Source organism: Klebsiella sp. GW_Kp181 (assembly GCF_040062315.1).
GTDB lineage: Bacteria > Pseudomonadota > Gammaproteobacteria > Enterobacterales > Enterobacteriaceae > Klebsiella > Klebsiella oxytoca.
In genome coordinates this window covers 1-109,418 of sequence record NZ_JBEAFR010000088.1, presented here as the reverse complement: position 1 = coordinate 109,418, position 109,418 = coordinate 1, and the positions used below count along the sequence as shown (strand labels likewise).

The window sequence follows — 109,418 nt, the reverse complement described above, 5'->3', positions numbered from 1 at the left end:
TCCTCGGCGGCTCCGCTGACCTGGCGCCAAGTAACCTGACCCTGTGGTCCGGCTCTAAGGCTATCAACGAAGACGCTGCCGGTAACTATATCCACTACGGCGTGCGTGAATTCGGTATGACCGCGATTGCCAACGGTATCGCCCTGCACGGCGGTTTCCTGCCGTACACCTCCACCTTCCTGATGTTCGTCGAGTACGCGCGTAACGCGGTACGTATGGCGGCGCTGATGAAGCAGCGTCAGGTGATGGTCTACACCCACGACTCCATCGGTCTGGGCGAAGACGGCCCGACGCACCAGCCGGTTGAGCAGGTGGCTTCCCTGCGCGTCACCCCGAACATGTCCACATGGCGTCCGTGCGACCAGGTGGAATCCGCCATCGCGTGGAAATACGGCGTAGAGCGTCAGGACGGCCCGACCGCGCTGATTCTGTCGCGTCAGAACCTGGCGCAGCAGGAGCGCACCGAAGAGCAGCTGGCGAACGTCGCCCGCGGCGGCTACGTGCTGAAAGATTGCGCGGGCCAGCCGGAGCTGATCTTCATCGCCACCGGCTCTGAAGTGGAGCTGGCGGTTGCCGCTTACGAAAAACTGACTGCCGAAGGCGTGAAGGCGCGCGTGGTTTCCATGCCGTCCACCGATGCGTTCGACAAGCAGGATGCGGCTTACCGTGAAGCGGTGCTGCCGAAAGCGGTCTCTGCGCGCGTGGCCATCGAAGCGGGTATCGCCGACTACTGGTTCAAATACGTGGGCCTGAACGGCGCGATCGTTGGCATGACCACCTTCGGTGAGTCAGCGCCGGCGGAGCAGCTGTTTGAAGAGTTTGGCTTCACCGTGGACAACGTTGTCGCGAAAGCGAAAGCGCTGCTGTAGTCCTTTCCCCCTTCCCGGGGGCGGCGCGGTAAAGCCGCGCCTTGCCCGGGCTACGGGGCCAGCGCGGTCGGGTAGTCCGGACCGGTGCGCGGCACCGCCAGCGGGAAAAGCATCTGGTATCACCGTGGAAAACGCGGTTGCCAGAGCGGAAGCGCTGCTGTGATTATTCTCACAGCCTGATAAAACGGGTCGCTCAGGCGGCCCGTTTTTTTTAAACCACTCGCAGCAGTCTGCCTTTTTCCAGGCGCACCTGGCGGGAAAAGTGCCGCTGTGTAAAAGCCGCGTCATGGCTGATAGCCACTACGCTGGTTCCTCTTTTGCGGCAAACTGTCAGCCACGCTTCAAATATTGCCAGCCAGTGCCGATCAAAATCGCGGCTGGGTTCGTCGAGCAGCAGAATCTCTGGCGCCATGGCTTCCAGACAGGCAACGGCGACCATACGGCGCTGGGCGGTATGCAAATCCAGCGGATGCGCATCAGCTACGCTCTCCAGACTGCATAAACGCAGCGCCGCCGCGGTGCGTTGCGCAACTTCCACTGCCGGTAATTTCTGTAACCGCAGCCCATAGGCGACCTCTTCAGAGACTTTGCTGTGGAAGAGCTGGTTTTCGGCCTCCTGAAACAGGACGCCGATAATTTTGGCGCGCTGACGATTTTTATACTGCGCCATCGGCTTATTCAACAGATTGACGCTACCGGACGTTGCCGACAGCAGCCCGGCCATTACCCGCAGCAGGGTGGATTTTCCCGCGCCGTTATCGCCGGTAAGCGCCAGCCATTCGCCCTGGCCGAGCGTCAGGGAGATGTTTTGCAAACAATCATCCGCCGCGCCGGGCCAGCGCCAGGTTACCTGATTCAACGTCAACATAGCGGGGAAAGCGCTCCATCATGTAGTCGCCATCCCTGCTGACACCAGGCAAGAAAAGGCGAAGGGGTGCGTTCAAAAAGGATGATCAGTGAATGCTGCGCCAGCGCCCAGTCCCGCAGACGTGGCAGAAGCATGGTGGTAGCTTGCGCCGTCAGGCGGCTAAAGGCTTCATCAAGGATCAGTAGCATTGGCTGCATAGCCAGCGCGCAGGCGATCGCCACGCGCTGGGTTTCTCCACCGGAGAGCGTGGACGGATGGCGGTGACGTAACTCCTGGCACTCCATCAGCGAGAGCGCCGCGTCAACACGACGCATAATCTCGTCTTCGTGAAGGCAAAGATTTTCAGGGCCAAAAGCGACCTCTTCTTCAACGCTGAAGGTACAACCGGAAAGCTGGAGATAGGGGGATTGCTGGACCAGCTGGATGGTCTGCGCCCGTTCGACCAGTGATTGCTGTCCAATAGGGATGCCAAGCAGAGTACCATGACCTTCGATATCGCCGGGCAGAAAATCCGGATACCAGCCCGCCATAATCTGCGCCAGAGTGCTTTTCCCGCTGCCGTTATCGCCAAAAATCGCCACCATGCCGGGCTGCGAATAATGGAAATCAAAGCATGATGAAGGACCCGTTGCCCGGGTCGGGTGATAACGGAACTGTTCTAACGTAACCATAGCCAGGCTCCCGCTTCAGCGACCATCGCCAGCAGCATGCCGCAACGCGCCAGACGTTGTAAGGTGCTGTCTTTCGGCGCCCAAAGCGTAGTGCGCCGACGATGTAAACGAAATGCCCGCATATCCAGAGCCGCCCCGCGTATCGCCAGATCGTTAAGCGCGTTATGGGTCAGAGGGATAATGAGCGCAGGCATTGCGCGCAGCCGCTGATATCCATTCTCGTCCAGCGGTACGCCGCGGGCGCGTTGGGCTTCGTGGATAATCGTCAACTGGCGCTTTAGCTGTTCGACAACCAGCAGCGGGCCAGCGAACAGATAAGCGACGCCCGGCGGCAGGCGTGAGGCAAACAGGGCGCGAATAAAGCGCTGTACCGGTACGTACTCCATCCAGAGCTGTGACGTGGAAACAATCGCCAGAATTCTCAGCCACAGCGTGATGGCGTTCGCCCAGCGCTGCGGGTCGCGGGGCTGGCCGCTCAGCCACTGGGTAAACCAGCCGCCGTGGACCAGCCACAGGCCAATGCCCAGCGAGAGTAGTAGCCAGGCGACATATTTTGCCCGCCGTCGCGTTGCTTTTAGCAGCACTAAACTGAGAAAAGCCGCGGCGCTATACACCGGCAGCACCGTATCCGTCGGTAGCAGCAGCGTGGTCACTGCCGCCAGCGCCCAGAGCGTTAAGGAGGTAAAAGGGTGCATTTAGCGTACGGCGGACATAGCAGGAAAATGGCGCAACGTACGCAGCGGCAGCTGGCGCAACAGGGTCCAGACGATAATCGCGGTAAGAATTTTATCCACCAGATTGGCGCCTAAGACGGTAATCGCCACCGACTCCAGCAGATTCTGACCTACCGAATGCATCCAGGCGACGAACAGATCCGCACCGCTTCCCGTCACGCCGCCAAACAGCGCCGTCCGCAGCGGCACGGCAACCGCGGTCACGGCGAGGGTAATGACAACCCCGCTAATGATCACCTTAGGTAAAGTGCGGAACCATCCCGCTCTCGCCAGCCATCCGGCAACCAGGCCAATCACCATAGCCACTGGCGCAAAGGCGGCGGCAATCGGATCGGTCAGCAGACCCCACAGAAGATTGGTCAGTAAACCGGTCAACATGCCAATGACCGGTCCGAGTAGAACCGCGCTGATTAAGGTGCCGATTGAATCGAGAAAAATGGGAAGTTTTAACATACTGATGAGCTGTCCGCCGATCATGTTGATGGCGACGGCGATCGCAATCAGCACCAGGGACTGGCTGGTAAATTGGCGACGAGCCATAGAAACCTCTTTAAGGGAAAAGTTATCGGGATGAGATGACCAGTTCGTCATAGCCGGAAAGCGCGCAAGGCTGACGGCTAAATGCCAGGGAGGTCAGTTCGCCTATCACCAGCTCAAGGGTGGTGCGGACGGTACAGCCGGGCATCATATGGCCGCCGAGCATCGCGCCTTGCGGATCGGATATCGCTAAATGAAGATGTTCTCCTTTCAATTCCAGCGTGCCATTCAGCGAGATAACCTCGTAGGTTCCGTTCAGTAAGGTGGTCTCATCCTGGCCAGCAAAACGTAGTGCCGCATTGCTTAAGCTACCGGTACAGCCGGCGATCCAGGCTGCCTGAATATGGTGCAGTTGCAGGAAGGCGCGCAGGCGTGAAAAAACCTCCTCGCCCGGAAGTAAGCGAAGCGCATAGTAACGTGCCGCAGAGGGCTGCAAGTGGGGAATGGTCATCTTTTTCGAGGGACTCCGAGACTCGGACGTAGCGGCAATAATATCGCCGCTGTTCAGTATGGTTTCTGATATAAATCAGTAATTGCGGCACGACAACGAAAAGATCTTGCTACGCTTATTCGTAATTCTGGAATATGGAATAAATGCCGCCCCAGAAGGGGTAAAAGTGTGATGTAAGTCAGATAAATGGTTTCTCCAGCTGGACAATCATTCCTTTTATTCCTCGTTTGGCTTATTCTAGCTGAAGCGTTTCAGTCGTCTAAATGTTCGACAATTAATCAATCAGTCGCAGTTTGCGACAGGTAAGGTTTCCCTTAGAGCGTTGCTGCATTACTCTGTCAGCCACCTCATATCATGGATAGCCTTGCAGGAGACCTATGACCATACGCATTGCGATTAATGGCTTCGGTCGCATCGGGCGTAACGTGGTTCGTGCTTTGTATGAATCCGGACGTCGTGCGGAAATCACCGTGGTGGCAATCAATGAACTGGCGGATGCTGCCGGCATCGCGCATTTATTGAAATATGACACCAGCCATGGACGCTTTGCCTGGGATGTGCGCCAGGAGAGAGAGCAGCTGTTTGTCGGCGATGATGCCATCCGTCTGCTGCATGAATCTTCCCTTGAGGCGTTGCCCTGGCGGGAACTGGCGGTTGATGTGGTGCTTGACTGCACCGGCGCTTATGGCAGCCGCGAGCATGGCGAAGCCCATCTGCGGGCCGGCGCGAAGAAAGTGCTCTTTTCACATCCTGGCGGCAACGATCTCGACGCGACGATCGTGTTTGGCGTCAACCATGATGAGCTGCGCGCTGAGCACCGTATCGTCTCCAACGCCTCCTGCACCACCAACTGCATTATTCCGGTCATTAAGCTGTTAGATGATGCCTACGGCATAGAGTCAGGAACGGTAACCACGATTCACTCCGCGATGCACGATCAGCAGGTTATCGATGCTTACCATCCGGATTTGCGCCGGACGCGAGCGGCCAGTCAGTCGATCATCCCGGTTGATACTAAGCTTGCTGCGGGGATCACGCGTATTTTCCCTCAGTTTAACGATCGCTTTGAAGCTATCGCGGTCCGTGTACCGACGATTAATGTGACGGCGATCGACCTTAGCGTCACGGTGAAAAAACCGGTAAAAGCGAGTGAAGTCAATCAGTTGCTGCAAAAAGCAGCACAGGGTGCATTTCATGGTATAGTTGACTATACGGAATTGCCGTTAGTCTCGATAGATTTCAACCACGATCCGCATAGCGCCATCGTCGATGGCACGCAAACGCGGGTAAGTGGCGCGCATTTGATCAAAACGCTGGTCTGGTGCGATAACGAATGGGGCTTTGCTAACCGGATGCTCGACACCACGTTAGCGATGGCCGCACAAGGTTTCAGGTAAGGCGCTCAGGCGCCTGCAAAACTTTATCAAGAATCAACGAGAGGATTCACCATGTCTGTAATTAAGATGACCGATCTGGATCTGGCTGGTAAACGCGTTTTTATCCGTGCGGATCTGAACGTACCGGTTAAAGAAGGGAAAGTAACCAGCGATGCGCGTATCCGTGCTTCTCTGCCGACCATCGAACTGGCCCTGAAACAGGGTGCGAAAGTGATGGTCACTTCCCACCTGGGTCGTCCTACCGAAGGCGAGTACAACGAAGAATTCTCTCTGCTGCCGGTTGTTAACTATCTGAAAGACAAACTGTCTAACCCGGTACGTCTGGTTAAAGATTACCTGGACGGCGTTGAAGTCGCTGCCGGCGAGCTGGTGGTTCTGGAAAACGTTCGCTTTAACAAAGGCGAGAAAAAAGATGACGAAGCGCTGTCGAAAAAATACGCTGCGCTGTGCGATGTCTTCGTTATGGATGCGTTCGGTACTGCTCACCGCGCGCAGGCTTCTACTCACGGTATCGGCAAATTCGCTGACGTCGCTTGTGCAGGTCCGCTGCTGGCCGCTGAGCTGGACGCCCTGGGTAAAGCACTGAAAGAACCGGCTCGTCCGATGGTAGCTATCGTCGGTGGTTCTAAAGTTTCCACTAAACTGACCGTTCTGGACTCCCTGTCTAAAATCGCTGACCAGCTGATCGTCGGCGGCGGCATCGCCAACACCTTCGTTGCCGCTCAGGGCCACAACGTGGGTAAATCCCTGTACGAAGCCGATCTGGTTGACGAAGCTAAACGCCTCCTGACGACCTGCGATATCCCGGTTCCGACTGACGTTCGCGTAGCGACCGAGTTCTCTGAAACCGCAACCGCTACCCTGAAATCTGTTAACGACATTAAAGATGACGAGCAGATTCTGGACCTGGGCGATGCTTCCGCAGAGAAACTGGCTGAAATCCTGAAAAACGCCAAAACCATCCTGTGGAATGGCCCGGTCGGCGTGTTCGAATTCCCGAACTTCCGCAAAGGGACTGAAATCGTGGCTAACGCCATCGCAGATAGCGAAGCGTTCTCCATCGCAGGCGGCGGCGACACCCTGGCAGCAATCGACCTGTTCGGCATTGCTGACAAAATCTCCTACATCTCCACCGGCGGCGGCGCATTCCTCGAATTCGTGGAAGGTAAAGTTCTGCCGGCAGTAGCCATGCTCGAAGAGCGCGCTAAGCAGTAATTCAGTTCAGGCGGGGAGACCCGCCTGTTTTTCAGCGCGCGTAAAAGCTCGCGAACCTTCTTCAACGGTCGAAGATACAGATACAGGACTACGTAACATGTCTAAAATTTTTGATTTCGTAAAACCGGGCGTCATCACTGGCGACGACGTTCAGAAAGTGTTCCAGGTAGCTAAAGAAAACAACTTTGCTCTGCCAGCGGTAAACTGCGTGGGTACAGATTCCATCAACGCCGTTCTGGAAGCAGCTGCAAAAGTTCGTTCTCCGGTTATCGTTCAGTTCTCTAACGGCGGCGCAGCGTTCATCGCGGGCAAAGGCGTGAAAACTGACGTTCCTCAGGGCGCAGCCATCCTGGGCGCTATCTCTGGCGCGCATCACGTTCATCAGATGGCTGAACACTACGGTGTTCCGGTTATCCTGCACACTGACCACTGCGCTAAGAAACTGCTGCCGTGGATCGACGGTCTGCTGGACGCGGGTGAAAAACACTTCGCCGCGACCGGTAAACCGCTGTTCTCTTCTCACATGATTGACCTGTCTGAAGAGTCCCTGCACGAAAACATCGAGATCTGTTCTAAGTACCTGGCGCGTATGGCCAAAATGGACATGACTCTGGAAATCGAACTGGGCTGCACCGGCGGCGAAGAAGACGGCGTGGACAACAGCCACATGGACGCTTCCGCTCTGTATACCCAGCCGGAAGACGTTGATTACGCCTACACTGAGCTGAGCAAAATCAGCCCGCGTTTCACCATCGCCGCTTCCTTCGGTAACGTACACGGCGTTTACAAGCCGGGCAACGTGGTGCTGACCCCGACTATCCTGCGCGACTCTCAGGAATACGTTTCTAAGAAACATAACCTGCCGCACAACAGCCTGAACTTCGTCTTCCACGGCGGTTCCGGTTCTTCCGCTCAGGAAATCAAAGACTCCGTAAGCTACGGCGTGATCAAAATGAACATCGATACCGATACCCAATGGGCAACCTGGGACGGTATCCTGCAGTACTACAAAGCTAACGAAGCTTACCTGCAGGGTCAGCTGGGCAACCCGAAAGGCGAAGACCAGCCGAACAAGAAATACTACGATCCGCGCGTATGGCTGCGCGCTGCACAGACGTCCATGGTGACTCGTCTGGAGCAGGCATTTAAAGAGCTGAACGCGATCGACGTTCTGTAAGAAAGTTTCGTTTCTTACCCGGAAGCCCGCAGAAATGCGGGCTTTTTTATTATCTCAACGACATGAAATGTTGCTAAATAAATGTGATCAATTTGGCAAAACGGACTCTTTTTGTTTACCCTTAACCTGTTTGCAATTATCAGGTTTGGTTATTTTATTTCCCGTCCGGGTATCCATAAGGAAAGTTGAATGGAAGATTTGAACGTTGTCGATAGCATAAATAACGCCGGTTCATGGCTGGTGCGCAATCAGGCATTACTGCTGAGCTATGCCGTCAACATTGTCGCGGCCATCGCGATTATTATTGTTGGTCTGATCGTGGCGCGGATTGTTTCCAACACCGTCAATCGCCTGATGCGGGCTCGACATATTGATGCCACCGTTGCCGATTTTCTTTCTGCGCTGGTACGCTACGCCGTCATTGCTTTCACGCTGATCGCCGCCCTCGGCCGCGTGGGTGTGCAAACCGCTTCGGTTATCGCGGTACTTGGCGCCGCGGGCTTAGCCGTCGGTCTGGCGCTGCAGGGGTCGCTGTCTAACCTTGCCGCTGGGGTCCTGCTGGTCGTTTTCCGCCCATTCCGCGCTGGTGAATACGTTGACCTTGGCGGTATCGCGGGTACCGTGCTGAACGTGCAGATTTTCTCCACGACCCTGCGCAGCGCAGATGGCAAAATTGTGGTGGTACCGAACGGTAAAATCATTGCCGGGAATATCATCAACTTCTCTCGCGAGCCGGTACGTCGCAACGAGTTTATTATCGGCGTGGCCTACGATGCGGACATCGACCAAGTGAAGCAGCTGCTCACCAACATCATCGAATCGGATGAACGTATTCTCAAAGATCGTGAAATGACCGTTCGCCTGAATGAACTGGGCGCTTCATCTGTGAACTACGTGGTGCGCGTATGGAGTAAGAGCAGCGATCTGCAAAGCGTGTACTGGGACGTCCTGGAGCGTATTAAGCGCGATTTTGACGCCAACGGCATCAGCTTCCCGTATCCGCAGATGGATGTTCATGTCATTCGTCCGCAGGAAAAAGCAGAATAATTTCCCTTTTAATACAGGCCGGTATATCCGGCCTTTTTTGTACCCAGTATTAGTCGTCCTTATTAGCGATTAAAATTTTCAATTTCCTCTAATGATTTCTGCACGCTATATTCCCCGGCATTGACTCTTTCAGTGGAAATTCCTCTCGATGTTATCGTATTACTTTCAGGGCCTTGCCCTGGGAGCGGCTATGATTTTGCCGCTCGGTCCGCAAAACGCTTTTGTGATGAATCAGGGTATTCGTCGTCAGTACCATCTGATGATTGCTTTGCTATGCGCCATCAGCGATCTGCTGCTTATCTGCGCCGGAATTTTTGGCGGCAGCGCGCTGCTGATGCAGTCCCCGTGGCTGCTGGCGCTGGTGACCTGGGGCGGCGTCGCTTTTTTATTGTGGTACGGTTTTGGCGCGCTGAAAACGGCCTTTAGCAGCAATCTGGAGCTGGCCAGCGCGGAGGTGATGAAGCAGGGGCGCTGGAAAATCATCGTCACCATGCTGGCGGTGACCTGGCTGAATCCTCACGTTTATCTGGATACGTTTGTGGTGCTCGGAAGCCTCGGCGGACAGCTGGAGATGGAGCCAAAGCGCTGGTTTGCCCTGGGCACCATCAGCGCCTCATTCTTATGGTTCTTTGGTCTGGCCCTGCTGGCCGCCTGGCTGGCCCCGCGCCTGCGCACGGCAAAAGCGCAGCGAATTATCAACGTGCTGGTCGGTCTGGTCATGTGGATCATCGCGCTGGAGCTGGCGAAAGACGGCTTCGCTCATGTGCAGGCGCTGCTTAACTAAGCCTTGTCCGATGGACTTTCTCCGCGTAAGCGCTAAGCTTGCAGGCATGCGTCTGCGTATAGACGACCAATGTAAGATGGAGAAACGACAGTGAAGTTAAAAGTCATGGCCCTGGCGGCGGCACTCGGATTTAGCGCAATGGCAGTTCAGGCCAATGAATTGCCAAACGGCCCACATATTGTTACTTCAGGTACCGCCAGCGTCGCTGCGGTTCCTGATATCGCCACGCTGGCGATTGAAGTTAACGTCTCCGCGAAAGATGCGGCATCCGCTAAAAAACAGGCAGATGAACGCGTGGCTCAGTATCTCTCCTTCCTGGAGAAGAGCGGCATTGCGAAGAAAGACATTAACTCTGCCAACCTGCGTACCCAGCCTGATTATGATTATCAGAACGGCAAAAGCATTCTTAAGGGCTATCGCGCGGTGCGTAGCGTTGAAGTCACGCTGCGCCAGCTGGATAAGCTCAACGGGTTGTTAGATGGGGCATTAAAAGCCGGTCTGAACGAGATCCGTTCGGTCTCACTGGGCGTGGCGCAGCCGGACGCTTACAAAGATAAGGCGCGAAAAGCGGCGATTGACGATGCGATTCATCAGGCTCAGGAGCTGGCTAGCGGATTCCACGGCAAACTGGGGCCGGTTTATAGCGTTCGCTATCATGTCTCCAACTACCAGCCGAGCCCGATGGTGCGGATGATGAAAGCCGATGCGGCGCCGGTATCTGCTCAGGAAAGCTACGAGCAGGCGACCATTCAGTTTGATGACCAGGTGGACGTGGTGTTTGAACTGCAGCCGACCCAGCCTGCGTCGCCAGCGAAACCGGCTGAAGAGCCAAAAGCAGCGCAGTAATCCTCCCGCCCGGCCTTCGCGCCGGGCTTTTTCTGTGACTATCTGTAAAAATGAGAGCGCAGCACAAGTCTTTTCCCTGAATGAGGTAAGGATAGATCCCTGTTTTCCTGTGAGGTGAGCATGGATATCTTTATTTCTAAAAAGATGCGCAATTTCATTCTGTTGGCGCAGACCAATAACATCGCCAGAGCGGCGGAAAAAATCCATATGACCGCATCGCCCTTTGGCAAAAGCATTGCTGCGCTTGAGGATCAGATCGGCTATACGTTATTTACCCGCAAAGATAACAGCATCAGTCTCAATAAAGCGGGGCAGGAGCTCTATCAGAAGCTGTTTCCTATTTACCAGCGCCTATCGGCCATCGATAACGAAATACACTATTCCGCGCGCCGCTCGCGCAACGTTGTTATCGGCATCGACAACACCTATCCGACGATAATTTTCGACCAGCTCATCAGCCTGGGCGATAAATACGATGGCGTGACCACCCAGGCCGTGGAGTTCAGCGAGAATGGCGTGATTGATAATCTTTTCGACCGTCAGCTGGATTTTATTATTTCGCCGCAGCATGTTTCGCCCCGCGTGCAGGAGCTGGAAAATCTGACCATCAGCGAACTGGCGCCGCTGCGTCTGGGGTTTCTTGTTTCTCGCCGTTATGAAGATAAGCCGCCGCAGGATCTGTTACGTGAACTGCCCTGGCTGCAGATGCGTTTCCAGAATCGGGCCAATTTTGAGGCGATGCTGGACGCCTATATGCGCCCCTGCGGAATCAACCCGACGGTTATCTATCGCCCCTATAGCTTTATGGCGAAAATTAGCGCCGTAGAGCGGGGGCAGTTTTTAACGGTTATTCCTTACTTCGCCTGGCGTCTGGTAAATCCGGCGAAGCTGAAGTACTTCGACGCGCCCGGTAGCGCCATGTATATGCAGGAGTATCTCTATTCGCTGAAAAACCATCGCTATACCGCCACGATGCTTCAGCACATAACTGAAGATCGCGACGGTACGGAGGGCTAACCGAGCATTGAACCGTGCTCAAGCAGATTACGATGCAGGTCGAAGGCGTGGGTGAGGTCGTGGTGAATATGCCCGCCGGGAGCGCTCTGCAGATAGCGATGTAAATAGTCCCGGTAGAGCGGATGCGCGCAGTTATCAATGATAGCGCGGGCGCGCTGCAGCGGCGACAGCCCGCGCAGATCGGCGATACCCTGCTCGGTAACGATCGCCTTCACGCTGTGCTCGCTGTGATCGACATGGCTGCACATCGGCACGATAGTGGAGATCTTCCCGTCTTTGGCGATGGACGGCGCCATAAAGATAGAGAGCCAGGCGTTGCGTTCAAAATCGCCGCTACCGCCGATGCCGTTCATCAGATTCACCCCGGCTACGTGCGTGGAATTGGCGTGTCCGTAGATATCAAACTCCAGCCCCACGTTGAGGGCGATAACCCCCAGACGGCGGATAATTTCCGGATGATTGGAGATCTCCTGCGGGCGCAGGACAATGCGGCTGGCGAAGAAATCCATATTGGCGTAAATCTTGCGCAACGAATCGGCGGATATTGTCAGGCTGGAGGCGCTGACGCCGGTGACTTTCCCTGTTTCCAGTAGATGGACTACCGACTCCTGTAAGACCTCGGAGTACATCATAAAAGAGGGAATATCTGGATTCTCACCCAGCCGCGCCATGACCGCGTTATTGATATTACCCACGCCGCTTTGCAGCGGCAAAAATTCAGGCGGGATGCGCCCGCGAGCCATCTCTTCCAGCAGAAAGGTGACCACGTTATCGGCAATTTTCTGACAAACCGGATTATTTTTATCGAGCAGGTTTCCGGCGTCGGGCAGTTCGGTCTCCACGACCGCGACAATTTTTTTCGGATCGATTTGCACGTACCGACTACCCACGCGATCCATCGCATGAAAGATGGCGATGCTGTTGCGCCGCGGCGGGGCGCCGGGGAGCACGATATCGGCCAGCTCGGCAACCCGAGGGCTGTGATAATGATTGAGTTCGATGATCACTTTCTTCGCCCGTAGCAGCCAGGTGGGCGCGTTGCCGATACCGCTGGTGAGCCAGACCCGCCCGTCCGGCGCGATAGCCGAGGCTTCGATCACCGCGACATCAATCTCACCAAAGAAGCCGTAGTTAACCATTTGCGCCACTTCGCTCAGGTGCAGATCGACAAACTTCACCTTCCCCTGATTGATTTTTTGCCGCAGGCCCGACGCGGTCTGATACGGCGCGCGCCACGAGACGGCATCGGCTGCCGATAATGCATCATCGGCGGCGGCGCTAATTGACGCGCCGGTCAGCAGGCGGATCTGGAAAGGCTTCTGCGCCCGATGTAACTCACCGGCGCGGCGAGCGATAGCCGCGGGCAGCGCTTTGGGCGAACCGGCGGGAGTGAAGCCGCTGAACGCCACCATCTGGTCGTGCTGGATAATCTCCGCCGCTTCATCGGCGCTCATCCGTTTCATTTTGCACTCCTTAACCGGGATGATTAATGGCCGACGAATTCAGGTTTACGCCTTTCCATAAACGCGCTCATGCCTTCCCGATAATCCTCACTGTCGTAGACGGCGCGGCGCATTCCCTGAATACGTTCGAACTCATCGGAATTCATGGTGTGCGCCTCGCCAAGCACGCGCAGTTCTTCCTTAATGACCGCTATCGCCAGCGGCGCTTTCTCGGCAATGTGGTGCGCCATCTGTAAGGTAAAATCTTCCAGTTCGCCAGCGTCCACCACGTGATTGAGAATACCGACCGCCAGCGCGCGCTGGGCGGTAATCGGCAGGGCGGTGAAAATCAGCTCTTTCACGATATGAAAGCCAGCGTCACGGGTCAGATTGTGAATGCCGACCAGGTTGTAGGGCACGCCGAGATTCACCGGCGTCATGGAGAACGTTGACGTACTGGCGGCGATGATCAGATCGGAGCTCATGATCATCTCAAACGCGCCGCCCCAGACGCTCCCTTCGACCATGGAGATCACCGGTTTCGGATATTTTTGGATCATGCGGGTAATCTGGCGCAGCGGATCGTCATACGAAAGCGGATCGCGGCGTCCGCCGGGTAATTCGTGGATGTCATGGCCGGCGGAGAAAACTTTTGATCCGCCAGGCGCGCGTAAAATGACGCAGCGAATTTCCGGCCTGTTGAGGTCGCTCAACGCCTGCATCAGGTCGTCGATAAACACCTTGCTTAAGGCGTTAAGCTTGCGGCTATAGTTGAACTCAATCACCGCAACCTTTTGGATGATTTCGACGTTAACATATTGATAAGACATAACTATCCCTTTATGCAAAGTAATGATTCTGGAGGAATTCGCTAATCTGCCGCAGGCCGGTGCGCGGCGAGAGGCCATTGTTTTTCACCGCCTGTAGCGTTTGCTGGAAGTAGCGATCAAAGTCCGCTCGGGCAAACAGCAGATGCAGCGCCTCGGTTTCGGTCTGCTTTTGCAGCCACTCCAGCGCCTGACGCTGGCGCAGCTTTTCAAGATCGCCGCTGTCGGTGAGGGTGGTTTTGAAGTCAAGGATAGCGAGCCAGACGGCTTCGATACCGCGCTGCTCCAGCGCGCTACAGCTCAAAACGCGCGGCTGCCATGCGGCGTGCTTGCGGCGCAGAATATGCAGGGCGGATTCATACATATGGCGGGTGATAGCCACGCTGGCGCGGTTCTCGCCATCATCTTTATTGATAACCACGATATCCGCCATCTCCATGATCCCTTTTTTAATGCCCTGCAGATCGTCACCGCCGCCGGCGATCTGCAGCGAGATGAAGCAGTCCACCAGGCGGGAGACCTCCGTTTCCGACTGGCCGACGCCGACGGTTTCGACAATGACCACGTCATAGCCCGCTGCTTCGCACAGCAGTATCAGCTCCCGCGTGCGCAGGCTGGTGCCGCCCAGATGGCCGCTCGAGGGCACCGGGCGGATAAATGCCGAGTCCGAGCGCGCCAGTTCGATCATGCGCGTCTTGTCGCCAAGAATGCTGCCGCCGCCGATTGGGCTGCTTGGATCGACCGCTATCACCGCGACCCGCAGGCCATGGCGAATCAGCAGCATGCCGAAGGCTTCCAGAAAGGTACTCTTTCCGGCTCCCGGCGTGCCGGTGACGCCGAGGCGCAGGGCGTTGCCGGTGAAGGGCATAATCGCATCGACCAGCTGGGCGCTCAGCGCCTGGTGGCGGGGATGCTGACTCTCCACCAGCGTCATGGCCTGGGCGAGCGTGGCCCGCTCGCCCAAACGTAATCGCCGAATGGCGTCGCTCAGGGTGGATGAGTTAATCATGATGCTGGCTAATCCTCATCAGGACGTCGCGTACGCTCTCCAGCATCGGCGTGCCGGGGCCATAAATAGCGGCCACGCCGCGCGCCTGCAGAAACGCGTAATCCTGCGGCGGAATGACGCCGCCGGCGATGACGCAGATATCTTCCCGTCCCCATTTTTTCAACGCATCGACCAGCTCGGGGATCAGCGTTTTGTGGCCTGCCGCCAGCGATGAGGCGCCAACCACGTGTACGTCGTTCTCCACGGCGAGGCGGGCGATCTCCTCCGGGGTAGAAAACATCGGGCTCAGGTCAACATCGAAGCCAAGATCGGAATAGGCGCTGGCGATCACTTTGGCGCCGCGATCGTGACCGTCCTGACCCATTTTGGCGATCAAAATGCGCGGGCGACGGCCGCGATCCGCGAGGAATTTTTCGGTTTGCGCAACAATGGCGTCAAACTCGCAGGCGGCTTTATCTGAGTGATGGTAGCTTTGCGCAATCACGCCGGTGACGCACTGGCTGGGCACCAGATAGCGGTCAAAAGCCACCTCCAGTGCGTCGGAGATTTCGCCCAGCGTGGCGCGCTCGCGGGCGGCGTTGATGGCGGCGGCCAGCAGATTTTCATCATGCTGCGCGGCGTGGGTGAGGGCGTTCAGCGCGGCTTTTACCGTCACATCGTCCCGACTGGCCCGTATTTTTTTCAGCGAGGCGATCTGCTCGTTGCGTACCTTGACGTTGTCGATCTCCAGCACTGCCGTTTCATCTTCTTTTTCCAGCTTGTACTTATTAACGCCGACGATGACGCGCTTGCCCTGGTCGATCAGCGATTGCTCGCGGGCAGAGGCCTCTTCGATCATCCGTTTCGGCAGTCCGGCTTCGATCGCCTTCGCCATCCCTCCCGCTTCGTCGATCTGCTGCATAATGGCTCGCGCCTGCTTAACGATTTGATCGGTCAGCGACTCGACGTAATACGATCCCCCCAGCGGATCAACGGTGCGGCAGATCTCCGACTCCTCCTGGATGATGATCTGCGTATTACGCGCGATACGTGCGGAAAAGTCGGTGGGCAGGCCGAGCGCCTCATCAAAGGCGTTAGTATGCAGCGACTGGGTGCCACCGAGCGTGGCGCCGAGCGCTTCGATGGTGGTGCGGATCACGTTGTTATAGGGATCCTGCTCGGTGAGGCTCCAGCCGGAAGTCTGGCAGTGGGTGCGCAGGGCTAACGATTTTGGATTGGTGGCGCCGAAGCCGCTCACCGCTTCGCTCCACAGATAGCGTGCGGCGCGCAGCATCGCGACGTTCATAAACAGATCCATGCCGATGCCGAAGAAGAACGACAGGCGCGGGGCGAAGTCATCGATTTTCAGGCCGGCGGAGAGCGCGGCCTTAATGTATTCGATGCCGTCGGCCAGGGTAAAGGCCACCTGCTGCACGCAGTTGGCTCCGGCTTCGCCCATGTGATAGCCGCTGATGCTGATGGTATTAAAGCGCGGCATATTGCCCGAACACCAGGCGATGATGTCGGCAATAATGCGCATTGAGGGCTTCGGCGGGTAAATATAGGTATTCCGGCACAGATACTCTTTCAGAATATCGTTCTGGATCGTGCCGGTGAGCCGTTCCGGCGCAACGCCTTGCTCTTCCGCCGCGACGATATAAAACGCCATTACCGGCAGCACCGCGCCGTTCATGGTCATCGACACGGACATTTCATCCAGCGGGATGCGATCGAACAGAATCTTCATATCTTCGACGGTATCGATCGCTACCCCCGCTTTCCCCACGTCGCCCGCCACGCGAGGATTGTCGGAGTCATAGCCCCGATGGGTCGCGAGATCGAAGGCGACGGAAAGCCCTTTCTGCCCGGCAGCGAGGTTGCGGCGATAGAAGGCGTTGGACTCTTTCGCGGTTGAGAAACCAGCGTACTGGCGGATGGTCCACGGCTGGGCGGTATACATGGTGGCGCGGGGGCCGCGGACGTAAGGCGGCAGGGCGGGCAGGGTGCCGGTCACTTCCAGATTATCAATATCGGCTTCGGTATACAGCGGTTTAACGGCAATCCCTTCTGCCGTCTGTTTTACCAGAGCATCGACGGTTTTTCCCCGCCGGCTAAGCTCCTTGTTGGCGAGCGTTTGCCACTCTCGTAACTCTGACATTTTGTGCTCCGTATGCGCAATAAAATAGGGTATTGCAAATACGGTGAGCCTTTTAAGACGCTCTGTCGCCAGCAAAAAATAGCCATCAGCGCGTCGTTTTTTGCCGCATAAAATGTTCTATTTTGTGATGAATTTCAAAGATATGAATAGAAGAAAGTGGGTCATGCAGGCCGGACGGCGCCGACCTGCCTGGGAGGCTTAATCTTGTCTCAACACTTTATGGCCATAATCGATCAGCGCATCGGTCACCCGGCGCATCATACGGCTTTCCGGCGCAAAACGGTGCCAGTAGAGCATCCGGCGCTGGAACAGGCCCGGCGTGAGATTAATAAGTTCGCCGCTGTTCAGCTCTCGCTCAATTTGCAGATGCGGAATCATACAGCAGGTTGTCCCCTGGCGGGCCAGCTGCACAAAGGCTTCCGAAGAGTTCACGATATGGCAGGGAACGCTGCCCGGCGGCAAATCGAAGTTCTGCTGTAAAAAGGCCTGGTGCATATCATCGAGATGATCGAATGCCACCACCGGCGCTTTGAGCAGCGCCGAGCGGGTCACCCCATTGGGGAAATAGCGCTGGGCAAACTCTTTCGAGGCGACGAACAGATAGTCGAGGGCGCCGAGCTGATCGACCAGGCAGCTTGGCAGCGCCTGCGGCTGGATACTGACCGCGCCGACGACTTCACCGCGGCGCAGGCGTTCCTGGGTTCGGGTCTCGTCCTCCACCTGTAGGTTCAGGCGAATAGGGGAGTCGGAAAGCACGCTGGAGAGCGCGGGCAACAGCCAGGTGGCGAGACTGTCGGCGTTGACCGCCAGCGACAGCAGCAGCGGCGTTGAGCCGGTTTGTTCATCGCCCAGCCACTCCTCTTCCAGCAGTTCAACCTGGCGCAGCAGGGCCAGTAGCTTTTGCCCCTGTTCGGTGGGACGCGGCGGTACGGTACGTACCAGCAGCGGTTGTCCAAACATGTTTTCCAGCTGTTTGATGCGCTGAGAGACGGCGGACTGCGTAATACAAAGCTTCTGCGCGGCGCGCTCAAACCCTCGTTCCCTGATTACCGCGTCCAGCGCCTGTAGTGTTCTGTAGTCCGGTCGTTTCATTGCTCTGGCGTGCCCCCTAATACTTTTCGTTAACTCGCACTATGACATAAATTTGTTTTTGATGAAGATGAAAAAATGGCGACTGCGTTGTGTGATCGCCGTCGCAGGGACAATGACCCCCCTGATGTTCTATAATGCGCCACAGGAATTCACATCTCGGACCATAATCATGACGCAAGATGAACTGAAAAAAGCAGTAGGCTGGGCGGCATTGCAGTATGTACAACCGGGCACCATCGTTGGGGTCGGCACGGGCTCCACGGCGGCGCATTTTATTGATGCGCTGGGCACCATGAAAGGACAGATTGAAGGCGCGGTTTCCAGCTCTGATGCCTCTACTGAAAAACTGAAAAGCCTCGGTATTACGGTTTTTGATCTTAACAGCGTTGACCGTCTTGGCATCTATGTCGACGGCGCTGATGAAATCAACGGCCATATGCAAATGATTAAAGGCGGCGGCGCGGCGCTGACGCGCGAGAAGATTATCGCTTCGGTCGCTGACAAATTTATCTGTATCGCTGATGCTTCCAAGCAGGTGGACATCCTGGGTAAATTCCCGCTGCCGGTGGAAGTGATCCCGATGGCGCGCAGCGCCGTGGCGCGTCAGCTGGTTAAGCTGGGCGGCCGTCCGGAGTACCGCCAGGGCGTCGTGACCGATAACGGCAACGTGATCCTCGATGTGTATGGTCTGGAAATCCTGGACGCTATTGCGCTGGAAAATACCATTAACGGTATTCCGGGCGTCGTGACCGTCGGCCTGTTTGCGAATCGCGGTGCGGACGTCGCGCTGATTGGCACCGCTGATGGTGTAAAAACTATCACTAAATAGTCTGAACCGAGGGAGCGAATGGCTCCCTCGCAAATATTTTTTCTCCAGGCCTATTTTGGTGACTTCTGTCACATTTATGCGCCTTGTCTTAGTAACAATCTACCTTTCTTTTACTTTCTGGTGTTTTGTCCTGCTATTTCCCGCTGATTGATATTTCTTCAGGTTGTCGACGCAAACGTTCATATTGCCGCAATAGTTTTTTTTGATATGTTGCTGAGAAGAACTTTCGTTCCGCACGACATCAGTTAAGACAAAAACAGGACGGGGAAATGGCTAAGGTATCACTGGAAAAAGACAAAATTAAATTTCTGCTGGTTGAAGGTGTGCATCAAAAAGCGGTGGACAGCCTCCGCGCAGCAGGCTACACCAATATCGAATTTCACAAAGGCGCGCTGGACAGCGAAGAGCTGAAAGCGTCCATTCGTGATGCCCATTTCATCGGCCTGCGTTCCCGTACTCATCTGACTGAAGAGATCTTCGCGGCGGCGGAAAAACTGGTTGCGGTTGGCTGCTTCTGTATCGGTACTAATCAGGTTGACTTAAATGCGGCGGCAAAACGCGGTATTCCGGTATTTAACGCCCCGTTCTCTAATACCCGTTCCGTTGCGGAGCTGGTGATCGGCGAGCTTCTGCTCATGCTACGCGGCGTGCCGGCGGCAAACGCCAAAGCGCACCGCGGCGTATGGAACAAGTTGGCGGTTGGCAGCTTTGAAGCGCGCGGCAAAAAGCTGGGTATTATCGGCTATGGCCACATCGGTACGCAGCTGGGCATTCTTGCCGAATCGTTGGGGATGCACGTCTATTTCTACGATATTGAAAGCAAACTGCCGTTGGGTAACGCGACTCAGGTACAGCATCTCTCCGATCTGTTGAACATGAGCGATGTGGTAAGCCTGCACGTGCCGGAAAATGCCTCAACGAAGAATATGATTGGCGCGGAAGAGCTGGCACTGATGAAACCGGGTGCGCTGCTGATCAACGCCTCCCGCGGTACCGTGGTAGATATTCCGGCGCTGTGTGATGCGCTGGCGAGCAAGCACCTGGCGGGCGCGGCGATCGACGTGTTCCCGACCGAACCGGCGACCAACAGCGATCCGTTCAACTCTCCGCTGTGTGAGTTCGACAACGTTATCCTGACCCCGCATATTGGCGGCTCAACTCAGGAAGCGCAGGAAAACATCGGTCTGGAAGTCGCGGGCAAGCTGGCGAAGTATTCTGATAATGGTTCAACGCTCTCTGCGGTGAACTTCCCGGAAGTGTCGCTGCCGCTGCACGGCGGGCGCCGTCTGCTGCATATCCATGAAAACCGTCCGGGCGTACTGACCGCGATTAACCAGATTTTTGCCGCCCAGAGCATTAACATCGCAGCGCAGTATCTACAGACCACTGCGCAAATGGGCTACGTGGTGATTGATATCGAAGCCGAAGAAGATGTGGCGCAGGCTGCGCTGCAGGCGATGAAGGCTATTCCTGGCACTATCCGCGCCCGTCTGCTGTTCTAACGCCTTTTTTACCAGCGGGCAGGTCATCGACCTGCCCCTTTTCTCCTGATTGCCCCTCCCTGCAACTTTCCGTCGTCCTCCAGATGCTTTGCGAGTCTTGCCGCAAACGGTGATTAAAGCCGATTGAAGTCGTTGTGCCTGAAAGAAAGGGATTTACGCTAAAGACTCAGCGTGGGGCTGAAACGGGAAAGCCCCTACCGAGGCAGGGGCTCTAAAAGGAAAGGGACGATGATGAGACTCTTCATCATGCTGCTTATCCTGTTAATCATCGCCTGGCCAGCATATTAACAGAGAGAATGCAGGAGGGAGGTTCGCCTCCCTCACCCTTTACCCAGGAATTTAGGTGAAAAAAACAGCAATGTCAATTGTTCGGACGTTTTACCAGAGCCAGGTTTTTGACGGCGTGATGACCGCTGGCAGCGGGATATCCCACTGCTCCGTTGGCAGCGCGTCGACCTGCTGGCAATCATGCGCGTAGCCGACCGGCTGCAGGCGATGCTGCCGCCAGTTTTGCAGCGTCCGGTCGTAAAATCCGCCGCCCATACCCAGGCGCTGTCCGGCGGCATCAAATGCTACCAGCGGCGTTACCAGCACATCCAGCTGGCTAAGTGGGAGGACATCGCGCACGTCGAGTTTCGGTTCGCGGATTTTCAGACGATTCACCACCAGCTCGCTGCTTGGGTGGTAGTGCAGAAACAGAAGATTGCCGGGGCTGAACGGATGAAGCACGGGGAGATAAACCCGTTTGCCTGTCCGCCAGAGCTGGTCAATAAGCGGCCGCGTATCCAGCTCGCCATCAAACGAAAGGAATACCGCGATCGTCTGCGCGAGCAGAACCGGCGGATAAGCTATCATTCTGTCCGCCGCCTGGAGGGCGAACTGCGTTTGCTGCTCCGGCGTTAACGCGCGTCGGCGCTGGCGGATCTGCTGGCGAATTTGCTGTCTGGTATAGGGGGCATCTGGCAATAGGGTCATACCTGAGTCTCATCGGTGAGCAAACGATACAAACAGGCGTAGTCTAATACACGACGGTAAAAGCCGAAAATTAACTTATGGGGGATAAAACGAAAGGAAGGGAATCTCCGAGATGCCGCCGCAGGCTGTAACCCTTGAACCCTTGGTTCAAGGTGAATGTGTCGTCACAGTTTTAAGGCTTCTCGGACGGACCGAGCATGCTCACCAACCGTGGAGCGCCACATTCTTGTGGTATGAAATATCGGCTCAGGGGACTGGCCCGCTTGCAAACATCTCAGAGAAATTTTGTTCTTGCGATTACTCTAACACAGTTAAATGCAAAGTGTTATTCAAACTTCTGCCCGGGTCTTTCGCTTATGCGACCTTGCTCAAGCAATGCTTGCTCGATGGTCTGCTGAAGCATCCGAATACGCTGTTCCATGCTGGCGGCGTAGTCGCGGGTTTTCGCTTTTTCCTGAGTCAACTCATAGCTGATGTTCAACGCGGCGATGAAGACCAGCTGCTCAGTATTTGTGACTCTAGTGCGTTCTTTTAAATCTTGCAACCGCTGATTCAGGTCGTCAGCTGCCTGGTTCAGGGCATCCCTTTGTTCAGGCGGGCAATTCACTCGCAGTGAACGGCCAAAAATTTGGAGATCTACGGGTTGTGCAGACATGCCACCTTCCTGCTGATTGACTGCGCGGCCTTCACGCCCTGGGAGGGTCTGCGAAGGGGCGACACTATAGCTACCCTGGTTCTAAGATACAAGCCCTATTCTGGTTCACCAGGGTCCAAAGTGGTAGCATATCATGAATATTCCTCCCAACGATGACGAATGCGCATGTCTATACAGAACGAAATGCCTGGTTACAACGCTGTAGACCAGTTACTGAACCAACAAGGGGTAGGATTAACCCCTGCCGAAATGCACGGTCTGATCAGCGGGATCCTGTGCGGCGGCAATAAAGACAGCAGCTGGCAGCCGTTGGTGCACGACCTGACCAACGAAGGCCTGGCTTTTGGGCATGAGCTGGCGCAGTCGCTGCGTAACATGCATTCCGCCACCAGTGATTCGCTGGAGGACGACGGCTTCTTATTCCAGCTCTACCTCCCGGATGGCGATGAGGTGAGCGTGTTCGATCGCGCCGATGCGCTGGCGGGTTGGGTGAACCATTTTCTGCTTGGGCTGGGCGTAACGCAGCCCAAGTTGGATAAAGTCAAAGACGAAACGGGTGAAGCCATCGACGATCTGCGCAATATTGCTCAGCTCGGGTATGACGAAGACGAGGATCAGGAAGAGCTCGAAATGTCTCTGGAAGAGATTATCGAATACGTACGCGTTGCCGCGTTGCTGTGTCACGACACTTTCTCTCTCCAGAAACCCACTGCGCCGGAAGTGCAAAAACCGACGCTACACTAATTAATCATTAAATCGTTCAGGGGGCGTCATGACTCAGCAGGAATTTCTCTCTCGTCGCCAGGTTCTACTGGCGCAGATGCAGCCAGGCAGCGCCGCGTTAATTTTTGCCGCGCCGGAAGCGGTACGCAGCGCAGATTCGGAATATCCCTACCGCCAGAGCAGCGATTTTTGGTACTTCACCGGCTTTAATGAGCCTGAAGCGCTGCTGGTATTGATTAAAAGCGATGAGACGCATAACCACAGCGTGTTGTTTAACCGCGTGCGCGATCTGACTGCTGAAATCTGGTTTGGCCGACGCCTTGGGCAGGATGCCGCGCCTGAGAAGCTGGGCGTCGATCGCGCGCTGGCATTTAGTGAAATCAATCAGCAGCTGTTCCAGCTCCTTAACGGCCTCGATGCTATCTATTTTGCGCAGGGCGAATATGCCTACGCCGACGAAATCGTGTTCAACGCGCTGGAAAAACTGCGCAAAGGCGTGCGGCAGAATCTGCAGGCGCCAAACTCGGTCATTGACTGGCGGCCGATGGTGCATGAGATGCGCCTGTTTAAGTCGGCGGAAGAGCTGGAGGTGATGCGCCGCGCAGGCGAGATCTCCGCCCTTGCGCATACCCGCGCCATGGAAAAATGTCGTCCGGGGATGTTTGAATATCATCTGGAAGGCGAGATCCTCCACGAGTTCAACCGTCACGGCGCGCGCTATCCCTCTTACAACACCATCGTGGGCAGCGGCGAAAATGGCTGCATCCTGCACTACACCGAAAACGAAAGCGAACTGCGCGATGGCGATCTGGTGCTGATTGACGCAGGCTGCGAATATCGCGGCTATGCGGGCGATATCACCCGAACCTTCCCGGTAAACGGCAAGTTTAGCCCGGCGCAGCGCGAGATTTACGATATCGTTCTTGAGTCTCTGGAAACCTCGCTGAAGCTTTATCGCCCCGGCACCTCCATTAACGAGGTTAATCAGCAGGTAGTGCGGATCATGATTACCGGCCTGGTGCGTTTGGGGATCCTGAAAGGTGAAATTGATGAGCTAATTGCTAATAACGCTCATCGTCCTTTCTTTATGCATGGCCTGAGCCACTGGCTGGGGCTCGACGTACATGATGTCGGCAACTATGACGTCGACCGCTCGCGTATTCTCGAACCGGGAATGGTGCTGACCGTGGAACCGGGGCTGTATATCGCGATGGATGCCGACGTCCCGGCCCAGTACCGCGGCATCGGCATTCGTATTGAAGACGACATCGTCATTACCGAAGACGGTAATGAAAACCTCACCGCTGGCGTAGTGAAAAAAGCGGATGATATCGAGGCGCTGATGGCGGCGGCGCGCCAGCTATGAGCGTACTGATCGTTGGCGGCGGAATGACCGGCGCGACGCTGGCGCTGGCAATATCTCGTCTGACCGGCGGTAAGCTGCCGGTGCACCTGATTGAAGCAACAGCGCCGGAATCTGCCGGGCATCCGGGCTTTGACGCCCGGGCAATCGCACTTGCTGCCGGCACCTGTCAGCAGCTGGCTCGCGTTGATATCTGGCAGGAAATTGCCGACCGCGCCACGGCTATTCAGCGCGTTCACGTCAGCGATCGCGGTCACGCGGGGTTTGTGACGCTCGAGGCTAAGGACTATGGGCTGGCGGCGCTGGGTCAGGTGGTTGAGCTGCACGACGTCGGCCAACGCTTGTTTGCCCAGCTGCGTAAAGCGCCGGGCGTGACGCTACACTGTCCGGCAAAAGTGGAAAATGTTAGCCGCCGCGAAGAGAGCGTAAGCCTGGTTCTGGACAACGGCGAAACGCTCAGCGGTAAACTGCTGGTCGCGGCCGATGGCTCGCGCTCAACGCTGGGGGCCCGCTGCGGTATCAGCTGGCAGCAAGAGCCCTATGAACAGCTGGCGATTATTGCCAACGTCAGTACCGCAGTGCCGCACAACGGGCGTGCCTTCGAGCGTTTTACCCAACACGGTCCGCTGGCGATGCTGCCCATGTCGCAGGGCCGCTGCTCCCTGGTGTGGTGTCATCCGCAGTCGCGGCAAGAAGAGGTCCTGAGCTGGTCGAACGAACGCTTCTGTCATGAACTTCAGCAGGCATTCGGCTGGCGTCTTGGCCGGATCGTCCAGGCAGGCAAGCGCAGCGCGTATCCGCTCTCGCTCACCCGAGCTACCCGCACCATTGCCCATCGTCTGGCGCTGGTCGGCAATGCGGCGCAAACGCTGCATCCTATTGCCGGACAGGGTTTTAACCTTGGCCTGCGCGACGTGATGAGCCTGGCGGAAATGCTGGCGCAGACGCATGCCGAAGGAGAGGATCCGGGTGGCTATTCGCTACTGAGCCGCTATCAGGCCCGCCGCGCCGCAGATAAAGCCGCCACCGTCGGTGTGACCGATGGGCTGGTGCATCTGTTCGCTAATCGCTGGGCGCCGCTGGTGGCGGGGCGCAACGCAGGCCTGATGGCGATGGAATTATTTACCCCGGCGCGCGATGCGCTGGCGCAGCGTACCCTCGGTTGGGTCCCCCGTTAAGGAGTGAAACGTGCAAAGTGTTGATGTCGCTATTGTTGGCGGTGGAATGGTGGGGCTGGCGGTTGCCTGTGGTTTGCAGGGCAGTGGATTGCGCGTCGCCGTGCTGGAGCAGGCCGCGCCGCAGCCGTTAAGCGCGGATGCGCCGCCGGCGCTGCGGGTGTCGGCAATTAATGCCGCCAGCGAGAAGCTGCTGAACAAACTGGGCGTCTGGGAGGACATAGTCGCCCGGCGCGCCAGCTGCTACCACGGTATGGAAGTGTGGGACAAAGACAGTTTTGGCCGTATCAGCTTTGATGACCAGAGCATGGGCTTTAGCCACCTTGGGCATATTATTGAAAACGCCGTGGTGCATCATGTTCTGTGGCAAAAAGCGCAGCGCTGTGCTGACGTCACGCTACTGGCCCCGGCGCAGCTGCAGCAGGTCGCGTGGGGCGAGAATGAGGCCTTTCTTAACCTGCAGGACGGCAGCATGTTAACCGCCCGGCTGGTGGTTGGCGCCGATGGCGCCAATTCGTGGTTGCGTAATAAAGCCGATATCCCGCTGACCTTTTGGGATTATCAACATCATGCGCTGGTTGCCACTATTCGCACCGAAGAGCCGCACGAAGCGGTGGCGCGTCAGGTATTTCACGGCGATGGTATTCTGGCGTTCCTGCCGTTAAGCGATCCTCATCTCTGTTCTATTGTCTGGTCGTTGTCTCCTGAAGAGGCGGAACGAATGCGGCAGGCAGACGAGGCCGCTTTTAATCAGGCGCTGAATATTGCCTTCGATAACCGTCTGGGTTTGTGTTCCGTAGAGAGCGAACGTCAGGTTTTTCCGCTCACCGGCCGCTACGCGCGGCAGTTTGCCGCCCACCGTCTGGCGCTGGTTGGCGATGCCGCCCATACCATTCATCCGCTGGCGGGGCAGGGCGTTAATCTTGGCTTTATGGATGCCGCCGAACTGATTGATGAGCTGAAGCGCCTGCATGCGCAGGGCAAGGACATCGGCCAGCATCTCTATCTGCGTCGCTATGAGCGCAGCCGCAAGCACAGCGCTGCGGTGATGCTCGCGGGGATGCAGGGCTTCCGCGACATGTTCTCCGGCAGCCATCCGGCGAAAAAGCTGCTGCGCGATATTGGACTCAAGCTGGCGGATACTCTCCCTGGCGTGAAGCCGCAGCTTATTCGACAAGCAATGGGGCTAAACGATCTCCCGGCCTGGTTACGTTAAGTACGTCACACTTCTCTCTCCCGGCCTGCGCGCCGGGTTTTCCCTCTCATTTGAAATAATCTAATTTCACCTCTTTTTTCGCATTAGTTTTATTAATGTCACCTTTTTTTTGTTATAGAAATTAGGCTCATCTTTTCGCAGAAAATATCATCATGCTCTGCTTTTTTAACGCTGTTGTTTGTTTTTGTGCGGGCTTAATCGCTTTTTTGTAGGTAAAAATTCTGTAGCCTCTTCGGGTGATTTTGGTCATAAGCTAATGTGATGTCCTGGCCGGGCTTATGGTTTAGTGCGGATATCGGTGGTAAGTTCAGGCCAAAGAGAACGTTTGCGTCGGCATCCGTTTGCGATGCTGGCGGCGCGTTTCGTGGCGCAATATTGGCAAAAATAGTGGCTGGTTCCGTTTTATTCGATGAGGAAAAGATGGCTCAACAGACTCCGTTGTTTGAACAACACACGCTATGCGGCGCGCGCATGGTGGATTTCCATGGCTGGATGATGCCGCTGCATTACGGATCCCAGATCGATGAGCACCATGCGGTGCGCGGTGATGCCGGAATGTTCGATGTGTCGCACATGACCATCGTTGATTTTCACGGCAGCCGAATTCGCGAGTTCCTGCGCTATTTGCTGGCTAACGACGTGGCGAAGCTCACGGTCCCGGGCAAAGCGCTCTATAGCGGCATGCTGACCGCCTCTGGCGGCGTCATTGACGACCTGATTGTTTATTTCCTTTCTGAAGATTATTTCCGCCTCGTTGTTAACTCCGCCACCCGTGAAAAAGACCTCGCCTGGATCACCCAGCAGTCTGAATCCTATGGTCTTGAAATGACCGTGCGTGACGATCTTTCCCTGATCGCTGTACAAGGTCCAAAGGCAAAAGAGAAAGCGGCGACGCTGTTTACCGACGCGCAGCGCCAGGCTGTAGAAGGCATGAAGCCTTTCTTTGGCGTGCAGGCGGGCGATCTGTTTATTGCAACCACCGGCTATACCGGCGAAGCGGGATATGAAATCGCGCTGCCGAACGAGCAGGCGGTGGATTTCTGGCGCGGCCTGCTGGACGCGGGCGTTAAGCCGTGCGGCCTTGGCGCGCGCGATACGCTGCGTCTGGAAGCGGGAATGAATCTTTATGGCCAGGAGATGGACGAAGGCGTCTCTCCGCTGGCGGCTAACATGGGCTGGACCATTGCCTGGGAGCCTGCTGACCGTGACTTTATCGGGCGTGAGGCGCTGGAACTCCAGCGTGAAAAAGGCACCGAACAGCTGGTCGGTCTGGTGATGACCGAGAAAGGCGTTCTGCGCGGCGGCCTGCCGGTACGCTTCAGCGATGCCGAGGGCAATCAGAAAGAAGGCATTATCACCAGCGGGACCTTCTCCCCGACGCTGGGCTACAGTATTGCCCTGGCGCGCGTACCGGAAGGCATCGGTGAAACCGCCGTGGTGCAGATTCGCAACCGCGAAATGCCGGTCAAAGTGACGAAACCCGTTTTTGTACGCAACGGCAAAGCCGTGGTGTGATTTCCCATTTGGAGATGAATTAATGAGCAACGTACCAGCAGAACTGAAATACAGCAAAGAACACGAATGGCTGCGTAAAGAAGCGGACGGTACCTATACCGTCGGAATCACCGAGCACGCGCAGGAGCTGCTTGGCGATATGGTTTTCGTTGACCTGCCTGAAGTGGGCGCCGCCGTTGAAGCGGGCGCCGACTGCGCGGTGGCCGAATCCGTCAAGGCGGCTTCCGATATCTACGCGCCAATTAGCGGCGAAATCGTTGCCGTCAATGAAGAGCTGAACGACTCGCCTGAGCTGGTCAACAGCGAGCCGTACACCGGCGGCTGGATTTTTAAAATTAAAGCCAGCGATGAAGCTCAGGTTGCCGCGCTGCTGGATGCGACCGCATACGAAGCTCTGTTAGAAGACGAATAAATACGCATCTTCCTTCACGTAGCAGTGGCGTTGGCTTCCTGCAACGCGAATGATTTTGCATATTCTGGCCCGGTAAGCATCAGTGCTCGCCGGGCAAACCAGTCAGACAATCACGATTCACCGCACGTTCAGGAACCATCGCTCATGACCCAGACTTTAGGCCAGCTTGAAAACCGTGACGCCTTTATTGAACGTCACATCGGCCCGGACGCCCGACAGCAGCAGGAGATGCTGAATACCGTTGGCGCCGATTCGCTTAACGACCTGATTGGCCAGATTGTGCCGCAGGATATTCAGCTGGCGACGCCGCCGCAGGTGGGCGAAGCAACCACGGAATTCGCCGCGCTGGCGGAGCTGAAGGCGATTGCCGGTCGTAACAAGCGCTTCAAGTCATACATTGGCATGGGTTACACCGCCGTGCAGCTGCCTCCGGTTATTCAGCGCAATATGCTGGAGAACCCGGGCTGGTATACCGCCTACACGCCTTATCAGCCGGAGGTTTCCCAGGGTCGCCTGGAATCACTGCTGAACTTTCAGCAGGTGACGCTCGACCTGACCGGTCTGGATATTGCTTCGGCCTCGCTGCTGGACGAAGCCACTGCCGCCGCGGAAGCGATGGCAATGGCCAAACGCGTGAGCAAACTGAAAAACGCTAACCGTTTCTTTGTTGCCGCCGATGTTCATCCGCAGACTCTGGACGTGGTACGTACCCGCGCAGAAACTTTCGGTTTCGATGTGATTGTCGATGATGCCGAGAAAGCCCTCGACCATCAGGACGTCTTCGGCGTGCTGCTGCAGCAGGTAGGGACGACCGGCGAGGTTCATGATTACAGCAAACTGATTGCTGATCTGAAAGCGCGCAAAGTGATTGTCAGCGTCGCAGCCGATTTTATGGCGCTGGTTCTGCTGACGGCTCCGGGCAAGCAGGGCGCGGACATTGTGTTTGGCTCCGCCCAGCGCTTCGGCGTACCTATGGGCTACGGCGGCCCGCACGCGGCGTTTTTTGCCGCAAAAGATGAATTCAAACGTTCCATGCCGGGCCGTATTATCGGCGTATCGAAAGATGCGGCGGGCAATACCGCGCTCCGCATGGCGATGCAGACCCGCGAGCAGCATATCCGCCGCGAGAAAGCGAACTCCAATATCTGTACCTCCCAGGTACTGCTGGCCAATATTGCCAGCCTGTACGCCGTGTTCCACGGCCCGGCCGGCCTGAAGCGTATCGCCAGCCGCATTCATCGCCTGACCGATATTCTGGCCGCAGGTCTGCAGAAAAAAGGCCTCAAGCTCCGCCATGCGCACTACTTTGACACCCTGTGCGTGGAAGTGGCTGATAAAGCGGCTGTGCTGGCGCGGGCGGAAGCGCTGCAGATCAACCTGCGTAGCGATATTCATCACGCCGTCGGGATCACGCTCGACGAAGCCACCACTCGTGAAGACGTTCTGAACCTGTTCCGCGCTATCGTTGGCGACGATCGTGGCCTGGATATCGACGCTTTGGATAAAGATGTGGCCCTGGACAGCCGTTCAATCCCGGCCAGCATGCTGCGCGACGATGCGATCCTCACTCATCCGGTGTTCAACCGCTATCACAGCGAAACCGAGATGATGCGCTATATGCACGCGCTGGAGCGTAAGGATCTGGCGCTGAACCAGGCGATGATCCCGCTGGGCTCCTGCACGATGAAGCTGAATGCCGCCGCCGAGATGATCCCCATCACCTGGCCGGAATTTGCCGAACTGCATCCGTTCTGCCCGGTCGATCAGGCCGAAGGCTATCACCAGATGATCGCTCAGCTCTCCGACTGGCTGGTTAAGCTGACCGGCTATGATGCGGTATGCATGCAGCCGAACTCCGGCGCGCAGGGTGAATACGCGGGCCTGCTGGCGATTCGCCATTATCACGAGAGCCGTAACGAAGGGCATCGCGATATTTGCCTGATCCCAAGCTCCGCACATGGTACCAACCCGGCTTCCGCGCAGATGGCGGGGATGCAGGTGGTGGTGGTCGCCTGCGATAAAAACGGCAATATCGACCTGGCGGATCTGCGGGCCAAAGCCGAGCAGTATGCGGCGAACCTCTCGTGCATTATGGTCACCTATCCTTCCACCCACGGCGTCTACGAAGAGACTATTCGCGAAGTGTGCGAAGTGGTGCATCAGTTTGGCGGCCAGGTTTACCTTGACGGCGCGAACATGAACGCCCAGGTCGGTATTACCTCTCCAGGCTTTATCGGCGCGGACGTCTCGCACCTTAACCTGCATAAAACCTTCTGCATTCCGCACGGCGGCGGCGGTCCCGGGATGGGACCTATCGGCGTCAAATCGCACCTGGCGCCGTTTGTACCGGGCCACAGCGTGGTGCAAATTGAAGGCATGCTGACCCGTCAGGGCGCAGTTTCCGCCGCGCCGTTCGGCAGCGCCTCCATTCTGCCGATCAGCTGGATGTATATCCGGATGATGGGCGCAGAAGGGCTAAAACAGGCAAGCCAGATGGCGATTCTGAACGCCAACTACATTGCTACCCGTCTGAAAAACGCGTTCCCGGTCCTGTATACCGGCCGCGACGGTCGCGTGGCGCACGAATGCATTCTGGATATTCGTCCGCTGAAAGAAGAGACCGGCATCAGCGAGCTGGATATCGCTAAGCGACTGATCGATTATGGTTTCCACGCCCCTACCATGTCCTTCCCGGTCGCCGGCACGCTGATGGTGGAACCGACCGAATCGGAAAGCAAAGTGGAGCTGGACCGCTTTATCGATGCGATGCTGGCGATTCGCGGTGAAATTGACCGCGTGAAAGCCGGCGAGTGGCCGCTGGAGGATAACCCGCTGGTGAATGCGCCGCATACTCAGGGTGAACTGGTGAGCGAGTGGAACCATCCGTACGCTCGTGAACTGGCGGTGTTCCCGGCCGGGCTGAACAATAAATACTGGCCGACCGTTAAGCGTCTGGACGATGTTTACGGCGACCGCAATCTGTTCTGCTCCTGCGTACCGATGAGCGAATATCAGTAATCTGCTGATTAGGCTATTTTTTAAAGGCGCTGCGGCGCCTTTATTTTTTGGGAGAATGGTATGACGATAGCATTGGTGACGGGCGGTAGCCGCGGAATAGGTAAAGCGACGGCGCTGCTGCTGGCGCAGGAAGGGTACACCGTGGTAGTGAATTACCATCAGAATAACGCTGCCGCGACCGACGTGGTGAATGAGATTCGCGCCTGCGGCGGCAAAGCCGTTGCGCTCCGGGCGGACGTCAGCGATGAAGCGCAGGTGATGGAGATGTTCGCCGCTATCGACCGCCTCGGTGAACCGCTTTCCGCGCTGGTCAATAACGCCGGGATTTTATTTACCCAAGGGACGATTGAAAGCCTTTGCGCCGAGCGAATTAACCGGGTGCTGGCCACCAATGTTACCGGCTACTTCCTTTGCTGCCGGGAGGCGGTAAAGCGGATGTCGCACAAGCATGGCGGTAAAGGTGGGGCGATTGTGAATGTTTCATCCGCAGCATCGCGCCTCGGGGCGCCGGGAGAGTACGTGGATTATGCCGCTTCAAAAGGCGCGGTTGATTCCCTGACCACCGGATTGTCGCTGGAGGTCGCGGCGCAGGGCATTCGGGTTAACGGCGTGCGCCCCGGATTAATCTATACCGACATGCACGCCAGCGGCGGCGAGCCGGGACGCGTGGATCGCGTCAAGTCGATGCTGCCCATGCAGCGCGGCGGGCAGCCGGAAGAGGTGGCGCAGGCGATCGTCTGGCTACTGAGTGATAAGGCCTCCTACGTGACCGGCAGCTTCCTCGAGCTGGCGGGCGGGAGATAGCAGGCAATCCATTTCCCGGGGCGCGGCTAACGCCTTGCCCGGGGAACAAAATCGGTATATCGCAGCGAACGGGTAGCCCTGCTAAGCGCAGCGCGAGCAGGGAAATACGCTATGATGCCAGCCATAGCCGCAGGCGCATTCCCCAGTTGCTGGTCCAGCCGGTGGTGACTGACTTCACCTCGCCGCGCGAGATAACGATAAGAGTCGGCGTGACCTGTACCTCCCACCGTTGGGATAGCTGACCGCTGGGGTCATTGATCGTCGGCAGTGCCATTTTTTTATGCGCCAGCCAGCGCGCCAGGGTGGCGTTATCGCCCGAACGTAACGCTACCGTCATAACATTACCGCCATCGTCGGCTAAAGCAGCCACCGACGGGGTGGTATAGCGGCATACGCTGCACCAGGTTGCCCAGACGTACAGTAATAAGGGACGCTCCTGGCTCATTGCCGCCAGATCGACCGTTCGACCATCAAGCGTTTGCAGCGGCATGCTGGAGAAATTCTGCGGCAGCGCGGGCCTGCGTAGATAATCCACCGTCAGACTGACGGCGGCAACAATCAGGATCCATGTCAGGAGCTGTCTGAAGACTTTAAGCATCATTTTTCTACATTGTAATGCGCCGTAACGGCCGGCAGCGTGCGGCGTTGATTCACTGAGTAAACGTCAGCAGCTCAACGATTGTTGCGGTTTATCTTATCGGTTGAGGGCGCGTAAGCAACGCTAATGCTGTAAAGAAGTGTCTGTTTTGTGGGAAGTTTTGCCCCTCCCGAGGGGAAGGGGCAAGATGATTACAGTTTCTCGCCGTTGCTGGCGATAACCTCTTTGTACCAGTTAAAGCTCTTTTTGCGCGAGCGGGACATATCCCCGGAGCCGTCGTCATGCTTGTTGACGTAGATGAAGCCGTAGCGCTTGCTGTACTGACCGGTTGTGAAGGAGACGCAGTCGATGCAGCCCCACGGGGTGTAGCCCATGAGTTCAACGCCATCGTAGGTCACCGCTTTGATCATCTCTTCAACGTGAGCGCGAAGATAGTCGATGCGGTAGTCGTCGTTGATGCTGCCGTCTTCTTCTACTTTATCGTACGCGCCAAAACCGTTTTCGACGATGAACAGCGGTTTCTGATAGCGTTCATACAGTTCGCACAGCGCATAGCGCAGGCCAACCGGGTCAATTTGCCATCCCCAGTCGGAGGCTTTGACATGCGGATTGGGCACGCTGCCTTCAAAGCCGGAAATTGCGTCGCCGGTGCCGCCTTCCGCTTTCACCGCGTTGGTCATGTAGTAGCTGAAGCCGAGATACGCACAGGTGCCTTCACGCAGGATTTGCGCATCGCCTTCATCCATTTTGATATTGAAACCGCGGCGTTCCCACTCGTTCAGGACGTAGCTCGGGTAGTAGCCGCGCAGCTGTACGTCGGTAAAGACGTAGCGTTCACGCATCGATTCCTGCGCAAACATCACATCTTCCGGCTTACAGGAGTACGGATAGAGAGGAACCATCGCCAGCATGCAGCCAACCTGCATTTCCGGGTTGATTTGACGCGCCGCTTTCACCGCCAGCGCGCTGGCGACGAATTGATGATGCAGCACCTGGTACATGGTCTCTTCCGGGTTTTCATGTTCGGTATAGACTACGCCGGAGCAGCAGTAGCCAAACAGCGGAGCGCGCCAGTTACGCTGGTTGTTGATCTCGTTGAAGGTCATCCAGTATTTCACTTTGTGCTTATAGCGCTCGAAGACCGTTTCGGCAAAACGCACAAAGAAATCGACCACTTTGCGGTTGGTCCAGCCGCCGTACTGCTGAACAAGATGCAGCGGCATCTCAAAGTGGGAGAGGGTGATAACCGGCTCGATGTTGTACTTCAGCAGTTCATCGAACATGTCATCGTAAAATTTTAGCCCTTCTTCATTTGGCTGGGTTTCGTCGCCTTGCGGAAAGATGCGCGTCCAGGCGATGGAAGTACGGAAGCACTTGAAGCCCATCTCGGCGAACAGCTTGATGTCTTCTTTATAGCGGCCGTGGAAGTCGATGGCTTCGTGGTTGGGGTAGTATTTACCCGGCTCGACCTGCTGGGTTATCTCACGCGGTACGCCGTGCGCGCCGCCGGTTAGCACGTCGCAGATGCTCGGGCCTTTGCCGTCTTTATTCCAGCCGCCTTCAACCTGATGTGCGGCGACCGCACCGCCCCATAAAAAGTCTTTTGGTAAAGGGATTTTTTTCATCTTTGCTCATCTCGTCATAATGGCTGTTGGCTGCGAGTCTAACAAAGGGAATATAAATGTCACGATATAACAATTTGCCTGAAATGGAATTTGTTACATCGGAAAAACACCGTGTTATTTTCAGACGAGTTTGCGCGCTAATTTACGGCCCAGCGTTTCCAGAATATAAATAACCGGGATCTGCGTGGTAATATCGTAGACGCCGCCGATGCGCGTTTGCGGAACGTGCCAGGAGAGATTGAAGTCGGCGAGCTTTGCCAGCCGCGAGTGCTCGTGGCTGGTGATGGACATCACTTTACAGCGATGCAGGCTGAACTGGCTGGCAAAGCGCAGGATTTCTTCGGTTTCACCGGAGACCGACAGCACAATAGCCAGAGCATTACGCGCCATATCATTGGTCACCGGAAAATAAGGATCGTCGATATGATTGCTGAATTTTCCGACGTTAGAAAAGAAACGTGCGCCATATTTTGCCAGCGCGCCGGAGGTGCCGGCGCCGACGAAAATAATTCTTTCCGAAGCGAGTATAATATCAACCGCCTGCTCGAGCAGTTGGTCAAATTCATCGTTATTGATGCTTTTAAAAAAGCTCATTATTTCGCTGGCGCCGATATTTGCCTGTTGAGGCTCATTCTGCTCCAGATATAATTTAAAGCGTACGCGAAACTCCGAGTAGCCTTCGCACTGCAGCTTGCGGCAGAAGCGCAGAACGGTAGTCGTGGAGACTCCGGCCGCTTCCGCCAGCTCGCGGATGGTCATGTACATCACTTTGTCGCGATTTTTAATGACGTAGTGATAGACCATCATCTCAAGATTATTGAGACTGGCGATAGCGGCGTGGGAGAAGATACTCACAGTGGCAAACTCACAATTCATAATGACCAGGACGGAATGATATCATGCAGGCAAATGACATAACCTTTTTTCAGCGTTTTCAGGACGACATTCTCGCCGGACGCAAAACGATTACCATCCGTGATGCTGCTGAATCGCACTTTAAAACGGGCGATGTGCTGCGCGTTGGCCGCTATGAAGATGACGGCTATTTTTGCACTATTCGCGTGGTGGCCACCTCAACGGTAACGCTGGATACGCTGACCGAACTGCATGCGCAGCAGGAAAACATGACGCTGGCGCAGCTGCGTGAGGTGATTGCGGAGATCTATCCTGAAGAAAAGCAGTTTTATGTTATTGAATTCGAAAAGCTTTAATAAAATAGTGAACGTCTGTTAGTTGAAATTTTTATGTAAGCTTTTGATTTTATACTGTTCATAAATATTCACCTTTTTATTTTAGCGAACAGGTGTTCACTGGAATCATTCTCAGTTAACCTAAGTGTGCATTGAAAGCGTACGGGTTTTCGGAGTCAAATATGGTTCGCAAATCGTTAATCACACAGGGATATTCTCTGGCAGAGGAAGTTGCCAACAGCATCAGTCACGGGATCGGGCTGGTGTTCGGTATTGTTGGTCTGGTGCTGTTGTTGGTGCAGGCGGTAGATAGCAACGCCGGCGCAACGGCTATCACCAGCTACAGTCTGTACGGCGGCAGCATGATTTTGCTGTTCCTCGCCTCGACCCTCTATCACGCGATTCCGCATCAGCGGGCTAAGCTGTGGCTGAAAAAATTCGACCACTGCGCCATCTACCTGCTGATTGCCGGAACCTACACGCCGTTTCTGCTGGTGGGGCTAAATTCGCCGCTCTCGCGCGGGCTGATGATCGTCATCTGGAGCCTGGCGCTGCTGGGGATCCTGTTTAAGCTGACGATTGCGCATCGTTTTAAGATCCTCTCTTTAGTGACCTATCTGACTATGGGCTGGCTGTCGCTGATCGTCGTTTATCAGCTGGCGATTAAGCTGGCGATTGGCGGCGTGACGCTGCTTGCGGCGGGCGGGGTCGTCTATTCGCTGGGGGTTATTTTCTACGTCTGTAAGCGTATTCCGTACAACCACGCTATCTGGCACGGCTTTGTGCTGGGCGGTAGCGTGTGCCACTTCCTGGCGATTTATTTGTACGTCGGGCAGGCTTAAATTTTGAGAAATCTTCCCGGCTCGCGCTACGCTTAGCGGGGCTACAGATTCACCGTCATCAGAGGGCTGGTAGCCGGGACAGGCACGTTAGCGCCGCCTCCAGGAAGAAGGCGGCGGGGAATATCGCTTTAACTCTCTTCCAGCGAATACGGCAGCGGCTCAATGCTCAGGCTGCCGGCATCATCGCGCACGCGGAATACGCTGCCCGGCTCCATATCGTTATTCATCACTACCTGCACCAGCAGGCGACCATCATCCAGTTGCACGGCCGCTAAAACGGTACCGGTACGACGCCAGTTGTCACCCATCTTCATTTCCAGGTCTTCCCCGGCTTCAGGCACGCGGCTGGCGGTCCCGGCCAGATACCACAGGGCGCGCTTGTTGGCACCGCGGAATTTAGCGCGGGCAACCATCTCCTGACCGGTATAGCAGCCTTTTTTGAAGCTGATGCCGCCCAGCGCCTGCAGGTTGGTGGCCTGCGGAATAAACTGCGCGCTGTTGGCGCTGTCGATGACCGGCAGGCCAGCTTCAATATTCAGCGCCAGCCACTGCTGGCTATTGTTTAGCTGTGCTTCGCCGCGCAGCGCGTCGGTGATGCGGGTGGCGGTTGCCACATCGGTCACCAGCAGGAAGCGCTCGGCGGGATGCTCAAACCACAGCACGCTGGTGGCACCTTCGCTGACAACCTGTTTATCGGCATTCGGCAGCTCGTTAAACAGCGGCGTCAGCGCAGCGCGTGCCTGGAACCCGGCAACGCCCAGCAGCACGGATTCATCGTCGGCGGCGATGGTCACTTTAGAGAACACCGCATACTTTTTCAGTTCAGTCAGCTGCGCATCGCGCAGGCTGCGGCGCTCAATCCACGCAAAACCCTCGTTGCGACGGAAAACGCGCAGATTGCTCCACATCTTGCCCTTGGCGTCACAATGCGCGGCAAGCAGATGCTGCTCGTCGGTCAGGTGGCTGACGTCAGCGGTGATCTGCCCCTGCAGATATTTCTCGCCATCCGGCCCGGTAATCGTCGCCAGCGCCCAGTCATCCAGCGTCATCAGCGTTAACGGCAGACGAGCGGAAGAGGAGGGCTGACGCGGAGGAAAAGGTGTAAAAGCCATAGTCATATCCTGAATAGCTTAACGCAGAGTGTGTGACTAATGGTAAAAGAGCTATGGTGCAATGCAAGCGCTTTTGCCAGGCCATTCGTGCCCTCAAAACTGGGCGCTAGCGCGAACGAAATTATCAATAACCTGATTATTTTAGAGATTTCATGGAATAGCGCTCGTGAATCTTGATATTCCAGTGAAGTCAGCGGCGAAAACGGGTTAAACTAAGCAATATTTATAAGCAGGAAGTAAAACATGGATATTAACAATAAAGCTCGCATCCACTGGGCATGCCGCCGGGGAATGCGTGAACTCGATATCTCCATCATGCCGTTTTTTGAGCATGAGTACGATACGCTCAGTGATGACGATAAGCGGTTGTTCATCCGCCTGCTGGAAAATGACGATCCGGACCTGTTCAACTGGTTGATGAACCATGGCGAACCGGCTGATGCAGAACTGCAGCGGATGGTAAAATTAATTCAGACACGGAATCGGGAACGTGGTCCTGTGGCAATCTGATTTACGCATCTCGTGGCGAGCGCAATGGTTCTCACTGTTGATGCACGGCGTGGTGGCGGCGCTGGTGCTGGTGTTGCCCTGGCCGCTGAGCTATACCCCGCTGTGGCTGATACTGCTGTCGCTGGTGGTGTTCGACTGCGTGCGCAGCCAGCGGCGGATCCATGCCAGACAGGGGGAAATAAAGCTGCTGATTGACTCTCGCCTGCGCTGGCAAAAAGTGGAGTGGGATATCGTCGGCACCCCGTGGGTAATCAATAGCGGAATGCTGCTGCGCCTGCGAAATACGGAAAACCAACGCACTCAGCATCTATGGGTGGCGGCGGATAGCATGGACGCGGGCGAGTGGCGCGATCTGCGTCGGCTGGTGTTACAGAAACCGACGCAAGATTAAGCCTGGACTCAGGCGAACTGCTCAGCCATTTCGCCGAGGATTTGCTCGCACCAGTTCTGAATACGCTCATCGCTCAGGTCATACTGGTTGGTTTCATCGAGCGCCAGACCAACGAACAGCTGGCCGTCGGCGATGACCGGTTTCGGGCTGGTAAATTCATAGCCTTCGGTTGGCCAGTAGCCGATGAACTTAACCCCTTTTGTTGCCAGCTTATCGTGCAGCATGCCGAGCGCGTCAAGGAACCATTCGCCGTAGCCTAGCTGGTCGCCCATGCCATAGAGCGCGACGATTTTACCCTGCAGATCCAGCGTATCAAGCTGCTGCCAGACCGCCTCCCAGTCCTCCTGGATCTCGCCAAAATCCCAGGTTGGAATGCCGAGGATCAGCACATCATATTGCGTCATCAGGGCAGGGGAATCATCTTTCAGGTTATGCAGCGTCACCAGTTCAGGGCCGATGATATCGCGGATTTTTTCCGCCGCCATTTCTGTGTAGCAGGTGCTGGAGCCGTAAAAAAGACCTATGTTCATCGCGGAAACGTCTCAATTCTTGCTGTGACTTTGCGCTTAGTGTACCAGAAAGGCCGCGCCCGCCTGCAACTCGAATTATTTAGGGTATAATGGCGCCGTTTTAATATACAAAGAGGCCGGAGTGGAACAGGATCTCGCACAAATCGAGCAGTTTCTTGATGCCTTGTGGCTGGAGCGGAATCTGGCGGAAAACACGCTGAGCGCCTACCGCCGGGATCTGACGATGGTCGTGGAATGGCTGCATCATCGTGGCCTGTCGCTTGCCAGCGTCAGCGGCGAAGATCTGCAGTCGCTGCTGGCGGAGCGGCAAACCGGCGGTTATAAAGCCACCAGCACCGCGCGCCTGCTAAGCGCCGTGCGTCGCTTCTTCCAGCATCTGTACCGGGAAAAAATTCGCCCCGATGACCCCAGCGCGCTGCTCGCATCGCCAAAGCTGCCGCAGCGGCTGCCGAAGGATCTGAGCGAGGCGCAGGTTGAGCGCCTGCTTCAGGCCCCTTTGGTTGAACAACCGCTGGAACTGCGTGATAAAGCGATGCTGGAAGTGCTGTACGCCACCGGTCTGCGCGTTTCTGAACTGGTGGGCCTGACCATGAGCGATATCAGCCTGCGTCAGGGCGTGCTGCGCGTGATCGGTAAAGGAAATAAAGAACGTCTGGTGCCGTTAGGCGAAGAGGCGGTACTGTGGGTTGAGAATTACCTGGAGTACGGGCGTCCCTGGCTGCTGAACGGCGTGGCTTCCGATGTGCTTTTTCCCAGCCAGCGCGCGCAGCAGATGACGCGCCAGACGTTCTGGCATCGAATTAAGCACTATGCCGTACTGGCGGGAATTGACAGCGAAAAGCTATCTCCGCACGTGCTGCGCCATGCGTTCGCTACCCATTTACTTAATCACGGCGCCGACTTACGCGTGGTGCAGATGCTGTTAGGACACAGCGATCTCTCCACGACGCAGATCTATACCCACGTGGCGACCGAGCGTCTGCGACAACTCCATCAACAGCATCACCCGCGTGCGTGAGTGCTGAAAAAAAGGACTGAGTATGAAAAAAGGTTTACTGATGTTCACTCTGCTGGCGACCACCTTATCCGGTGCGGCGCATGCCGATAGCGCGGCGATCAAGCAACTGCTGGCGAAGCTTGGCGTGCAGAGCTCGGACGTGCAGCCTTCGCCGGTCAAAGGCATCAGCACCGTGTTGACGGACAGCGGCGTGCTGTACGTCACCGATGATGGTAAACACATTATCCAGGGGCCAATGTACGATGTCAGCGGCGCGCAGCCGGTAAACGTTACCAATGCGCTGCTGGGGGGGAAGCTAAACGCCCTGGAAAAAGAGATGATCGTCTACAAAGCGCCGCAGGAAAAACATGTCATCACCGTCTTCACCGATATTACCTGCGGTTACTGCCACAAGCTGCATGAGCAGATGAGCGACTATAACGCGCTGGGGATTACCGTGCGCTATCTGGCCTTCCCGCGCCAGGGGCTGCAAAGCGAAGCCGAGCAGAATATGAAGGCTATCTGGTGCGCCAAAGATCGCAACAAAGCGCTGGATAACGCGATGAGCGGCAAAGGCGTGCAGCCAGCGAGCTGCGATGTTGATATCGCTAAACACTACACGCTCGGCGTGCAGCTTGGCGTTAACGGCACGCCGGCGATGGTGCTGAGCGACGGTACGCTGATGCCTGGCTATCGCGATCCTAAAGACCTGAAAGCGCTCCTTGATGAGCATCAAAAACAGATAAGCGGTAACTGATTCGCGTGAAACAACAGATACAACTACGCCGCCGCGAGGCGGCTGACGGCGTCGATTTACCTGACGATCTCCCTCCGCTGCTGCAGCGGCTGTACGCCAGCCGCGGCGTGCGTAGCGCGCAGGAGCTGGAACGCGGTGTAAAAGGTATGCTGCCATGGTCGCAGCTGACCGGCGTCGAAAAAGCGGTAGAGATGCTCTACGGCGCATTTAAGCAGGAGCTGCACATTGTGGTGGTCGGCGATTTTGACGCCGACGGCGCTACCAGCACTGCGCTTAGCGTTCTGGCCCTGCGGGGGCTGGGCTACGGCAACGTCTCGTACCTGGTGCCAAACCGTTTTGAGGATGGCTATGGCCTGAGTCCGGAAGTGGTCGATCAGGCTCACGCCCGCGGCGCGCAGATGATAATGACCGTGGATAACGGCATTTCCTCCCACGCCGGCGTCGAGCGCGCCCATGCGCTGGGTATTCCGGTGCTGGTGACCGATCACCATCTGCCGGGGGATACGCTGCCTGCCGCCGAAGCGATTATTAACCCGAACCTGCGGGACTGCGAGTTCCCGTCAAAATCGCTGGCCGGGGTTGGCGTGGCCTTTTATCTGATGCTGGCGCTGCGCACTTTTCTGCGTGATAAAGGTTGGTTTGATGAGCGCGGCATTGCGCCGCCGAATCTGGCGGATTTACTCGATCTGGTGGCGCTTGGCACCGTGGCGGACGTTGTTCCGCTGGATGCCAACAACCGTATTCTGACCTGGCAGGGGCTGAGCCGCATCCGGGCAGGTAAATGCCGTCCGGGCATCAAGGCGCTGCTGGAAATCGCCAACCGCGATCCGCAAAAGCTGGCGGCAAGCGATCTCGGCTTCGCGCTTGGCCCGCGCCTTAATGCGGCAGGGCGGCTGGACGACATGTCCGTCGGCGTGGCGCTGCTGCTGTGCGACAACACCGGCGAAGCGCGGGTGCTGGCCAATGAGCTGGACGCGTTAAACCAGACGCGTAAAGAGATAGAACAGGGGATGCAGGCGGAAGCGCTGACCCTGTGTGAAAAGCTGGAACGCAGCAGCGAGACGCTGCCCGGCGGCCTGGCGATGTACCACCCGCAGTGGCATCAGGGCGTCGTCGGCATTCTGGCCTCGCGTATTAAAGAGCGCTTCCATCGCCCGGTTATCGCCTTTGCGCCCACCGGTGACGGTACGCTCAAAGGCTCAGGTCGGTCGATTCAGGGGCTGCATATGCGCGATGCGCTGGAGCGTCTGGATACCCTCTATCCCGGGCTGATTCTGAAGTTCGGCGGTCATGCCATGGCGGCGGGTTTGTCGTTAGAAGAGGCGCGTTTTGAGGAGTTTCAGCAGCGTTTCGGCGAACTGGTGACCGAGTGGCTCGATCCTGCGCTACTGCAGGGCGAAGTGGTCTCCGACGGCCCGCTGGCGGCGGCAGAGATGAGCATGGAGGTCGCACAAATGCTGCGCGACGCCGGGCCATGGGGGCAGATGTTCCCTGAGCCGCTGTTCGATGGCCGTTTTCGTCTGCTACAACAGCGTCTGGTCGGCGAGCGTCACCTGAAGGTGATGGTTGAGCCGGTCGGCGGCGGCCCGCTGCTGGACGGTATTGCGTTCAATGTGGATACTTCCATTTGGCCGGATAACGGCGTTCGCGAAGTTCAGCTTGCCTATAAGCTGGATATCAATGAGTTCCGCGGCAACCGCAGCCTGCAGCTGATCATTGACCACCTCTGGCCAAATTGAGAACAGTATATTAATGAGAGCGCGAATCCGGTAGAATTCCGCTCTTATCACCGCATTTTGACGAATCCATTAAAAGAAACCGACCATGTTTGAAATAAATCCGGTAAAAAACCGTATTCAGGACCTCACGGAGCGCTCGGACGTTCTTAGGGGGTATCTTTGACTACGATGCTAAGAAAGAGCGTCTTGAAGAAGTAAACGCCGAGCTGGAGCAGCCTGACGTCTGGAACGAACCAGAACGTGCGCAGGCGCTGGGCAAAGAGCGTTCCTCGCTGGAAGCCATCGTTGATACGCTGGATCAGATGTCTCAGGGGCTGGAGGATGTTTCCGGTCTGCTGGAGCTGGCCGTTGAAGCCGACGACGAAGAGACCTTTAACGAAGCCGTTGCTGAGCTTGATGTGCTGGAAGAGAAGCTGGCGCAGCTTGAGTTCCGCCGCATGTTCTCCGGCGAATACGACAGCGCCGATTGCTACCTCGACATCCAGGCCGGTTCCGGCGGTACGGAAGCGCAGGACTGGGCGAGCATGCTGATGCGCATGTATCTGCGCTGGGCCGAAGCGCGCGGCTTCAAGACCGAGATCATCGAAGAGTCTGAAGGCGAAGTGGCGGGCATTAAGTCCGTGACCATCAAGATTATTGGCGACTACGCTTACGGCTGGCTGCGTACCGAAACCGGCGTTCATCGTCTGGTACGTAAGAGCCCGTTCGATTCCGGCGGCCGCCGCCATACCTCTTTCAGCTCCGCATTCGTTTATCCGGAAGTGGATGACGATATTGATATCGAAATCAACCCGGCGGATCTGCGCATTGACGTTTATCGCGCATCCGGCGCGGGCGGTCAGCACGTTAACCGTACGGAATCCGCGGTGCGTATCACCCATATTCCGACCGGCTTAGTGACCCAGTGCCAGAACGACCGTTCGCAGCACAAGAACAAAGACCAGGCCATGAAGCAGATGAAAGCGAAGCTTTATGAGCTGGAAATGCAGAAGAAAAATGCCGAGAAGCAGGCGATGGAAGATACCAAATCCGACATCGGCTGGGGCAGCCAGATCCGTTCTTACGTGCTGGATGACTCCCGCATTAAAGATCTGCGTACCGGGGTGGAAACCCGCAACACTCAGGCGGTGCTGGACGGCAGCCTGGATCAATTTATCGAAGCAAGTTTGAAAGCAGGGTTATGAGGAACCAACATGTCTGAACAACAAGCACAGGGCGCTGACGCGGCAATTGACCTTAATAATGAACTGAAAGCCCGTCGTGAGAAGCTGGCTGCGCTGCGTGAGCAGGGTATCCCGTTCCCGAATGATTTCCGTCGTGACCACACCTCTGACCAACTGCACGCTGAATTCGATGCCAAAGAAAACGAAGAGCTGGAAGCGCTGAACGTTGAAGTCGCCGTTGCTGGCCGCATGATGACCCGCCGTATCATGGGTAAAGCCTCCTTCGTTACGCTGCAGGACGTTGGCGGCCGCATTCAGCTGTACGTCGCCCGCGACGATCTGGCGGAAGGCGTCTACAACGAGCAGTTCAAAAAATGGGACCTCGGGGACATCATCGCGGCGCGCGGTAAGCTGTTCAAAACCAAGACCGGTGAACTCTCCATCCATTGCACCGAGCTGCGCCTGCTAACCAAAGCCCTGCGCCCGCTGCCGGACAAATTCCACGGCCTGCAGGATCAGGAAGCGCGCTATCGTCAGCGCTACCTGGATCTGATCTCCAACGATGAATCGCGCAACACCTTTAAAGTGCGTTCGCAGATCCTGGCCGGCATTCGTCAGTTCATGGTCGGCCGCGGCTTTATGGAAGTGGAAACCCCGATGATGCAGGTGATCCCCGGTGGCGCTTCCGCCCGTCCGTTCATCACCCATCACAACGCGCTGGATCTGGATATGTACCTGCGCATCGCGCCGGAACTGTACCTGAAGCGTCTGGTGGTTGGCGGCTTCGAGCGCGTGTTCGAAATCAACCGTAACTTCCGTAACGAAGGTATCTCCGTTCGTCATAACCCAGAGTTCACCATGATGGAACTCTATATGGCCTATGCGGACTATAAAGACCTGATCGAGCTGACCGAATCCCTGTTCCGCACCCTGGCGCAGGACGTTCTCGGCCATACCGAAGTGCCTTACGGCGATCAGACCTTTGATTTCGGCAAGCCGTTTGAAAAACTGACGATGCGCGAAGCGATCAAGAAGTACCGTCCGGAAACCGAGATGGCCGATCTGGATAACTTCGATTCTGCAAAAGCCATTGCGGAAAGCATCGGCATTCACGTTGAGAAGAGCTGGGGTCTGGGCCGCATCGTGACCGAGATCTTCGAAGAAGTGGCGGAAGCGCATCTGATTCAGCCAACCTTCATCACCGAATATCCGGCAGAAGTCTCTCCGCTGGCGCGTCGTAACGACGAGAACCCGGAAATCACCGATCGTTTTGAATTCTTCATCGGCGGGCGTGAAATCGGTAACGGCTTTAGCGAGCTGAACGATGCGGAAGACCAGGCGCAGCGTTTCCTCGATCAGGTTAACGCGAAAGCCGCCGGTGACGACGAAGCCATGTTCTATGACGAAGACTACGTCACCGCGCTGGAGCACGGCCTGCCGCCGACCGCAGGTCTCGGTATTGGTATCGACCGTATGGTGATGCTGTTTACCAACAGCCACACTATCCGCGACGTGATCCTGTTCCCGGCGATGCGTCCGGTAAAATAAGTTCTGAACCCTGAATCATTCGAGTTGCATGAAAGCCAACGCACATGCAACCTGAAGTATGGCGGGTAGACTGTAATAAACCAAACCCCAGCAGGCTGGGGTTTTTTATGCCTGGCGGCTAAAGCTTATTAAGGCATTACGCGCATTATCATCCGCAGCCTGCATGACCATCCACGGGCTAAAAGCCCAGGGCGTCGCGCGAATTGCGCTTAAAACATCCTCAAGATGGCTCCACTGAAAATCCATCACTTCGTCAGGATTTATCCGTAACGCGCTGGCTACTCGTGCCGCATAGACCGGACAGACCTCGTTTTCGACAATGCCATTCGGCGCGACGGCCCGGTAACGGAACCCCGGAAAGACCGGGACGATACGGGTTATCTCGACGCCGAGCTCAAAGCGGCAACGGCGCTCAACGGCCTGTTCAAAGGTTTCGCCGGTTTGCGGATGCCCGCAGACTGAGTTCGTCCATACGCCTGGCCAGGCTTTTTTGCCCAGCGAGCGGCGCGTGACCAGCAGTTGGCCTTGTTCATTGAACAGCCAGCTGGAAAACGCGAGATGCAGAGGGGTATTGAGGGTGTGGGCGGCATACTTCTCCAGCATACCTGTAGGCTTATCTTGCTCGTCCAGCAAAATGACATGTTCCCCGGCCATGACAACTCCTGAAATAGAAAATGACCCGGCACAAACCCGCCGGGTCATGTACTCAGGCCACTAGGGTAGCCCATAAATGGGACAAAGGCATTACCAAAACAAGCCCTGGCAACATGTTGGCTACCGGAAAGAGCTTAATGTTACAGATACGCAACCCGGTAGCCACCATCAGCAGCCCGCCGGCGCAGGAGAAATCCGCCATCATATCAGGCGAGATCGACGGCAGAATAACCACCGCCAGCATCGCCAGCGCCACCTGAATAATGACCTGCGGGATAGCAATGGTCATCACCGCGTAGCCCAGCAGCGTCGCGAAAATCCCGGCGGTAAATAGATCGAGAATCGTTTTGATATACAGAATTGACGGATCGCCGCTCATGCCTTCGGTCATCGCGCCGAAAATACCGGTGCCGCTGGCGCAAAACAGAACCAGGATGGCGACAAATTTCTCAGTAAACTCTTCATGGCCGAGGCCATTGACCGGCGGCAGCACTTTGTTGATCAAACCGCGGGTGGAACCTGCGGCTTTACCGATGCCCTTTTCCAGATGCAGCAATTCGCCGAGGATGGCGCCAATCACCATTGCCAGCACGACGGCGGGCATATATTTCACTTTGAGCACCAGCGTAATACCAAGACCAACGGAGCACAGGCCGAAGGTCATCGGCAGCGCCGTTTTGACGCGCTCGGGGAGCTTGCCGCCCGCCGCAGCGCCGATGAGTCCGCCGATAATCACGGCGGCTCCGTTTACATATGGGCCGATTAACATTGAATAATTTCCGGTTAATTAAAACATAGCTCGCCTTCACCCCAGCGGGGGATGTTGTTGACCTGCAGGTCAAACAGATCGAGCGCGCGATTGACGCTATGGGTAACGATGTCGTCCGCCGTTTGCGGACGCTGGTAAAGCGCCGGGACCGGCGGAAAGATAATTCCGCCCATTTCGGTTACGGCGGCCATATTGCGGATGTGGCCGAGGTTCAGCGGCGTTTCCCGGGCCAGCAGCACCAGGCGGCGACGTTCTTTCAGCACCACGTCTGCCGCGCGGGTGAGCAGGTTGTCGGTCAGGCAGTGGGCGATGGCGCCTAAAGAACGCATTGAACACGGCGCGACCAGCATCCCCAGCGTTTTAAATGAACCGCTGGAGATAGCTGCGCCAAGATTGGCGATGGGATGCACCACGTCGGCCAGCGCCATCACCTCGTCCAGGCGGTAATCCGTCTCCAGCTCGCAGGTTTTTTCCGCGCCTTTAGAGACGACCAGGTGGACTTCAACGGGATGCGGGCGCAGTAGCTCCAGCGCCTTAACGCCGTACTGAAACCCGGATGCGCCGCTGATACCAATGATGATGCGTGCCGTCATGAGGTTCTCCTTTTATTCGAAATCCGGCAGGAAGCGCTTCACGTCCACTTCTTTAAATCGGGAGCGCTGGAAGTTGTGCTTCAGATGGAACGGCACGGTGCAGTCGAATATCGTTTTGCAGGACATTCCCTGCTGCAGGATGCTCGGGCTGTATTCCGGTACCTGCGACGGATCGAGCGGATGGCAGCGAACGCCGGGAATAGTGATTGTATCGACATCGCCCTGGTAGCGGGTTTGCATGGCCCAAAGCACGTCGTCGCTGTCGAAAATATCGACGTCTTCATCAACCAGAATGACGTGCTTCAGTTCCGGGAAGGCTGAGAACGCCAGCAGAGCAGCCTGACGCTGGCGCCCTTCGTCCGCCGGGGAGGATTTTTTGAACTGCAGCACCGCCAGCAGCTTGCCGCCGCCAGCCGAATGGGCAAAGACGTTCAGCAGCTTGCCAGGCATCGCGCGTTCGACCATATCCAGAATGCTGGCTTCGGTCGGGATACCGGCCATATTGACGTGTTCTTCGCCTGGTCCTACGGTGGTGCGCCAGATAGGATTGATACGGTGAGTGACGGCTTTCACTTTGATGACCGGGATCGCCTCTTTAGCTTCGCCGGTATAGCCCGGAAACTCAGGCATCGCGCGGCCGGTATGGGTGTTCTGATCTTCTCGTACGCGCGCGTTGGGCAGCAGTTCGCCTTCAATCACGATCTCAGCGTGGGCGATCGCTTTCTCGTTAATGGTTTTACACTGCGTCATCTCCACCGCTTTGCCGCGCAGCGCGCCGGCGATGCTTAACTCGTTGAAGCCCAGCGGGGTGGTCGGCGGCTCGAAACAGGCGGCAATTTCAATGGCCGGATCGACGCCGATACTGATTGAAATCGGCAGCGGCTGGCCTGCCGCTTCCGCCTTCATGCGAAAAGCATCGATATGGCGGCCGGGCGTTAGCCACATGGAGAGTTCGTCGCGGCTCTGGACGCACAGGCGATGAATGGTGATATCGGACTCATGTGTTTCTGGATCGGAGGCGTAGCACAGGCCCATCGTAATATAGGGGCCGGCGTCTTCTTCGGTATTCGTCGGTGCCGGCAGCAGCTTGCGCAGATCGAAATCGGCATCGCTTGCCAGATGGACCACTTGCTGGCATACCGCTGCGCCCTGGGTCATCACCGGGGCTATTGCGTTTTCTACTGAATCCTTCAGCAGATGCCCCAGTTTAGCCGGTTCACACTGGAGAAAATGGCTGACGCGCTGGCGGGAGCCATTCAGGCCAATCGCCACGCTGATATTTTCAAAACCTTTGATTTTATTGAAGACCATGACCGGGCCATTCTTGCGGGTCGGACGCTGGCAGGTCCCGCCGGCGCCTACGTAACGATAGACGCCGGAGAGTTCGGCGTGCGGGTCGACTTCGGTATTGGTTTCAACATACTCGCCGGGAAGCGTTTTCAGCAGCTCCAGCGCGGAGCGTAAATCATGTACCGATGAGGGTGTTTTGTTATCACTATTTGTCATGGGATATTCCTTCGGAAAAGAAGTTTTGCTCCCGGCACAATATTTTCCCTGGCGCGGATAAACAAATACCGTTTACCGGATGGTCAGTAGATCAAAAAAGTTTATTTTAACAAGGTGTTAAATAATGATTAATTAATATGAGGAGCAACGCTGCGGCTTTTTATTTCTCCGGCTAAGTGTGATACTGGTGATAAATTACACTGCGGATAATGATGATGGATTTAAAGCGCTTACGCTATTTTTGTCGGGTGGTGGAACAAGGTTCGGTGAGCCAGGCGGCGAAGTCGCTGAACATGGCGCAGCCGCCGCTCAGCAAGCGAATTCAGGAGCTGGAAGAAGAGCTTCAGGTATCGCTTTTTGTTCGCCGGGGAAACCGCATTGAGCCTACGGAAGCCGGTTTTTTTCTCTATCGAAAAGCGTGTGAAATATTACGCCAGGTAGAGGATACGGCGCGGGAAACGACGGATATTGCGCACAAAAACAGAACTGAATTGAGAATCGGCTTAACTCATCTCTATCAGAATTATTTTAAAGCATTGCTGATGGAGGTATATCGACGTCATCCCGACACTTCCATAAATATTTCCGTTACTGACTCCAGCCATCTCGAAACGTTATTAACCGAGGGCGCAATTGATTTAGCCTTAATCCAGCGCCCCTACCGTAGCGAAGGCTTTGATTATGTCTCTTTTGACCCGATTAAGCTGGTCGCGGTGATCAATAAAAGCTGCCTGCCGGAGCCGCCGTCTAATCCGTATAGCTACACATCGCTGGCGGCGCTGCCGCTGGTATTACTTCATAGAGCAAAAGATTCAGGGACTTACGAGATGCTAATGGAGCTGTTTCGTAAGTCCGGGGTCAACGCGAAGGTGATTATGCACATTACGCAGCCGGGCGTAATTCTCGACTGGCTGGAGTCCGGACTGCAGGCAGCGACGCTGCTACCTTCTTCTGAAGTGGATGCTGATAAGCTTAACCAGTGCTACGTGGTCGATGTTTTCCCCTCGCCGCAAATATTCTACCCGGCGCTGGTAAAATTGCCGTCTATGCCTTATCTGCCCGCGTTGATGGATATTATTACGCATGGCTATCCGTTTAATACTTCTGTATGAAGGGTAGCGATTGGGGATTGCCTTAGGGACTGGTATGATAATCGCCCCTGGTTGAGAGGTGAATGTACGTGTTAAGCGCAGGATGCCTGATGAGAAAACGCTTTGTTATTGCAATAATGTTGCTGAGCAGCCTGATCGTCGCGGGGTGTTCCAGCTCATCCGATTCCGGTTCCACCTACACCGTGAAGCGCGGCGACACGCTGTACGCTATTTCACGTTCCACTGGCACCAGCGTCAGGGATCTCGCCCGTCTCAACAATATTTCACCTCCCTATACCATCGAGGTTGGGCAAAAGCTGAAGCTGAACAGTGGTTCAGGGGCCACGGCGAAGGCGGGGGCATCCGGCAAGAAATCCTCCGCGAAGCGCACCGCTGCCGTGACGCCATCTTCGGCGGTGCCGCAATCCTCCTGGCCGCCGGTCGGGCAACGCTGCTGGCGCTGGCCGACCAGCGGCAAAGTTATACTGCCGTACTCCACCAGCGATGGCGGCAATAAAGGTATCGATATTGCCGGTAAGCGCGGCCAGCCGGTGTATGCGGCAGGGGCGGGCAAAGTGGTGTACGTGGGTAACCAGCTGCGCGGCTACGGCAACCTGATTATGATTAAACATAATGAGGACTATATCAGCGCCTATGCACACAACGACAAGCTGATGGTGAATAACGGCCAGAGCGTGAAGATCGGCCAGCAGATTGCCACCATGGGCAGCTCGGATGCGGATTCCGTACGCCTGCACTTCCAGATTCGCTACCGGGCGACGGCGATCGACCCGCTGCGCTATTTGCCGCCGCAGGGCAGTAAGCCTAAGTGCTAAAAGGTTATTTTATCGACAGTTAGCCTGTTATGGGCTTGTCAGCGGGTGCGTAAGGTCTATAATGACCCTCGCACCTCCTCGCGGGCGTAGTTCAATGGTAGAACGAGAGCTTCCCAAGCTCTATACGAGGGTTCGATTCCCTTCGCCCGCTCCAGACTCAAGTCTCCTGAAGTCCACTCAACTCAATTTTCCCTTGATAAATCAGCAGTTATAGCATTCTATTAGTCTATTGAACTCAATTGTACTCCCCCAGGGTCAAGCTCAATGTGGGGGTATGGATGGGGGTATAATTGTACCCCCCGCTGAGAGGTACCCCAATGAAGCTGACTGCTCGTCAGGTTGAAACTGCTAAACCCAAAGAGAACCCCTGGAAACTGGCTGATAGCGTTGGTTTTTAAGGAAATCGCCGATGCTCAAAGAAAATTTCAACGAACTGCAAATCTTTCTTGTGGTAGCAAGGGAGCGAAGTTTCACCAAAGCGGCGGGTAAACTGGGCGTTTCTCAGTCTGCTCTCAGCCACGCGATGAAGGCCCTGGAGGAAAGGCTGAATATCCGCCTTCTGACCCGCACGACCCGAAGCGTTGCCCCCACGGAAGCCGGTGAGAGAATTATTGCCTGCCTTGAACCGCGTATTGCCGATCTCGAGCAGGAGCTGGAATCGCTGGTTCAACTGAACGGCACCGCCTCCGGCAATATTCGTTTATCTGCCGGGGAGCATGCCGCGCGAAGTCTGGTATGGCCGAAGTTAAAACCCTTCCTCAGGGAATATCCGGAAATCAATCTCGAACTGGTGGTGGATAACGGCTTTGTCGATATTGTTGAGGGGCGTTTTGATGCCGGGATCCGCCTGGGCGAAAGCGTGGATAAGGATATGATTGCGGTAAGAATTGGCCCGGACATGAGAATGGCAGTGGTGGGAGCGCCGTCTTATTTTGCTGCAAACACTGCACCTGAAACGCCGCACGAGCTACAAAATCACCGGTGTATCAATATGCGCCTGCCGACAGCCGGTGGTCTTTACCACTGGGAGTTTGAGAAGGATGGAAAACCGTTACGGGTCAGAGTAGAAGGGCAGGTCACGTTTAATCTGCAAGCGGAACGAATTGATGCGGCGTTATCCGGTTTTGGCATTGCCTGTATACCCGAAGACAGGGTGCAGGATTATATCAAGTCAGGAGAACTTATTCAGGTTCTGCAGGACTGGTGTCCGTCTTTCCCCGGATATTATCTTTACTACCCGAGCCGTAAGCAGCATCCGCCCGCTTTTGCGCTGATGATCGATGCACTTCGTTACCAGGAATAACGGGTCCGTAGACCCGTCCGGGTATTAACGGCCCACGCGAGCCTGATGTTCAGGGGAGTAACGTTCGCCGACGATTTTAATCGTTTCAAGCGCCTGGGTTATCTGCCGTGAGTCATCCTGAGAAAGGATGATGTCGGCGGCCCCCAGGTTTTCCTCCAGCCGGTGCAGTTTCGTGGTGCCAGGGATAGGCACAATCCACGGCTTTTGTGCCAGCAGCCACGCCAGCGCGATTTGTGCAGACGTCACACCTTTCTCTGCCGCCAGTTCACCCAGCAATGAGACCAGCTTTTCATTGGCTTCTATCGCCTGCCCGGCGAAACGCGGTACGGTACTGCGGTAATCATCCTTGCCAAAAGTGGTTCCTGGCTTAATCGATCCCGTCAGGAAGCCTTTGCCTAATGGGCTGAAGGGCACAAAACCAATACCCAGTTCCTCCAGCAACGGCAGGATCTCCTGCTCAGGCTCGCGCCACCACATGGAGTATTCGCTTTGCAGCGCGGTGACTGGTTGTACGGCATGTGCACGACGAATGGTTTGCGCACCCGCCTCGGACAGGCCGAAATGTTTAACTTTGCCTTCAGCGATCAGATCTTTTACGGTACCCGCAACATCTTCGATGGGTACATCCGGATCGACACGGTGTTGATATAGCAGGTCAATGACATCAGTCTTAAGACGGCGTAATGATCCTTCCACCGCTTCACGGATATGCTCTGGACGGCTGTTTAAAATCTGCTGCTTGTTGTCGTCGCCAAAAGTAAAACCAAACTTAGTGGCGATGACCACGCGGTCACGAAATGGTTTTAAGGCTTCGCCAACAACCTCTTCATTAAGGAAGGGGCCATACACTTCAGCGGTATCGAAGAAGGTGACGCCACGTTCAACCGCTGCGCGAATGAGCTCGATAGCCTGATGAGTATCGGTCGCCGGGCCGTAGCCGTGGCTTAATCCCATGCAACCGAGCCCAAGCGCGGAGACTTCGAGTCGGGATTGACCCAGATAACGTTTTTGCATTGAATGAATACCTCTTTTATCGCGACTTAAACATCCAGTTTGCGGTTGGCCAACCATTCAACTCTGGCAGGATCGCGGTGGGAGAAGAAAGCGCTGGTGGCGGTATCGATAGCGGTAATCAGCAGCATATCTTCAGCGCTGAGTTCAAAATCGAGAATGCTGATGTTCTCTGCCATACGTTCTTTTCGCACCGACTTCGCCAGTGAAACGATGCCTCGCTGGAAAATCCAACGCAGCACAACCTGGCCCACGCTTTTACCGTATTTCTGGCCAATCGCCGTTAACATGGGATGCTCAAACAGACCATTTTTTCCTTCTGCAAACGGAGCCCAGGCTTCCGGCTGAATGCCACGGCTTTGCATCCATGGCACGGCATGCAGCTGCTGGTTGAAGGGGTTAACTTCAACCTGGTTTACCGCCGGGGAAACGTTGTTGAAGGCGATAAGGTCGGCCAGTCGGTCAGGATGGAAGTTGCTGACGCCAATGGCGCGAATTTTGCCTGCTTGCTGCAGTTCCTCCATAGCACGCCATGCCCCATGGACATCGCCATAAGGCTGGTGAATCAGATACAGGTCGACGTAATCAAGTTGCAGCCGATTCAGAGAGCGTTCGAACTGGGCTTTAGCGCCTTCGTAATTCGTATCCTGCAGCCACAGTTTGGTCGTCACAAAGAGCTCGTTACGGGCGATACCGCTCTGTTTCAGCGCGTTCCCGACCTGGGTTTCATTCTGGTAAGACGCGGCGGTATCGATCAGGCGGTATCCCGTATCGATGGCATCAATAACGGCTCTTTCGCATTCAGCAGCATTCGTCATCTGGAAGACACCAAAGCCCAGCAGGGGCATTTCAATACCATTGTTCAGTTTTACAGTTGGCATGACGTTATCCTTCAGCTGTTGTGTTGGAAAAGCATAACGTAAAGTGATTTATTCGATTAGATGGGGTAATTAGCTAGGGCTTATTAGATGTGTTCATTAATTTTGTGAAGGGCAGGCGCTCAGCTGCGTGCCATGCGCGGACGCTGCAGAATATTGCGCTTTCGGCTCGAAGCTGACTGAGGTAACGTAGCAGAAATATTTATCCGGACTCAACCAAAATGCCTGCCATCGAAACGTTTATTACTTTCCTTTTCGCGCTGACGCTTCTGGAGATTTCTCCGGGGCCAGACATGATGCTGACTATCGCCAGAGGAGTCGGGCAGGGAAGACGTATCGCGCTGCTTACGGTTGTGGGCAATGTATTTGTAGCAGGATTTGTGCAAGTTTCTTTTCTTGTTCTGGGGCTGGTAACCGTTGTACATGCCTGGCCGGTTGCGCTGGATCTGCTAAGGTGGGTTGGTGCGGCTTATCTGATGTGGCTGGGCATAAAAATGATTGCGACTTCAGGTACTGATACGCGGCTGCGAAAAACGGCAAAAATTTCTGACTGGAATGCCGTAAAGGAAGGCGCTCTGAACAGCCTGACTAATCCAAAATCCCTGCTGTTCATGTTTGCTTTTCTTCCTCAGTTTGTCGATCCCACCGCGGGTCCTGTCTGGCTGCAATTGCTTGTTCTGGGCAGTATCCAAAAGCTGGCAGGAATTGTTTCCCTGGGCTCAGTCGCGATGGCATCGGGAACATTTGGAAACTGGCTGGGTAAACACCCAGGCTTTATCAAATGGCAGGAACGATTTACAGGAGTTGTCATGATAGGCCTCGGTATCCGCATGTTGTTTAGTGGGTCTGGCGTAGTATCGAAATCTGCCAGTTAAGTTTTACCGAAACGGTTAACCCAGTGAACTCACAGCACAGACATTCACGCTCATTAGCTTTACGCCAACATGAGACAATTTTAATTTTGATGAAGCTGACGTTTATATTGAGCCTCCATCCGATCCTGATTACCCGTCCTGTCGTTGTGATAATCCCCAAGGAACCAACCTATACCCTCCTTCTACAGTTGTTATAGAGTTCCTTCCTGACGCTCAGAAAGGGGGCTTACGCTCAGAAAGACGGAGAGAAAGTTATTGATGATGCAGGCCAAAGAGTGAATTAAGCATCACGAGGCGAATATCCCCCTGTTTAATTGACGACCAAAAACAATGGCTGATTTATACGTAATGAACATTCCCAGCACGAACAGGCATGAGCAAAAACTTGCAATAAAAACGCTTTAGGCAGCCATGTTACATTGTTTGCGCTGAGTCTTTTCCGTGATCCTATTCGTACTTTGGCGGGGCGCTTTACATCACAAAATTCAAAATCCACTCCTGTACAGGTATCTGATGAGCGAGTAAAAGTGTACTCTTTTGAGTATTGCATCTGAGCGTATCGCTCTAATGACTTATGATGCCTCTTGTTATATATGGATAATCGCTATGCCAAAAGAGAACAAAAATCCGAAGCTACGTAACTACGATCCTCGTTTTATCTACTCTCTTGTTGTTAAGCGTTACTTCTCTGAAATGAAGACAAAAATAGAAATTGCTGAGGAGCTCGGTCTGTCTCGCTTCAAAGTTGCACGCCTGATTGATGAAGCCATTGCGCAAGAGTATGTAAAATTTACTTTTCCTAAACAGCAGGCTCTGGACGAGGAAATAGCGCAAAATTTGTGTAAAAAATACGGATTGCAGGATGCCGTTGTGCTCTCTGTTTCTGAATCCTGGTCTTCGCAGGAACAATTAAACGTCAAGCTGGGAGGGATAACGGCGACCTACTTGAGTGAAATTCTCAAAGAGGGAATGAAGTTTGGTCTCGCCTGGGGGCGCGTACTCTCAAGTACGGTGAGTCAACTGACGACATTACCTGTTCTGGATGTGGTTCAGCTTTCTGGCGTTCATCCAGGCATTGAATTTAGTCAGGGGCCCATTGATTTGATTCACAAAGTTGCTGCTATTTCCCACGGAAGAGCGCACCCAATGTATGTCCCTATGTGGGTGGATGACGAAAGTTTAGCCCAGAAACTCGCAGACGATCAGGCTGTTCAGGATACGCAAAAGTTTTACTCAAGTATGGATGTCGTTATTACGGGCATTGGGGCCTGGAAAACCGGTTCTTCCAGTCTGTGCGATATATTCCCTGAAGCATGGCGTGAGACTTTAATGAGCCAGGACATTACCGCTGATGTATGCGTAACCCTGGTAAATAGTAAAGGGGAAATACTCGATAGCCCGCTAAACCGCCTGGGGTTCGGCATTACGACAGAACAATTGCGGGCCACAAAGAAACTGATTGGGGTTGCTGGAGGGGACGAAAAATATGAAGGCATTGTTGCCTCTCTCAAATCAGGCCTTCTGAATGTGCTGATCACTGATTTTGATACGGCTATCAAACTGCTGGATTAATAGCCGCTAGCGCTTTACGCCACGCCGGTATTATTCAATATCGGCGTGGCGTTCCTTCATCGTCTGGCTTGTTTCATTAAGATTGGCCATTAATGACTGCACAATAGTGTCATAGGTCAGTAGGGAAGCCTGTTCGAACAGAGAACCCATCGGTTGGGCGCTGTGACCTGCCGGGATAGTGAGTATGTAATCTGCCAGAGTTGCCAAAGTTGAATCTGGTGCGGTAGTGATGAGAGCGATATACACGCCATTATTCTTTGCTATTTTCACCTGGTTGATCAGGCGTTGGGTCTCTCCGGAGCCTGAACCAACGATCATCAAGTCGTTTTTGCGAGAATGTGGAGAGCTAATTTCTCCTACCACGCTGACGGACAGACCAAGGTGCATCAGTCGGTTAGCAAAAGCATTTATCATTTGCCCTGAGCGACCAGCACCGGCAAGAAATACATGTCCGGCAGTGATAATAGAATCAACCAGTGTGTTAAATTCTTGCTCATCGATTTTATCCACAAGCGAAGATAACTCGTTTAAAACGAGGGCGTACTTTTTCATGATGGTCATTCTTTTATTGAAAAAAGGCAGATAGGGGATATCTGCCTTTTGTTTATCAGGATGCTACAAGCATCTCTTCAACATATTTCCCGACTTCGTGCGTTTTAAGGTTACGGCACGACTCGATGAACGAAATATCCTGGAAGAGCGTAAAGAGGCGGCGCAGCACAGACATATGCTGATCGCTGGTGGCGAATGCGAGATTAAACATAATGCCGCATTCCACGGTGAGGTCAGCATCTTCCATCTGACCAAACACGACTCCTTTATCAAAACGCACGATGCTTATGCTGTTGGTTTTTACCAGCGTATAGTCTGCATGCGGGATGGCAATGCCCTGACCGTTCGCCATCAATAAACCAGTTGGATAAGTCTTCTCACGCTCCAGGCAGGCCTGAATATATTCGGGAGTGATATAGCCTTTTTCCAACAGCTTCTGGCCGGCAAACTCAATTGCTGCATGCCAGTCAGCGATCGTACCCTCGACGTCATTTACCAGAATCTCAAGTTTCATTATTCACCTACTTAAGCATTTCTTCTTTAACAGCATCAAAAATTTCATCTTCGCCCAGGCCCGTTAACAGGCCTGCACCCACAATCACACGAGTGGTGATCCCTGGGTTATCCAGCTTGGTTGAAGAAACAATCAGGTCATAGCTGTTAAACGTGTCCGTGGTGCAGGCCATTAAAGAGGATTTATCGACCTGCGCTTCGATATTCTGTTCTTTCAGGTAGTCCTGTAGGACAGAAACCATAATGGAAGAGGAGGCAATACCGTTCCCACATACAACTAAAATCTTTTTCATTTTCAATTACCTTATGAAGTTTTAAGCCGTTTTTTCTGCCTCAGTTTTTAACTGACGGCGCGCTTTCTGTTTGAGTAAATAGCCTACGGACAGTAGCAACACAGCGGCGAGAGCATAACCTGCGATGCCAACATGGCTGAGTCCAGCAAAGAGACCGGTGAACGGGTTAGCTGAAGGGTTTAGCGATGAGTACATTACGCTGGCATCAGGATTAGTACCGAATTTCTGGAACACTTCATTTGTTGCTGGAGCCATCCAGGATGCGATGTATAAGCCGCCGCCAAACAGGATGATGGAAGTCACCCAGGTACGAATAATGTTGCCATTAAAAACCGGCACCATGCACGCAATAAAGAATACGAACTGCGAGAGGTCCCCCAGCGGCATCACTCGGTTGCCGGGAAGGACAACGGCGAGGATAACAATGACCGGGATCAGCAGCAGTGCAGGCGCGATAACTGAAGGATGACCAACAATCAGCGCGGTATCCATCCCGACAGTGATCTCACGGTCCGGGAAACGTTTAACCAGCTTCTTACGTGCTACGTTGGACAGCGGAACCAGACCTTCCATCATGATGGAGGTCATGCGCGGCAGCAGGAGCATCACGGCGGCAAGGTACATACCCAGTTGCAGGCTGGCAATAATGGTGTGATACGGCGATTCCCAACCATAACCACAGAAGCCAAGAAGAATACCAATAATGAAACCAACCATGGTCGGATCGCCAAGGATACCAAATCGTTTCTGAATACTTTCCGCCGTAACGTTCAGATTACGGAACCCAGGGATGCGATCGTAAATCCAGTTAAACGGATAAGCGAACAGCAAATAGGTGTTTGCAACCGGGTGGGAGATGGCAACGCCTTTTGGCAGGTTGAAGAATTTTTCGTTGTTTTTGGCACCCAGGTCAGCCGCAATAAGTGCCCAGACATGGAACAATGCAGCAGTAAGAACACCGTAGAGGAAGCTGCCGGAGTAAGCGCCAACAATTGCCCCCATAGAGGCATTCTGATGAAGGTTAAACACGTCAACGTTTACGCAGTCCGTGAGACGCGCCACCAGCATGGCAATATTCACCGCGACGCACAGAGGGATAATAATTGCCCCCATACTTGAGCCAAAACCCATTACGGCTGTGGCTGCGCCGCCAACATCAATGGCGCTCAGCGAGGAGCCGGTGGCCTCAGCAAGCCCCGTCACCGCTGGCTGCATTTTTTCAAGCATCAGCTTGATGGTCATGGTTAATGCGATAAAACCAATGCCGACTTTAATGGCTGATGAAATACACTCCGACAGGGGACGCCCCAAAAGTTTCATCAGTATAAGGAAGATGACCGGTATAAAAATAAAGTTACCCAGGTCATTGATAAACTGTGTGATCAGTTCCATTTATTAGCCCTCAGATTTCTCATCATCTGGTCTGAAACCCATATTCCATCGAACATCTTCAGGTTTCGTCAGCAATGCGTTGTCACTGCGTTCTGCTTCCAGTAGATTCTTTTTGGAATTTTCCCTTGCAGTGGCAAAGTCGAACGCGTTGTCATACCAGGCATCAACGATCATTTTTGTGTATTCAAGATCATTAACTCTGCAGCCAAGTCCAATCACCTGCGCATTGTTACTGAGTCTTGCTCGCTTGGCCGAGTAAGGATTAGTGACGGCGACAGCACGAATCCCCCAGTGCTTATTTATCTGGCAAGTAAAGCCAATACCGGTTCCGCAAATGTAGATACCGAGGCGGCATTCGTCCCGCTGAATAACACCTGCCATTTCATCCGCAAGACGAGCGAAGTTGTTGAAACCATCTTCTTTTCGTTTAACGGGATCGTACACGACCTCGGCATTTTTCTCTTCTTCAAGGTACTTTTTAATCTCCTCCTTACGATCAAATCCCACATCATCACATGCGATTGCAATTTTCGTTTTCATCTTATCCAACCTGTCATAAAGAACTTAAGCCAAGTATGGGGTTGGTAAATGTTGGTTGTCAACTGAGATCAATGTCACAAAATTAGTATGCCGTTGATTTTAAAGATATTAAAAACCAACAAAAACAAATAAAAGCTAATTCATGCCAATTTTTTAATGATGGAAAGAGGAGAGAGTAGTAGTAAACTGAAGTGGATAATCTGTATTATATGTATTTAATATATTGATTATTAATGAATTATTACTATTTGGCCTTTGTTCTTATAGTTGAGCGTTACCAGGGATGTACTCTTCTGACTTCTCTTTGGGTTTGTTTTAGTTTGCATCTTCTGTGCTATGATTCGCTTCATTGCAATATGAAGAATGTTGATAGGGGGAAGGATGTACCTGGTTGAAGAGAGGAGAAAATTGATCCTGGAAGAGATTATCTCGGCTGGTACCGTTTACGTTAGTGACCTTGCGAAAAAGTACGAGGTCACTTATGAAACTATCCGCAAAGATCTCACTCATCTGGAAAAAAAAGGACTGTTGGTTAAAAGCCATGGAGGGGCAACCTTAAAGCAGGGGGCTGTCGAACATCCTTTCCAGGTCAGGGAAAAAGAAAATAGTACCTTCAAACAAGCTATCGCCAGAAAAGCGCTGGACTTTATCCCCCCCAACAGCTCAATGATCATTGGCACTGGGAGTTCTAACTATGAACTGGCTAATCTGTTGTGCATGAAATCTGGCTTTAAAATTTTTACCGATTCTTTGCCGGTGGCCAGTGTGCTGATCGAATCTGATAACCAGGTCTTTTTGTTCGGCGGAGAACTGAGGAAGAAAAGCTCTTCTGTCTTTGGCGGGTGGGCTGTGTCAATGATTAATGATATTAACGTTGATCTCTGCTTTATCGGCACCGATGGCTTCAACAATATGACAGGTCCCTCCACGCCGTCCTCCTCGGATGCCTTTCTGGATCGAACGATCATTGCCCATTCCGAGAAGAAATATATCCTGGGCGATTACACTAAGTTCCAGCGAAGCAGCTTATTTAAGATCTGCGACTGGTCTGAGATTACCGCGCTGATCACTAATGATATTGCGGATAAAGACGGTATTGCCGAAGTTTCGAAATATACAACAGTGGTAACTTGTTGATTTTAAAATCAATAATTTCAATAACGGTACTTCTCATGTGCCGTTGTCCTGTAGAAACAATTGCAATCAAAACACTCCGCTCATAAGAGCGTTTGAAGTATTGCCATTGTAAAAGTCCCCAGAATAAGCCAATTTAATTCAATTTATTAAAAATCAATCAGTTAATGATTCGTGGCGCATTAATTAATCGTCAGTTTTGCTCATATGAGTATTTTTCGTAATGCGCTTATGTGATTTTGTGTGATCAAGATATAACTTTTGCAAGCTTCCCATTTCAGCAAATCACTGATGTGCTATAACTGCTCATGTGATTACATAGGTGCTCACATGAGCATTTAACGGAATGAGGAGAAGCCAGTGGGCACAATTTCTATCAATGTCGCGGATGGTGCGGCATACAAAAATTATGATGAAGTGCTGGAGCATATTCACCAGAAACATCTGGCTGATGGGATAGTAAGAGACACTTACCTCCAGGCGCTGCGTGAACGTGAAGCCGACTACCCAACCGGAATTTTACTTGATGGCTATGCTGTCGCTATCCCACATTGCGATAGCCAGCATGCCGTCAGCCCGGCGATTTACATCATCCGTTTGCCACAGGAAATTGAAGTTAATCAGGCAGATGGTGACGAGAAATTGTGGGTTCGCCTGGTTGTTAACCTGGTTGTTACTCAACCAGCAGATCAATTGCAGTTGTTGAAGGCGTTGTTTAACCATCTTCAGCTAGCTGATTTTTACCACCAGATGCTGGAACTTCCTGCTGAAGAAGCAAGAGCATTGTTTATTAACACGATAATTAAATAACAATTACCCGGAGATTTTACCATGATTACTATCCTCGTAGCCTGCGGAAGCGGTGTAGCAACCTCCACACTTGCCGCTGATGAAGTTAAATCGGTTTGTGCTGAATACGACATTGCCAACGTAAAAATTAATAAATGTAGTATGTCCGAACTGGCCTCCGAAATGCAAAGTGCTGATGTGGTTCTGACAACGAATAATTATAAAGGTGATATTGGTAAGCCGCACATGAGCGTCGCAGGTTTTATTACCGGTATTAACGAAGCCGCGCTGCGTAAAAAATTAGGTGAACTGTTAAGCGAAATTTCCAAAGGCTAAAGTCTAAAAAAGACGGGGGATGGTTAAATGGAAATGTTAAAAAGCATCATGTTTACTATTACAAGCATGGGCGCTACAGCAATATTGCCGCTTGTTATTTTCCTTTTAGGTCTGGTTTTTCGAATGAAAGTTGGTGCTGCCATTAAATCTGGCATCACCGTAGGTATCGGTTTCATCGGCCTGGGACTGGTTGTTGGGCTGCTAAACACAGCCCTGCAGCCAGCAATTGCGTATTACTCAAAAATTGGCAGCGGGTTCACCGTGGCTGATATTGGATGGCCTGCCGTTGGCGCAGCTGCGTGGGTTGCACCGTTTGCGGCAATGGTTATCCCAATTGGTATCATTCTGAACCTGATCCTGGTTCGCCTGAAACTGACTAAAACGCTGAACGTTGACATCTGGAACTATATGCATTTCCTGGTTCCTGGTGCTCTTGCGTACTTCGTCTTTGACAGCTTTTTCCTCGGGTTGGGTGTTGCCGTGGCTCTGAGCGTAGCCGCACTGTTTATTGGCGATCTTATTGCGCCAAGATGGCAGAAATACTACGGCCTCGAGGGAACGACCTGTACCACAATGATCCACATCGGATGGACACTTCCATTTGCATGGGTGGTTAACAAAATTATCGATTTCATTCCGGGTTTAAACAAGCTGGATGTGGATTTAGAGAGCGTTCAGAAGCGACTGGGTGTATTCGGTGAACCCGCCATCATCGGCGTGATCGTCGGTTGTCTCCTGGGATTGTTAACCAAACAACCCATTACAACCATCGTGCCAATGGCGATGGGCGTGGCAGGCGTCATGGTGCTGTTGCCAAAAGTGGTTGGGGTCCTTATGGAAGGGCTTAACCCGATAGGTAAGAGTGCTAAAGAAATCATGCAAAAGCAGATGGGTAAAGATGCTGAACTGAATATCGGGATGGACTGCGCCCTGGCGCTTGGCGATCCAGCAACGGTGACTGTCACCGTTATTACTATCCCTCTGACGATGCTTTGCGCGCTGGTTTTACCGGGTATTCAGATATTCCCAATCGGCGTGCTGATGTCAATCATCTACATGACGACCATGACGGTTATGGTCAGTAACGGCAACGTTATTCGATCGATTATCTCAACCTTACTGTTCTGTGTGGTGGTTATGTACCTGGGGGGATATGTCGCGCCCGGTGCAACTCAGTTCCTCAACGGTGCTGGCGTCGGCCTGAATGGCCAGGGTACGGACTTCGTATTAACCGGCCCATGGGAACTTCTGACCTACTGGTTGAGCACAGTTACTCATTAATTTACGGAGTTGACTAAAATGGCACAAATTTTACCATCAGTATTTGGTGCAAACATATTACGTTTGCAGGAAGAGATTCAGTTTCTGGAAACAGAAAAAACAGAAATTCTGCATGTTGATTTAATGGATGGTACTTATGTAAGTAATATCGCATTCGGTCCGAACCAAATCGCGGCAATGAAAAAAGCCAGCTCAATGACATTTGACGTGCATATGATGCTGGCAAACCCGGAAAGACATATTGATGATGTTATTAAAACCGGTGCGGAATTGATCTCGGTTCATTATGAATCAACGCCGCACGTGCATTATATTATCCAGAAGATCAAGAAAGCCGGGCGCAAAGCTGGCGTAGTGCTTAATCCGGGGACGCCAGAAAACGTAATTGAGTATCTTCTGGATGATATTGATTACATTTTAATTATGACCATTAATCCAGGACAGCCAGGCCAGACTTTTATTGAAAAAAGTCTGGAGAAAATCAGGAATACTAAAAAAATGGTTGCCGGTCGTAATATTCAGATCGAGGTCGATGGCGGCGTCAACGTTGAAATAGCGAAAAAGGTAAAGGATGCGGGTGCTGATTTAATTGTCGTTGGTGGTGCGCTATTTAACGGTTCTCCGAAAGAAAGCTATCAGGCATTAAGGGCAGCGATCCAATAACAGTTTGCTACCAAATAAACCCAGTAACCCTACAAGCTATTATTAGCATTAATTAAATTACCAATTACCTGAAAGGGGAGTTGTCCTCCCCTTTGTCATGAGATTTTGAGGAGTATAGTGAAATGAGTAATTTTGAAGGTAAAGTCGCGCTAGTAACCGGTGGGGCACATGGCATCGGTAAAGGTATTGCTAAGCAATTCGCTGACCGTGGGGCTCATACTGTTATTGTCGATTACAACGAAGAAAATGGTAAAAAGACGGCCGAAGAGTTAACTTTCGCTAATGTTAAATCCTTATTCGTTAAAACCGATGTATCCGATCCGAAAGCTCTGGAAAACGTTCGCGAGCAGGTTTTTCAAACCTTTGGACGCATTGATATTCTGGTATTAAACGCAGGCGTGGCGTTTGCTAATAAGGTCAATAACATCACTTTTGAAGAGTGGAATAAAACAATCGCCATTAACCTTACCGGACTGTTCAACACCGTCAAGGCGTTCTACGACGACTTCACCACTAATCATGGATCTATCGTTTATATTTCATCCGGCTCTGCGCTTTCCGGCACCGGCGGCGGTGTGAGTTACCCGGCCAGTAAAGCTGGCGGTGAGGGATTGATTCGCGGCCTGGCAAAAGAATTAGGGCCGAAGGGGGTCAACGTTAATGCTATCGCTCCACGTCTGATTGATACCGGTGAAATGATGCGTGTCAATTACCCAACTCAGGCCGATCTTGATGCTGTTCTGGAAAAAATTCCGGTGCGCCGTCTTGGTACTATTGACGATGTGGCAAACCTGGCAATCTTTTTGGCTGATAAAGACAACTCGTACATCCAGGGGCAAACCATTCTGATGGATGGTGGTCGTACCATCGCTTAAAAGGGAGAGAATCACATGAGCGTTCAACAAAACACTTTAAATATCCTGAGCGAATTGCAGCAAAATGCGATGAAGATTGATGATGCCCAGGCTGCGCAATTCGTCTCACAGATTAAGAATGCTAAACATATCTTTCTGCAGGGCGCGGGCCGTAGCGGCATCGCCATCCGCAGCTTTGCAAACCGTCTGCTCCACCTCGGTTTTTCAGTAAGCGTTGTCGGCGAAATTTCTTCTCCTCATACGAAGCCGGGCGATCTGGTCATTATTGGTTCCGGCAGCGGTGAGACCGGCAGTCTGGTGAGCCTGGCGCAGAAGGCCGTAGCCTGTGGCGTGGATGTGGCGCTTGTCACAATGAAAGCGGAGTCCACAATCGGCAAACTGGCCAAAAGCACGCTTGTGTTGCCTGGAACCGTGAAAGAAGACAACCTGCGTGAAGACGGTGCTTTTTCACAGCCTATGGGATCGGCTTTTGAGCAGCTCTGCTTTATCGCCTATGACGCAATCGTGCTTGAGCTGATGGCCCAGCTCGGCGAAACCAGCGAAACGATGTTTAAGAGACACGCTGACCTTGAGTAATCGGCAGAAAACGTCCCTTGAAGGGACGTTTCCTTTTAAGCATTAATGTCGTTGGTTCTTTTGCGCATGAACAAAGATTCTTCTTTCGTCAATATTGGACATTTAGCCTGGTGCGCTTTGGTGGCTCTCGGCCTTCAGCGGCACGATCGGCTTGTTGTTACCGAGGCGCAGGAAAACATATTTCTGATCCGCTGGTTGGCCGATGCCAGAAAACAGAAGAGATTCCCCAGAAATTTAACTGGGCATATAGACTGGCTACTTGCTCAGGGGCGTCGACTTGGCGTTCGGGCGCGTCTGAATCAGAAACTGCATTATTTATGGCTTATGAGCAGCGGCGATCTTCACAATATGCCGGATCTACTTCGATTGACCTATGCTATCGAAATGGCAAAAGCCGGCGGCTGGCAGTATGACCTTGTTGATGAGAAGAAGATGGCGGCTGGTATCAGCAAATTCCAGAATATGGATTCGTTTTGCCTGGAAAGAACAGCTGTCGAGGAAGGATTTGATGCTAACGGGAAGCAAATAGCCCCACTTTATGTCCGCGTTTTTGGTCAAGTTGAGAAACTGCTGTCACTTCTGGACTGCTTTGGACTTAAACTTGACGTAATCGAATCGTATTCAAATGAATTCTCTGTAACCAAATCTTCGATTTTTTTGCTACAGCCAGTGATGGCCTGACGGAGATACGCAACACGGTATATTTAGTCAGGCTTTGTTGAAAAACAGATAGTGGGTAAGCATCCCCGTAAACGAGGATGTTGTCAGGCAATACGCCCACTTTCTGGCATTCCTGCCTTCGTCATTTTGTTCAGCGCACGTACTATGGCCAGAGCCTCTGCAACCTGACTTCAGCGCACCACCGAACAGTTGTTTTACTCTCTACATCACCGATTCCGCTATCGAATGGCGGTTAAAATCTGTTGCGTATTTTCAACGGGCATTGCTCCCGCTTAGCCGCTGATTTGCAACCGTATGGTTCCGGTCTGCATACTCCCCCGGCCAGTAACCCGCTCCCTTTCGGGAAGGTATAGGGTGCTGATTTTCTTTCGGCGCAGTTCATCACGATATAACCGCGTATAATCAGCGCCGTCCGCTGCGGCTGATCTGATTTTTCGGTGTGTCTGCCAGATTAAGCCCAGAGAAGGCTGCTGCGTCCGTGACGTTGTTCAGTGACGTTCGGTGCAGATAATTTCATGTGTTTTTGCATCTACAGCAATGTGCAACTTTCGTCAGATGCGACGGTATTCTTTGCCGTGTTTTTTGACTTTACACTCACCTTCACCGGAGACCTTCCATCCTGTGGAATCAATCACGAGATGGGCTATTTCTGCCATCTGCCTTATTGTCCCGTCAGGCCGAGGGAGGCGTAACCCGTACATAAAACAATATGAAGCGCAGAATCTGTAGTTTGGCAGGAGTGCAATTGTAAGAGAAAATCTCTTTTCTGCTATGGAGTTAGGCGTATTCTTCAGCCAGGCTGGATCAAGATGTGTTCTCCAATGCGAGAATCGCAGTTGAGATGCTCACGGGTCGATGAGCATCTCAACTGCGTTAGGGATATCTTGGGCAGGGCAGCCGGATGATGAGCCAGAATAGCGTATTTTAACGTGGGCAGCGGTATACGGTTCCGCTCAATGTCACATTGGTTTGCTGGCTTGAGCCTGTGCCATGATAGGCGCTTCCGGTTTGGCCAGCCCTTTGGGTTAACAGTACCACCACGTTCCCCCCCATTTTCCACGCTTTATTTTTTAGATCGTTACGGGCACCCGTCTCCAGATTGCTGTTTGACGTCCAGCCTCCCGTGAAAAAATTCCCCTGGCTACCGGTGACATCGCCTAAATAGGTGCACGAAGTGTCCGGTTCATTATGCGTTACCCGCACGCCTTCAGCACCGTGCTGGAGGGAATTAGCGCTGCAAGCTGTGAGCATAAGAGCGGAGAGAAAGACTAATTTTTTGTTCATGTAAAATCCTTAATCAAAATCGCTAAAAATAATCAAATAGGGTGCGAAGCCAGTCGGATGTTGAGGCGCATCGTGCTGGCAATAAAATGTTCTACCCGGAGGATTTAAGGGGTGTATAGCTTATAAGAATAATTTTATATAAATACTTAAAAGGGCTATAACGTCTCTTACCGTAGTGATGATATTCTTTTTTTTTGTCAGAGATGATGAATTCCTTGCCATAAACAGAGGCGTCTTTATTTATTAAAAACGATAACCTACGCTCACGCCAAATGTGTTTGTATCAACGTAAAGTAATTTAGCTGTTTCCCATGACACATCCAGGGAAAGGTTAGTGAATGGATTAAAAATAAGACCTGCACCATAGGCAAAAGCATCTTCTGAGGAAGATTGATTGTCACGGTTTTTGACCTTCATACCAGCCATACCTACATTACCATATAAACTAACATAGTCATTAATCTGGTAGGTCGGTCCTACCATTAACGAACTATAGCTAGTGGTATTATCGCCATCTTTATGTAGTTTTCCTGCGTCCCAACGGTAATGTTGTACTTCATGACGAGTTGCCGTGAGAGAGGTCAATACACCCCAGTCAGAATTGAACTCATAGCGATATTTTAGATTGAGCCCGCGAAGATCCTTACTTGCAGATTTCTTTAACGCGCTAAGATGCGTTTGGGCATAGCCAAGGGAGAGGGTATGGTTTTCCATCGCCAACGCTAATGAGGGCGAAAATAATAGTGCTGCCATAATCCATGGTGAAAAAGCACGCTGCATGTAAAGCTCCTTGTTGGTGAAAAGAACAATGCTTATGTATAAGCAATAACCGTAGAAGGATGATTGCGGAAGCCATATAACCAGAAAAAGCGAGTAAAAGTTATGAAATTAGTCTTACATGAATTTTACCGACGTTTTCAGAAAAAGTAAGATTTTATAACTCATTGATATTACTGATTTTATGTCAATTATTTCACGGCGGCGTTGGTTTATTGCGCGGTACATACGTTATATATCTGCCGATTGATTGAGTACAAATAAGTGCTGTTACCGACCCTGGTGATGCGAATTTCATTGGCGGCATCGGGGTGCAATACGCGAAAATGTGCTAAAAAATCACCGGCGGTGTCGGTAGAAAAAACTTTTACCGAATCGACATCAAATGTATAAATGCCGGGGCCAGGCATTTGCAGGTTCTTCATATACACATCGCGATACAACACTTTTTTGATTTGCTCTTTAGTGGTGATGTCATACTGCAATGTAATGCGTTTGTTTTTGAAATCGAGGACGATATTGCCATTAGCGAGAAAATTGCCAGGCAGGACTGAAGTTACCGTTTTAGTGGTGCATATAAATGAATCCGCATCTGACAGAGGATAGCGCTGCTGGCGTGCCTGTAAAATCAGCAGCACAAAAGATGCTGCCAGAATAAGTAGCGTAATGCCTCTTAATACCGTTCTTTGATAGTGATGCATTTGGGCTCCGAAACATTCAGTTGATTCAGACACTGAACAAAAATATTGGTGTCAGGAACGCGAATATAATAAATGAAATTGCCGTTTTGCTTATAGACTTGCTGACTCAGTTCGGAAAAAGCCCCCACCGCATCCTCGAGAGACCGATTATCTTCAGTGACACCATAAAAGGTATATCCGTTATAGGTTCCCAGCTCAGAAAAGTAGTCTGGATGGCGTTTGCTGTAGAGATAAATGACCATCAGCAGGAACAGCGTTGCGCAGATTAAAAATAGCCACTCTTTTCGGTTTGAAACTGCCTGCGAAGACTGCGTTGGTTCAGGCAACGATTCTGCAACTGGCGCAACGGTGTCGCTGGCTCTATTTTGCGTTGCGGGTGTTGATTCATCTGGCAGTGGTTCGATAGTTACCGAGAGCGTCACACCAACCTTAGGGCGCGTTAATACCGCAGAACTGGAAAGGCCGATTTTTTCAAACGAACCGCGTAATTGATTGATTAATTTGTAATAGCTGGCACTGGAAACCACCACACCTTTTCGTCCCCACACCCAGGCGATTAAATCATCTTTTTTAAAAAGTCCCTGATGAAAAGCAAGGAGCAAATTGCATTCAGATTCAGAAATTTTTAAGCTTTCGCGATCGCGTGATAAGGTCATCCGCTCGCAATCAAGAATGACTTTCTTATCAATTAGGTACTTATTCTTACTCATAGGGCCTTCTGCTAAGAATGAGTCGTTCTGGTTTAACCATTATGTTACCTCAGCACCTACCGATCTATTGAAAGGTTTTTACTTTTAATCCTTTCATTTTGCTCATTGCCCCGTGTATCAAGCCAGACCGTAAAATCATCTGAATTCATCGGCTTTGCGTAAAGATAGCCCTGTATAAAACCTACGTTATGATCGAGGATATAGCGTAGCTGATGCTCTGAACTGACGCCTTCCGCAACGATATTAAGTCCCAGCCTTTGACTAAGCATAATAATGGTATCCAGAATGGGCACGTCGCTGCCGCTGGTATCAATCGTATCGACAAAAGTACGATCGATTTTCAGATAATCAGCCGGAAGCTGCTGAAGGTAAGAAAGCGAGCAGTAGCCGGTACCAAAATCGTCAATCGCTATCAGTACGCCTTTCTCACGCAGCTGCATGAGCTTATCTGACACTAAAGCCGGTTGAACAATGAGGCTGCGTTCGGTGAGCTCCAGCATGAGGCGCAGTTTCCCTAAGCTTGCCAGTAGCGATTCAACATCGGCAATAAAACTCTCATGCACCAGATGTTCAGGTGAAATATTTACGCTGATATAAAAATCCCCGGCAACCTGCCACCGTTCGACATCCTGGGCGATGAGCTTAAATAAGTGACGCGAAAGCGGAACGATCATCCCTTCGTTTTCTGCCGCGGTGATGAAAATGTCGGGAGTAATAAAACTCCCATCCGGAAGGGGCCAGCGCATTAATGCCTCCACGCCGCCGCAATGAGCGCGGCTGACGTTAAATACAGGTTGATAATGCACCGTGAACTGCCCGTTTTTCATACCGCGGGTGATTTCTCGGGCCATGGATAGCCGTTTCTGGGCCCAATGCCGGTAAAGAAAAAGGGTCATAAATGAGAAGCAAAGCGAGAGAGGGATAAAGATAAGCAGAGATTTCATCCACAGAGCCATCAATGTCGCGAGAGGCGCGCCGACGGTAAGCGAAATCTTACCGTCGGCGGTGACGAAATGTTGGGTCATCACTATTCTGTCACGCTGCGCTGGTTGGCTGATAATCCTATCGCCCTCGCCAAACCGCAGGCTGAATACGGCGGCTCTTTCCTCTGCGAGGACATCCATCAGTTCCTGAATATAGCGAGAATCGACGATGACAAACGCTGATTTTTGTGCCGTCACCTGCTCCGTGTAAACCACCGCGGGTCTGCCTGGTCCTCCGGCCATCAAGTCAAATGAACGGACCCATCTGGCAGGTAACGGCGTCGGGAGCGTTTTACCCGGCGGCAAAGGAAAAGGGTGCGCCTGCTCCCTGGTAACAAAGGAACAGAGCAGGTTGCCGTTTTCCAGCAGACCGATATCGCGGATATAAGGGGTAAAGGCGCGGGTTCGGTTAAGCTCCGACAGCATTTCAGCGCAGGGTCTGTCCGCTATTTTTACGGTTTTTGCGGTGACCCGCCATGAGGCGGTTGATACATCGTTACTGAAACGTAATAAGGTATTCGCGCTCAGGGCGACGTCCTGTTTAAACTGTAGTACGCTGACCAGCAGCGCTAATATAATCATCACGACCAGCGGCACAAGCACTGAACAAATCACAAAAGATAGCTTTAGTTTCACTGGCTTTGTCTCTCATTCACGAAGGGATGCGCGGCTGTCTCAATGGTCGCAATACTCATTATGCTTTAGCGCTGCCGCTGGTGGTGCAGAAATTATAGATCTGCCGGTTCAGTGAAAAAAGATAGGCCCTCGGACCGATTTTATTTATCGTCAGCTCATTCTCGGTTGCCGGCTGCAGGAGACGCAGCCAGGAAAACATCTCACCCGTCGTATCAGAATTAAATTTGTGCACGGCTTTAACCCGAAAGGTGTAGGTTTTCATGCCGGTGCGGTTAAGCGGGGTGATTGCAACATCCTGAAAGAATAACCGCTGCTCTCGCCGTTGATCCTGCACGGAATAATGAATAGCAATGCGGTTCGACTTAAGATCCAGCACTAAAGTTCCGTTCAGTATGAGCTCTCTCGGCTTTATATAAATAGTTGATTTGGCAGTGCAAATAAGATTATGTATTTCGTCTGCGTCGCGCCTGGCTCCTTGATATACCAGCGTTGCCAGCATGATACATCCGCAGAGCAGACCGCACAGGATGACTAGTAGCGTTCTTTGATGGTAATGCATTTAGGTACCGCCGTTTCAACAGGGTTCAGACACTGCAAAAAAAGATTCATATTCGGTTCGCGGAGATAATAAAGATAATGTCCGTTCTGGCGAGATAGCGGCAGCGTCAGGGTGTGATAAGCCGAAACCACCTCCTTAAATGTCACTTTATCGGTAGCCATCTTAAAGAAGATATAGTCATCCTCATTACCGAGCATCCTGAAGCTACTGTTGTGTTTATTTTGCGCTGGCGCATGCTGAAATAGCATCGCAACACCCGTTAACAACAACAGTGTAATGGTCAGGACGAGAGGGCGTATTTTGGCTGAAATCTTTTTAACGTCCGGCGTGAGAGCCCGTTGGCTATCTTTTTCGCACCCTGCATCCCTGACGTTTTCGCATCGTGGCGTAGGTTCTTTTTTGATGGGTTCTAACGCCAATGATAACGAGACGCCAATTCGTGGTCGCGTAACAATATCGGCCGCATTCAGGCCAACAAGAACAAAGTTATTCCGCATCTGGTTAATGAGCTTGTAATAACTCGATTCGGAAACACAACCCGCACGGTTCTTCCAGACAAAATTAATAATATCTTCCTTTTTATATATTCCGCGATAGAAGGCAAGGAGTAAATTTGTCTCCGATTCTGAAATTTTAATGATTTTATCACCGTTGGTTAATGTCATTTTAGCGCTATCAAATATCACCTTTTTAGCTATTAGTAACGATTTCTCATCCATGGTAAACCCGATCTTTAATACGTTTTGCTGTCGCTTGCTATATTAACATGGGGCAGGAGGATTTCATCCCTCTTTGCATCAGTAGTCTTCTGTGACGACATTCATACTGATGCTAAAAATGTTTTTTATTTAGTTTACTTCCTTTTAAATCATGTGGTTATTTGGTTTTTGTGAATTTTTCTTACCGGTATTTGAATTTATGAATTTCCGCATGCCAGGTAAGTAAGGAAAATTTAAGGGTTATTCAGCACGTCAGGAAGCTCTTTTCCGAAAATTATTTCTAAGATTGGCCTTAAACATGATAGCGCCGCGGGGCTATAACGCCAGTTGCTATACGCCCTGTTTCAGAGGGGCGCACAATAAAACTTGCCCGGCGACAAGCTATTTTGTTTGGCCTCAACCAAAGGACGTTTGCTTTATCTGCTTTATTAGCAGAGCGAGTAGCGTTAGTTGAAAACAAACAGCAATAAAGGAATAAACGACCATGTTCAAGAAAACGACACTGGCTTTGCTTACAGCCTCACTTTTTATTTCTACCAGTACATTTGCGATGTCCAATAATACCATTACCTTTCGTGGTGAAGTTTCCGATGAAACCTGTTCTGTAGCCATTAACGGTAATCAGGCAAAACCGGTAGTTATTCTGCCGACGGTGAGTGCCAAAGAACTGGCGAAAGGCGGCGATACCGCAGGTCAGGTGACATTCGATATTGGTCTCACCGGCTGTACGGGTAATGCCGATAAACCGACCAAAATCTCTACCGTTTTGTCGGTAACCAGGTGACCAGCAACGGTAATCTTGGAAATACCGGGGACGCCGCCAACGTAGAAGTCCAGATTCTCGATACGGCTGAGAAAGTTATCAATCTGACCAACGGTTTCAAAGGTGAAGGCGATCTGCAGCTGAAGCCGGGAGAGACGGAAGCCAGCGCCACTTATACCGCGCAGTATTACGCCAACGGCGCGGCATCGGCTGGTACGGTCGAAGCCACTCTCCAGTACGCCGTTTCCTACCTGTAAAAACGCTTCCTGGTCCGGTGCTTGTCGTCGGACCCTTTTGATAGCAATGGAGTTGTTGCAATGAAAAAGGATGCTACCCGTTCAGGGCTGCGCTATCTGATGGCGCTGCTACTCCTGTTTCTTCCCGCTGCCGCGGCATGGGCCAGCGTCACCATTGTAGGCAGTCGGATTATCTACCCGTCGACCGTACCCTCTGTCGATGTACAGCTAAAAAATAACGATGACTTTCCCTATGTCGTACAAACCTGGTTTGACGATGGCGATATGCGTATTGGGCCAGAGAACGCGAGTGGCATTCCTTTTATCTCGACGCCGCCGGTATTTCGTATCCAGCCAAAAGCAGGCCAGGTGGTGCGCGTGGTGTATAGCCAGCGTAAAGCGCTGCCGCCCGATCGTGAATCTGTCTTCTGGTTCAATGCATTGCAGGTACCGCCGGCCAATATCGGCGGCCGTCAGCAGAATAAAGTGCTGGTGATGTTACGGACGCGGATCAAACTTTTTTACAGGCCGGAAGGGATTGGTTCACCGGGCAATCTGGCTAAAAAGCTGCACGTTACCGTAGTGCGTAATGCCCGAAAAGGTGCCGGTATTGTTATCAGCAACCCGCAGCCCTGGTATGCATCCCTCAGCAACCTGAGCGTGACGGCAAGCGGCGTATCACGTCAGCTTAATGTCGAAATGGTTCCACCTTTCTCCAGCCGTACTTTCTGGATACCTGGAAAATTCAGCGCCAACTCGCTTAACGGTACCGTCACCGTGACGTTGGTTAACGACCAGGGTGCAAGGATAAGCGAGCGTTATCATGTCGCCGAAGGTTAAATTCTGTCGCAAAAATATCTTCGTTTTCTTAGCCGTAGCCTGCTCCGGTCAGGCTTTTGGCGAAGAATACTATTTTGATCCTTCTCTGCTGCAGGGGACGGCTTACGGGCAAGGTATGGCGAGCGTTAACGGACCCGATACGCCCGCCGGAGAGTATCTGGTTGACGTTATGGTCAATGGCTCGCTGCTAAAATCCGGCGTAAAGATCCGCTTTACTCCAGCTAATGGCGAACAACGCACGGAGCCCAGCCTTCCGTTATCGCTGATGCAGGCCGCTCGGGTAAAATCGCTCCCGGACAAAGCGCCTCAAAATAGCTGTCGTCCGCTCAGGGAATGGGTATCCCAGGGCGAATGGCAATTTGATAGCGCGATGCTACAGCTCCGGCTTACGCTGCCGATGAGCGAGCTGATACACAGGCCGCGCGGCTATCTTCCGCCTTCGCAGTGGGACAGCGGCGCGCTGGCTCTGTTTTTACGCCATAACACCAACTGGACCCACACGGACAACACCCGCCAGCACTTCCGCTACCAGTATTTGTGGAGCGGGATCAACGCTGGCAGCAACATTGGACTGTGGCAGCTCCGCCATCAGGGTAACCTGCGCTATGCCGACAGCAACCAGAGCGGTAGCGACTGGCATTACAATCGCGTACGCAGTTGGGTGCAGCGACCACTCGCCGCAATCGACAGCATCCTGACGTTTGGCGATAACTACACTGACTCCAGTTTATTCGGCAGCCTGTCGTTTAATGGTATGAAACTCGCCACGGATGAGCGCATGTGGCCGCAGGGCAAACGCGGCTATGCGCCAGAGGTACGCGGCGTGGCGGCAAGCAGCGCGCGGGTGGTCGTCAAACAGCTGGGCAAAGTTATCTATGAAACCCATGTTCCGCCCGGACCGTTCGCTATTGACGATCTTTACAACACCCGCTATCAGGGTGATTTGCAGGTTGAAGTGATTGAGGCTAACGGAAAAGTATCGCGCTTTACCGTGCCCTATTCTGCGGTTCCCGACTCGGTGCGACCAGGCAACTGGCACTACTCTTTTGCTGTTGGCAAGGTCCGCCAGTACTACCGCATCGACAACCGCTTCCTTGAGGGGACGCTGCAGCACGGGGTAAATAATAATCTCACTCTTAACCTCGGATCGCGGTTGGCGCATGATTATCAGGCCTGGCTGATCGGCGGCGTATGGGCGACCCGCCTTGGCGCATTCGGCATGAACGCCACCTGGTCTGGTGCGCGAGTGGAGCATAATGACCGTCAGCAGGGCTGGCGAGCGGAGCTGAGCTATAGCAAGACCTTTTCCACAGGCACTAATCTGGTGCTGGCGGCCTATCGCTACTCAACCGGTGGATTCCGCGATTTGGAAGATGTATTTGGCGTACGCCGACAGGCGCAAAACGGCATTGATTACTACTCCGACACGCTGCATCAACGTCAACGCCTTTCGGCGACCGTCAGCCAGCCCTTAGGCCATTCAGGTACGCTCAATCTCAGCGCCAGTACCGCCGATTACTACAATAATCAGTCGCGGATCACGCAGCTGCAGCTCGGCTACAGCAACCAGTGGCGAAAAATGAGTTATGGATTTAACCTCGCCAGGCAGCGTTCCACCTGGGACTATGGCCGCTTCTACCGCAGCGTTAACGAACCGCAGGATCTGAGCCAGCGGCAAAAATATACCGAGACGACGCTGTCTTTTACTCTCTCCATTCCATTTGACTGGGGCGATAGCCCGACATCCGTAGCGATGAACTATAACCAGTCGCGCGCGAATCACTCTTCAACCCTGTCGATGACCGGGACCCGTGGCGAGCAGAGCGAACTCTCCTGGTCTGTTTATGGCGGCTATGAGCGCTATCGCAATGGGGACGAAGGGGCATCGACGACTTTCGGCGGTAATCTCCAGCAAAACACCCGTTTTGGCGCGCTGCGTGCGGGCTACGACCAGGGAAAGGACTATCGGCAGGTGGCGCTGGGCTCCTCCGGGACCCTGGTGCTGCATTCCGGTGGCGTGACGCTCGGTCCTTACGCCAGCGACACCTTTGCATTAATTCACGCCGATGGCGCGCAGGGCGCAGTCGTCCAGAACGGTCAGGGGGCGGTAATCGACAGTTTCGGTTACGCCATTTTACCTGCGCTATCTCCGTATCGTCGCAACAACGTCTCACTCGATACTCGCCAGATGCGCAGCGATGCTGAACTGACGGGGGGAAGCCAACAAGTTGTTCCCTATGCCGGCGCGATCGCGCGGGTGAACTTCTCCACGATTACCGGCAAAGCGGTGCTTATCGCGGTGAAAATGGCGGATGGCGGCATCCCGCCGATGGGGGCCGAGGTCATTAACAGCGAAGGGGCCGTCATTGGGATGGTCGGGCAGGGTGGGCAGGTTTATGCCCGTATCAGCACTCCCTCAGGCTCATTGCTGGTGCGTTGGGGAAAAGGGACCGATCGACGTTGCCATGTGCCCTACCAGTTCGATCTACATTCGCCTGAAAACGTGATTTATCTTACAACGACCTGCGAGAGGGAATAGTCTCATGTGTTATCTTCGCCAAACGCTGCTACTTGCTGCTACCCTGCTTTTCAGCACCGCGTCCTGGGCTAACTGCGTTAAAGTGACGGATAATAGTTTCCTTTCGGAGGCGGCGATTAAAGCAGGCTATACCGCGCGCTTCTGGCGCGGCGCCTTTGATGACAATATCGGTCATCTTGGTCTGCCGTCAGTCATTAGCGTTAGCGCGAATAATAAGTTCCAGCCTTCCGGCACCGTGCTTGCCAGTACGGTGGGTAATTTCCTCACTGCAGGCGTTCAGACGCCCTATACGGCAAAGCAGGTGCTTTACCGCTGTGATTTGCAGGACGCCGGGAAGCTGTATGAACTGTATTCAACCAACGGCGATAACTACTTTGTTGGCGGGCGTCGGGCGAAAGAAGTGGAGGGAGCCTACTATGACGCGGAACGTAACGTCGCGGTACGCATGACGAATCTGAGTACCGGCGAATACTATAGCCGCTTCTGGAAGCAGCGCCAGCTCACTGCGGATAGTTGGTTTCAGGACGATCGCGCAATTTATATTCCCGCAGGCGCATTTAGTAATGTCCTGTATGAGATGCTTAAAATCGCCGCCTCGGATCAATATATTTTTAACGACAGAATTAACAAAGACACCTATAACCAGCCGCGCGGTTATATCGCATTCAAGGGGCCTGGCTTACTGACCTCCGCTATTCAACCCGGTATGGATCATGCTTCAAGTTATTATGGTTGGCCCGAATCCTGGCCCGGTGCGTGGAGTAGCTACAATCAGGTCACCTATATTCGCGGCGCGGCCTGCTCCATTGAAGATTATCCCGCGACGGTGCTGCTTCCTACCATTACAGCGGAGGCGCTCTCTTCTGGCGAAAGCAGCGAAGCGCCTTTCAGCATAACGCTGGAGTGCGAAGCTGGCGCGATGTCCTCGACTCATCCCACCACTAGTGTCGCTAACGTAGCCATGGGTTTTTTAGTCAATCAGCCTGGCGCCGTGGCCGCCGCGCGCCGCCTTGGCCTGACGACCACCGGCGGTGGATTGACCTGGCTAATGGACACGCATTATGGCGGACAGGGCGTGGCTTCCGGAGTAGGAATACGGATTTACGATGAGGGCGGTGCGCCGCTTAACCTTTTGCCGGACAAAGTGAGTACCGGGACGGGCAACGCCCGTGGCTGGTATGGATATAAAGAGCTCACCGTACTAACGAGCAAAAAAGACCGCGGTTCGGTAGAGGTCTGGCATGGTGATTTTACTGCCTCCCTTGAGGCGCTCGGTGGACAACCGGTAACGGTAGGGAGCGTGGATGCGCAGTTACAGGCAGTGGTTAGTTTTCAGTAAGGCGGCGTTAGCGCTGCTGTTACTGGCAGGCGTCAATTCCGCGTCGTTTGCTGCGGTTAACGTTGACCGAACCCGGCTCGTATTCGCCGCTAACGATATTGCCCAGTCGCTGACGCTCGCAAACGACAGCGTAACGCCAATGCTGTTACAAGTCTGGACCGATGCCGGAGAGACCGCCTCTTCACCCGATAGTAGCCGTACGCCGCTGGTGGTATTGCCGCCCGTCTTTAAAATGCAGCCGGATGAGTTGAGAACACTTCGCGTGATGCTGAGCTCGCGGCGCAGTCTGCCAGAGGATCGGGAGAGCCTATTCTGGCTCAACATTTACCAGATACCGCCCGAACTGAGCGCGACGAAAAGCGCTACCCGCAAGCTAGTGTTACCCCTACGGCTGCGGTTGAAGGTATTTATTCGTCCGACCGGCTTAAAGGCGCCCACCGCCAATGATGAACAGAAACTGCGCTTCAGCATCGCTTCGCAGGGCATCACGATAACCAACCCAACGCCGTGGTATATGAGCCTGACAGTAACGGCAACAAAAGGAATCAGGATCGGTTCCATCATGCTCGCGCCGTATGAGCGGCGGGATGTGGTGCTCTCTCAGGCACCGGCCGTGGGAACGACGGTAAACTATGCGGTGATCAATGACTCCGGAAACTGGCGAACCTATACCGCAACCATTATGGCGAAAGAGAGTTGAACCCTGTTTTTTTACCCCATCCCTCCCCGCGCCGCAGTAACGGATGTTTCCGTCGCGCATCCCTTCCTCACGCCGGCTGCATAAGCGTGACGGCTGTGGTTTAATATTGACCAGGATTGACCCGGGCATCACTTGAGTTGATTCATCCGCCAGGCGTAGCGGTTTCTTTTTTAAACATATATGATTTTTCATATTCAATATTGATATTGCGTTTCCGTGGAGTATCCTGTCCGTCAACGATCGGGAGGAATGATGTCATTAACACCCTTACAGCTTTTCAAAAATCTGTCCGATGAAACCCGTCTGGGTATTGTGCTGATACTTAAGGAGATGGGGGAACTGTGCGTGTGCGATCTCTGCACGGCGCTGGATCAGTCGCAGCCCAAGATCTCCCGCCATCTGGCAATGCTTCGGGCAAGCGGACTGTTGTTGGATCGCAAGCAGGGGAAGTGGGTGCACTATCGTTTATCACCGCATATGCCTGTATGGGCAGCACAGGTCATTGAACAGGCCTGGTTAAGCCAGCGAGAGATAGTACAGGTCATCGCCCGCAAGCTGGCATCAGCAAACTGTTCAGGAAGCGGTAAAGCGGTTTGTCTTTAAAATTTGCCGTAACATATATGTTTTTTCAAATGTGATTTTCAGGGAGGGGGTATGCTACTGGCAGGTGCTATTTTTATCCTGACCATTATTCTGGTTATCTGGCAGCCGAAGGGGCTGGGCATCGGCTGGAGCGCGACGCTTGGCGCAGTACTGGCTTTGATATCTGGCGTTGTGCATGTGGGGGATATTCCGGTGGTGTGGAATATCGTCTGGAACGCGACGGCGACCTTTATTGCGGTGATTATTATCAGCCTGTTGCTCGACGAGTCCGGCTTTTTTGAATGGGCGGCGCTGCATGTCTCTCGTTGGGGAAACGGTCGTGGCCGTTTGCTGTTTACCTGGATCGTTCTGCTCGGCGCTGCGGTGGCGGCGCTGTTTGCTAACGATGGTGCGGCACTGATTCTGACTCCCATTGTCATCGCCATGTTGCTGGCATTAGGATTCAGCAAGGGGACGACGCTGGCCTTCGTGATGGCTGCCGGATTTATTGCCGATACGGCCAGCCTGCCGCTTATTGTGTCTAATCTGGTGAACATCGTATCGGCAGATTTCTTTAGTCTGGGATTCACCGAATATGCCTCGGTGATGGTGCCGGTGGATATTGCTGCTATTATCGCCACGCTGGTGATGCTGCATCTGTTCTTCCGCAAAGATATCCCGCCGACTTACGATCTGGCTCTCCTGAAGGCACCTGAAAAAGCAGTAAAAGATCCGGCTACGTTCCGCACCGGCTGGATTGTTTTGATTCTTCTGCTGGTCGGTTTTTTCGTCCTCGAGCCTCTCGGGATTCCCGTTAGCGCAATTGCGGCAGTTGGGGCGGTAATACTGTTTACCGTGGCGAAACGAGGTCATGCCATTAACACCGGTAAAGTGCTGCGTGGCGCACCCTGGCAGATCGTCATCTTCTCACTGGGGATGTACCTGGTGGTCTACGGTCTGCGCAACGCCGGGCTAACCGAATACCTTTCAGGGGGGCTAAACGTACTGGCGGATAAAGGACTCTGGGCCGCGACGCTGGGTACTGGCTTCCTGATGGCTTTCCTGTCTTCGATCATGAACAACATGCCTTCCGTGCTGGTTGGTGCGCTCTCTATCGATGGAAGCACCGCAACCGGCGTTATTAAAGAGGCAATGATCTACGCCAACGTGATTGGCTGCGATCTGGGTCCGAAAATTACGCCGATCGGTAGCCTGGCAACGCTGCTCTGGCTGCACGTACTTTCACAGAAGAATATGACCATCACCTGGGGCTACTATTTCCGCACCGGGATCGTTATGACTCTGCCTGTGCTGTTTGTCACGCTGGCCGCGCTGGCGCTACGTCTCTCTTTCACTTTGTCATGAGATACTGCTATCTATGAGCAACATCACCATTTATCACAACCCGGCCTGCGGCACCTCGCGTAATACGCTGGAGATGATCCGCAATAGCGGTACTGAACCCACCGTTATTCATTACCTTGAAAATCCACCGTCACGCGATGAATTGGTCAAACTCATTGCCGACATGGGGATCGCGGTGCGGGCGCTGCTGCGTAAAAATGTTGAGCCTTATGAAGAACTGGGCCTCGCAGAAGATAGATTTACTGACGATCGGTTAATCGACTTTATGCTGCAGCATCCGATCCTGATTAACCGCCCGATTGTGGTGACACCGTTGGGAACGCGTCTGTGCCGTCCTTCTGAAGTTGTTCTGGATATTCTTCCCGATGCCCAGCAAGGCGCTTTCGCTAAGGAAGATGGCGAGAAAGTCGTTGATGACGCGGGTAAACGGCTGAAATAAATATCAAGGGGGTGAATGCCCCCTTATTCCTGCCTCAGAGCGTAAGGTCTGAATCTTCTGGCTGAGTACTGTTCCCTTCACCCAGAATGCGCTGCAGGAAAACCGTGTCCAGCCAGCGGCCATGTTTGAAACCAATATCTTTCAGAGTGCCTATTTCAGTAAATCCTGCGCGGACATGCAGCGCAATGGAAGCCACATTAGCGCTGTCACCCACAACCGCAATCATCTGACGATATCCCTGGGACTGTGCCCAGGTGACGGCTCGATCGAGCAGCGCTTTTCCGATGCCCTGTCGCTGATAACGCGGATCAATGTATATCGAGTTTTCAACCGTAAACCGGTAGGCATGGCGTTCGCGGTAACGAGAAAGATAACAGTAGCCGATGACCGTATCGCCCTTGAGGGCGATATACCATGGAAACCCATGAGACTGAACGCGACTCAGTCGGTTCAGCATCTCCTGCGTATCCGGAGGTTCGGTTTCAAAGCTACCTGTACCTTGCAGAACATGGTGAGCATAAATATTGCGTATCGCGGTAATGTGCTGTTCTTCAGCATGAATAATGTGCATCGTATCGCTCCGTTAACTCTGGTTGACAGTGTACCGGAGTGAGTCATGAGCGGATCGAGACTTAATTTATAAATTGTATAAGAGAAACTTAGAGGAGCGAAGTTGCACCGCCGCCCTGCGGGGTCTTCGTTGCTCTGGACATGAATGCCACCACCACTGATGAGAGAGGGCTATCTCTAAACGTTGTCATGGAGGTGACGATTATCTGTTGATGCCTCCTGATGCCGCTTACGCAGTTTCAGCAGCCGGGAAACCAGTATTACCACGGCGAGACCGGCCATCAGCGCCGCGCAGTGGAAGGCGATTCTGCCACCGGCATGGAAGTAGATCCAACGGGTTGCCTCAATGGAAGCGGCAAACGCGCTCAGGGCCAGAATATTCAGCGTGGCGGACACGGTGCCTTTTGGCAGATGATGGGAAAAGAGCGTGAAGCGGAACAGCACCGGGTAAAGTAGCCCAATCCCCAGCGCATAAATGCTGGTACCCAGCACCGACCAGAACCAGACATGCGGCCACATAAGATTACCGGCCAGCAGGATCAGCAGGCCGGTCAGCTGTATCGGAACGGTACGCCAGATAAAGCGCGGCGAAGTGGGGTCTTTTACCACGTTCGCCACGATCGCGCTGGCGATAATCAGCCCACTGAACACCGGCACCTGAGTCCAGGCATATGCCGCGGGAGACATGCCGCCGTGCTCAATCAGAATCACCGGAGAGAGCGCCACCCAGGTGATCATCGGCACATTGCCAAAGGCCACCGCCAGCGAACCTGTCAGCACCACGGGATGACGAAACGCCGCGATGAAATCAGCCAGCACTTCCCCCGGTTTAAATCCCCGCCCCTGAGAGATAACGGTTTCCGGCATCTTAAAAAGCAGCAGGGCCCAGGCCACCAGGCCCAGCGCGCCAATAATGGCAAACAGCAGTTTCCAGTGCATCACCGTCATTAGCGCCGCGCCGGCCAGCGGTCCGATAACCGGCGCAAGCAGGACGATAGAGGTCAGCGCAGCCATGATTCTGATTGAATCGGTTTCCCCAAACGCTTCCTGAATCGACACATAGCCCACGGTCGAGATAAAACAGATGCTGGTTCCCTGGATAAAGCGGGCGACGAAGTATTGCGCGATCGAAGCGACAAACAGCATGCTCAGGCAGGAGAGAGCAAAAACCAGGGCGCCGGTGAGCAGAACGGGGCGGCGGCCGATACGATCTGACAGAGGGCCCAGCAGCCACTGCAGCGCCAGGCCTCCAGCCATATACAGGCTGACCGATGCCGGAGCAAGGGTGACATCAGCCTGAAGCTCGTTGATGATATGAATAATGCCTGGCTGAATAAGATCCGTGGTCAGGTAAGCCGAAAAATCATAAATAATCATCGCCAGCGGAAACAACATGACGCTGCCGTACTGGATTAAACGCCGTGGCGGGGTATTCATGCGGGCTCCGGGGAATCTGCCATCCTGCATCTTAGTATCTGTAAACCAACTCAACCGACCCTAAACGGAGATAAAATAATCATGTTTTTTGTGTGGTTTTTTGGCCTTATACCACGTGCGCGCATCAGCGCTGGACGTGAGGCAATCGGCGCTCTATTGTCATCAACGTGCGGAAGTTGTCATTCATTAAAGGCTCTTGAATAACGGGATATCTATGTTACTGATCTTTGGCGGCCTGCCCGGTACCGGGAAATCAACCATTGCTCGCCTGCTGGCCGCCAGGCTGGGGGCCGTCTGGTTACGAATCGATTCGATTGAGCAGGCGCTGATCCGCGCCGAAACCGTCACCCGGCACGATATAGGACCGGCCGGATATCTGGCGGCCTACGCCATTGCTGCGGATAACCTCAGGCTGGGCAACGTGGTGATTGCCGATGCGGTGAATCCCATCGCCATTACCCGCCAGGCCTGGAGAGAGGTCGCGACCGAGAATGCCGCGCCTTATCTGGAGATAGAAGTGACCTGCTCCGACCAAACGCAGCATCGGGATCGCGTGGAAAACCGCGCAGCGGACATTCGCGGCCATATCCTGCCGGACTGGCAAAAGGTCATCACCCGTGATTACGAACCCTGGCATTCTGCCAGCCTGGTGCTGGATACCTCAGTACTGAGCGCCGAAGAGGCGGTAGAGCGGATCGTTGCGCATATTGAGTCGCACCGCCGGTAAGACTATGAATACTCCCCTGGCGAGGGAAAAAAGCGGTCGCTCAGACGACCGCGTGGTATCAGAAAACGTCGCCGGTAAAGATATTCTTTTTCAGTTGAGTAAAGTCGTAAGTCGCCAGCTCTTCAGCGCTTTGGGTATAGTAAGTCAGACTTTCTGAAATCATCAGGTTAAGCTTATTCCCTTTTTCCTGAACGATAATCAACGGCTTTTTAAACGCGTGGGCATAGCCGATTTCGTACGCCGTATCGCTATCGACGTGATCGTCAAAGAAATCAACAACGGCAACCACCACCGTGGCTTCGTCAAGATGCTTGATATCGTTCTTAAAGATGAAATCGCGCCAGGGTAAAGTGCCGTATTCCAGATTCTCCGCATCGGCCAGGCGCGGTGAGAAAAATTTATCTACCGTTTTATTGACGGTCAGCGCCTGTTCGACGCGCTGGACGCGATCAACCTGGTCGTCGCTGAAAAAAGGACTCGCAATATAAATATTTACCATCAATCGATTCTCCTGAAGATTCATTGAAAGCTGCAGTCGACCGGTAAAAGTTCGCCTGACAGTCTTCTTCCCTGATAGGCAGTTAGTCTATTCACCTGAGTCGTTAGAATAACTTTATCGATGGATGCTGACTATGTTACGTGCGGCAAAGTGCGCTTTCTCTCGTCTGGCCGATGCCGCCCGGCATCGGCGGCAAGACTTTACATAAAGAACTTCACGGCCTGCTGGAGGGTGGTGCCGACGCCCCATAAAAGCGGCACGCTCACCGCTAACCAGCTTACGGTTAACAGCAGCGTGGACGGGCGGGCCTCCCACGTGAGCTGAGCATCCTTATTGATGGTATACAGACCTTTCGCCTGCTGCTGCTGTTCCGCGGTCATCGCATGCTCTTCCGTCAGCGGACGCACCAGCTGATTACAGATAAAACCCAACACCAGCAGGCCGGTCAGGACCATCAGCGTTATATCGTAGACGCGCTCGGGCGGGACCCCGTGCGTCAGCTGATACTCGCGCAGATAGTTCACCAGAACCGGGCCGCTGATCCCCGCCGCCGACCAGGCGGTTAACAAGCGTCCATGAATCGCGCCCACCATTTGTGAGCCAAAGACATCAGCCAGATAGGCGGGAATACTGGCAAAACCTCCGCCGTACATCGAAATGATAATGCACATCGCGCAGACATAAAGCGCGATATAGCCGCCGTGATTCACCAGCGGCAACGTCCCGTACAGCACGGCGCCCAGGCAGAAAATGATCGCAAAGGTCATTTTTCGCCCGCACAGATCGGATACCGATGCCCAGAAAAACCGTCCCAGGATGTTAAACAGGCTGAGCAGGCCGGTAAATCCTGCGGCCATGGTAGCAATGCGTTTCAGCTGCTCGCCGTTCAGCTCATGCCAGCTGAGATCGAGCGACAGCAGTTTGCCGGCAAAGATCTCCTGCAGCATCGGCGAAGCCATACCGAGAATACCGATCCCCGCGGTGACGTTGAGCCATAGCACCATCCACAGCAGCCAGAACTGTGGGGTACGGCAGGCGACGCGGACGTGCACCTGGATCGTGGGATTATTGCGGATCGTTTTTTGCGCCTTCTCGCCCGAAGGGTGCCAGCCCATGGGCGGCAGGCGATAGCCAAAGGTACCGGCAAGCATAAATAGCGCATAAATCGCCGCCAGCGCCAGAATGCTTTGCCATACCCCGTTGCCGGTCGGACCGGCGAAGTAATTCATCAGACCATTTGCCAGCGGCGCCCCCACCAGCGCTCCCCCGCCAAAACCCATGATCGCCATCCCGGCCGCCATTCCGCGCTTGTCAGGGAACCAGCGCAACAGCGTCGAAACCGGTGAAATATAGCCCAGTCCGAGACCGATTCCGCCGATGACCCCGGCCCCCAGCCACAGCAACCATAGCTGATGGAAATAGATGGCGACGCTGGATAGCAGCAGGCCGCCGCACCAGCATAAGGTGGCAATAAAGCTCACCAGCCGCGGTCCAACCTTCTCAAGCCAGCTGCCCCACAGCGCCGCCGAACAGCCGAGAAAAACAAAAAACAGCGTGTAGGTCCAGCCGAGCATGGAGATTTTCCAGTCGCAATCGCGGGTAAACAGCTGCTGCCAGAACGACATATTGACGGGGCATTGAAGGGACTCGCTTCCTCCTATGAGCTGCGACATAGGCAGCCAGTAAACGGAAAACCCATAGGCCATACCTATGCAGAGATGAACGGCCAGTGCGGCCGGTGGCACCAGCCAGCGGTTAAAACCGGGCCTGGCGATGATACGTGGTTTCGCGAAAAAATCGCGTAGGGGAGAGACCGGTGCGGTCGCGATGTTTTCATTCATTTGCGCCATTTTCCTGTCCTTTTTATCTACATTGGCCGACGAATGCTGCGGTCGGGGAACGTAGATAAAAGGCAAGAAAGGTGCCATTTGATTAATTTGTGTACAAAAATGGCGACTGAAGCGAGCAAGCTTCGCTGAAGGGATGAGGCGAAAAGCCAGCCCTCGGCAACGAAGGCGCCTGTCGGGATAAAATCGCCGGGCGCGCTATTATTTTGATAAATGTCGATCTCAGAGTGATACGCGGTGCGAGGTGGCGATGGCGCTGAGCGTCTTTGACGTCAGCGCTCTCCTCTGCTGGCCAGCAGAACGCGACCGGCACGGTGTTTGCTGTGAAGGGCGGGCGAGGGCGCGTACCGGCCTGCTCGCCCGGCGCACGTTAGCTTAAGGTATCAATCCATTCGCTCTGGCGCGGGTTCTGCCGACGATAGCAGTGTACCGACACCGCCAGCTGCGTCAGGTCGGTGAAGACCATCGGATCGAGCTGAATATGCTTTTTAATCTGCTGCAGCCGGTAGGTGAGCGTATTGCGATGAATCCCCAACAGCAGCGACGTTTTTCCCGGCTCGGCGTTATTGGCAATAAAGCTGCTGAGGGTATCCAGCAGCACTTCGCCGGAATCATGCTCAAGCAGCTGGCGTACGTTATTGATAAAAAAATTGACCATATAGCTGTCTTCCAGCACCCGGAACAGGCAGAGCATCGCCATTTCGCGAAAGTAGTAGATCTGCCGCTGCGGCTGCACTTTGCTCCCCACCTCAATCACCGAACGGGCGAATCGGATGGCCTCGCGAATATCTGGAGCGCTGTCCGCCTGCACGCCAATGCCGATATGGTAATGGCTGATCTGATTGCTGAGGACAAACTCGATGCCCCGCAGCAGCGTTTCCTGGGATTCGCTCAGCGTATTGAGGATCAGGATCTCATTGCTGCCCAGCAAAATGACGTCTCTTACCCCGGCCAACTGCGAGAATTCTCGCAGCAGCGTACTCAGTATTTCGCTTAGCTGATGCTGTTCAACCTGCACGGTCACCACGACCGGCACCAGCGGCGCATCAAAAGCGAAGCCAAGCTCAACCAGGCGATGAAGCGCTTCCTGTCCGGCGGGCGAAGCGCCTTGATCAAGATATTGACCAAACAGGGTATCGCGCAGACGCTGTCGCCAGTTGGTTTCCCGCATCTCTATGGCCTGGCGGACCAGCAGCTCGGCGGTGAGTACCGCCAGTTCAGCATAGCGGCTGATCGCTGCGGGATCGCCGCTGATGCCCACCACCATCACCACGCGATCGTCATAGATAATGGGATGATTAATACCGGGATGCACATTCTGGAAACGCGCGGCTTCCGCGGTGTTGTTAATACAAATGCGTTTACCGGTGCGTATCACCTCACGGGCGATCTCATGCTGCTCGCCGATACGATGCCGTTCACCTGAGGCAATGATCTGTCCATGATGGTCAATCACGTTCACGTTATGATGAATTATCGCCATTGCCCGGGCGACAATTTCATTAGCCAGCGCCGTCGTAATAATCATACAGTTATCCGCTTATGTGCCTCTCCGCGCCGCCCGCTCAGAAAGGTTCGTAGAACATTCTCCGCTGCGTCGGCGAGGAGCTGTTCGCATGTGTTCATCGACTCCGCCAGCGGCATAGGGCGCTGGCAAATAGACCACATCGCGTCAATATGGTGTTGATACAATTGCCGACTGCTCTCATCGCGTCCGCCGCAAAGGGCCACAACCGGTACGCCGTGGCGCGCCGCTTTGCCCGCCACGCCCACCGGGGCTTTACCAAAGGCGCTCTGACGATCGAGCCAGCCTTCCCCGACGATGGTCAGCGCGGCATCGCTAAGATGGCGGTCGGCGTTAAGCAGTTCCAGCACAAGGTCAATGCCCGGGCGCAGCGTGGCGCCCGCATAAGCGATCAGCGCGGCCCCCATACCGCCCGCGGCCCCGGCGCCGGGCCGTTCGCTGACGTCGTAGCCGAGCGTTTGCGTAAGCTGCCGACTGTAGTGCGCCATACCCGCCTCCAGTTCCCTGAGTGCGGCCTCGTCCGCGCCTTTCTGCGCGCCATACACCCAGGTGGCGCCATCTTCCCCAAGCAGAGGATTCGTGACGTCGCAGGAGGCCTGTATTTCGGCCTGTCGTAAGCGTGGATCCATGGCGCTTAAATCGATGCGCTGAATATGCGCAAGATCCTGACCCGCCGCGGGAACCGGCAGCAGCGTGCCGTCCTCGCGCCAGAAGCGGGCGCCAAGCGCCTGGGCAAAACCGATACCGCCATCGTTGGTCGCGCTGCCGCCCAGCCCGATAATCAAATGCCGACATCCGGCATCCAGCGCCGCTTTTACCTGCTCACCCAGCCCAAAGCTGCTGGCCAGACGCACATCCCGCTGCGCTTTCGGCGTGAGCTCCAGCCCACAGCTTTGCGCCATCTCGATAATGGCCCGTTCGCCGGGCAGGATCAGAAACGCGGCCTCTACGGAGAGACCGTAAGGCGAGGAGCAACGCTGCTGCTGCCACCTTGCGCCCTTCAGCTGCGGACTTTCCGCAAGGGCCGAGAGCAGCCCCTCTCCGCCGTCTGACACGGGCATTTCGACCAGCTCCAGCCCCTCGTCAACCCGGCGCAACCCCTGTGCTACCGCTGCGCAAGCGGCCTGCGCGCTACAGCTACCCTTAAACGAATCCAGCGCGATAACAATCTTCATGCGTTCTCCTGCGTTAATGCGCTTTGCGCGGCGTTTTATCGGTGGTCATGAGCTGCAATAACATCCCCAGCAGCGCGCATCCCGCCATGGTAAAGAAGGCGTAGATATAACCCGCCGGATTTTCCCATCCCCCACCGAACTGGATGAGCCAGCCCATAAGCAATGGCGAAATGCCGCCGCCGATAAACATCGCCGTGGTGATAATGCCGTTGGCGGTAGAGGTGGCGCGTTCTTCGGCGGAGTCCGAAGCCATTGCGTAGTAAATAGGCCACACGGCGTTGGCCACCAGGCCAAAAAATAGCTGAATGGCGATAAGACGCGGCATATTGGTGGCGAAATAGAACAGCGCAATGCCGATACTCATCCACAGACCGCAGACGATCAGAGTACGTTTACGGCCAAAGCTATCGGACAGCCAGGGCCAAATTATCTGGCCCAGGGTACCGGTAAGCGTGAAGATAATACTTAGCCCGGCGGATGCTGCCAGCGACAGGCCGGAGACGTGATAAAGATACGGCGGCAGCACAACGTTAATGCCCATATAGACAATTTGCGTCAGCAGGGTATTGCCCGCCGTTAGCGAAATATTGCGGTTGCGCAGGGTGCGTAAAAAGGTCTTCATCCCTTCGCCTTTGGCAACATGGCTGCTTTCCTGGGTCGCCGGGCGCGTCATCCCCTGGCTATCGATATGCAGATAAAGCGTGTTGATGCGATCGGCGGTGGAATATTTCGCCCAGAAAATCATTAGCGGGATGGCGACGATCAGCGCCAGCAGGAAGCAGTAGCGCCAGCTGCCTTCGCCAAATGCGGAAAGCACCAGACTTGCCACCACGCCGCTCAGCAGCGCGCCAATCGGATAGCCGGTATGATGCACCCCCAGCGCGAAGCCGCGTTTCTCTTTCGGCCACCACTCTGCGGTGTTGCTGACGCCGACGGGCTCGCCCCAGCCGGCCCCGAGGTTGACGCCAACGCGCAGCAGCACAAAGGCCGTCAGCCCGTGGCTGATCGCTTTAATTCCGGAAAGAAAAGAGAGGGCGGTATAGCCCAGCACCAGCGGTACCTGAAAGCGCGCTCGTTTCCAGCCTGAACCGTAGCGATCGCTCCAGATGGAGCCGGGGATATCCAGCACCGCGAGGGCAACCATAATCAGGGCGACGACGTTGCCCCACTGTTCCGGCGAGAGCGAAAACTCTTTAGAGATGACCGGGCCAAGGCGCAGGATCATCTCGCGATCGTAGGCGTTAAGCACCCAGATTAGCCAGCAAACCAGCAGCGAAACCCAGGAGAAACGATGTATCAGCCGCTTTTTTCCACCTTGTTCGCCGGCAGGTGTGTGATTGATTGTTGTCATAGTCGTGTTTACTCCGCGGCGTCGCGACAGCATGATGCGCGCCGCCTGGTGTCAGGGTCAGAGTCAGTTCGCCGGGTATTATTGTTATCGCGGCGAGCCGGAGGTTCGCTTAGCCGGCAAAACGCCGTTCCGCTACGCCGGTCACGCCCAGGTCGTACAGGGCGAACAGGCTGCCGCGCAGCTGATTATCTTCCGGGAAGCGCGGGAGGGGCGGCTGCGCCATTGAGGTGACGTACAGCACGTCGAGGTTTTCGCCGCCGAACATAACGCTGGTCACTTTTTTCACCGGCATCTCAATGATGCGATCGACCTTGCCCTCCGGCGTGTAGCGCACCAGCTTGCCCGCGTAGACCAGCGCGTTCCACAGATAGCCTTCACTGTCCACGGTGGCGCCATCCGCCGCGCCGCCTTCGCTGCTATCGACACGGCAAAAGACTCGTTCTCCGGAGAGATCGCCGGTCGCGGTGTTGTAGTCCCAGGCGCAGATTTCGCCCGTCCAGGTATCGGCAAAATAGAACGTCTCGCCGGAGGGGCTCCAGCAGGGGGCGTTAGAGACAATGATATTTTTCTTCAGCACGTGTAGTGACAGATCGGCGTCCAGGCGATATAGCGCGCCGCTCGGCTCCTCTTCACGCATATCCATCGAACCGAACAGAAAACGTCCCTGACGATCGACTTTGCCGTCGTTGAGCCGGTTAAAGGGCCGGTCCGCTTCCGGATGGTGCAGCAGCGTCAGCTCGCCGCTGGCGAAGTCGAGCAGATGCACGCCATTCTGTAGCGCCACCACCGCGCCTTCGCCGTTCTGGCGCAGGGCGAACGAGCCAATTTTCTGCCGCACGTCCCAGCTCTTAATCGCGCCGCCCTGCGCGTTACAGGCGAACAGGCGCCCGTCGAGGCTGTCCACCCACCAAAGACGCTGCTGTTCGACATCCCAGACCGGGCTTTCGCCGAGTCGAGTTTTTAAATCCAGTAAGACTTCGATGCGCATAAGGACCTCCTGATTACGCTTTTTCGCCGCCGGCTTGTTTTGCCGATGCTCTGCCAGGGGATGACGAACTTTTGATGAACAGAGACACCAGCGCGCCGATGATCAGTAGCGCGACGGCGAACCATAAGCCGGACGTTGCCGCGCCGGTGCGATCCTCAAACGCGCCGAGAATAAACGGCCCGAGAAAGCCCCCGCACAGCCCGAGACAGTTAAGCAGGCCGAAGCTGCCCGCCAGCATATGCCCGCTCATGATCGAGGGGAGCCAGTTAAAAATGATGGATTGCATGGCGAAGAACATGAAGGCGGCCAGCGAGAAGCCAAGCAGCGCCACGCCGTGGCCGGCAATCGCGCCAATCGCCATGCCGGTCGCCATGACCAGATATCCGGCCATCAGCATGCTGCGCGAACGCTGTTCCGTCCGGGCGAAACGCGGCAGCAGGATCCCGCCAGCGGCGGCTGCGATCCACGGGATGGCGGTCAGCAGACCGATCTGCAGCGGAGTAAGCAGGCCCCAGCTACCGATGATCCCCGGCAGGAAATAACTCAGGCCGTAAACCGAAAACTGATGGGTAAAGTAAATCAGCACCAGTAACAAAAACACCCGGGTGGTGAGCGCGGTTTTCAGGGAAAATCGGCTTGGCGTATGGCGCGTCTCCTCGGCTTCTTTCTCCAGTACCGCGTTGATAGCCTGCACGTCGTCGCTGTCCAGCCAGCGGGCGTCGGCCGGTTTATCCGGCAGTCTGCGCCAGACGACGAAAGCCAGCGCTATCGCGGGCAGCCCTTCGATAAAGAACATCCACTGCCAGCCGTGCCAGCCGGACATTCCATCAAGGCTTAATAACAAACCGCCCAGCGGCGCGCCGATAATGTTGGCCAGGCAGACCCCCAGCAGGAACAGACCGGTGGCTTTAGCGCGCTCTTCGCGGCCAAACCAGAGGGTCAGGTAGTAAATAATGCCCGGATAGAGCCCCGCTTCGGCAGCGCCGAGCAAAAGGCGCATCACGTAAAAGGACGTAGGCCCGGTGACAAACGCCATACCGCAGGAGATGATCCCCCAGGTGATCATGATGCGGGCGATCCAGCGCCGCGCGCCAATCCGGGTTAAAAACAGGTTGCTGGGGATCTCCAGCACCGCGTAGGTGAGAAAAAACAACCCGGCCCCGAGGCCGAATGCGGTTGCGGAAAGGCCGATATCCACCGACATGGTCGCTTTCGCCATGCCAATATTGGTGCGATCAATAAAGCTGATGATGTACGCCACGATAAGCAGCGGCATCAAATGGCGGTAGATCTTTTTATGGGTGCGCTGTAGCGGCGTCCCGTTTACCGCCTTTTCATTTATTGCGGACATGGTTATTATTTCCCCGTATTCGTGGTCAGAAGCCTTGCCGGGATCGAGACGATCCCGTTCGTCAGCTCACAGGTTGTCGCCGGGTGCTGACCCGAACGACGCCCGGCCCGAAGCCCCACTTCGGGCCGTCTTTTCCTAAGCGCCTTCGCGCTCGAACAGCATAGAAATCCCCTGGCCGCCGCCGATGCACATGGTGACCAGACCGGTGCGCGCGCCGCTGCGCGCCATTTCATACATCAGTTTGACCGGCAGGATCGCACCGCTGGCGCCCACCGGGTGGCCGAGGGCGATCGCGCCGCCGTTGACGTTAACGCGGGCTGGATCGAGACGCAGATCGTTCATCACCGCCAGCGCCTGGGCGGCGAAGGCCTCATTGAGTTCAATTAAATCGATGGCGTGAACATCCATATTGAGACGATCCATCAGGCGTCGGGTGGCGGGAGAGGGGCCAAACCCCATAATCTCCGCGCCGCAGCCGGCGACCGCCCAGCCGCGAATGCGCATGCGCGGAGTTAAGCCGCGCTGTTCCGCCTGCTGGCGGGTCATCATCACCAGCGCGGCCGCGCCGTCGTTAATGCCGGAGGAGTTGGCCGCCGTCACCACGCCGTCGGCTTTAAATGCCGGACGCAGCGCGGCGAGCTTTTCGCGCGGGGTGTCGCGCGGGTGTTCATCGGTCGCGAACAGGCGGGTCGCTTTTTTGCCGTCCGGCACCTCAAGGGCCAGAATCTGCTCGCGGAAGCGATCCTCAGCGATCGCCTTCAGCGCCTTCTGCTGGCTCGACCAGGCGAAATCGTCCATCGCTTCACGGGTAATACCGAAGCGTTGCGCAACGTTTTCCGCCGTGATGCCGTTGTGATAAGGCCCTTCCGGCCAGGTGAGGATGGAGATCAGTCCATCTTCCAGCTCGCCGTGGCCCATGCGATAGCCATCGCGCGCTTTGCGCAGGTAGTAGGGCAGCTGGGTCATATTTTCTGTTCCGCAGGCGACGACCACCTCGGCCTGGCCGCTTTGCAGCTGCATCATGCCGTCCGCCAGGGCCTGAAGTCCGGAGCCGCACTGGCGGTTAACCGAATACGCGGTGCTCTCCTGCGGGATCCCCGCCCGCAGCTGGCAGATGCGGGCGATAAAACCGCTTTCGGCGATTTGCCCGACGTTGCCGACGATCGTTTCGTCGATATCCTGCGGCGCAAGTCCGGCGCGGGCGATCGCTTCGCGAATGACCGCTGCTCCGAGGTCATGCTGGTGGGTATGCTTAAGACTGCCGTTAAACGTGCCAATAGCGGTACGGACGCCGCTGACAACCACAATATCATTAGCCTGTGTCATCGTTTTTCTCCTTACAGCACCATGCCGCCGCCGACGTTAATCACTTCACCGTTGATATAGCGCGCGCCGTCAGACGCCAGAAACGCCACGCACTCGCCAACGTCTTTCGCCTCCCCGGCGTAGCCCGCAGGGATTTTGTTGATCATGATTTGCCAGACGTTTTCCGGGACGCCGCGCGTCATATCGGTATCGATAAAGCCCGGGCAGATGGCGTTAACCGTGACGCCTTTTTTCGCCAGTTCGCGGCAGGCGGTTTTGGTCATTCCCACCACGCCGGCTTTTGACGCCGAATAGTTGGTTTGTCCGACGTTGCCAAGCCAGCTGGCGGAAGCGATATTGATAATGCGGCCCGCGCCGCGCTCGCGCATGCGGACGGCGGCCTGCTGCATACAGAGAAAAGTGCCCTTCAGATTGACATCGATCACCGTGTCCCAGTCCGCTTCGGAGAGTTTGTGCAGCATGGCGTCGCGGTTGATTCCGGCGTTATTCACCACAATATCCACCGGGCCAAACGCCTCTTCGGCCTGGGAAAACAGCGCTTCGACCTGCGCTTTTTCACCGATATTGCAGCTGATAAATAGCGCCTGTGCGCCCGATTCGCGCAGGGACGCGGCGGCGGCTTCGCCATGCGCGTCGCGATCGGCGATGATCACTCGCGCGCCTTCCCGCGCAAGCACCTGAGCAATGCCAAAGCCGATACCGCGCGCGGCGCCGGTAACAATGGCGGTTTTACTGGCAAGTTTCATAGCTAATTTCCTTGTGAGTCAGAGGATGAATTCCGGGACAGATGTTCCGCGAGGCCGCAGGGCTGCGGGGTGAACAAGCGACTGTCCATAACCTGAAGATCCGCGGCGATCGCCGGACGAAAATCCATATGCGCCAGGATGTCGCGCTCAAGATCGATACCGGGGGCGATTTCCGTCAGCACCGGCCCCTCCGGGCGTAGTTCGAAAACCGCCCGCTCAGTGACGTAATGCATAGTTTGTCCTTTGGCGCGGGCCAGCTCGCCGTTGTAAGAAATCTGATTAACCCCGGCGACGAATTTACGTACCTCGCCTTCGCGCCGGATATGCAGGGCCCCTTGTTCGCAGGCGATCTCCAGCCCTTTGGCGGTAAAAGAGGAGCAGAACACGACGTGGCGGGCATTCTGGGTGATATCGATAAAACCGCCCGCGCCGGGGCAGGATGCGCCGAGCCGCGTGGCGTTGACGTGGCCGTGCGGGTCCATCTCGCCGGCGCCCATAAAGGTGATATCGACCCCTGCGCCGTTGTAATAAAGCATTTGATCCTGGTGGCTTATCATCGCGCTCAGGTTACGACCAATGCCGAAATCAACGCCGCCCGCCTGCTGCCCGCCGTAGATCCCTGATTCCACGGTGATGGTGACCTGCTCGCCGAGCCGTTCTTCGTGAATGATGGCGCCAATAACATCGTTGGGAATGCCGGTGCCGAGATTGATGACGCAGCCTGGCGTCAGGTAGCGGCAGGCAATTCGTCCGATAAGCTTGCGCAGGTCGAGCGGCAGCGGCGCGTTCTGCGCGGCGGGTAGCTGGATATCGCCGCACAGCGCCGGATCGAAGTCCCAGCTGGAGGTCTGGCGATGATCCGCTTGCGGCTCTTCGCACACCACAATGGCGTCGATCAGGTTGCCGGGAACGGTGATGCTTTTCGGATGCAGCGAGCCTTTCGCCACGCGATATTTCACCTGCGCCAGCACCTTCGCCCCATAGCGTCTGGCGGCGAGAACCGCGTGCAGAACTTCCAGCTTCATCACCTCTTCATCGGTCGTGAGGTTGCCCTCTTCATCAGCATGGGTGCCGCGCACAATGACCACGTCCAGCGGAATGGCCGGGTAGAACAGATATTCGTCGCCGCGAAACGTCACGTGCTCGATCAGATCGGGCCGTTCGCGGGTGCGGGCGTTCATCCGCCCGCCTTCCATGCGCGGATCGACAAAGGTACCGAGCCCGACGGGGGAAAGCCGCCCGGTAAGCCCGGCGGCCATCGCGCTATAGAGATGGACGATCTGCCCCTGCGGCAGGCACCAGGCTTCCACTTCGTTGTTGTTGATCATCGCCATCCAGCGCGGCGCCAGGCCCCAGTGCGAGCCGATAAGCCGCGTCACCATACCCGGATGGGCGAAGTGCTGGATGCCGCGCTGGCGATCGCTTTGCCCAGCGGCATGCAGCAGCGTCAGATCGCGCGGTTCGCCCGCGGTCAGAAAGCGCGCTTCGATAGCGCTTAAAATGGACTCCGCCGCGCCGATAAGCGTCATCCCGACGGTGCAGACGGTGTCGCCGCTGGCGACCCACTGCGCCGCTTGATGGGCGTCGATAAATTTGCTGCTCACTTTTTATCCTCCGTTGATAGCGTGATGATGGATTCCGCGAGGCGCGTTTTGAGCTGCTGTTTGCTCACTTTTCCGTTATGGGTACGCGGTAAAACACGGGTGAAAATAATGCGCGCCGGCAGCTTAAAGCGGGCGATTTTGACCTTTAGCCAGCCGAGGATCTCTTCGCTGGTCAGGTGGTGCTGGCCGTCCGGCACGATAAACGCCACCGGCTCTTCGCCATAGACCGGGCTGGGGGTCGGGATCACGGCAACTTCCCGCACTCCCCGATAGGTAGAGAGGATGTTCTCCAGCTCTAGCGAGTAGATCTTCTCTCCGCCGCGATTGATCATGTCCTTGCTGCGGTCTTTGATGTACAGCCAGCCTTCGTCGTCGAGATAGCCCAGATCGCCGGTACAAAACCAGCCCTGCGCATCGCAGCTCGGGCGTCGTTCGCTGTGCTGCCAGTACTCGCGGATCACCACATCGCCTTTTAGCCAGATATGCCCGATTTGCCCGGCGGGGAGGGGCTGCTGGCGATCGTTGCGGATCGTAATGGCGAGGCCGGGGATCGCCTGGCCCGAACTGCCGCATTTATCGCTGCCCCAGACGTCGCCCGGAAAAATCGTCGCGGGCGAGGTCGTTTCGGTGAGACCGTAGATCGGCTGAATCGCCGTATGCGGAAACAGGGTTTTTAACTCGTTGATCAGTCCGTCGCTCAGGTGGCCCGCGCCGCAGGCAATCGTGCGTAGCGCGGGAAAATCGCCCGGATGGCTGGCGCTCTGCTCGCGCGCGGCCTGGCACAGCAGGATAAAAATGGTTGGCGAGCCGTGCAGAAAGGTAATGTTCTTCTCGCGCAGGGTGTTGATCACCTGCGGGGCGTTGAACCGGTGCTGAAGCCAGATGCTCGCGCCGAGGCTAATAAACAGCGCCAGCAGCGCCGACAGGCCGGTGATGTGATAGATAGGTACCGCCAGAATGGTGCTATCCGCGGCGGTGAGATTCAGTTTTTGCGTATAGGCGTCAATCGCGCAGAGCAGGTTATTGTGCGTGATAATCGCCCCTTTCGGTTCTCCGGTGGTACCGGAGGTGAACATCATCACCGCCGTATCGTCGCGGTTAACCGGGACCGGCTGGCGGGTCAGCGGTTCGGGAAGTGAGAGCGCCTGCCATTCGCTGAGTGAAACCGCGCGCGCGTCGGGGGTGTGTTTCAGCCAGTCCTGTACGGTCGCATCGAACAGCACGACCCGCGGGGCGATATGGCCCACCAGCTCCTCGCTCTCGGCCTGCTTAAGCTTAGTGCTGAAAGGCACCACTTCGATGCCCAGACCAAGCGCGGCAAAAAGGACTTCGCAAAAAGCGGGATGATTCCCCCAGGCCAGCAGGATTCGGTCGCCTTTGCGCAGCGACCAGACCTGGTCAAGCTGCGCCATCGCTTGCTGTACCCGCAGGTGAAAATCGCGGTACAGATAGCGCCGATCCTCAAACGCCAGCGCCAGGGCATCCGGGCTACGGGCGGCGCTGTGGCTCAGGGCCTGGTACAGATTCTGGAAGTCGGCGGAGGTGCTGCTCATTTGTCTCTCCTGATATTGCGTATTGACTGGAAGTAGTCTGGGGAAATTCAGGAGAGGAAATTGCCGAATGGCTCACAATAGAAAATCAACAAAACAGAAGCAATTTTGTAACATTGCACAATAGGCAGGAGAGGCCGGGTGGGGGGAGAAAATCTGGAATCAGGCAGGCTTTTGTAAAGCCTGAGGAAGCCCGCTTTTAGACCCGTATTAACCGGGCCTAAAAGGGAGAAGGGGATCAGGCCGGCCGCTTAGCGCTTAAAGGCATCGAACTCGAGCCGTTCGCCATCGGGGCCGCGAATAAGCAGGAAGCGCACGTTGTCTTCTTCTATCGGCCCTTCATCGAGCGGATAACCGAGCGCCGCCAGCCGCTGGTGCACCGCATCCAGGTCGCGGACTTCCAGCGCCAGATGATCGATACCGCAGCGAGGAGCGTCAAAGGGCGTTCCTGCGGGAAGCTGATACAGCTCGAGGACGGCGCCCGCCATTTCCAGGAACGCGACTTCAATAGTGCCCTGCGGCGACGGCTTGCTAAACCGCTGCTGGCGCTGAAAGCCCAGCGATTCATAGAAGGCAAGCGAACGCGTTAAGTCACTGACCTGATAGCCAATATGAGCAATCGTGTTGATAAGTTCGCGCATGTTATACCCCCTTACGCACGCACCAGAAACCGTAGAAAGCGACATACACAAAGCACAGGAGCGGAGCGATAAAGGCGATTTGCATATTGCCGCCGTTCATATCCGAGATAATGCCCATCACCAGCGGAATAACAGCCCCGCCGATAATCGACATCACCACGATCGAGCCTGCGGTCTGGGTATCTTTCCCCATCCCTTTGATGACCAGACCAAAGTTCGTCGGCCAGCATGGCGCCATACAGAAGCTGACCAGAATGAGCGCATAGACCGCCAGCATTGAACTGCTGAATACGGCAACCAATAAAAGGACAGTGGCGGCCAGGGCAAAGCTACCGAGCAGCAGCGCCGGGTTCAGGCGGTTCATCAACCAGGTGGCCACGGTTTTACCCACCGCGTAAATCACCAGAGAAGCCAGCAGCCAGTAGGTCGCGGAGTGCTCGCTGGTGCCCTGCTGCACGAGCTGCACAAAGCGAATCGTGAAGCTCCATACGCCAACCTGGGCGCCGACGTACAAAAACTGCGACAGGATCCCGAGGCGAAAGCGCGGGATAGCAAACAGGCGTTTCAGCGTAGGTCCCATGCTTTCCGTCGGGAGTTGCTGCTGCTGAGAGGGCGTGCCCTTGCACGACGGGAATTTAATAAACACGAACACCAGCGCCAGCACCACCAGCACGGAGCCGATAATCAGATAGGGTCCGACCACCTGGCCGACCATTTGATGGCGCGCAGCGTCCGCGGCGGCGGCGGGCATCGCCAGCAGCTGTTCATGGCTCGGATCGTTCTCGCCAAACACCATCACCTGGCCAATCAGCACGCCGGAAATCACGCCCAGCGAGTTGAAGATCTGCGAAAAGTTAATGCGCTGGGTGGACGATTGAATCGGGCCCAGCAGGCTTGAATAGGTGTTTGCCGATGTTTCCAGAAAAGAGAGTCCGCAGGCGATCACCCCCAGGCAGGCGAGGAACGCGCCGTAGGTCATGATCTGCGCGGCCGGAACGAACAGGAAGCAGCCGAGGGCGTACAGGCACAGCCCAATAATGATCGCCGCTTTATAGGAATAACGCTTTATCAGCGCCGCCGCAGGCAGGGCGACAAAAAAGTAGCCGAGGAAAAAAATCGACTGCACCAGCGCCGTCTGGGTATCCGTTAAATCGAAGCCCTTTTTAAACTGGGCGATCAAAATATCATTCAGGTTGCCCGCCATCCCCCATAGCGCAAACAGGCAACAGACCAGTAAAAATTGCAGCCAGGGGGTATGCGGTAAATACGCGCTGGTGTCCAGTTTTTCATTGTGGACCGCCGCTTTATCGACCTTATCCGTGATTAGCGTACTCATTGAGCTATCCTCTTAATGGTTTTTATACAGTAGGGTTTATGCCATTTCATAATCAGAGGCGGCACGCAAAAGCCGTTCTCGTGCCTCCTGGTACTCAGGTAAAGATGATGCGCCCTGCTTTTCGACGCTGACGGCGGCGTAGGCCGCCGCAAATCGGGCTGCGGCATGCAGCGGTTCGCCGCAGGCCAGTCGCGCCGCCAGCGCGCCGTTGAAGGCATCGCCCGCGCCGGTGGTATCGCGGGGATGAGAAGGAAAGCACGGAATAGGGGATTTCACGCCCTGCTCGCTCAGCAGGGCGCCCTTTGCGCCGAGGGTGATAATGACGTTGCGCGCGCCCTGAGCATGCAGCGCATCGGCGGCCTCGGCCGCGGCCGCCAGAGAGTCAACCCGGCGCCCGGTCATTAACCCGGCCTCCGTGGCGTTCGGCGTGAGCAGATCCACTTTGCTTAGAAAGGCGTGCTCAACGGGCTGCCAGGGCGCAGGATTGAGCACCACGAAGGCCCCGGCCTCTTTGCCGGCGTCAACGACCTGCTCAATGGCGGAAAGATTGTTCTCCAGCTGAACCAGCACCACATCCGCGCAGCCGATAGCGGGAATGCAGCCGGCGATTTCATCATCGGTCACCGTCATATTCGCGCCGGGGTCGACGGCAATCATGTTTTCGGCATCATTGCCGGCCACATAAATCAGCGCGTTGCCGGTGGGGACGTCTTCGGCGACCAGCAGCGTCACGGCATTGAAGCCCACGCCTTTCAGATGACGGCGGGCAAAATGGCCGAAGGTATCATTGCCAATCTTGCCGATATAGTGGACATTCGCCCCCGCTTTTAGCGCGGCGGTGGCCTGGTTCGCCCCTTTCCCCCCGGCGCTGGTCATACTTCCGCAGGCCACTAACGACTCGCCCGGTACCGGAAAGCGCTCCACCCTGGCAACCATGTCGAAATTGAATGAACCAAAAACACAGACTTTTCCTGACATCATTCGCTCCTTTATACGAGCTCGGGGGAGTGCAGCGCGGCGGACAGATCGCGGGACATTTTTTCCCAGGCCTGCTCAAGCGGCATATCCGGGCGGAATAAACCGCTGCTGCCCATGACCAATATCTGCGCTCCGGCTCCCAGCAGCTCGCGGTAGGTGTTGCGATTGCATGAGCCGTCGACTTCCAGCAAGAAGCTGAGGTTGCCGCTCTCTTTTAGCTGATGAAGCTGCGCGATTTTGGCGAGCATTTCGGGAATAAAAGGCTGACCGGCATAGCCTGGATCGACGGTCATCACCGTCACCTTATCGAGCAGATGCAGATAGTGCTGGATGCTCTCAACCGGCGTGGCGGGATTGAGCACCATGCCCACCTCTTTCCCCGCCTGGCGAAGCATATTGATGAGCCGGAAGGCTTCGCGGCAGATGGTTTCCGGATGCAGTGAAATAGCGTCAGCGCCGGCTTCTATCAGCGACGGGATAAACGAGGCGGGCTCTTCGACCATCAGGTGGACATCGATGGGAAGCGATGTGTAGGGACGAATCTGCGCCACAAAGCTGGCCGATAGCGCCAGATTTTTGACATAGTGGCCGTCCATTATGTCGACATGCAGCCTGTCGGCTTTGCCGTTTAAAAAGTGCAGCTGTTCCGTCAGCTTCATCATGTCCATACACATGAGCGAGGGAGAAAGGTAATAACGCATAAGGCCTCATTTATTCCGGTAGTGGCTGATTTCAGGCAAAGTCTGGCCCTGCCGCGGGAAGCAGCGTTTCGACATTGCGCGTATTAACCGTCACGTCATGACGGCGTACTCAGGCGATTTGTAGGCCGACGTTATGCCAGGTCATCTCTTTTTCCAGCAGCGGATCGACAAACTTTTCGGTCACCAGACAGTCCAGCTCGCCCAATCCGCCGATGCGCGCGACGCCTGTTCGCCCCAGCTTACTGCCGTCGACCAATGCCACGGTTTGACGGGCCGCCAGCATCATCTGTTTCAGCAGGGCAGCGTGGGCTTCCGTACCCGCATATAAGCCGCTATCGCGCTCCAGACCCTGGCAGGAGAAAAAGAGCGTATCGATGGCATACTCGCGCAGCGTTCGTGAGGCAGTTTCACCGAAGAACGACTCTTCGGTCGGGGAGAAGTCGCCCCCCAGCCCCACGAGATGCAACGAGCGTCGGCTCATCAGGGTTTGTAAGATGCGGATGGAGGGCGTAATAACCGTTAACGCCATCTCCGGCATCTGCCGGGCCAAAAACCAGCTGGTGCTGCTGCCGTCCAGGACGATGGTCTTTCCCGGCTGGAGAAACTGCAGCGCTTTACGGGCAACGCGCATTTTGCCTTCGCTGTGCAGCAGCGTTCTTTGCTGAAAGCTTCCCTGGCTATCTTCGACCGGCAGGGCGGACGCTGCCGCTCGGGTCGTCGGCAGCGGGTTTTCCGCCGCCAGCGCTCCGCCGTGGCTCCGATTTAAGATCCCTTTCCGTTCCAGCTCGCTCAGATCGCGGCGAATCGTTTCCCTTGAGACCCGAGTCGCTTGCGCAATCTCATTTACCCGCATCACGCCGCGTTGGCCCAGCAGTTCAACAATCAAACGATGACGTTCCAGCGGCAACATAGCTCTCTCCTGAAGTACATAATCAGATTACCTTTCCCTTGCGCAGGGCGTTGAGACCTCGGGAATGTCCGGCGAAGGCGAGCTTTTCGCTGCCGGACAGTGTGATAGCGCACGCATTTCGGCTGCACTGCCGCCAGCGTTTTTGCTATCTCGCCCGCTATTCAGGCATAAACAAAAACAAACAAAAATAAATGCAATATTGCCTTTGCGCCCGTTTATGACCGTTTGCGCCCGCTCTGCGAGGGCACTGTTCATTTCTTGCCTGCTAATTAAAAACAAATGAAAATAAAAAAATGCTAAATCGATCACGTTATTTTCATTTGATGCGTTTTTAAATGGATTTAAGCCGAATAACAGCATTAAATGAAAGCAATTAAAAACAAAGAGCAGGATAAGACCATGAATGAAACAACCCGTCGTTTTGCACGTTTAGTTGACCTGAGCGCAGTCCAGGCCACCAGTACCGAAGCGGACGTTCGCGCCTGCGCCGAGCTGGCTGCCCGATACAACATTATTTCCGTCCACGTTCTGCCCTGCTGGACGCGTTTTCTCAGTACGTTGCTGCCGCAGCAGGGCACGGGAGAGGTGATGATTGGCGGGCCGGTCGGTTTTCCCGGCGGCGGGCATGCCACCGACACCAAGGTTCAGGAGGTGCGCCAGCTGATTGCCGATGGCGCCCGCGAAGTGGATATGGTGGTGAATATCGGCAAAGTGTTATCCGGCGATTATGACTATGTGCGCGAAGATTTGCGCCGCGTGGTGGAAGCCGCCGCCCCGGTACCGGCTAAAGTGATCCTCGAAACGCACTATCTCAATGAGGAGCAGATTCGCCGCGTGTGCGATATCGCCGTAGAGGTGGGGATGAAGTGGGTCAAAACCTCTACCGGCTGGGCGCCCACCGGCGCCACGGTGGAAAAAGTCAGCATCATTGCCGACCAGCTTAAAGGCCGAATCGATATCAAAGGGGCCGGAGGCATTCGCGATCTGGCCACGGTGCGCGCGCTCTACCAGCTTGGCGTCCGCCGCTTTGGCATGAGCCATGGCGCAGTAACAAAGGTGCTGGCTGAACTGGAGCAGCATCCGGAACGTTTTCCCGAGCTGAACGCCGATTAAACTGAGAGACCGCGGGCCTGATGGCCCGCTTTAAGACGTCACCGGAGTCAGTGATGAAAGATAAAATACTCACGATTGATGTTGGCACTGGCAGCACCCGTGCCGCTATTTTGCGCATTGACGGCGCGATGATCGGCTTTGCGCAAAGAGAGTATGAGCAAACCACGCCGCGTGCGGGTTGGTCAGAACAGGCCCCGTCTTTATGGTGGCAGGCCGCCTGCGACTGCATACGCGAGGTGCTTTACCGCTATCCTGAAACGGCTGCGCAGATTGCGGTTATTGGCGCCTGCGGGCAAATGCACGGTACCGTTCTACTGGACGATCGCGGCGAGCTGGTGGAGGACAGGGCGCTGCTGTGGAATGATAAGCGTAGCCAGCCGCAGGTGGATGCCTTTAGCGCGCGCGAAGGGCGGGAGAAGTGGCTGGCGCATTTAAATAATCCACCCGCGGCGGCGTGGCCCGCTTTTAAATTAGCCTGGTGGCGTGAACATCATCCGGAGCGCTGGCCGCAGCTCGCCAAAGTGTTAATGCCGAAGGACTATATTAATTTCATGCTGACCGGCGCCCTGGCGACCGACTATAGCGAGGCGTCCTGCTATTTCCTGATGGACAGCGAAACCCGCGCCTGGTCTTCGCAAGCCTGCGAAACGTTTGGTCTGCGGGTCGATCAGCTACCGGATCTTAAACTTTCCAGCGACATTATCGGCCAGGTAACCCCGCGCGCCGCCGGCCTGACGGGCCTGCCGCCAGGGATCCCGGTGGTTGCCGGTACGTCAGACATGGCGGCCTCTCTGCTGGGCTCGGGAGTATATGAGCCGGGGATGGCGTCCGACTCCACCGGCACGTCGACGCTGATCACCGTGGTGTCGCCGCGGCCGTTACGCCACCCGCTGGTCAATAACCTTCATCTGGCTAACGCGGCCTGGGGCGGATTTACGATTCTCGACGCCGGCGGCGATGCCGTCCGCTGGGCGCGGCTGGCGCTGGCCGATAACCAGATTACGCATCCGCAGCTTTTGCAGGAAGCGGCAGCGGTGCCGGCGGGCGCGGAAGGGCTGCTCTTTCTTCCCTATCTGACCGGAGAACGCCTGACCGAACACACGAACTCGCGGGCGCAGTTTTTCGGCCTGCAGCGTAAGCATCGCCGCGGTCATTTATTCCGCGCGGTCCTGGAAGGGGTGGCCTTTGCGTCCTGGCGCAATCTTCGCCAGCTGCAGGCGTGCGGGCAATATCCGCAACAAATGATCGCTTCCGGCGGCGGCGCGCGCAGCCCGCTGTGGCTTGAAATCAAAGCCGCGGCGTACAATCTTCCGATATTATCTACGCGCAATCAGGAGAATGGCGTCACCGGATGCGGTATTATCGCCGGGGTTGGCGCGGGGCTGTACGCCGATTTTGCCAGCGGCGTGCGCCAGACGGTGCAGTTCGACAAACTGATTTCGCCAGATCCCCGTCTGCGGGATTATTACCACGCCTGCAGCGAGCTTTTTGATACGCTGTACTGGCAATCCGCCGCCTTATACGACAGGCTGGATGCGCTCAGCGTGGGACCCGACTGATACGCAAAGGTAAGCCAGCGCCGCATCGCGCGTAACGTGCCGTAAATAAGAGAGAGGCAGAATGTTTGCAGAAGAAAGACAGGAGAAGTTGCTCAGTATTCTCAGGGAAAAACGCAAAGTGGCTGTTTCTGAGATGTGTGACGTCTTTAATGTATCTGGCGCCACCATTCGTGCCGATCTCCGCCAGCTGGAAGAGGAGGGGCTGCTGACCCGTACCCACGGCGGCGCCGTTCTTCGGACGCGGGCGAGCTTTGAACAGGCGTCGGACGCGCGCGAAATTGTTAACCTCAGCGCGAAAGAGCGGATCGGCCAGCGCGCGGCGGCGCTGGTTGAGGATGGCGACATTATCGTGCTGGATACCGGTACCACGACTCTGCATATCGCGCGCAATATTCGCGACCGACAGAACGTTACGGTGGTCACCAATGATTACCAAATCGCCCGCGAGCTGGAAGCCAGCCCTTCTATTCAAACCATTCTGCTGGGTGGGATCGTCAAGAAGGGATACCACTGCGTGGTGGCGATCAACGGACGTTCCATACTTGATACCCTGAACGTCGATAAAGCGTTTATGGGCGCCAATTCGCTGTCGCTGAAACACGGCGCCTGCGTGGCCGATATCATGCTGGCAGAAACGAAACGCGGCATGGTTGAACACGCCAGTCAGGTGATTATCGTCTGCGACTACAGCAAGCTGAATAATACCTCGCTTGCCCAGTTTACCGCCGCGGATCGTATTGATACCGTGGTGGTGGATCGTCTGCCTGATGACGTTCAGGCGTATCGTCATGCCGGCATTCAGGTGATCTCTCTGGATGAAGAGGCGCATCTCTAGCGTGCGGTTCCGGCGGCGCTAATTTAGCGGGAGAAGACGTTTTATTTTACGCGTTGCCTCTGTGGTAAAACTTTTCTCTTTATTAAATGCGTAACGACCTGTCTGGGTTGGGGGCAGCGCCTCCTCTCTGGCATATTCTGCTGTGATGCCTGCGGTAACCCACGGATATGATTAACGAATTTCCTCCGAAAAGCCGGGGGTAATCTACAGAACCCGCGCCACTTCATGTATGATTTTTCTCTCCGTTCGGGCGGCTGCGCTGATTTTCACCGGCCGCGCGCCGAGCGGTCGATCATTGCGGATAATGATTCAGGCGAAGAATACGATTCGTCGCCAACGATAAATAACAATCCCGACCATCTTTCAGAACGCTGAATTATCGTGAGGGCATCACAGGGAGCATGACTATGAAAGGCGCTTATCTCGCACTTGCGCTCGGTTTATTTACCGGTTCGGCGCTGGCGGCCGAGCGGGTGATCCATTTTGGCACCAGCGCAACCTATCCGCCGTTTGAATTCGTCGACGGCAATAATCAGGTGGCGGGTTTTGATATTGATATCGCCAGAGCGGTATGTAAGGAGCTACAGGCTACCTGCAGCTTCACCAATCAGAGTTTTGATAGCCTTATTCCGGCACTGCGTTTTAAGAAAATGGATGCGGCGATCGCCGGGATGGATATCACGCCGCTGCGTGAGAAGCAGGTGGATTTTTCGACGCCGTACTTCAACGAACTGTCGGCGGTGGCGGTCGTGCGCAAAGATACCTTCCACACCTTTGCCGATTTAAAAGGCAAGAAGCTTGGTCTGGAGAACGGCACTTCCCATCAGCGCTACCTTCAGGATCGCCATCGTGAGATTGCGTCGCAGGCCTATGACAGCTATCTGAACGCGCTTGTCGATCTGCGTAACGGACGGCTGGACGGCGTGTTTGGCGACGTATCGGCGATGAAAAACTGGTTAAAGGAAAACCCGGATTTCGTCATCATGGATGAGCGCGCCACCGACCCGGAGTATTACGGCAAAGGGCTGGGCATTGCGCTGCGTAAGGGCAATCCGCTGCTGGCGGAGATCAACCAGGCGCTGGAGAAAGTGATGGCTTCACCTGAATACAGCGAAATTAAAGATCGCTGGATTAAATAATCCAGCCGATAGCGACCGGGAGTCTTAACCATTCTGCGTCACGCCCGTTCTTCGCCAGGAACGGGAGCGATTCGTGACGCATTTGTTTTATATGCCAGTAAAACCTCTTTCTGTCGCTTAAAACGTCGTAATCCCTTCTTCGCCTTTCTGGCGCCCGGAATAGCGACTTTATAGCCGAATTTATTCTTCTCTTCGCCACGCGGGGACGGGCGGTGCGCCACCTTCGCTTGCTGGCAGCGGATAGCGGCTTATCCGTTCTTGCGGGTAACGTTTTTTTCACAATGACAATTGTGCATTTTATCGCTCTTTCCCCTCGTTGAGCATCTCAGGCATGTATTTATTAAGGTTATTGGTAGACAACAGCGTCGGCTGAACGGCACGGATAGCTATAAAAATAATTATATTTAACTGTTTGTTTTATAAATAAAAATATATCTAAGATGCTCTGTTTTATGATGTCAATCACATTTCCTCTCTCGCCAACTTTAAATCTGTAAAAGTAGACGTTTGTCGACTTTTCATCTAAAAAGTTGGGGGAAGGGACTAGACAGGACCATTATTAGGTTATCAAATGGTTAAATAACGTCACATTAAATGTGAATGATTGGCCTTGTGTATAAAAGGCCAACACGCTTTCCGCTGCGCTAAAGCGCTGCGGACATCTTTGGGAGAAGTTATGCATTCCTCTGTTAATAAAAATGAATCTCGGACCTTTTTCGGTCATCCTTACCCGCTCGGTTCGCTGTTTTTCACCGAAATGTGGGAACGGTTCTCGTTTTACGGCATTCGTCCATTACTGATCCTGTTTATGGCGGCCACCGTCTATGACGGCGGGATGGGGCTGGCGCGTGAGAACGCTTCGGCCATCGTCGGGATTTTTGCCGGGACCATGTATCTTGCCGCGCTGCCCGGCGGCTGGCTGGCGGACAACTGGCTCGGGCAACAAAAAGCGGTCTGGTATGGTTCGATACTGATCGCACTGGGCCATCTCTCCATCGCGCTGTCGGCGGTGATGGGCGATAGCCTGTTCTTTATCGGCCTGATGTTTATCGTGCTCGGTTCCGGCCTGTTCAAAACCTGTATTTCGGTGATGGTTGGTACGCTGTACAAGAAAGGCGATGCGCGCCGCGATGGCGGCTTCTCGCTGTTCTACATGGGCATCAACATGGGCTCGTTTATCGCCCCGCTGATCTCCGGCTGGCTGATCAAATCCCACGGCTGGCACTGGGGCTTTGGCATCGGCGGCATCGGGATGCTGGTCGCGCTGATAATCTTCCGCGTCTTTGCCGTCCCGGCGATGAAACGCTATGACAGCGAAGTCGGCCTCGATTCCACCTGGAACAGCCCGGTAGTGAAACGAAACGGCGTCGGCGCATGGCTACTGGCGCTGACGGTAGGCGTAGCGGTTATTGTCGCGTTGATTGCCCAGGGCGTTATCGTGATTAACCCGGTGGCGGTGGCCAGCGTGCTGGTCTACGTGATTGCGGCGTCGGTGGTGCTCTATTTTATCTACCTGTTCGTCTTCGCCGGGCTGAGCCGTAAAGAGCGCGCCCGCCTGCTGGTATGCTTTATCCTGCTGATTTCGGCGGCCTTTTTCTGGTCAGCGTTTGAGCAGAAACCGACCTCGTTTAACCTGTTCGCTAACGACTATACCAACCGTACGATCGGCTCGTTCGAGATCCCGGCGGTGTGGTTCCAGTCGATTAACGCCCTGTTTATCATTCTGCTGGCGCCGGTATTTAGCTGGGCCTGGCCTGCGCTGGCGCGCAAAAACGTACGTCCGAGCAGCATCACCAAGTTTGTTATCGGTATTTTGTGCGCGGCGGCGGGCTTTGGCCTGATGATGCTGGCGGCGCAAAATGTCCTGAGCAACAACGGCGCGGGCGTTTCGCCGATGTGGCTGGTGGGCAGCATTCTGATGCTGACGCTGGGCGAGCTGTGCCTCAGTCCGATTGGTCTCGCGACCATGACTCTGCTGGCGCCGGAAAGAATGCGCGGCCAGATGATGGGGCTGTGGTTCTGCGCCAGCGCCCTGGGGAACCTGGCTGCGGGTCTGATTGGCGGTCACGTGAAGGCCGATCAGCTGGATATGCTGCCTGACCTGTTTGCACGCTGCTCCATTGCGCTGCTGATCTGCGCCGCGGTGCTGTGCCTGCTGATTGTTCCGGTGCGCCGGATGCTGGAAAACACCAAATCCAGCGAGCAAAAACCGGCGGCGAATACCTGACGGCGAAAGCGGTAAATAAAAAGCCGGCGCTCTGTGGACTGACCCCATAAAGTTGGACAGTTCATATTAAGCGGCTTTCAGGGCCTGGG

The 109,418-nt window shown here is 54.6% G+C and carries 107 protein-coding genes, 1 tRNA gene, 1 other RNA gene and 3 pseudogenes; 56 read left to right on the top strand and 56 right to left on the bottom strand.

Annotated features, from left to right (window positions below):
* On the top strand, positions 1 to 869 hold an 869-nt coding region (locus ABLV11_RS27520), incomplete at its 5' end, for a transketolase C-terminal domain-containing protein (protein WP_348856105.1).
* Between the two features lie 211 nt (positions 870 to 1,080).
* Here the strand turns inward: ABLV11_RS27520 and ABLV11_RS27515 are convergent.
* From ABLV11_RS27515 to ABLV11_RS27495, 5 genes are read right to left on the bottom strand one after another with little or no spacing between them, the layout of a single operon-like run.
* On the bottom strand, positions 1,081 to 1,737 hold the full coding sequence (locus ABLV11_RS27515; protein WP_047720690.1) for an ATP-binding cassette domain-containing protein: 657 nt from the start codon (positions 1,735 to 1,737) through the stop codon (positions 1,081 to 1,083).
* Positions 1,731 to 2,408, bottom strand: coding sequence for an energy-coupling factor ABC transporter ATP-binding protein (locus ABLV11_RS27510; RefSeq protein ID WP_126489550.1), 678 nt, complete (start codon positions 2,406 to 2,408; stop codon positions 1,731 to 1,733). Before ABLV11_RS27510 ends, ABLV11_RS27515 begins: the two co-directional genes overlap by 7 nt.
* The gene (locus tag ABLV11_RS27505; protein WP_017145442.1) at positions 2,396 to 3,103 is read right to left on the bottom strand and encodes a CbiQ family ECF transporter T component; all 708 of its coding nucleotides are present in this window, start codon (positions 3,101 to 3,103) and stop codon (positions 2,396 to 2,398) included. Before ABLV11_RS27505 ends, ABLV11_RS27510 begins: the two co-directional genes overlap by 13 nt.
* Positions 3,104 to 3,682 carry an ECF transporter S component gene (locus tag ABLV11_RS27500; RefSeq protein WP_023321620.1) on the bottom strand — a complete coding sequence of 193 codons (579 nt, stop codon included), beginning with the start codon at positions 3,680 to 3,682 and terminating at the stop codon, positions 3,104 to 3,106. It abuts the gene before it with no gap.
* 22 nt (positions 3,683 to 3,704) lie between these two features.
* A complete protein-coding gene (locus ABLV11_RS27495) occupies positions 3,705 to 4,130 on the bottom strand; it encodes a PPC domain-containing DNA-binding protein (protein ID WP_004105632.1) in 426 nt (141 codons plus the stop codon).
* A 377-nt stretch (positions 4,131 to 4,507) separates the two neighbouring features.
* On the opposite strand from ABLV11_RS27495, the gene epd reads away from it, so the two are divergent.
* The 7 genes from epd to ABLV11_RS27460 all read left to right on the top strand — a co-directional run bounded on the left by epd (position 4,508) and on the right by ABLV11_RS27460 (position 11,613).
* Complete coding sequence (gene epd, locus ABLV11_RS27490) at positions 4,508 to 5,527, top strand: erythrose-4-phosphate dehydrogenase (RefSeq protein ID WP_016809857.1); 1,020 nt, start codon at positions 4,508 to 4,510, stop codon at positions 5,525 to 5,527.
* A gap of 51 nt (positions 5,528 to 5,578) precedes the next feature.
* A complete protein-coding gene (gene pgk, locus ABLV11_RS27485; RefSeq protein ID WP_004105627.1) occupies positions 5,579 to 6,742 on the top strand; it encodes a phosphoglycerate kinase in 1,164 nt (387 codons plus the stop codon).
* 97 nt (positions 6,743 to 6,839) lie between these two features.
* Positions 6,840 to 7,919 (top strand): class II fructose-bisphosphate aldolase, encoded by a 1,080-nt coding sequence (gene fbaA / locus ABLV11_RS27480; RefSeq protein WP_004105626.1) that lies wholly within the window; start codon positions 6,840 to 6,842, stop codon positions 7,917 to 7,919.
* A gap of 189 nt (positions 7,920 to 8,108) precedes the next feature.
* Positions 8,109 to 8,966 (top strand): small-conductance mechanosensitive channel MscS, encoded by an 858-nt coding sequence (locus ABLV11_RS27475; protein WP_004115311.1) that lies wholly within the window; start codon positions 8,109 to 8,111, stop codon positions 8,964 to 8,966.
* Positions 8,967 to 9,114: 148 nt separating this feature from the next.
* Entirely contained in the window at positions 9,115 to 9,750 is a 636-nt protein-coding gene (gene argO, locus ABLV11_RS27470) for an arginine exporter ArgO (RefSeq protein ID WP_016809856.1), read from the top strand.
* Between the two features lie 90 nt (positions 9,751 to 9,840).
* Complete coding sequence (locus ABLV11_RS27465) at positions 9,841 to 10,596, top strand: oxidative stress defense protein (protein ID WP_004105619.1); 756 nt, start codon at positions 9,841 to 9,843, stop codon at positions 10,594 to 10,596.
* Positions 10,597 to 10,716: 120 nt separating this feature from the next.
* Positions 10,717 to 11,613 (top strand): LysR family transcriptional regulator, encoded by an 897-nt coding sequence (locus ABLV11_RS27460; RefSeq protein WP_004105617.1) that lies wholly within the window; start codon positions 10,717 to 10,719, stop codon positions 11,611 to 11,613.
* Here the strand turns inward: ABLV11_RS27460 and ABLV11_RS27455 are convergent.
* From ABLV11_RS27455 to argP, 5 genes are all read right to left on the bottom strand, one after another.
* Complete coding sequence (locus ABLV11_RS27455; protein WP_004105615.1) at positions 11,610 to 13,076, bottom strand: acetyl-CoA hydrolase/transferase family protein; 1,467 nt, start codon at positions 13,074 to 13,076, stop codon at positions 11,610 to 11,612. The two genes, ABLV11_RS27460 and ABLV11_RS27455, sit on opposite strands and share 4 nt — an antisense overlap.
* Positions 13,077 to 13,099: 23 nt before the next feature.
* Positions 13,100 to 13,885, bottom strand: coding sequence for a methylmalonyl-CoA decarboxylase (gene scpB, locus ABLV11_RS27450; RefSeq protein WP_123829952.1), 786 nt, complete (start codon positions 13,883 to 13,885; stop codon positions 13,100 to 13,102).
* Positions 13,886 to 13,895: 10 nt separating this feature from the next.
* On the bottom strand, positions 13,896 to 14,891 hold the full coding sequence (meaB, locus tag ABLV11_RS27445; RefSeq protein ID WP_016809854.1) for a methylmalonyl Co-A mutase-associated GTPase MeaB: 996 nt from the start codon (positions 14,889 to 14,891) through the stop codon (positions 13,896 to 13,898).
* Positions 14,884 to 17,028 (bottom strand): methylmalonyl-CoA mutase, encoded by a 2,145-nt coding sequence (gene scpA, locus ABLV11_RS27440; protein WP_126489548.1) that lies wholly within the window; start codon positions 17,026 to 17,028, stop codon positions 14,884 to 14,886. The genes meaB and scpA overlap by 8 nt, the downstream gene beginning before the upstream one ends.
* Positions 17,029 to 17,226: 198 nt before the next feature.
* A complete protein-coding gene (argP, locus tag ABLV11_RS27435) occupies positions 17,227 to 18,120 on the bottom strand; it encodes a DNA-binding transcriptional regulator ArgP (protein WP_004105608.1) in 894 nt (297 codons plus the stop codon).
* A gap of 169 nt (positions 18,121 to 18,289) precedes the next feature.
* Between argP and rpiA the strand changes: the two genes are divergently transcribed.
* Positions 18,290 to 18,949: a ribose-5-phosphate isomerase RpiA gene (gene rpiA / locus ABLV11_RS27430; RefSeq protein ID WP_004105606.1), complete on the top strand. Its 660-nt coding sequence runs from the start codon at positions 18,290 to 18,292 to the stop codon at positions 18,947 to 18,949.
* Between the two features lie 269 nt (positions 18,950 to 19,218).
* Complete coding sequence (gene serA / locus ABLV11_RS27425; protein ID WP_105889166.1) at positions 19,219 to 20,451, top strand: phosphoglycerate dehydrogenase; 1,233 nt, start codon at positions 19,219 to 19,221, stop codon at positions 20,449 to 20,451.
* Between the two features lie 378 nt (positions 20,452 to 20,829).
* Here the strand turns inward: serA and ABLV11_RS27420 are convergent, their stop codons facing one another.
* The 3 genes from ABLV11_RS27420 to zapA all read right to left on the bottom strand — a co-directional run bounded on the left by ABLV11_RS27420 (position 20,830) and on the right by zapA (position 22,081).
* Positions 20,830 to 21,426, bottom strand: a complete 597-nt coding sequence (locus tag ABLV11_RS27420) for a 5-formyltetrahydrofolate cyclo-ligase (protein ID WP_201520656.1) — start codon at positions 21,424 to 21,426, stop codon at positions 20,830 to 20,832.
* A gap of 100 nt (positions 21,427 to 21,526) precedes the next feature.
* Positions 21,527 to 21,710: non-coding RNA, 6S RNA (gene ssrS, locus ABLV11_RS27415), on the bottom strand.
* A 41-nt stretch (positions 21,711 to 21,751) separates the two neighbouring features.
* A complete protein-coding gene (gene zapA / locus ABLV11_RS27410; protein ID WP_004105598.1) occupies positions 21,752 to 22,081 on the bottom strand; it encodes a cell division protein ZapA in 330 nt (109 codons plus the stop codon).
* A 165-nt stretch (positions 22,082 to 22,246) separates the two neighbouring features.
* Between zapA and ABLV11_RS27405 the strand changes: the two genes are divergently transcribed.
* From ABLV11_RS27405 to ABLV11_RS27370, 8 genes are all read left to right on the top strand, one after another.
* A complete protein-coding gene (locus tag ABLV11_RS27405) occupies positions 22,247 to 22,825 on the top strand; it encodes a YecA family protein (protein WP_016809851.1) in 579 nt (192 codons plus the stop codon).
* Between the two features lie 28 nt (positions 22,826 to 22,853).
* A complete protein-coding gene (pepP, locus tag ABLV11_RS27400) occupies positions 22,854 to 24,170 on the top strand; it encodes a Xaa-Pro aminopeptidase (protein WP_224329839.1) in 1,317 nt (438 codons plus the stop codon).
* On the top strand, positions 24,167 to 25,345 hold the full coding sequence (gene ubiH, locus ABLV11_RS27395) for a 2-octaprenyl-6-methoxyphenyl hydroxylase (protein WP_348856095.1): 1,179 nt from the start codon (positions 24,167 to 24,169) through the stop codon (positions 25,343 to 25,345). The genes pepP and ubiH overlap by 4 nt, the downstream gene beginning before the upstream one ends.
* Before the next feature lie 10 nt (positions 25,346 to 25,355).
* On the top strand, positions 25,356 to 26,558 hold the full coding sequence (gene ubiI, locus ABLV11_RS27390; RefSeq protein WP_070556763.1) for an FAD-dependent 2-octaprenylphenol hydroxylase: 1,203 nt from the start codon (positions 25,356 to 25,358) through the stop codon (positions 26,556 to 26,558).
* Between the two features lie 420 nt (positions 26,559 to 26,978).
* Positions 26,979 to 28,073 carry a glycine cleavage system aminomethyltransferase GcvT gene (gcvT, locus tag ABLV11_RS27385; RefSeq protein ID WP_004105587.1) on the top strand — a complete coding sequence of 365 codons (1,095 nt, stop codon included), beginning with the start codon at positions 26,979 to 26,981 and terminating at the stop codon, positions 28,071 to 28,073.
* Between the two features lie 22 nt (positions 28,074 to 28,095).
* On the top strand, positions 28,096 to 28,485 hold the full coding sequence (gene gcvH / locus ABLV11_RS27380; protein ID WP_004105585.1) for a glycine cleavage system protein GcvH: 390 nt from the start codon (positions 28,096 to 28,098) through the stop codon (positions 28,483 to 28,485).
* A 144-nt stretch (positions 28,486 to 28,629) separates the two neighbouring features.
* Positions 28,630 to 31,503, top strand: coding sequence for an aminomethyl-transferring glycine dehydrogenase (gcvP, locus tag ABLV11_RS27375; RefSeq protein ID WP_004105583.1), 2,874 nt, complete (start codon positions 28,630 to 28,632; stop codon positions 31,501 to 31,503).
* 60 nt (positions 31,504 to 31,563) lie between these two features.
* Entirely contained in the window at positions 31,564 to 32,307 is a 744-nt protein-coding gene (locus ABLV11_RS27370; protein WP_224329836.1) for an SDR family oxidoreductase, read from the top strand.
* Between the two features lie 109 nt (positions 32,308 to 32,416).
* On the opposite strand, the gene ABLV11_RS27365 is transcribed toward ABLV11_RS27370, so the two are convergent.
* The 3 genes from ABLV11_RS27365 to ABLV11_RS27355 all read right to left on the bottom strand — a co-directional run bounded on the left by ABLV11_RS27365 (position 32,417) and on the right by ABLV11_RS27355 (position 35,379).
* Positions 32,417 to 32,908 (bottom strand): protein disulfide oxidoreductase, encoded by a 492-nt coding sequence (locus tag ABLV11_RS27365; RefSeq protein ID WP_126489547.1) that lies wholly within the window; start codon positions 32,906 to 32,908, stop codon positions 32,417 to 32,419.
* A 188-nt stretch (positions 32,909 to 33,096) separates the two neighbouring features.
* Entirely contained in the window at positions 33,097 to 34,530 is a 1,434-nt protein-coding gene (locus tag ABLV11_RS27360; RefSeq protein WP_163529888.1) for a 6-phospho-beta-glucosidase, read from the bottom strand.
* Between the two features lie 120 nt (positions 34,531 to 34,650).
* The gene (locus tag ABLV11_RS27355; protein ID WP_064352017.1) at positions 34,651 to 35,379 is read right to left on the bottom strand and encodes a MurR/RpiR family transcriptional regulator; all 729 of its coding nucleotides are present in this window, start codon (positions 35,377 to 35,379) and stop codon (positions 34,651 to 34,653) included.
* Positions 35,380 to 35,429: 50 nt separating this feature from the next.
* Here ABLV11_RS27355 and yqfB point away from each other — a divergent pair, with 50 nt between their 5' ends.
* Together yqfB and ABLV11_RS27345 are read left to right on the top strand one after the other, a co-directional pair.
* Positions 35,430 to 35,741, top strand: coding sequence for a N(4)-acetylcytidine aminohydrolase (yqfB, locus tag ABLV11_RS27350; protein ID WP_126489545.1), 312 nt, complete (start codon positions 35,430 to 35,432; stop codon positions 35,739 to 35,741).
* Between the two features lie 161 nt (positions 35,742 to 35,902).
* A complete protein-coding gene (locus ABLV11_RS27345) occupies positions 35,903 to 36,562 on the top strand; it encodes a hemolysin III family protein (protein WP_064344096.1) in 660 nt (219 codons plus the stop codon).
* 128 nt (positions 36,563 to 36,690) lie between these two features.
* On the opposite strand, the gene ygfZ is transcribed toward ABLV11_RS27345, so the two are convergent.
* Positions 36,691 to 37,674, bottom strand: coding sequence for a tRNA-modifying protein YgfZ (gene ygfZ, locus ABLV11_RS27340; RefSeq protein ID WP_004115279.1), 984 nt, complete (start codon positions 37,672 to 37,674; stop codon positions 36,691 to 36,693).
* A 243-nt stretch (positions 37,675 to 37,917) separates the two neighbouring features.
* On the opposite strand from ygfZ, the gene sdhE reads away from it, so the two are divergent.
* Both sdhE and ABLV11_RS27330 read left to right on the top strand, forming a co-directional pair.
* Positions 37,918 to 38,184, top strand: coding sequence for an FAD assembly factor SdhE (gene sdhE, locus ABLV11_RS27335; RefSeq protein ID WP_004105561.1), 267 nt, complete (start codon positions 37,918 to 37,920; stop codon positions 38,182 to 38,184).
* Positions 38,165 to 38,575, top strand: coding sequence for a protein YgfX (locus ABLV11_RS27330; RefSeq protein ID WP_224329834.1), 411 nt, complete (start codon positions 38,165 to 38,167; stop codon positions 38,573 to 38,575). The genes sdhE and ABLV11_RS27330 overlap by 20 nt, the downstream gene beginning before the upstream one ends.
* Before the next feature lie 8 nt (positions 38,576 to 38,583).
* Here ABLV11_RS27330 and fldB read toward each other — a convergent pair whose 3' ends face one another.
* Positions 38,584 to 39,105 carry a flavodoxin FldB gene (gene fldB, locus ABLV11_RS27325; protein ID WP_004105557.1) on the bottom strand — a complete coding sequence of 174 codons (522 nt, stop codon included), beginning with the start codon at positions 39,103 to 39,105 and terminating at the stop codon, positions 38,584 to 38,586.
* A gap of 121 nt (positions 39,106 to 39,226) precedes the next feature.
* Between fldB and xerD the strand changes: the two genes are divergently transcribed.
* From xerD to lysS, 5 genes are all read left to right on the top strand, one after another.
* Positions 39,227 to 40,123, top strand: a complete 897-nt coding sequence (gene xerD, locus ABLV11_RS27320) for a site-specific tyrosine recombinase XerD (protein WP_004105555.1) — start codon at positions 39,227 to 39,229, stop codon at positions 40,121 to 40,123.
* Between the two features lie 22 nt (positions 40,124 to 40,145).
* Positions 40,146 to 40,859, top strand: coding sequence for a bifunctional protein-disulfide isomerase/oxidoreductase DsbC (gene dsbC, locus ABLV11_RS27315; protein ID WP_004105554.1), 714 nt, complete (start codon positions 40,146 to 40,148; stop codon positions 40,857 to 40,859).
* A gap of 5 nt (positions 40,860 to 40,864) precedes the next feature.
* Positions 40,865 to 42,598, top strand: coding sequence for a single-stranded-DNA-specific exonuclease RecJ (gene recJ / locus ABLV11_RS27310; RefSeq protein ID WP_004105553.1), 1,734 nt, complete (start codon positions 40,865 to 40,867; stop codon positions 42,596 to 42,598).
* Positions 42,599 to 42,683: 85 nt separating this feature from the next.
* Positions 42,684 to 43,782, top strand: a protein-coding gene (gene prfB / locus ABLV11_RS27305; RefSeq protein WP_097365639.1) for a peptide chain release factor 2 whose coding sequence is annotated in 2 segments (ribosomal slippage) — positions 42,684 to 42,758 and positions 42,760 to 43,782 — 1,098 coding nt in all. Because the reading frame shifts where the segments join, the coding sequence is not laid out codon by codon here.
* A gap of 9 nt (positions 43,783 to 43,791) precedes the next feature.
* Positions 43,792 to 45,309: a lysine--tRNA ligase gene (gene lysS, locus ABLV11_RS27300; RefSeq protein ID WP_004105551.1), complete on the top strand. Its 1,518-nt coding sequence runs from the start codon at positions 43,792 to 43,794 to the stop codon at positions 45,307 to 45,309.
* 105 nt (positions 45,310 to 45,414) lie between these two features.
* On the opposite strand, the gene idi is transcribed toward lysS, so the two are convergent.
* The 4 genes from idi to ABLV11_RS27280 are packed head-to-tail and all read right to left on the bottom strand — an operon-like array spanning position 45,415 to position 48,831.
* On the bottom strand, positions 45,415 to 45,963 hold the full coding sequence (gene idi, locus ABLV11_RS27295) for an isopentenyl-diphosphate Delta-isomerase (RefSeq protein ID WP_004105550.1): 549 nt from the start codon (positions 45,961 to 45,963) through the stop codon (positions 45,415 to 45,417).
* 52 nt (positions 45,964 to 46,015) lie between these two features.
* Positions 46,016 to 46,732 (bottom strand): DUF554 domain-containing protein, encoded by a 717-nt coding sequence (locus ABLV11_RS27290; RefSeq protein WP_004105549.1) that lies wholly within the window; start codon positions 46,730 to 46,732, stop codon positions 46,016 to 46,018.
* Between the two features lie 14 nt (positions 46,733 to 46,746).
* A complete protein-coding gene (locus tag ABLV11_RS27285) occupies positions 46,747 to 47,325 on the bottom strand; it encodes a UbiX family flavin prenyltransferase (protein ID WP_004105547.1) in 579 nt (192 codons plus the stop codon).
* A gap of 12 nt (positions 47,326 to 47,337) precedes the next feature.
* Positions 47,338 to 48,831, bottom strand: a complete 1,494-nt coding sequence (locus ABLV11_RS27280; protein WP_023321610.1) for a UbiD family decarboxylase — start codon at positions 48,829 to 48,831, stop codon at positions 47,338 to 47,340.
* Between the two features lie 215 nt (positions 48,832 to 49,046).
* On the opposite strand from ABLV11_RS27280, the gene ABLV11_RS27275 reads away from it, so the two are divergent.
* The 5 genes and pseudogenes from ABLV11_RS27275 (at position 49,047) to ABLV11_RS27255 (ending at position 52,061) form a co-directional block, all read left to right on the top strand.
* Positions 49,047 to 49,943, top strand: a complete 897-nt coding sequence (locus ABLV11_RS27275) for a LysR family transcriptional regulator (RefSeq protein ID WP_016809684.1) — start codon at positions 49,047 to 49,049, stop codon at positions 49,941 to 49,943.
* Between the two features lie 89 nt (positions 49,944 to 50,032).
* Complete coding sequence (actS, locus tag ABLV11_RS27270; RefSeq protein ID WP_004105542.1) at positions 50,033 to 50,758, top strand: amidase activator ActS; 726 nt, start codon at positions 50,033 to 50,035, stop codon at positions 50,756 to 50,758.
* Positions 50,759 to 50,838: 80 nt separating this feature from the next.
* A tRNA-Gly gene (locus ABLV11_RS27265) sits at positions 50,839 to 50,912 on the top strand.
* Between the two features lie 163 nt (positions 50,913 to 51,075).
* Positions 51,076 to 51,141 (top strand): annotated as a pseudogene (locus ABLV11_RS27260) (DUF4102 domain-containing protein); the annotation flags it as partial.
* Positions 51,142 to 51,167: 26 nt separating this feature from the next.
* On the top strand, positions 51,168 to 52,061 hold the full coding sequence (locus ABLV11_RS27255; RefSeq protein ID WP_064356296.1) for a LysR family transcriptional regulator: 894 nt from the start codon (positions 51,168 to 51,170) through the stop codon (positions 52,059 to 52,061).
* 24 nt (positions 52,062 to 52,085) lie between these two features.
* Here the strand turns inward: ABLV11_RS27255 and ABLV11_RS27250 are convergent, their stop codons facing one another.
* Entirely contained in the window at positions 52,086 to 53,075 is a 990-nt protein-coding gene (locus tag ABLV11_RS27250) for an aldo/keto reductase (RefSeq protein ID WP_049083229.1), read from the bottom strand.
* 26 nt (positions 53,076 to 53,101) lie between these two features.
* Positions 53,102 to 53,953, bottom strand: coding sequence for an aldo/keto reductase (locus ABLV11_RS27245; protein WP_126489544.1), 852 nt, complete (start codon positions 53,951 to 53,953; stop codon positions 53,102 to 53,104).
* A gap of 218 nt (positions 53,954 to 54,171) precedes the next feature.
* On the opposite strand from ABLV11_RS27245, the gene ABLV11_RS27240 reads away from it, so the two are divergent.
* Positions 54,172 to 54,825: a LysE family translocator gene (locus tag ABLV11_RS27240; RefSeq protein WP_004105516.1), complete on the top strand. Its 654-nt coding sequence runs from the start codon at positions 54,172 to 54,174 to the stop codon at positions 54,823 to 54,825.
* Positions 54,826 to 55,431: 606 nt separating this feature from the next.
* Positions 55,432 to 56,397 (top strand): sugar-binding domain-containing protein, encoded by a 966-nt coding sequence (locus ABLV11_RS27235; RefSeq protein WP_004105514.1) that lies wholly within the window; start codon positions 55,432 to 55,434, stop codon positions 56,395 to 56,397.
* Between the two features lie 30 nt (positions 56,398 to 56,427).
* Here ABLV11_RS27235 and hxlB (ABLV11_RS27230) read toward each other — a convergent pair whose 3' ends face one another.
* Genes hxlB (ABLV11_RS27230) through ABLV11_RS27210 form a run of 5 tightly spaced genes read right to left on the bottom strand, consistent with a single transcriptional unit; the run spans position 56,428 to position 59,687 of the window.
* The gene (hxlB, locus tag ABLV11_RS27230; RefSeq protein WP_004105513.1) at positions 56,428 to 56,949 is read right to left on the bottom strand and encodes a 6-phospho-3-hexuloisomerase; all 522 of its coding nucleotides are present in this window, start codon (positions 56,947 to 56,949) and stop codon (positions 56,428 to 56,430) included.
* 55 nt (positions 56,950 to 57,004) lie between these two features.
* Positions 57,005 to 57,463 (bottom strand): PTS sugar transporter subunit IIA, encoded by a 459-nt coding sequence (locus ABLV11_RS27225; RefSeq protein ID WP_004105511.1) that lies wholly within the window; start codon positions 57,461 to 57,463, stop codon positions 57,005 to 57,007.
* A gap of 7 nt (positions 57,464 to 57,470) precedes the next feature.
* Positions 57,471 to 57,755 (bottom strand): PTS sugar transporter subunit IIB, encoded by a 285-nt coding sequence (locus ABLV11_RS27220; protein WP_000723161.1) that lies wholly within the window; start codon positions 57,753 to 57,755, stop codon positions 57,471 to 57,473.
* Positions 57,756 to 57,776: 21 nt separating this feature from the next.
* Positions 57,777 to 59,147 carry a PTS transporter subunit IIC gene (locus ABLV11_RS27215; protein ID WP_004105509.1) on the bottom strand — a complete coding sequence of 457 codons (1,371 nt, stop codon included), beginning with the start codon at positions 59,145 to 59,147 and terminating at the stop codon, positions 57,777 to 57,779.
* Between the two features lie 3 nt (positions 59,148 to 59,150).
* Positions 59,151 to 59,687, bottom strand: a complete 537-nt coding sequence (locus tag ABLV11_RS27210; protein ID WP_004105507.1) for an RpiB/LacA/LacB family sugar-phosphate isomerase — start codon at positions 59,685 to 59,687, stop codon at positions 59,151 to 59,153.
* 381 nt (positions 59,688 to 60,068) lie between these two features.
* On the opposite strand from ABLV11_RS27210, the gene ABLV11_RS27205 reads away from it, so the two are divergent.
* The 8 genes from ABLV11_RS27205 to ABLV11_RS27170 all read left to right on the top strand — a co-directional run bounded on the left by ABLV11_RS27205 (position 60,069) and on the right by ABLV11_RS27170 (position 66,022).
* The gene (locus tag ABLV11_RS27205; RefSeq protein WP_004105505.1) at positions 60,069 to 60,824 is read left to right on the top strand and encodes a DeoR/GlpR family DNA-binding transcription regulator; all 756 of its coding nucleotides are present in this window, start codon (positions 60,069 to 60,071) and stop codon (positions 60,822 to 60,824) included.
* Positions 60,825 to 61,181: 357 nt separating this feature from the next.
* Positions 61,182 to 61,631: a PTS galactitol transporter subunit IIA gene (gatA, locus tag ABLV11_RS27200; RefSeq protein ID WP_047720692.1), complete on the top strand. Its 450-nt coding sequence runs from the start codon at positions 61,182 to 61,184 to the stop codon at positions 61,629 to 61,631.
* Positions 61,632 to 61,652: 21 nt separating this feature from the next.
* Complete coding sequence (locus ABLV11_RS27195) at positions 61,653 to 61,946, top strand: PTS sugar transporter subunit IIB (RefSeq protein ID WP_348856082.1); 294 nt, start codon at positions 61,653 to 61,655, stop codon at positions 61,944 to 61,946.
* Between the two features lie 27 nt (positions 61,947 to 61,973).
* Positions 61,974 to 63,227, top strand: coding sequence for a PTS transporter subunit IIC (locus ABLV11_RS27190; protein ID WP_004105498.1), 1,254 nt, complete (start codon positions 61,974 to 61,976; stop codon positions 63,225 to 63,227).
* Positions 63,228 to 63,245: 18 nt separating this feature from the next.
* Positions 63,246 to 63,890 (top strand): ribulose-phosphate 3-epimerase, encoded by a 645-nt coding sequence (gene rpe / locus ABLV11_RS27185; protein WP_224329832.1) that lies wholly within the window; start codon positions 63,246 to 63,248, stop codon positions 63,888 to 63,890.
* 122 nt (positions 63,891 to 64,012) lie between these two features.
* Entirely contained in the window at positions 64,013 to 64,765 is a 753-nt protein-coding gene (locus ABLV11_RS27180) for an SDR family NAD(P)-dependent oxidoreductase (RefSeq protein ID WP_108704569.1), read from the top strand.
* A gap of 15 nt (positions 64,766 to 64,780) precedes the next feature.
* On the top strand, positions 64,781 to 65,341 hold the full coding sequence (gene hxlB / locus ABLV11_RS27175; protein ID WP_126489541.1) for a 6-phospho-3-hexuloisomerase: 561 nt from the start codon (positions 64,781 to 64,783) through the stop codon (positions 65,339 to 65,341).
* 66 nt (positions 65,342 to 65,407) lie between these two features.
* On the top strand, positions 65,408 to 66,022 hold the full coding sequence (locus tag ABLV11_RS27170) for a DUF2913 family protein (protein ID WP_065420919.1): 615 nt from the start codon (positions 65,408 to 65,410) through the stop codon (positions 66,020 to 66,022).
* Between the two features lie 83 nt (positions 66,023 to 66,105).
* Here ABLV11_RS27170 and ABLV11_RS27165 read toward each other — a convergent pair.
* From ABLV11_RS27165 to ABLV11_RS27130, 8 genes and pseudogenes are all read right to left on the bottom strand, one after another.
* Positions 66,106 to 66,663 (bottom strand): annotated as a pseudogene (locus ABLV11_RS27165) (transposase); the annotation flags it as partial.
* 283 nt (positions 66,664 to 66,946) lie between these two features.
* On the bottom strand, positions 66,947 to 67,306 hold the full coding sequence (locus ABLV11_RS27160; protein ID WP_004105483.1) for a DUF4156 domain-containing protein: 360 nt from the start codon (positions 67,304 to 67,306) through the stop codon (positions 66,947 to 66,949).
* Between the two features lie 243 nt (positions 67,307 to 67,549).
* A complete protein-coding gene (locus ABLV11_RS27155; protein ID WP_126489540.1) occupies positions 67,550 to 68,086 on the bottom strand; it encodes an Ail/Lom family outer membrane beta-barrel protein in 537 nt (178 codons plus the stop codon).
* 209 nt (positions 68,087 to 68,295) lie between these two features.
* The gene (locus ABLV11_RS27150; RefSeq protein ID WP_126489539.1) at positions 68,296 to 68,784 is read right to left on the bottom strand and encodes a hypothetical protein; all 489 of its coding nucleotides are present in this window, start codon (positions 68,782 to 68,784) and stop codon (positions 68,296 to 68,298) included.
* Positions 68,757 to 69,494, bottom strand: coding sequence for a response regulator (locus ABLV11_RS27145; protein WP_047720695.1), 738 nt, complete (start codon positions 69,492 to 69,494; stop codon positions 68,757 to 68,759). The genes ABLV11_RS27150 and ABLV11_RS27145 overlap by 28 nt, the downstream gene beginning before the upstream one ends.
* Positions 69,495 to 69,550: 56 nt before the next feature.
* Positions 69,551 to 71,113 (bottom strand): EAL domain-containing protein, encoded by a 1,563-nt coding sequence (locus tag ABLV11_RS27140; protein WP_126489538.1) that lies wholly within the window; start codon positions 71,111 to 71,113, stop codon positions 69,551 to 69,553.
* 58 nt (positions 71,114 to 71,171) lie between these two features.
* Positions 71,172 to 71,612, bottom strand: a complete 441-nt coding sequence (locus ABLV11_RS27135; protein ID WP_023330024.1) for a hypothetical protein — start codon at positions 71,610 to 71,612, stop codon at positions 71,172 to 71,174.
* A gap of 32 nt (positions 71,613 to 71,644) precedes the next feature.
* On the bottom strand, positions 71,645 to 72,391 hold the full coding sequence (locus ABLV11_RS27130; protein WP_004105476.1) for a hypothetical protein: 747 nt from the start codon (positions 72,389 to 72,391) through the stop codon (positions 71,645 to 71,647).
* 484 nt (positions 72,392 to 72,875) lie between these two features.
* Here ABLV11_RS27130 and ABLV11_RS27125 point away from each other — a divergent pair.
* The 8 genes and pseudogenes from ABLV11_RS27125 to arsC all read left to right on the top strand — a co-directional run bounded on the left by ABLV11_RS27125 (position 72,876) and on the right by arsC (position 81,194).
* Positions 72,876 to 73,411, top strand: a pseudogene (locus ABLV11_RS27125) (fimbrial protein).
* 60 nt (positions 73,412 to 73,471) lie between these two features.
* A complete protein-coding gene (locus tag ABLV11_RS27120) occupies positions 73,472 to 74,230 on the top strand; it encodes a fimbria/pilus periplasmic chaperone (RefSeq protein WP_064358887.1) in 759 nt (252 codons plus the stop codon).
* Complete coding sequence (locus tag ABLV11_RS27115) at positions 74,214 to 76,769, top strand: fimbrial outer membrane usher protein (protein ID WP_348856079.1); 2,556 nt, start codon at positions 74,214 to 74,216, stop codon at positions 76,767 to 76,769. The genes ABLV11_RS27120 and ABLV11_RS27115 overlap by 17 nt, the downstream gene beginning before the upstream one ends.
* Before the next feature lie 4 nt (positions 76,770 to 76,773).
* The gene (gene stbD, locus ABLV11_RS27110) at positions 76,774 to 78,108 is read left to right on the top strand and encodes a fimbrial usher protein StbD (protein WP_126489536.1); all 1,335 of its coding nucleotides are present in this window, start codon (positions 76,774 to 76,776) and stop codon (positions 78,106 to 78,108) included.
* On the top strand, positions 78,074 to 78,808 hold the full coding sequence (locus ABLV11_RS27105) for a fimbrial assembly chaperone (RefSeq protein WP_126489535.1): 735 nt from the start codon (positions 78,074 to 78,076) through the stop codon (positions 78,806 to 78,808). Before stbD ends, ABLV11_RS27105 begins: the two co-directional genes overlap by 35 nt.
* A 252-nt stretch (positions 78,809 to 79,060) precedes the next feature.
* Positions 79,061 to 79,411, top strand: coding sequence for a transcriptional regulator (locus ABLV11_RS27100; RefSeq protein ID WP_023321595.1), 351 nt, complete (start codon positions 79,061 to 79,063; stop codon positions 79,409 to 79,411).
* A gap of 51 nt (positions 79,412 to 79,462) precedes the next feature.
* Positions 79,463 to 80,755 (top strand): arsenite efflux transporter membrane subunit ArsB, encoded by a 1,293-nt coding sequence (gene arsB / locus ABLV11_RS27095; RefSeq protein ID WP_049593599.1) that lies wholly within the window; start codon positions 79,463 to 79,465, stop codon positions 80,753 to 80,755.
* A 13-nt stretch (positions 80,756 to 80,768) separates the two neighbouring features.
* Entirely contained in the window at positions 80,769 to 81,194 is a 426-nt protein-coding gene (arsC, locus tag ABLV11_RS27090; RefSeq protein ID WP_024274677.1) for a glutaredoxin-dependent arsenate reductase, read from the top strand.
* A gap of 34 nt (positions 81,195 to 81,228) precedes the next feature.
* Here arsC and ABLV11_RS27085 read toward each other — a convergent pair whose 3' ends face one another.
* Together ABLV11_RS27085 and ABLV11_RS27080 are read right to left on the bottom strand one after the other, a co-directional pair.
* Positions 81,229 to 81,765, bottom strand: a complete 537-nt coding sequence (locus ABLV11_RS27085) for a GNAT family N-acetyltransferase (protein ID WP_049593597.1) — start codon at positions 81,763 to 81,765, stop codon at positions 81,229 to 81,231.
* 176 nt (positions 81,766 to 81,941) lie between these two features.
* Complete coding sequence (locus tag ABLV11_RS27080) at positions 81,942 to 83,201, bottom strand: MFS transporter (protein WP_126489534.1); 1,260 nt, start codon at positions 83,199 to 83,201, stop codon at positions 81,942 to 81,944.
* Positions 83,202 to 83,415: 214 nt separating this feature from the next.
* On the opposite strand from ABLV11_RS27080, the gene ABLV11_RS27075 reads away from it, so the two are divergent.
* A complete protein-coding gene (locus ABLV11_RS27075) occupies positions 83,416 to 83,928 on the top strand; it encodes an AAA family ATPase (protein WP_047720699.1) in 513 nt (170 codons plus the stop codon).
* Positions 83,929 to 83,986: 58 nt separating this feature from the next.
* Here the strand turns inward: ABLV11_RS27075 and ABLV11_RS27070 are convergent, their stop codons facing one another.
* From ABLV11_RS27070 to ABLV11_RS26990, 17 genes are all read right to left on the bottom strand, one after another.
* A complete protein-coding gene (locus ABLV11_RS27070; RefSeq protein WP_126489533.1) occupies positions 83,987 to 84,427 on the bottom strand; it encodes a nucleoside 2-deoxyribosyltransferase in 441 nt (146 codons plus the stop codon).
* A 200-nt stretch (positions 84,428 to 84,627) separates the two neighbouring features.
* Positions 84,628 to 86,277 (bottom strand): OFA family MFS transporter, encoded by a 1,650-nt coding sequence (locus ABLV11_RS27065; RefSeq protein ID WP_047720700.1) that lies wholly within the window; start codon positions 86,275 to 86,277, stop codon positions 84,628 to 84,630.
* A gap of 367 nt (positions 86,278 to 86,644) precedes the next feature.
* A complete protein-coding gene (locus tag ABLV11_RS27060; protein WP_004105443.1) occupies positions 86,645 to 87,802 on the bottom strand; it encodes a sugar diacid recognition domain-containing protein in 1,158 nt (385 codons plus the stop codon).
* The gene (locus tag ABLV11_RS27055) at positions 87,799 to 88,974 is read right to left on the bottom strand and encodes a glycerate kinase (RefSeq protein ID WP_126489532.1); all 1,176 of its coding nucleotides are present in this window, start codon (positions 88,972 to 88,974) and stop codon (positions 87,799 to 87,801) included. Before ABLV11_RS27055 ends, ABLV11_RS27060 begins: the two co-directional genes overlap by 4 nt.
* A 13-nt stretch (positions 88,975 to 88,987) precedes the next feature.
* On the bottom strand, positions 88,988 to 90,358 hold the full coding sequence (locus tag ABLV11_RS27050; RefSeq protein ID WP_023321586.1) for an MFS transporter: 1,371 nt from the start codon (positions 90,356 to 90,358) through the stop codon (positions 88,988 to 88,990).
* 76 nt (positions 90,359 to 90,434) lie between these two features.
* Entirely contained in the window at positions 90,435 to 91,313 is an 879-nt protein-coding gene (locus ABLV11_RS27045) for an SMP-30/gluconolactonase/LRE family protein (protein ID WP_004115225.1), read from the bottom strand.
* Between the two features lie 13 nt (positions 91,314 to 91,326).
* Positions 91,327 to 92,664, bottom strand: coding sequence for an MFS transporter (locus ABLV11_RS27040; RefSeq protein WP_126489531.1), 1,338 nt, complete (start codon positions 92,662 to 92,664; stop codon positions 91,327 to 91,329).
* A gap of 135 nt (positions 92,665 to 92,799) precedes the next feature.
* Positions 92,800 to 93,990: a thiolase family protein gene (locus ABLV11_RS27035; protein WP_004105426.1), complete on the bottom strand. Its 1,191-nt coding sequence runs from the start codon at positions 93,988 to 93,990 to the stop codon at positions 92,800 to 92,802.
* Between the two features lie 11 nt (positions 93,991 to 94,001).
* Positions 94,002 to 94,736, bottom strand: coding sequence for a 3-oxoacyl-ACP reductase FabG (gene fabG, locus ABLV11_RS27030; protein ID WP_004105424.1), 735 nt, complete (start codon positions 94,734 to 94,736; stop codon positions 94,002 to 94,004).
* Positions 94,737 to 94,738: 2 nt separating this feature from the next.
* Complete coding sequence (locus tag ABLV11_RS27025) at positions 94,739 to 96,340, bottom strand: CoA-transferase (RefSeq protein WP_126489530.1); 1,602 nt, start codon at positions 96,338 to 96,340, stop codon at positions 94,739 to 94,741.
* Positions 96,337 to 97,893 carry a class I adenylate-forming enzyme family protein gene (locus ABLV11_RS27020; RefSeq protein WP_126489529.1) on the bottom strand — a complete coding sequence of 519 codons (1,557 nt, stop codon included), beginning with the start codon at positions 97,891 to 97,893 and terminating at the stop codon, positions 96,337 to 96,339. The genes ABLV11_RS27025 and ABLV11_RS27020 overlap by 4 nt, the downstream gene beginning before the upstream one ends.
* A gap of 248 nt (positions 97,894 to 98,141) precedes the next feature.
* Positions 98,142 to 98,531, bottom strand: coding sequence for a VOC family protein (locus ABLV11_RS27015; protein ID WP_348856074.1), 390 nt, complete (start codon positions 98,529 to 98,531; stop codon positions 98,142 to 98,144).
* A gap of 1 nt (position 98,532) precedes the next feature.
* Entirely contained in the window at positions 98,533 to 99,867 is a 1,335-nt protein-coding gene (gene fucP / locus ABLV11_RS27010) for an L-fucose:H+ symporter permease (RefSeq protein WP_004105419.1), read from the bottom strand.
* 36 nt (positions 99,868 to 99,903) lie between these two features.
* Entirely contained in the window at positions 99,904 to 100,845 is a 942-nt protein-coding gene (locus tag ABLV11_RS27005; protein WP_016809705.1) for a ribokinase, read from the bottom strand.
* A gap of 11 nt (positions 100,846 to 100,856) precedes the next feature.
* Entirely contained in the window at positions 100,857 to 101,546 is a 690-nt protein-coding gene (alsE, locus tag ABLV11_RS27000; protein ID WP_142477963.1) for a D-allulose 6-phosphate 3-epimerase, read from the bottom strand.
* A 109-nt stretch (positions 101,547 to 101,655) separates the two neighbouring features.
* Positions 101,656 to 102,456, bottom strand: a complete 801-nt coding sequence (locus ABLV11_RS26995) for a DeoR/GlpR family DNA-binding transcription regulator (protein WP_004105414.1) — start codon at positions 102,454 to 102,456, stop codon at positions 101,656 to 101,658.
* A gap of 27 nt (positions 102,457 to 102,483) precedes the next feature.
* A complete protein-coding gene (locus tag ABLV11_RS26990) occupies positions 102,484 to 102,765 on the bottom strand; it encodes a hypothetical protein (RefSeq protein WP_162098317.1) in 282 nt (93 codons plus the stop codon).
* A gap of 54 nt (positions 102,766 to 102,819) precedes the next feature.
* Between ABLV11_RS26990 and deoC the strand changes: the two genes are divergently transcribed.
* The 5 genes from deoC to ABLV11_RS26965 all read left to right on the top strand — a co-directional run bounded on the left by deoC (position 102,820) and on the right by ABLV11_RS26965 (position 109,329).
* Positions 102,820 to 103,569 carry a deoxyribose-phosphate aldolase gene (deoC, locus tag ABLV11_RS26985; RefSeq protein WP_032705146.1) on the top strand — a complete coding sequence of 250 codons (750 nt, stop codon included), beginning with the start codon at positions 102,820 to 102,822 and terminating at the stop codon, positions 103,567 to 103,569.
* Between the two features lie 53 nt (positions 103,570 to 103,622).
* Positions 103,623 to 105,128: an FGGY-family carbohydrate kinase gene (locus tag ABLV11_RS26980; RefSeq protein WP_224329830.1), complete on the top strand. Its 1,506-nt coding sequence runs from the start codon at positions 103,623 to 103,625 to the stop codon at positions 105,126 to 105,128.
* Between the two features lie 61 nt (positions 105,129 to 105,189).
* Positions 105,190 to 105,963 (top strand): DeoR/GlpR family DNA-binding transcription regulator, encoded by a 774-nt coding sequence (locus tag ABLV11_RS26975; RefSeq protein WP_004105409.1) that lies wholly within the window; start codon positions 105,190 to 105,192, stop codon positions 105,961 to 105,963.
* Positions 105,964 to 106,370: 407 nt separating this feature from the next.
* Complete coding sequence (locus ABLV11_RS26970; protein WP_016809709.1) at positions 106,371 to 107,102, top strand: arginine ABC transporter substrate-binding protein; 732 nt, start codon at positions 106,371 to 106,373, stop codon at positions 107,100 to 107,102.
* 676 nt (positions 107,103 to 107,778) lie between these two features.
* Complete coding sequence (locus ABLV11_RS26965) at positions 107,779 to 109,329, top strand: peptide MFS transporter (protein WP_023330021.1); 1,551 nt, start codon at positions 107,779 to 107,781, stop codon at positions 109,327 to 109,329.
* The last annotated feature ends 89 nt before the right edge of the window (positions 109,330 to 109,418 follow it).

Coding starts and splice junctions, on each gene's coding strand:
- ABLV11_RS27145 (WP_047720695.1), bottom strand. CDS start 69,494: ATGAGTAAGAATAAGTACCTAATTGATAAGAAAGTCATTCTTGATTGC.
- actS (WP_004105542.1), top strand. CDS start 50,033: ATGAGAAAACGCTTTGTTATTGCAATAATGTTGCTGAGCAGCCTGATC.
- ABLV11_RS27235 (WP_004105514.1), top strand. CDS start 55,432: ATGCCAAAAGAGAACAAAAATCCGAAGCTACGTAACTACGATCCTCGT.
- ABLV11_RS27255 (WP_064356296.1), top strand. CDS start 51,168: ATGCTCAAAGAAAATTTCAACGAACTGCAAATCTTTCTTGTGGTAGCA.
- deoC (WP_032705146.1), top strand. CDS start 102,820: ATGAAAGCAATTAAAAACAAAGAGCAGGATAAGACCATGAATGAAACA.
- ABLV11_RS27500 (WP_023321620.1), bottom strand. CDS start 3,682: ATGGCTCGTCGCCAATTTACCAGCCAGTCCCTGGTGCTGATTGCGATC.
- ABLV11_RS27055 (WP_126489532.1), bottom strand. CDS start 88,974: ATGAAGATTGTTATCGCGCTGGATTCGTTTAAGGGTAGCTGTAGCGCG.
- zapA (WP_004105598.1), bottom strand. CDS start 22,081: ATGTCTGCACAACCCGTAGATCTCCAAATTTTTGGCCGTTCACTGCGA.
- argO (WP_016809856.1), top strand. CDS start 9,115: ATGTTATCGTATTACTTTCAGGGCCTTGCCCTGGGAGCGGCTATGATT.
- ABLV11_RS27190 (WP_004105498.1), top strand. CDS start 61,974: ATGGAAATGTTAAAAAGCATCATGTTTACTATTACAAGCATGGGCGCT.
- ABLV11_RS27420 (WP_201520656.1), bottom strand. CDS start 21,426: ATGACCCTATTGCCAGATGCCCCCTATACCAGACAGCAAATTCGCCAG.
- fabG (WP_004105424.1), bottom strand. CDS start 94,736: ATGAAACTTGCCAGTAAAACCGCCATTGTTACCGGCGCCGCGCGCGGT.
- ABLV11_RS27120 (WP_064358887.1), top strand. CDS start 73,472: ATGAAAAAGGATGCTACCCGTTCAGGGCTGCGCTATCTGATGGCGCTG.
- fucP (WP_004105419.1), bottom strand. CDS start 99,867: ATGAGTACGCTAATCACGGATAAGGTCGATAAAGCGGCGGTCCACAAT.
- meaB (WP_016809854.1), bottom strand. CDS start 14,891: ATGATTAACTCATCCACCCTGAGCGACGCCATTCGGCGATTACGTTTG.
- ABLV11_RS27050 (WP_023321586.1), bottom strand. CDS start 90,358: ATGCTGTCGCGACGCCGCGGAGTAAACACGACTATGACAACAATCAAT.
- ABLV11_RS27005 (WP_016809705.1), bottom strand. CDS start 100,845: ATGTCAGGAAAAGTCTGTGTTTTTGGTTCATTCAATTTCGACATGGTT.
- ABLV11_RS27495 (WP_004105632.1), bottom strand. CDS start 4,130: ATGACCATTCCCCACTTGCAGCCCTCTGCGGCACGTTACTATGCGCTT.
- ABLV11_RS27070 (WP_126489533.1), bottom strand. CDS start 84,427: ATGGTAAATATTTATATTGCGAGTCCTTTTTTCAGCGACGACCAGGTT.
- dsbC (WP_004105554.1), top strand. CDS start 40,146: ATGAAAAAAGGTTTACTGATGTTCACTCTGCTGGCGACCACCTTATCC.
- ABLV11_RS27075 (WP_047720699.1), top strand. CDS start 83,416: ATGTTACTGATCTTTGGCGGCCTGCCCGGTACCGGGAAATCAACCATT.
- ABLV11_RS27370 (WP_224329836.1), top strand. CDS start 31,564: ATGACGATAGCATTGGTGACGGGCGGTAGCCGCGGAATAGGTAAAGCG.
- ABLV11_RS27130 (WP_004105476.1), bottom strand. CDS start 72,391: ATGGATGAGAAATCGTTACTAATAGCTAAAAAGGTGATATTTGATAGC.
- ABLV11_RS27160 (WP_004105483.1), bottom strand. CDS start 67,306: ATGAACAAAAAATTAGTCTTTCTCTCCGCTCTTATGCTCACAGCTTGC.
- ABLV11_RS27115 (WP_348856079.1), top strand. CDS start 74,214: ATGTCGCCGAAGGTTAAATTCTGTCGCAAAAATATCTTCGTTTTCTTA.
- ABLV11_RS27170 (WP_065420919.1), top strand. CDS start 65,408: ATGAACAAAGATTCTTCTTTCGTCAATATTGGACATTTAGCCTGGTGC.
- ABLV11_RS27220 (WP_000723161.1), bottom strand. CDS start 57,755: ATGAAAAAGATTTTAGTTGTATGTGGGAACGGTATTGCCTCCTCTTCC.
- rpiA (WP_004105606.1), top strand. CDS start 18,290: ATGACGCAAGATGAACTGAAAAAAGCAGTAGGCTGGGCGGCATTGCAG.
- ABLV11_RS27080 (WP_126489534.1), bottom strand. CDS start 83,201: ATGAATACCCCGCCACGGCGTTTAATCCAGTACGGCAGCGTCATGTTG.
- idi (WP_004105550.1), bottom strand. CDS start 45,963: ATGGCCGGGGAACATGTCATTTTGCTGGACGAGCAAGATAAGCCTACA.
- scpB (WP_123829952.1), bottom strand. CDS start 13,885: ATGTCTTATCAATATGTTAACGTCGAAATCATCCAAAAGGTTGCGGTG.
- ABLV11_RS26965 (WP_023330021.1), top strand. CDS start 107,779: ATGCATTCCTCTGTTAATAAAAATGAATCTCGGACCTTTTTCGGTCAT.
- argP (WP_004105608.1), bottom strand. CDS start 18,120: ATGAAACGACCGGACTACAGAACACTACAGGCGCTGGACGCGGTAATC.
- ygfZ (WP_004115279.1), bottom strand. CDS start 37,674: ATGGCTTTTACACCTTTTCCTCCGCGTCAGCCCTCCTCTTCCGCTCGT.
- ABLV11_RS27405 (WP_016809851.1), top strand. CDS start 22,247: ATGTCTATACAGAACGAAATGCCTGGTTACAACGCTGTAGACCAGTTA.
- ABLV11_RS27040 (WP_126489531.1), bottom strand. CDS start 92,664: ATGTCCGCAATAAATGAAAAGGCGGTAAACGGGACGCCGCTACAGCGC.
- ABLV11_RS26970 (WP_016809709.1), top strand. CDS start 106,371: ATGAAAGGCGCTTATCTCGCACTTGCGCTCGGTTTATTTACCGGTTCG.
- ubiH (WP_348856095.1), top strand. CDS start 24,167: ATGAGCGTACTGATCGTTGGCGGCGGAATGACCGGCGCGACGCTGGCG.
- gcvH (WP_004105585.1), top strand. CDS start 28,096: ATGAGCAACGTACCAGCAGAACTGAAATACAGCAAAGAACACGAATGG.
- ABLV11_RS26980 (WP_224329830.1), top strand. CDS start 103,623: ATGAAAGATAAAATACTCACGATTGATGTTGGCACTGGCAGCACCCGT.
- ABLV11_RS27015 (WP_348856074.1), bottom strand. CDS start 98,531: ATGCGCGAACTTATCAACACGATTGCTCATATTGGCTATCAGGTCAGT.
- ABLV11_RS27285 (WP_004105547.1), bottom strand. CDS start 47,325: ATGACGGCACGCATCATCATTGGTATCAGCGGCGCATCCGGGTTTCAG.
- gcvT (WP_004105587.1), top strand. CDS start 26,979: ATGGCTCAACAGACTCCGTTGTTTGAACAACACACGCTATGCGGCGCG.
- ABLV11_RS27455 (WP_004105615.1), bottom strand. CDS start 13,076: ATGAAACGGATGAGCGCCGATGAAGCGGCGGAGATTATCCAGCACGAC.
- ABLV11_RS27205 (WP_004105505.1), top strand. CDS start 60,069: ATGTACCTGGTTGAAGAGAGGAGAAAATTGATCCTGGAAGAGATTATC.
- ABLV11_RS27035 (WP_004105426.1), bottom strand. CDS start 93,990: ATGACACAGGCTAATGATATTGTGGTTGTCAGCGGCGTCCGTACCGCT.
- ABLV11_RS27180 (WP_108704569.1), top strand. CDS start 64,013: ATGAGTAATTTTGAAGGTAAAGTCGCGCTAGTAACCGGTGGGGCACAT.
- ABLV11_RS27290 (WP_004105549.1), bottom strand. CDS start 46,732: ATGTTAATCGGCCCATATGTAAACGGAGCCGCCGTGATTATCGGCGGA.
- serA (WP_105889166.1), top strand. CDS start 19,219: ATGGCTAAGGTATCACTGGAAAAAGACAAAATTAAATTTCTGCTGGTT.
- ABLV11_RS27345 (WP_064344096.1), top strand. CDS start 35,903: ATGGTTCGCAAATCGTTAATCACACAGGGATATTCTCTGGCAGAGGAA.
- ABLV11_RS27275 (WP_016809684.1), top strand. CDS start 49,047: ATGGATTTAAAGCGCTTACGCTATTTTTGTCGGGTGGTGGAACAAGGT.
- ABLV11_RS27505 (WP_017145442.1), bottom strand. CDS start 3,103: ATGCACCCTTTTACCTCCTTAACGCTCTGGGCGCTGGCGGCAGTGACC.
- ABLV11_RS27155 (WP_126489540.1), bottom strand. CDS start 68,086: ATGCAGCGTGCTTTTTCACCATGGATTATGGCAGCACTATTATTTTCG.
- arsC (WP_024274677.1), top strand. CDS start 80,769: ATGAGCAACATCACCATTTATCACAACCCGGCCTGCGGCACCTCGCGT.
- scpA (WP_126489548.1), bottom strand. CDS start 17,028: ATGTCAGAGTTACGAGAGTGGCAAACGCTCGCCAACAAGGAGCTTAGC.
- ABLV11_RS27510 (WP_126489550.1), bottom strand. CDS start 2,408: ATGGTTACGTTAGAACAGTTCCGTTATCACCCGACCCGGGCAACGGGT.
- gcvP (WP_004105583.1), top strand. CDS start 28,630: ATGACCCAGACTTTAGGCCAGCTTGAAAACCGTGACGCCTTTATTGAA.
- ABLV11_RS27360 (WP_163529888.1), bottom strand. CDS start 34,530: ATGAAAAAAATCCCTTTACCAAAAGACTTTTTATGGGGCGGTGCGGTC.
- ABLV11_RS27045 (WP_004115225.1), bottom strand. CDS start 91,313: ATGCGCATCGAAGTCTTACTGGATTTAAAAACTCGACTCGGCGAAAGC.
- ABLV11_RS27065 (WP_047720700.1), bottom strand. CDS start 86,277: ATGGCGCAAATGAATGAAAACATCGCGACCGCACCGGTCTCTCCCCTA.
- ABLV11_RS27085 (WP_049593597.1), bottom strand. CDS start 81,765: ATGCACATTATTCATGCTGAAGAACAGCACATTACCGCGATACGCAAT.
- hxlB (WP_126489541.1), top strand. CDS start 64,781: ATGAGCGTTCAACAAAACACTTTAAATATCCTGAGCGAATTGCAGCAA.
- ABLV11_RS27195 (WP_348856082.1), top strand. CDS start 61,653: ATGATTACTATCCTCGTAGCCTGCGGAAGCGGTGTAGCAACCTCCACA.
- ABLV11_RS27135 (WP_023330024.1), bottom strand. CDS start 71,612: ATGCTGGCAACGCTGGTATATCAAGGAGCCAGGCGCGACGCAGACGAA.
- pgk (WP_004105627.1), top strand. CDS start 5,579: ATGTCTGTAATTAAGATGACCGATCTGGATCTGGCTGGTAAACGCGTT.
- stbD (WP_126489536.1), top strand. CDS start 76,774: ATGTGTTATCTTCGCCAAACGCTGCTACTTGCTGCTACCCTGCTTTTC.
- ABLV11_RS27475 (WP_004115311.1), top strand. CDS start 8,109: ATGGAAGATTTGAACGTTGTCGATAGCATAAATAACGCCGGTTCATGG.
- ABLV11_RS27210 (WP_004105507.1), bottom strand. CDS start 59,687: ATGAAAACGAAAATTGCAATCGCATGTGATGATGTGGGATTTGATCGT.
- sdhE (WP_004105561.1), top strand. CDS start 37,918: ATGGATATTAACAATAAAGCTCGCATCCACTGGGCATGCCGCCGGGGA.
- epd (WP_016809857.1), top strand. CDS start 4,508: ATGACCATACGCATTGCGATTAATGGCTTCGGTCGCATCGGGCGTAAC.
- ABLV11_RS27515 (WP_047720690.1), bottom strand. CDS start 1,737: ATGTTGACGTTGAATCAGGTAACCTGGCGCTGGCCCGGCGCGGCGGAT.
- ABLV11_RS27105 (WP_126489535.1), top strand. CDS start 78,074: ATGCGCAGTTACAGGCAGTGGTTAGTTTTCAGTAAGGCGGCGTTAGCG.
- ABLV11_RS27060 (WP_004105443.1), bottom strand. CDS start 87,802: ATGATTATTACGACGGCGCTGGCTAATGAAATTGTCGCCCGGGCAATG.
- lysS (WP_004105551.1), top strand. CDS start 43,792: ATGTCTGAACAACAAGCACAGGGCGCTGACGCGGCAATTGACCTTAAT.
- pepP (WP_224329839.1), top strand. CDS start 22,854: ATGACTCAGCAGGAATTTCTCTCTCGTCGCCAGGTTCTACTGGCGCAG.
- rpe (WP_224329832.1), top strand. CDS start 63,246: ATGGCACAAATTTTACCATCAGTATTTGGTGCAAACATATTACGTTTG.
- ABLV11_RS27245 (WP_126489544.1), bottom strand. CDS start 53,953: ATGCCAACTGTAAAACTGAACAATGGTATTGAAATGCCCCTGCTGGGC.
- ABLV11_RS26975 (WP_004105409.1), top strand. CDS start 105,190: ATGTTTGCAGAAGAAAGACAGGAGAAGTTGCTCAGTATTCTCAGGGAA.
- ABLV11_RS27225 (WP_004105511.1), bottom strand. CDS start 57,463: ATGAAACTTGAGATTCTGGTAAATGACGTCGAGGGTACGATCGCTGAC.
- alsE (WP_142477963.1), bottom strand. CDS start 101,546: ATGCGTTATTACCTTTCTCCCTCGCTCATGTGTATGGACATGATGAAG.
- ABLV11_RS27100 (WP_023321595.1), top strand. CDS start 79,061: ATGTCATTAACACCCTTACAGCTTTTCAAAAATCTGTCCGATGAAACC.
- arsB (WP_049593599.1), top strand. CDS start 79,463: ATGCTACTGGCAGGTGCTATTTTTATCCTGACCATTATTCTGGTTATC.
- ABLV11_RS26995 (WP_004105414.1), bottom strand. CDS start 102,456: ATGTTGCCGCTGGAACGTCATCGTTTGATTGTTGAACTGCTGGGCCAA.
- fldB (WP_004105557.1), bottom strand. CDS start 39,105: ATGAACATAGGTCTTTTTTACGGCTCCAGCACCTGCTACACAGAAATG.
- ABLV11_RS27250 (WP_049083229.1), bottom strand. CDS start 53,075: ATGCAAAAACGTTATCTGGGTCAATCCCGACTCGAAGTCTCCGCGCTT.
- ABLV11_RS27215 (WP_004105509.1), bottom strand. CDS start 59,147: ATGGAACTGATCACACAGTTTATCAATGACCTGGGTAACTTTATTTTT.
- hxlB (WP_004105513.1), bottom strand. CDS start 56,949: ATGAAAAAGTACGCCCTCGTTTTAAACGAGTTATCTTCGCTTGTGGAT.
- fbaA (WP_004105626.1), top strand. CDS start 6,840: ATGTCTAAAATTTTTGATTTCGTAAAACCGGGCGTCATCACTGGCGAC.
- yqfB (WP_126489545.1), top strand. CDS start 35,430: ATGCAGGCAAATGACATAACCTTTTTTCAGCGTTTTCAGGACGACATT.
- ABLV11_RS27020 (WP_126489529.1), bottom strand. CDS start 97,893: ATGAGCAGCACCTCCGCCGACTTCCAGAATCTGTACCAGGCCCTGAGC.
- ABLV11_RS27365 (WP_126489547.1), bottom strand. CDS start 32,908: ATGATGCTTAAAGTCTTCAGACAGCTCCTGACATGGATCCTGATTGTT.
- ABLV11_RS27460 (WP_004105617.1), top strand. CDS start 10,717: ATGGATATCTTTATTTCTAAAAAGATGCGCAATTTCATTCTGTTGGCG.
- ABLV11_RS27240 (WP_004105516.1), top strand. CDS start 54,172: ATGCCTGCCATCGAAACGTTTATTACTTTCCTTTTCGCGCTGACGCTT.
- ABLV11_RS27280 (WP_023321610.1), bottom strand. CDS start 48,831: ATGACAAATAGTGATAACAAAACACCCTCATCGGTACATGATTTACGC.
- ABLV11_RS27150 (WP_126489539.1), bottom strand. CDS start 68,784: ATGCATCACTATCAAAGAACGGTATTAAGAGGCATTACGCTACTTATT.